General features: G+C 56.2%; 102 protein-coding genes, 1 tRNA gene and 1 riboswitch (1 of these 104 running past the window's edge). Of the genes, 40 read left to right on the top strand and 63 right to left on the bottom strand.

Translation table 11 applies throughout. The features are described from left to right. Both recN and ACR0MQ_RS12825 read left to right on the top strand, forming a co-directional pair. On the top strand, window positions 1-645 hold the 3' end of the coding sequence (recN, locus tag ACR0MQ_RS12830; protein ID WP_480608595.1) for a DNA repair protein RecN. 1005 nt of this gene lie to the left of the window's left edge; the window shows 645 of its 1650 coding nt (coding positions 1006-1650); its start codon lies beyond the left edge, outside the window; the stop codon is at window positions 643-645. Between the two features lie 104 nt (window positions 646-749). Then, on the top strand, window positions 750-2435 hold the full coding sequence (locus ACR0MQ_RS12825) for a chloride channel protein (RefSeq protein WP_480608593.1): 1686 nt from the start codon (window positions 750-752) through the stop codon (window positions 2433-2435). Here ACR0MQ_RS12825 and ACR0MQ_RS12820 read toward each other — a convergent pair whose 3' ends face one another. Further along, window positions 2436-3806, bottom strand: a complete 1371-nt coding sequence (locus ACR0MQ_RS12820) for a DUF3179 domain-containing protein (protein ID WP_010442572.1) — start codon at window positions 3804-3806, stop codon at window positions 2436-2438. Window positions 3807-4121: 315 nt separating this feature from the next. Here ACR0MQ_RS12820 and speB point away from each other — a divergent pair, with 315 nt between their 5' ends. Beyond that, a complete protein-coding gene (gene speB, locus ACR0MQ_RS12815) occupies window positions 4122-5093 on the top strand; it encodes an agmatinase (RefSeq protein WP_480608591.1) in 972 nt (323 codons plus the stop codon). A gap of 350 nt (window positions 5094-5443) precedes the next feature. Here the strand turns inward: speB and ACR0MQ_RS12810 are convergent, their stop codons facing one another. The 10 genes from ACR0MQ_RS12810 to ACR0MQ_RS12765 form a co-directional block, all read right to left on the bottom strand. After that, window positions 5444-6334 carry a DUF2950 family protein gene (locus tag ACR0MQ_RS12810; RefSeq protein WP_170775261.1) on the bottom strand — a complete coding sequence of 297 codons (891 nt, stop codon included), beginning with the start codon at window positions 6332-6334 and terminating at the stop codon, window positions 5444-5446. Between the two features lies 1 nt (window position 6335). Further along, window positions 6336-7637 carry a DUF3300 domain-containing protein gene (locus ACR0MQ_RS12805; RefSeq protein WP_480608589.1) on the bottom strand — a complete coding sequence of 434 codons (1302 nt, stop codon included), beginning with the start codon at window positions 7635-7637 and terminating at the stop codon, window positions 6336-6338. A 213-nt stretch (window positions 7638-7850) separates the two neighbouring features. Next, a complete protein-coding gene (locus ACR0MQ_RS12800) occupies window positions 7851-9071 on the bottom strand; it encodes an aminopeptidase P family protein (RefSeq protein ID WP_170775259.1) in 1221 nt (406 codons plus the stop codon). A 160-nt stretch (window positions 9072-9231) separates the two neighbouring features. Continuing rightward, window positions 9232-10443, bottom strand: coding sequence for an ABC transporter permease (locus ACR0MQ_RS12795; RefSeq protein ID WP_170775257.1), 1212 nt, complete (start codon window positions 10441-10443; stop codon window positions 9232-9234). Window positions 10444-10448: 5 nt separating this feature from the next. Next, a complete protein-coding gene (locus tag ACR0MQ_RS12790; RefSeq protein ID WP_170476917.1) occupies window positions 10449-11723 on the bottom strand; it encodes an ABC transporter permease in 1275 nt (424 codons plus the stop codon). A gap of 70 nt (window positions 11724-11793) precedes the next feature. Next, window positions 11794-12885 carry an extracellular solute-binding protein gene (locus ACR0MQ_RS12785; RefSeq protein ID WP_170476914.1) on the bottom strand — a complete coding sequence of 364 codons (1092 nt, stop codon included), beginning with the start codon at window positions 12883-12885 and terminating at the stop codon, window positions 11794-11796. Between the two features lie 102 nt (window positions 12886-12987). Further along, the gene (locus ACR0MQ_RS12780) at window positions 12988-14088 is read right to left on the bottom strand and encodes an ABC transporter ATP-binding protein (RefSeq protein WP_010442565.1); all 1101 of its coding nucleotides are present in this window, start codon (window positions 14086-14088) and stop codon (window positions 12988-12990) included. 132 nt (window positions 14089-14220) lie between these two features. Further along, window positions 14221-14934: a maleate cis-trans isomerase family protein gene (locus ACR0MQ_RS12775; protein ID WP_480608585.1), complete on the bottom strand. Its 714-nt coding sequence runs from the start codon at window positions 14932-14934 to the stop codon at window positions 14221-14223. Continuing rightward, window positions 14931-16076, bottom strand: coding sequence for a M24 family metallopeptidase (locus ACR0MQ_RS12770; RefSeq protein ID WP_480608583.1), 1146 nt, complete (start codon window positions 16074-16076; stop codon window positions 14931-14933). Before ACR0MQ_RS12770 ends, ACR0MQ_RS12775 begins: the two co-directional genes overlap by 4 nt. Then, entirely contained in the window at window positions 16073-17116 is a 1044-nt protein-coding gene (locus ACR0MQ_RS12765) for a pyridoxal-phosphate dependent enzyme (RefSeq protein ID WP_170775251.1), read from the bottom strand. The genes ACR0MQ_RS12770 and ACR0MQ_RS12765 overlap by 4 nt, the downstream gene beginning before the upstream one ends. Window positions 17117-17331: 215 nt before the next feature. Between ACR0MQ_RS12765 and ACR0MQ_RS12760 the strand changes: the two genes are divergently transcribed. Next, a tRNA-Leu gene (locus ACR0MQ_RS12760) sits at window positions 17332-17417 on the top strand. Between the two features lie 8 nt (window positions 17418-17425). Here ACR0MQ_RS12760 and ACR0MQ_RS12755 read toward each other — a convergent pair. Next, a complete protein-coding gene (locus tag ACR0MQ_RS12755) occupies window positions 17426-17923 on the bottom strand; it encodes a hypothetical protein (RefSeq protein WP_010442561.1) in 498 nt (165 codons plus the stop codon). Beyond that, window positions 17916-18677, bottom strand: a complete 762-nt coding sequence (locus ACR0MQ_RS12750) for a response regulator transcription factor (protein ID WP_480608580.1) — start codon at window positions 18675-18677, stop codon at window positions 17916-17918. The genes ACR0MQ_RS12755 and ACR0MQ_RS12750 overlap by 8 nt, the downstream gene beginning before the upstream one ends. A gap of 609 nt (window positions 18678-19286) precedes the next feature. On the opposite strand from ACR0MQ_RS12750, the gene ACR0MQ_RS12745 reads away from it, so the two are divergent. The 6 genes from ACR0MQ_RS12745 to ACR0MQ_RS12720 all read left to right on the top strand — a co-directional run bounded on the left by ACR0MQ_RS12745 (window position 19287) and on the right by ACR0MQ_RS12720 (window position 28181). Continuing rightward, complete coding sequence (locus tag ACR0MQ_RS12745) at window positions 19287-21698, top strand: hypothetical protein (protein WP_480608578.1); 2412 nt, start codon at window positions 19287-19289, stop codon at window positions 21696-21698. A 131-nt stretch (window positions 21699-21829) separates the two neighbouring features. Next, window positions 21830-23773 carry a type I secretion protein gene (locus ACR0MQ_RS12740; RefSeq protein ID WP_480608576.1) on the top strand — a complete coding sequence of 648 codons (1944 nt, stop codon included), beginning with the start codon at window positions 21830-21832 and terminating at the stop codon, window positions 23771-23773. 36 nt (window positions 23774-23809) lie between these two features. After that, on the top strand, window positions 23810-26101 hold the full coding sequence (locus ACR0MQ_RS12735; protein ID WP_010442557.1) for a type I secretion system permease/ATPase: 2292 nt from the start codon (window positions 23810-23812) through the stop codon (window positions 26099-26101). A 3-nt stretch (window positions 26102-26104) separates the two neighbouring features. Next, window positions 26105-27445, top strand: coding sequence for an HlyD family type I secretion periplasmic adaptor subunit (locus ACR0MQ_RS12730; RefSeq protein ID WP_010442556.1), 1341 nt, complete (start codon window positions 26105-26107; stop codon window positions 27443-27445). A gap of 72 nt (window positions 27446-27517) precedes the next feature. Then, complete coding sequence (locus ACR0MQ_RS12725) at window positions 27518-27910, top strand: rhodanese-like domain-containing protein (protein ID WP_170775237.1); 393 nt, start codon at window positions 27518-27520, stop codon at window positions 27908-27910. An 85-nt stretch (window positions 27911-27995) separates the two neighbouring features. Continuing rightward, window positions 27996-28181 carry a hypothetical protein gene (locus tag ACR0MQ_RS12720; protein WP_170775234.1) on the top strand — a complete coding sequence of 62 codons (186 nt, stop codon included), beginning with the start codon at window positions 27996-27998 and terminating at the stop codon, window positions 28179-28181. On the opposite strand, the gene ACR0MQ_RS12715 is transcribed toward ACR0MQ_RS12720, so the two are convergent. After that, window positions 28182-28940, bottom strand: a complete 759-nt coding sequence (locus tag ACR0MQ_RS12715) for an alpha/beta fold hydrolase (RefSeq protein ID WP_010442553.1) — start codon at window positions 28938-28940, stop codon at window positions 28182-28184. It lies immediately after the preceding gene. A gap of 89 nt (window positions 28941-29029) precedes the next feature. Between ACR0MQ_RS12715 and ACR0MQ_RS12710 the strand changes: the two genes are divergently transcribed. After that, on the top strand, window positions 29030-29404 hold the full coding sequence (locus tag ACR0MQ_RS12710) for a hypothetical protein (protein ID WP_010442552.1): 375 nt from the start codon (window positions 29030-29032) through the stop codon (window positions 29402-29404). A 272-nt stretch (window positions 29405-29676) separates the two neighbouring features. On the opposite strand, the gene glyA is transcribed toward ACR0MQ_RS12710, so the two are convergent. Next, the gene (glyA, locus tag ACR0MQ_RS12705; protein WP_170776837.1) at window positions 29677-30972 is read right to left on the bottom strand and encodes a serine hydroxymethyltransferase; all 1296 of its coding nucleotides are present in this window, start codon (window positions 30970-30972) and stop codon (window positions 29677-29679) included. Window positions 30973-31140: 168 nt separating this feature from the next. Between glyA and ACR0MQ_RS12700 the strand changes: the two genes are divergently transcribed. Further along, entirely contained in the window at window positions 31141-31902 is a 762-nt protein-coding gene (locus tag ACR0MQ_RS12700; protein WP_170468759.1) for an NAD kinase, read from the top strand. Between the two features lie 281 nt (window positions 31903-32183). Here the strand turns inward: ACR0MQ_RS12700 and ACR0MQ_RS12695 are convergent, their stop codons facing one another. The 3 genes from ACR0MQ_RS12695 to ACR0MQ_RS12685 form a co-directional block, all read right to left on the bottom strand. Beyond that, complete coding sequence (locus ACR0MQ_RS12695) at window positions 32184-33617, bottom strand: amidase family protein (protein ID WP_480608573.1); 1434 nt, start codon at window positions 33615-33617, stop codon at window positions 32184-32186. Window positions 33618-33798: 181 nt separating this feature from the next. Next, the gene (gene prpE, locus ACR0MQ_RS12690) at window positions 33799-35688 is read right to left on the bottom strand and encodes a propionate-CoA ligase PrpE (RefSeq protein ID WP_170770094.1); all 1890 of its coding nucleotides are present in this window, start codon (window positions 35686-35688) and stop codon (window positions 33799-33801) included. Window positions 35689-35975: 287 nt separating this feature from the next. Further along, a complete protein-coding gene (locus tag ACR0MQ_RS12685) occupies window positions 35976-38249 on the bottom strand; it encodes an NADP-dependent malic enzyme (RefSeq protein ID WP_170770096.1) in 2274 nt (757 codons plus the stop codon). Between the two features lie 196 nt (window positions 38250-38445). Between ACR0MQ_RS12685 and ACR0MQ_RS12680 the strand changes: the two genes are divergently transcribed. The 7 genes from ACR0MQ_RS12680 (at window position 38446) to upp (ending at window position 44838) form a co-directional block, all read left to right on the top strand. After that, the gene (locus ACR0MQ_RS12680) at window positions 38446-39150 is read left to right on the top strand and encodes a hypothetical protein (protein WP_480608570.1); all 705 of its coding nucleotides are present in this window, start codon (window positions 38446-38448) and stop codon (window positions 39148-39150) included. Further along, window positions 39113-40216, top strand: a complete 1104-nt coding sequence (locus tag ACR0MQ_RS12675) for a cupin domain-containing protein (protein ID WP_170770100.1) — start codon at window positions 39113-39115, stop codon at window positions 40214-40216. Before ACR0MQ_RS12680 ends, ACR0MQ_RS12675 begins: the two co-directional genes overlap by 38 nt. A 97-nt stretch (window positions 40217-40313) precedes the next feature. Further along, window positions 40314-40706 (top strand): cytidine deaminase, encoded by a 393-nt coding sequence (locus ACR0MQ_RS12670; protein WP_170770102.1) that lies wholly within the window; start codon window positions 40314-40316, stop codon window positions 40704-40706. A 4-nt stretch (window positions 40707-40710) separates the two neighbouring features. Continuing rightward, window positions 40711-42018, top strand: coding sequence for a thymidine phosphorylase (locus tag ACR0MQ_RS12665; RefSeq protein WP_480608568.1), 1308 nt, complete (start codon window positions 40711-40713; stop codon window positions 42016-42018). Continuing rightward, window positions 42015-43226, top strand: coding sequence for a phosphopentomutase (locus ACR0MQ_RS12660; RefSeq protein WP_480608566.1), 1212 nt, complete (start codon window positions 42015-42017; stop codon window positions 43224-43226). The genes ACR0MQ_RS12665 and ACR0MQ_RS12660 overlap by 4 nt, the downstream gene beginning before the upstream one ends. Continuing rightward, window positions 43223-44209, top strand: coding sequence for an adenosine deaminase (locus tag ACR0MQ_RS12655; protein ID WP_170770108.1), 987 nt, complete (start codon window positions 43223-43225; stop codon window positions 44207-44209). The genes ACR0MQ_RS12660 and ACR0MQ_RS12655 overlap by 4 nt, the downstream gene beginning before the upstream one ends. Further along, entirely contained in the window at window positions 44206-44838 is a 633-nt protein-coding gene (gene upp / locus ACR0MQ_RS12650) for a uracil phosphoribosyltransferase (RefSeq protein WP_480608564.1), read from the top strand. Before ACR0MQ_RS12655 ends, upp begins: the two co-directional genes overlap by 4 nt. A gap of 3 nt (window positions 44839-44841) precedes the next feature. Here upp and ACR0MQ_RS12645 read toward each other — a convergent pair whose 3' ends face one another. Further along, window positions 44842-45855: a hypothetical protein gene (locus tag ACR0MQ_RS12645; protein ID WP_170770110.1), complete on the bottom strand. Its 1014-nt coding sequence runs from the start codon at window positions 45853-45855 to the stop codon at window positions 44842-44844. A 148-nt stretch (window positions 45856-46003) separates the two neighbouring features. Here ACR0MQ_RS12645 and ACR0MQ_RS12640 point away from each other — a divergent pair, with 148 nt between their 5' ends. Together ACR0MQ_RS12640 and ACR0MQ_RS12635 are read left to right on the top strand one after the other, a co-directional pair. Beyond that, window positions 46004-46948: a DMT family transporter gene (locus ACR0MQ_RS12640; RefSeq protein WP_170770111.1), complete on the top strand. Its 945-nt coding sequence runs from the start codon at window positions 46004-46006 to the stop codon at window positions 46946-46948. A gap of 215 nt (window positions 46949-47163) precedes the next feature. Next, window positions 47164-47922: a Hint domain-containing protein gene (locus tag ACR0MQ_RS12635; RefSeq protein ID WP_480608562.1), complete on the top strand. Its 759-nt coding sequence runs from the start codon at window positions 47164-47166 to the stop codon at window positions 47920-47922. Window positions 47923-47966: 44 nt separating this feature from the next. Here ACR0MQ_RS12635 and ACR0MQ_RS12630 read toward each other — a convergent pair whose 3' ends face one another. The 8 genes from ACR0MQ_RS12630 to ACR0MQ_RS12595 all read right to left on the bottom strand — a co-directional run bounded on the left by ACR0MQ_RS12630 (window position 47967) and on the right by ACR0MQ_RS12595 (window position 55605). After that, a complete protein-coding gene (locus ACR0MQ_RS12630; RefSeq protein ID WP_480608560.1) occupies window positions 47967-50168 on the bottom strand; it encodes a 3-hydroxyacyl-CoA dehydrogenase NAD-binding domain-containing protein in 2202 nt (733 codons plus the stop codon). Beyond that, complete coding sequence (locus tag ACR0MQ_RS12625; RefSeq protein ID WP_010438885.1) at window positions 50161-50649, bottom strand: cupin domain-containing protein; 489 nt, start codon at window positions 50647-50649, stop codon at window positions 50161-50163. The genes ACR0MQ_RS12630 and ACR0MQ_RS12625 overlap by 8 nt, the downstream gene beginning before the upstream one ends. Then, entirely contained in the window at window positions 50649-51860 is a 1212-nt protein-coding gene (locus ACR0MQ_RS12620) for an acetyl-CoA C-acetyltransferase (RefSeq protein ID WP_170770114.1), read from the bottom strand. The genes ACR0MQ_RS12625 and ACR0MQ_RS12620 overlap by 1 nt, the downstream gene beginning before the upstream one ends. Before the next feature lie 12 nt (window positions 51861-51872). After that, entirely contained in the window at window positions 51873-52511 is a 639-nt protein-coding gene (locus ACR0MQ_RS12615; protein ID WP_170770115.1) for a glutathione S-transferase, read from the bottom strand. A gap of 66 nt (window positions 52512-52577) precedes the next feature. Next, window positions 52578-52790, bottom strand: coding sequence for a hypothetical protein (locus tag ACR0MQ_RS12610; RefSeq protein ID WP_010438892.1), 213 nt, complete (start codon window positions 52788-52790; stop codon window positions 52578-52580). A gap of 53 nt (window positions 52791-52843) precedes the next feature. After that, on the bottom strand, window positions 52844-54625 hold the full coding sequence (locus ACR0MQ_RS12605) for an acyl-CoA dehydrogenase C-terminal domain-containing protein (protein ID WP_170468805.1): 1782 nt from the start codon (window positions 54623-54625) through the stop codon (window positions 52844-52846). A gap of 36 nt (window positions 54626-54661) precedes the next feature. Then, window positions 54662-55063 carry a MerR family transcriptional regulator gene (locus ACR0MQ_RS12600; RefSeq protein ID WP_039536426.1) on the bottom strand — a complete coding sequence of 134 codons (402 nt, stop codon included), beginning with the start codon at window positions 55061-55063 and terminating at the stop codon, window positions 54662-54664. Between the two features lie 173 nt (window positions 55064-55236). Beyond that, window positions 55237-55605: a MerR family transcriptional regulator gene (locus tag ACR0MQ_RS12595; protein WP_170770117.1), complete on the bottom strand. Its 369-nt coding sequence runs from the start codon at window positions 55603-55605 to the stop codon at window positions 55237-55239. A 117-nt stretch (window positions 55606-55722) separates the two neighbouring features. On the opposite strand from ACR0MQ_RS12595, the gene ACR0MQ_RS12590 reads away from it, so the two are divergent. Genes ACR0MQ_RS12590 through ACR0MQ_RS12580 form a run of 3 tightly spaced genes read left to right on the top strand, consistent with a single transcriptional unit; the run spans window position 55723 to window position 57978 of the window. Continuing rightward, window positions 55723-56142: a PaaI family thioesterase gene (locus ACR0MQ_RS12590; RefSeq protein ID WP_010438901.1), complete on the top strand. Its 420-nt coding sequence runs from the start codon at window positions 55723-55725 to the stop codon at window positions 56140-56142. 1 nt (window position 56143) lies between these two features. Beyond that, window positions 56144-56659: a PaaI family thioesterase gene (locus ACR0MQ_RS12585; protein WP_010438904.1), complete on the top strand. Its 516-nt coding sequence runs from the start codon at window positions 56144-56146 to the stop codon at window positions 56657-56659. A gap of 2 nt (window positions 56660-56661) precedes the next feature. Then, window positions 56662-57978, top strand: a complete 1317-nt coding sequence (locus ACR0MQ_RS12580) for an MATE family efflux transporter (protein ID WP_170770930.1) — start codon at window positions 56662-56664, stop codon at window positions 57976-57978. Here the strand turns inward: ACR0MQ_RS12580 and arsC are convergent. From arsC to ACR0MQ_RS12560, 4 genes are read right to left on the bottom strand one after another with little or no spacing between them, the layout of a single operon-like run. After that, window positions 57975-58316, bottom strand: coding sequence for an arsenate reductase (glutaredoxin) (gene arsC, locus ACR0MQ_RS12575; protein WP_480608557.1), 342 nt, complete (start codon window positions 58314-58316; stop codon window positions 57975-57977). The genes ACR0MQ_RS12580 and arsC overlap by 4 nt on opposite strands. Continuing rightward, window positions 58313-59371 (bottom strand): quinone-dependent dihydroorotate dehydrogenase, encoded by a 1059-nt coding sequence (locus tag ACR0MQ_RS12570; RefSeq protein WP_480608555.1) that lies wholly within the window; start codon window positions 59369-59371, stop codon window positions 58313-58315. Before ACR0MQ_RS12570 ends, arsC begins: the two co-directional genes overlap by 4 nt. Then, complete coding sequence (locus tag ACR0MQ_RS12565) at window positions 59368-59799, bottom strand: DUF1330 domain-containing protein (protein ID WP_170770122.1); 432 nt, start codon at window positions 59797-59799, stop codon at window positions 59368-59370. Before ACR0MQ_RS12565 ends, ACR0MQ_RS12570 begins: the two co-directional genes overlap by 4 nt. Beyond that, window positions 59796-60134, bottom strand: a complete 339-nt coding sequence (locus ACR0MQ_RS12560) for a DUF952 domain-containing protein (protein WP_170770124.1) — start codon at window positions 60132-60134, stop codon at window positions 59796-59798. Before ACR0MQ_RS12560 ends, ACR0MQ_RS12565 begins: the two co-directional genes overlap by 4 nt. A 109-nt stretch (window positions 60135-60243) precedes the next feature. Here ACR0MQ_RS12560 and ACR0MQ_RS12555 point away from each other — a divergent pair, with 109 nt between their 5' ends. Continuing rightward, a complete protein-coding gene (locus tag ACR0MQ_RS12555; RefSeq protein WP_170538761.1) occupies window positions 60244-61827 on the top strand; it encodes a bifunctional metallophosphatase/5'-nucleotidase in 1584 nt (527 codons plus the stop codon). Between the two features lie 50 nt (window positions 61828-61877). On the opposite strand, the gene ACR0MQ_RS12550 is transcribed toward ACR0MQ_RS12555, so the two are convergent. Continuing rightward, complete coding sequence (locus ACR0MQ_RS12550) at window positions 61878-63530, bottom strand: tetratricopeptide repeat-containing sulfotransferase family protein (RefSeq protein WP_480608552.1); 1653 nt, start codon at window positions 63528-63530, stop codon at window positions 61878-61880. Window positions 63531-63676: 146 nt separating this feature from the next. Between ACR0MQ_RS12550 and mnmH the strand changes: the two genes are divergently transcribed. Continuing rightward, window positions 63677-64729, top strand: coding sequence for a tRNA 2-selenouridine(34) synthase MnmH (gene mnmH, locus ACR0MQ_RS12545; protein ID WP_480608550.1), 1053 nt, complete (start codon window positions 63677-63679; stop codon window positions 64727-64729). On the opposite strand, the gene selD is transcribed toward mnmH, so the two are convergent. Genes selD through ACR0MQ_RS12510 form a run of 7 tightly spaced genes read right to left on the bottom strand, consistent with a single transcriptional unit; the run spans window position 64720 to window position 72815 of the window. Further along, window positions 64720-66879 (bottom strand): selenide, water dikinase SelD, encoded by a 2160-nt coding sequence (gene selD, locus ACR0MQ_RS12540; protein WP_480608548.1) that lies wholly within the window; start codon window positions 66877-66879, stop codon window positions 64720-64722. The two genes, mnmH and selD, sit on opposite strands and share 10 nt — an antisense overlap. Window positions 66880-66884: 5 nt before the next feature. Beyond that, window positions 66885-67271: a Na+/H+ antiporter subunit G gene (locus ACR0MQ_RS12535; protein ID WP_010438925.1), complete on the bottom strand. Its 387-nt coding sequence runs from the start codon at window positions 67269-67271 to the stop codon at window positions 66885-66887. A gap of 7 nt (window positions 67272-67278) precedes the next feature. After that, the gene (locus tag ACR0MQ_RS12530) at window positions 67279-67548 is read right to left on the bottom strand and encodes a K+/H+ antiporter subunit F (protein WP_010438928.1); all 270 of its coding nucleotides are present in this window, start codon (window positions 67546-67548) and stop codon (window positions 67279-67281) included. Then, window positions 67545-68042, bottom strand: coding sequence for a Na+/H+ antiporter subunit E (locus ACR0MQ_RS12525; RefSeq protein ID WP_170770931.1), 498 nt, complete (start codon window positions 68040-68042; stop codon window positions 67545-67547). Before ACR0MQ_RS12525 ends, ACR0MQ_RS12530 begins: the two co-directional genes overlap by 4 nt. Further along, window positions 68042-69589 (bottom strand): monovalent cation/H+ antiporter subunit D, encoded by a 1548-nt coding sequence (locus tag ACR0MQ_RS12520; protein WP_170770133.1) that lies wholly within the window; start codon window positions 69587-69589, stop codon window positions 68042-68044. The genes ACR0MQ_RS12525 and ACR0MQ_RS12520 overlap by 1 nt, the downstream gene beginning before the upstream one ends. Beyond that, a complete protein-coding gene (locus ACR0MQ_RS12515) occupies window positions 69586-69945 on the bottom strand; it encodes a Na+/H+ antiporter subunit C (protein WP_010438934.1) in 360 nt (119 codons plus the stop codon). Before ACR0MQ_RS12515 ends, ACR0MQ_RS12520 begins: the two co-directional genes overlap by 4 nt. Beyond that, a complete protein-coding gene (locus ACR0MQ_RS12510) occupies window positions 69945-72815 on the bottom strand; it encodes a monovalent cation/H+ antiporter subunit A (RefSeq protein ID WP_170770135.1) in 2871 nt (956 codons plus the stop codon). The genes ACR0MQ_RS12515 and ACR0MQ_RS12510 overlap by 1 nt, the downstream gene beginning before the upstream one ends. Window positions 72816-73027: 212 nt before the next feature. Between ACR0MQ_RS12510 and ACR0MQ_RS12505 the strand changes: the two genes are divergently transcribed. Next, on the top strand, window positions 73028-73498 hold the full coding sequence (locus ACR0MQ_RS12505; RefSeq protein ID WP_480608545.1) for a rhodanese-like domain-containing protein: 471 nt from the start codon (window positions 73028-73030) through the stop codon (window positions 73496-73498). Continuing rightward, window positions 73498-74313 (top strand): CocE/NonD family hydrolase, encoded by an 816-nt coding sequence (locus tag ACR0MQ_RS12500; protein WP_170770139.1) that lies wholly within the window; start codon window positions 73498-73500, stop codon window positions 74311-74313. The genes ACR0MQ_RS12505 and ACR0MQ_RS12500 overlap by 1 nt, the downstream gene beginning before the upstream one ends. Here ACR0MQ_RS12500 and mdoH read toward each other — a convergent pair whose 3' ends face one another. The 13 genes from mdoH to cbiE all read right to left on the bottom strand — a co-directional run bounded on the left by mdoH (window position 74314) and on the right by cbiE (window position 89018). Continuing rightward, window positions 74314-76185: a glucans biosynthesis glucosyltransferase MdoH gene (gene mdoH / locus ACR0MQ_RS12495; protein WP_480608543.1), complete on the bottom strand. Its 1872-nt coding sequence runs from the start codon at window positions 76183-76185 to the stop codon at window positions 74314-74316. It lies immediately after the preceding gene. Then, window positions 76182-77681, bottom strand: a complete 1500-nt coding sequence (locus ACR0MQ_RS12490) for a glucan biosynthesis protein G (RefSeq protein ID WP_170770143.1) — start codon at window positions 77679-77681, stop codon at window positions 76182-76184. Before ACR0MQ_RS12490 ends, mdoH begins: the two co-directional genes overlap by 4 nt. After that, window positions 77678-78895: an OpgC domain-containing protein gene (locus tag ACR0MQ_RS12485; protein WP_170770145.1), complete on the bottom strand. Its 1218-nt coding sequence runs from the start codon at window positions 78893-78895 to the stop codon at window positions 77678-77680. Before ACR0MQ_RS12485 ends, ACR0MQ_RS12490 begins: the two co-directional genes overlap by 4 nt. 35 nt (window positions 78896-78930) lie before the next feature. After that, a complete protein-coding gene (locus tag ACR0MQ_RS12480; protein ID WP_480608540.1) occupies window positions 78931-80301 on the bottom strand; it encodes a tetratricopeptide repeat protein in 1371 nt (456 codons plus the stop codon). Between the two features lie 180 nt (window positions 80302-80481). Then, a complete protein-coding gene (locus ACR0MQ_RS12475) occupies window positions 80482-81666 on the bottom strand; it encodes a CoA transferase (RefSeq protein ID WP_170770147.1) in 1185 nt (394 codons plus the stop codon). Then, window positions 81653-83272, bottom strand: coding sequence for a thiamine pyrophosphate-binding protein (locus ACR0MQ_RS12470; RefSeq protein WP_480608538.1), 1620 nt, complete (start codon window positions 83270-83272; stop codon window positions 81653-81655). Before ACR0MQ_RS12470 ends, ACR0MQ_RS12475 begins: the two co-directional genes overlap by 14 nt. A 79-nt stretch (window positions 83273-83351) precedes the next feature. Then, a complete protein-coding gene (locus ACR0MQ_RS12465; RefSeq protein WP_170770151.1) occupies window positions 83352-83816 on the bottom strand; it encodes a DUF302 domain-containing protein in 465 nt (154 codons plus the stop codon). A gap of 76 nt (window positions 83817-83892) precedes the next feature. Continuing rightward, the gene (cobF, locus tag ACR0MQ_RS12460) at window positions 83893-84636 is read right to left on the bottom strand and encodes a precorrin-6A synthase (deacetylating) (RefSeq protein ID WP_170770153.1); all 744 of its coding nucleotides are present in this window, start codon (window positions 84634-84636) and stop codon (window positions 83893-83895) included. Continuing rightward, window positions 84629-85357 (bottom strand): uroporphyrinogen-III C-methyltransferase, encoded by a 729-nt coding sequence (cobA, locus tag ACR0MQ_RS12455; protein WP_170770156.1) that lies wholly within the window; start codon window positions 85355-85357, stop codon window positions 84629-84631. Before cobA ends, cobF begins: the two co-directional genes overlap by 8 nt. Further along, window positions 85354-86670 (bottom strand): cobyrinic acid a,c-diamide synthase CobB, encoded by a 1317-nt coding sequence (locus ACR0MQ_RS12450; protein ID WP_170770158.1) that lies wholly within the window; start codon window positions 86668-86670, stop codon window positions 85354-85356. Before ACR0MQ_RS12450 ends, cobA begins: the two co-directional genes overlap by 4 nt. Beyond that, window positions 86663-87457 carry a precorrin-4 C(11)-methyltransferase gene (cobM, locus tag ACR0MQ_RS12445; RefSeq protein ID WP_170770160.1) on the bottom strand — a complete coding sequence of 265 codons (795 nt, stop codon included), beginning with the start codon at window positions 87455-87457 and terminating at the stop codon, window positions 86663-86665. The genes ACR0MQ_RS12450 and cobM overlap by 8 nt, the downstream gene beginning before the upstream one ends. Further along, window positions 87454-87822, bottom strand: coding sequence for a cobalamin biosynthesis protein (locus ACR0MQ_RS12440; RefSeq protein ID WP_170770162.1), 369 nt, complete (start codon window positions 87820-87822; stop codon window positions 87454-87456). Before ACR0MQ_RS12440 ends, cobM begins: the two co-directional genes overlap by 4 nt. Next, window positions 87819-89018: a precorrin-6y C5,15-methyltransferase (decarboxylating) subunit CbiE gene (gene cbiE / locus ACR0MQ_RS12435; protein ID WP_170770164.1), complete on the bottom strand. Its 1200-nt coding sequence runs from the start codon at window positions 89016-89018 to the stop codon at window positions 87819-87821. Before cbiE ends, ACR0MQ_RS12440 begins: the two co-directional genes overlap by 4 nt. Between cbiE and ACR0MQ_RS12430 the strand changes: the two genes are divergently transcribed. Beyond that, entirely contained in the window at window positions 89017-89748 is a 732-nt protein-coding gene (locus tag ACR0MQ_RS12430) for a cobalt-precorrin-6A reductase (protein WP_480608533.1), read from the top strand. The genes cbiE and ACR0MQ_RS12430 overlap by 2 nt on opposite strands. On the opposite strand, the gene cobJ is transcribed toward ACR0MQ_RS12430, so the two are convergent. The 7 genes from cobJ to ACR0MQ_RS12395 are packed head-to-tail and all read right to left on the bottom strand — an operon-like array spanning window position 89739 to window position 97721. Then, window positions 89739-90503, bottom strand: coding sequence for a precorrin-3B C(17)-methyltransferase (gene cobJ / locus ACR0MQ_RS12425; RefSeq protein ID WP_170770168.1), 765 nt, complete (start codon window positions 90501-90503; stop codon window positions 89739-89741). The two genes, ACR0MQ_RS12430 and cobJ, sit on opposite strands and share 10 nt — an antisense overlap. Then, window positions 90500-91228: a precorrin-2 C(20)-methyltransferase gene (cobI, locus tag ACR0MQ_RS12420; RefSeq protein ID WP_170770169.1), complete on the bottom strand. Its 729-nt coding sequence runs from the start codon at window positions 91226-91228 to the stop codon at window positions 90500-90502. The genes cobJ and cobI overlap by 4 nt, the downstream gene beginning before the upstream one ends. After that, entirely contained in the window at window positions 91225-91854 is a 630-nt protein-coding gene (locus ACR0MQ_RS12415) for a precorrin-8X methylmutase (protein WP_480608531.1), read from the bottom strand. The genes cobI and ACR0MQ_RS12415 overlap by 4 nt, the downstream gene beginning before the upstream one ends. Continuing rightward, window positions 91854-92993, bottom strand: coding sequence for a cobalamin biosynthesis protein CobG (locus ACR0MQ_RS12410; protein WP_480608529.1), 1140 nt, complete (start codon window positions 92991-92993; stop codon window positions 91854-91856). Before ACR0MQ_RS12410 ends, ACR0MQ_RS12415 begins: the two co-directional genes overlap by 1 nt. Next, entirely contained in the window at window positions 92990-96283 is a 3294-nt protein-coding gene (gene cobN, locus ACR0MQ_RS12405; protein ID WP_170770175.1) for a cobaltochelatase subunit CobN, read from the bottom strand. The genes ACR0MQ_RS12410 and cobN overlap by 4 nt, the downstream gene beginning before the upstream one ends. A 5-nt stretch (window positions 96284-96288) precedes the next feature. Beyond that, the gene (gene cobW / locus ACR0MQ_RS12400; protein WP_170770178.1) at window positions 96289-97344 is read right to left on the bottom strand and encodes a cobalamin biosynthesis protein CobW; all 1056 of its coding nucleotides are present in this window, start codon (window positions 97342-97344) and stop codon (window positions 96289-96291) included. Continuing rightward, complete coding sequence (locus ACR0MQ_RS12395; protein WP_480608527.1) at window positions 97341-97721, bottom strand: DUF1636 family protein; 381 nt, start codon at window positions 97719-97721, stop codon at window positions 97341-97343. The genes cobW and ACR0MQ_RS12395 overlap by 4 nt, the downstream gene beginning before the upstream one ends. 85 nt (window positions 97722-97806) lie before the next feature. Beyond that, a riboswitch (cobalamin riboswitch) is annotated at window positions 97807-98009 on the bottom strand. Window positions 98010-98154: 145 nt separating this feature from the next. Between ACR0MQ_RS12395 and ACR0MQ_RS12390 the strand changes: the two genes are divergently transcribed. From ACR0MQ_RS12390 to ACR0MQ_RS12375, 4 genes are all read left to right on the top strand, one after another. Beyond that, window positions 98155-99102 (top strand): NAD(P)-dependent oxidoreductase, encoded by a 948-nt coding sequence (locus ACR0MQ_RS12390; RefSeq protein WP_480608525.1) that lies wholly within the window; start codon window positions 98155-98157, stop codon window positions 99100-99102. A 296-nt stretch (window positions 99103-99398) separates the two neighbouring features. Next, window positions 99399-100406: a glycosyltransferase family 2 protein gene (locus tag ACR0MQ_RS12385; RefSeq protein ID WP_480608523.1), complete on the top strand. Its 1008-nt coding sequence runs from the start codon at window positions 99399-99401 to the stop codon at window positions 100404-100406. Then, the gene (locus ACR0MQ_RS12380; protein ID WP_170468912.1) at window positions 100399-101010 is read left to right on the top strand and encodes a class I SAM-dependent methyltransferase; all 612 of its coding nucleotides are present in this window, start codon (window positions 100399-100401) and stop codon (window positions 101008-101010) included. Before ACR0MQ_RS12385 ends, ACR0MQ_RS12380 begins: the two co-directional genes overlap by 8 nt. Window positions 101011-101105: 95 nt before the next feature. Continuing rightward, complete coding sequence (locus ACR0MQ_RS12375; RefSeq protein WP_170770184.1) at window positions 101106-102104, top strand: glycosyltransferase family 2 protein; 999 nt, start codon at window positions 101106-101108, stop codon at window positions 102102-102104. 293 nt (window positions 102105-102397) lie between these two features. Here the strand turns inward: ACR0MQ_RS12375 and ACR0MQ_RS12370 are convergent, their stop codons facing one another. Further along, a complete protein-coding gene (locus ACR0MQ_RS12370) occupies window positions 102398-103021 on the bottom strand; it encodes a hypothetical protein (RefSeq protein ID WP_170770186.1) in 624 nt (207 codons plus the stop codon). Between the two features lie 587 nt (window positions 103022-103608). Here ACR0MQ_RS12370 and ACR0MQ_RS12365 point away from each other — a divergent pair. The 3 genes from ACR0MQ_RS12365 to ACR0MQ_RS12355 all read left to right on the top strand — a co-directional run bounded on the left by ACR0MQ_RS12365 (window position 103609) and on the right by ACR0MQ_RS12355 (window position 106509). After that, the gene (locus ACR0MQ_RS12365; protein ID WP_170468926.1) at window positions 103609-103986 is read left to right on the top strand and encodes a nuclear transport factor 2 family protein; all 378 of its coding nucleotides are present in this window, start codon (window positions 103609-103611) and stop codon (window positions 103984-103986) included. 294 nt (window positions 103987-104280) lie between these two features. Beyond that, window positions 104281-104784 (top strand): Hsp20/alpha crystallin family protein, encoded by a 504-nt coding sequence (locus ACR0MQ_RS12360; protein ID WP_480608520.1) that lies wholly within the window; start codon window positions 104281-104283, stop codon window positions 104782-104784. Between the two features lie 150 nt (window positions 104785-104934). Next, on the top strand, window positions 104935-106509 hold the full coding sequence (locus ACR0MQ_RS12355) for a trypsin-like peptidase domain-containing protein (RefSeq protein WP_480608518.1): 1575 nt from the start codon (window positions 104935-104937) through the stop codon (window positions 106507-106509). 9 nt (window positions 106510-106518) lie between these two features. Here the strand turns inward: ACR0MQ_RS12355 and ACR0MQ_RS12350 are convergent, their stop codons facing one another. Next, the gene (locus tag ACR0MQ_RS12350; protein ID WP_480608516.1) at window positions 106519-108135 is read right to left on the bottom strand and encodes an MFS transporter; all 1617 of its coding nucleotides are present in this window, start codon (window positions 108133-108135) and stop codon (window positions 106519-106521) included. Window positions 108136-108183: 48 nt separating this feature from the next. After that, on the bottom strand, window positions 108184-109404 hold the full coding sequence (locus tag ACR0MQ_RS12345; protein WP_170770192.1) for an amino acid permease: 1221 nt from the start codon (window positions 109402-109404) through the stop codon (window positions 108184-108186). Window positions 109405-109668: 264 nt separating this feature from the next. On the opposite strand from ACR0MQ_RS12345, the gene ACR0MQ_RS12340 reads away from it, so the two are divergent. The 3 genes from ACR0MQ_RS12340 (at window position 109669) to ACR0MQ_RS12330 (ending at window position 111190) form a co-directional block, all read left to right on the top strand. Further along, window positions 109669-110139 (top strand): cytochrome c family protein, encoded by a 471-nt coding sequence (locus ACR0MQ_RS12340; RefSeq protein ID WP_170770194.1) that lies wholly within the window; start codon window positions 109669-109671, stop codon window positions 110137-110139. Between the two features lie 133 nt (window positions 110140-110272). Continuing rightward, the gene (locus ACR0MQ_RS12335) at window positions 110273-110722 is read left to right on the top strand and encodes a phasin family protein (RefSeq protein ID WP_480608513.1); all 450 of its coding nucleotides are present in this window, start codon (window positions 110273-110275) and stop codon (window positions 110720-110722) included. Window positions 110723-110782: 60 nt separating this feature from the next. Further along, window positions 110783-111190: a universal stress protein gene (locus ACR0MQ_RS12330; RefSeq protein WP_170770196.1), complete on the top strand. Its 408-nt coding sequence runs from the start codon at window positions 110783-110785 to the stop codon at window positions 111188-111190. Between the two features lie 453 nt (window positions 111191-111643). Here the strand turns inward: ACR0MQ_RS12330 and ACR0MQ_RS12325 are convergent, their stop codons facing one another. Further along, the gene (locus ACR0MQ_RS12325) at window positions 111644-113353 is read right to left on the bottom strand and encodes an adenylate/guanylate cyclase domain-containing protein (RefSeq protein ID WP_170770198.1); all 1710 of its coding nucleotides are present in this window, start codon (window positions 113351-113353) and stop codon (window positions 111644-111646) included. Between the two features lie 278 nt (window positions 113354-113631). Between ACR0MQ_RS12325 and ACR0MQ_RS12320 the strand changes: the two genes are divergently transcribed. Next, window positions 113632-114927, top strand: coding sequence for an adenylate/guanylate cyclase domain-containing protein (locus ACR0MQ_RS12320; protein WP_480608511.1), 1296 nt, complete (start codon window positions 113632-113634; stop codon window positions 114925-114927). The last annotated feature ends 416 nt before the right edge of the window (window positions 114928-115343 follow it).

The following is a 115343-nucleotide window of genomic DNA, read 5'->3' as shown; positions in this document are numbered from 1 at the left end:
GCCGGCGATGCAGATATTAGCGATAAGCGCGCTGCCGTTGCCGTCGCAGAAGCGAATTATGACAAGGCAGCTGAAGCTCTTAGTTCTTTAAGGCAATCTGCAGCCAAAGCGCTCGACAAAGCGGTCATGGGGGAACTTGCGCCGTTGAAAATGGAACGCGCGGTTTTCCAGACCGAGATTGCGCCTGGCGATCCCGGTCCCGAGGGCATCGATGCAGTAGCCTTTACCGTCGCCACGAATCCCGGGGCGCCCTCAGGGCCACTTAACAAGATCGCTTCGGGCGGAGAACTCAGCCGCTTTCTGCTGGCACTCAAGGTTTGCCTGACCGGCGAGGATAGCGCCCGCACAATGATCTTTGATGAGATCGACCGGGGCGTTGGCGGAGCCACCGCTGATGCGGTCGGGCGGCGTCTGTCGTCGCTGGGACGGGGTGGGCAGGTGCTGGTGGTGACGCATTCGCCGCAGGTCGCTGCCCGCGCAGCACATCATTGGCGGGTGCAGAAGCAGGTGGCAGGGGATCAGACCCTGTCAACCGTGACCCCATTGTCCGATCCTGATCGCATTGATGAGATTGCGCGCATGGTCGCGGGTGACACAATTACGGATGAGGCGCGCGCTGCAGCCCGTGCCCTGCTTGAAGCTTAACGCGCAACGCCTGTAAACAAACCACCGTGAACCGACTTTTCTCTGCGCTCCACGTCGCTTACTAAAGGTCAGCGACCATTCTTACGCGATCCCCATGAGGGCCAATGACCCAGTCCACCCGCACTGTGCTGCGTAATCAATTCAATCAGGCGCTGTCGGCCCTGAAGGATGCTTGGCGCGTGATGCTCCATCGTGGTCCCAGCCAGATACAATTCTGGTTTATCGCGCTGATCATCGGGATCGCTGCTGGTTTCATGGCGCTGGGGTTCCGCATGTCCATCGCGTCGCTGCAAGCCTATCTCTATAGCACTGACAACATTCTTTTCCTTCATAGCCATGCTGAGAAACTGCACTGGTTCTGGATATTCATCACACCCGTCATAGGCGGATTGGTTGTCGGGGTTCTATTAAACCGATTTACAGATGATGGACGGGTACGTTCAGTCGCGGATGTGATTGAGGGATCGGCCATAACTGATGGGCGCGTCGAGAAAAAGGCCGGTATCGCATCATTCATTGCCTCGTTGATCACGCTAAGCTCGGGTGGCTCGACGGGCCGAGAGGGGCCGGTCGTGCATATGGCAGGGGTTATTTCGACCTGGGTCAGCGACCGTATTCGCGCAGATGGAATCACCGGGCGTGATCTTTTAGGCTGTGCTGTGGCTGCCGCTGTCTCAGCCAGCTTTAATGCCCCAATTGCAGGAGCGCTGTTCGCGCTTGAAGTTGTGCTGCGCCATTTTGCCGTGCATGCCTTTGCCCCAATCGTTATCGCATCGGTCGCAGGTACAGTGATCAACCGTCTGGCATATGGCGACGTGACCGAGTTTACATTGGACACGCCCGGTTCGCTGCAGTTTTATGTCGAATTGCCTGCCTTTCTGATCCTCGGACTGATCTGTGGGTTGGTATCGTTGCTGCTGATGCGCTCGATTTTTTTTGCTGAAGATATCGGCACACACATCCAAAATCGATTATCGCTACCAGGCTGGCTGCGCCCGGCAGTGTCTGGTGCGATGCTGGGTCTATTGGCGATCTGGTTCCCCCATATCATCGGCGTGGGTTATGAAACGACAATACGCGCCCTGACAGGTGACATAGTGCTAACAGCGGCAATCGTGCTGGCCGTTGTGAAAACAGTTGCAGTTGCCATCACCATGGGTGGGCGCATGGGGGGGGGAGTCTTTTCCCCTTCACTGATGATTGGGGCGCTGACCGGGTTGGCTTTTGGTCTGATCGCCACCGGCCTGCTACCCGACGTATCGGGAACTCATACGCTCTATGCCTTTGCCGGGATGGGTGCCGTTGCTGCGGCGGTTTTGGGTGCTCCGATCTCGACAACGCTTATCGTCTTTGAATTGACCGGAGATTGGCAGATCGGCCTCGCCGTGATGGTTTCGGTCTCGATGTCCACAGCGCTGGCCTCGCGTCTGGTGGATCGGTCGTTCTTCCTGACACAGCTGGAACGTCGCAATGTGCATTTGGCCGCCGGGCCTCAGGCCTATTTGCTGGCCATGCTGCGGGCGGGCAGCGTGATGCGACCGCTTGGTGGCACCCGCTCAATAACGAAAGAAGAAGCGCAGGCGCTGATCGAACAAGGGCTTTGCGTCAAGGCCAGCGCCACGCTCGAGGCTGCCATGCCCTATTTTGATCGCGACGACATCCCCTGTATCCCGGTTGTCATATTCGACGAAGAGGGGTGTGAGGATCCTGTCGGAGCGCTCTATCACGTCGACGCACTCAAGGCATATAACCGCGCACTGGCCGCGACAGCGGCCGAAGAACACTCTTGATCAGCCGTCATAAACGCTGGCTGCATCACCCAGATAGTTATCCCAGGCAAACCAGTAGGAAATATGCCCGGCTACCCGCGGCAATTGCGTACCATTCGGGGAGACCAGCGCCTCTTCGGTGACGGTCCATTTGGTCCCTGCTTCGTCGAGCAACCCGCCGTTCGGTGTTGCACGGAACTGATGCGGACCACGTTCGTACGCGCGCACGCTGCGTTTGTCTGGATCGCCCATCAGCATCAGGTTCCGCCCGCCGATTACATCATTGATGACCGGTTTGCCCTTAAACGCATCCAGAGGCCAGGCCCGCGCTGCGCCAAATTGGCGAACGGCAAACACATAGTCTTTTTGTCGATGCTTGGATTGATCGACCAGCGCAGGGAACATCAGATCAGGCGAGGCAAAATAGTCACGATACACGACACCGGATCCATAGTTGCGTCGATAACCAGTGTTCAGCGACAGAACCCGGGTATTGGGATGTGAAGCTTTCCAGCTATCCCAACGTGTAATCACCACCGGGCGCTGCCTAAGCTCGATCCCACTTTCTGCCAGCGGGCCTACAACAGGTTTGCCGGTATACTGGTTCCAGAGCGAATGCGTTTCACGATCGAACATCAACTTATTTGAACGATAAAGGAAACCGGATGAACCAAAGATCAAGGGTTTCCGTCGCCCTGCGACCTGCGTTTCAAACAAGATTCCCGAACCACAAAGTGTGCAGTAAGCCAGCGCAACCGGAACGTCACCGATTACATCATTGAACATCTCATGCCAGCCCATGATCCGCAGAGGATAAGCGCGCTCGTCTCCGTTGATCGAAACGCCAAAGACCAAATCATCGTCTTTCAGATAATCTGCCTGCGCTGCCGAAATCAGTTGGGGATTATCCAGTGACGGGATGCCATCCTTGACCACGCCGCCCCAGGAAATCTCTTCCAGTCGGATCTTCATTTTGTCGCGTTTCAGATACTCAGGTCGCAGAAACAGGTCAAAATTCTGATCAATTCCCAACAGAACTTCGCGTTTGAAGGGCGCGAGTGACGGGTGGGGAACAATCTGTGCGTTCCGTTCCTGCCATAGCATCCATTCGAACCAATCCGTGCCGTGGTTTTCCCCGGTCAAAGCTTCCATGACTTTGGCGATGTCGCGTACGCGACGTCCGCTGAACCGCATCGAAGTCAAAAGCGCAGGGACAACATCGGGGTTATCTCTCTCGGTCAGAAACTCCATACCGGCTTCGAATTCCGCATTATCTCCAAACACGGTTGAACGCACGGCCTCATATACAGGGTCTTCCTGTGCCCATAGCGTTGTGGGCAAGACCATCCCAGCGCTAAGAAGTCCCGCAAATCCTCGGCGAGTGATCGACATCGCATCCTCCGGTTTCGTTCGTGCCCATTCTGCCCGCAAACCTCTTCACATACACGAAACACCCGCGTGAGGCGTTCGTAACATCCCGAGTTAAAGAGGTCGGTTGTTGGTACTATGAAGCCAATTATTTCTTACGTGCCGCGACCTGACATTCGTAGCGACTTATTATTATGAACCCCCAAAACGTAATTTGGATGTTGGCAGGTTTCGTTGGCTCGACATCGTGCGTTTCTCTGCACATGATGCTCGACAAAGCTCTGGGGATCGGATTTTTTCGATAACTGTTGCCGGGAAATACAAAAAGGAAAACACCCCATGCAGGATCATGGCTATGAATCTGGCAGATTGAATCTACCGTTTGTTGGTATTTCTACCTTCGCAAAATCTCCATACGTCGCGGATTGGAATGTTATCGATGCAGATGTTGCGATATTGGGGGCGCCGTTCGACTTCGGGACCCAGTGGCGGCCCGGCGCGCGGTTTGGTCCGCGGGCCGTGCGCGAGGCCTCGACCCTGTTCAGTTTTGGTCATGCCGGCGCTTATGACCACGAGGACGATGCGACCTATTTGGATAGCTCGGTGCGGATGGTTGATCTTGGTGACGCAGATATTATCCACACCAAGACCGAAGAGAGCCATGCAAATATCGCTTATGGCGTAGGTAAAATCCTGCAGGCGAAGGCTATGCCCGTGACCATTGGCGGCGATCATTCGATCAACATCCCATGCATCAACGCCTTTGCCCAGGATTGTGCACAGAATGGGCCGATCCATGTGGTTCAGATCGACGCGCACCTGGATTTCGTGGATGAACGTCATGGGGTCACTGCCGGACACGGCAACCCTATGCGGCGCGCGATTGAGAAAGACTATGTCTCGGGCATGACGCAGCTTGGTATTCGCAATGTATCCTCAACCGCGAAGGAGGGGTACGAGGACGCCCGTGCACGTGGTTCGGACATCTTGTCGGTAAGGCAGGTACGTAACCTGGGAACCGAAGCCGTGTTAGCACGCATTCCAGAAGGGGCGCGGTATTATGTGACGATCGATATCGATGCGTTTTGCCCTTCGATAGCCTCAGGCACCGGCACGCCGAGCCACGGCGGGTTTCTATATTATGACGTGCTGGAGATTCTGCAGGGACTGGCCAAGCGTGGAAACGTTGTCGGCATTGATTTGGTCGAAGTCGCGCCTGCCTATGACCCGACCGAAAGCACCCAGATTCTGGCGGCGCAGTTGTTGCTGAACTTTCTTGGTTTCATCTTTCACGAACGCGCACAGCGATAGAGATTTGGGATCTCGAGCCCAACCTTTTGCATTTCGCGATACACGTTTGGACAAAAAACTGCAACAGAGAGGCCAAATCGAACCGGGGCTTCCGAGATGTTAATGGAAACTCTGAATTGAATGTCGGTAGTGCGGGACTTTTCAGTCATTCAGTCGAAACGTGTGAAGGCAGAAGAATGGATCAAGTCGTAAGATGGGCAATTTGCTCGAAGTCACAATGGGTGTTGCAAGAGCGATCCAGGCTGAACCTATTCGGGTACACGTTACCATCGAACTGAAGCTTGTCACACGAACCGCAAATAGTGGCCTCAGCAAAGCGCAGAGCTTAAGCGACACTTTCAATCCAAATATTACTCGACCGGTGACCAATTCGTGTCTGGATCATAAGCAGAAATTTCAGATGCAATACTGAGTGTCTCCGGGCCAAAATCTGCCTCGTAGACTATGCCGTTTTCGCCTACCAGAAAGGAATGAATACCAGTTTCTCCGTAGTCTGCCGGTATTGCCAGCAAGGCATGTCCTGCAACAAAGTGATCCCCGACGAAATAGGGGTAGGCACCCCCTGGAGCGTTGGGGCCCTGCTCTTGCAGGATTGTGTAGTAATAGCCAAGAAACGGTTCAGCTTCATAGTCAACCTGACCGTCACTCCACCCCGAAGCTGCGGCGCGGGCAAGCGCTGCACCGACAAAGCTGTCTTTTCCAGGCCAGAAGAGACCGTTCTGCTCTTCCGGATCGGAAATGATCGTCTGAGCGAATTCCATAACGCCATTCCCGTTATGGTCCACAAGTCGGAAAGCTGCCTGCAGGTCAACATAGGCCTCAAGCAATTCGATCACTTCCAACTCATTCAAGCCTATTTCACGAGCTGAAAGTTCCTCGATCCCAGCCTCCAGGTCAAAGCGCCAACCGTCATCTTTACGCAGAATTGGGATAGGAAAAGGCCAACCGTCTTCACCCAGAAAAAGTACAACGCCATCGTCCTCAGGCCGGAAACGATACCCCTCGGCATACATGCCAAGCACTTCCTGCCTTCTTTCTTGATCTTCTGCCGGATCACCCGTTCCAACCAGATCCTCGGCTTCAGGCCCGAAAATTTCGATCAGCTTGCTCTGATCATTAGCCTTCAACGCATCAACAAAAGCATCCAGTGCGGTTTGCGGCGTATCAAATCTGGCTCCTTCAGAGAGGGCCGGGCTTGTGGTCGCGGCAAGCAACAAAATTGAAAATACTGATCTACGCATTTTACCGTCTCCGCTTGCCTTTAGCGGCGTGTCCACGCTTGGACGCGCTTTGAGTTCTGCTGCCGGACGCCTTTTTCTTCATCGCTTGCCCTTTGGATGCCGCGGGCTTGCGCTGCGTCGATGCGGCTTTCTTCGCTTGCGGCTTCTTGGCGGTCTGTGGTCTTTGTGCGACTGGCTTTTTCGCTGAATCTGGACGTTTGGTGCGATCAATGGCTTGTTGCTTTGCGGCAGCCTTGTCCCGATCAGCGTTGTTCCGGTTCGCCAAGGCACCGCCTGCTACAGCCCCTGCACCCGCACCGACCGCGGCTGCAGCCACCCCGCGGTCCCGGCTAATATCTGCAGCACCGGATTCTCGGCTCAACTTTGCACGCAGCTCATCCGTGCGACCGTCAGGACGGTTAACCGGCAAGTCGCTACGGCCACCTTCGGGTCTTTTGTGGTCCGCTATTTTGTTCCGGGCCTCCTGTTGCCGGTCAGGATCGGGGTTCCATCCGATATCCGTTCGGTCACCTAAATCTATATCATTGCCGATATTGACGTTGCCATCCACGTCTATGTCGATGTCTGGATTTCTATAAATCGGACCGCCGCCCCAGCCACCGCAATTTCGGCACCCCCAGTAGTCGTTCCAATCATCGTCGTCGTCGAAAATTTTGTCGATCAGGGCAACAGCGCCAAAAGTCAGTAGTGCTGCGCCCACAACATCCCCAGTTGACGGGCCAGTATAAATCGTCTCGGGATTGTATTGTGGGACGTATACCGTCTCGGGTTCTGTCGGTGTAATTACTACGTTGTCATCGTCAGACACTTCGACAGTTTGCTCGGGCCCTGAAACAAGAGCGCCGCTGTCAATTGCCTGATCCCGCATGACCTGCACCGCATCCATCACATCGTCGGACTGGGCCAACATGGCAGTGCCAACTGTCTCGGTCCAGTCGATATGGGTGGCCATCTGACCAACAACTTCGGGGAACGCCGTTGCCAACACACTGACGGAAGGATCCCATCCCATCGCATCGATTTCGGGCTCTAGTTCAACAGGGTCGCGGTCGGCGTTATCGAGCAAATACCGTTCAGCCTTAACAATTTCCAATGGCTGGGTTGCCGCGACAAATATCTGTATGAGTAACGTGTCGGGATAAAGAGCAACCGGGGCGACCAAGGTCTGCAACTCAGCGTCAGTTAGCAGACTGGACGAGGTCGCCGAGGTATCATCTTTTGCCGCTACATCTTCGGACGACTCTTGCGCTAACGCGGAAGTAGATACGCAAATACCGAATGCAATTAATAGAAACCTAAACATATTGCGATCCTTCGATTTCTTGAAGGATCACCTAAGACTGCGATTCTGGCAACCGATCAGTCAATAAAACGGTTGTGGGATAATAATCGACACCCAATCAAGTTTGAGCGAGTGTCCGCTTTGGGCTCGGAGCGGACAAAGCGCTCCAAGCTTTAATGTCGACTAACTGCATCACGAGCGGTGCGGGGTTGCTATTGCATCCCACTTGTTTCCTTACGCGCCGATGATGTTGTGGCCGGGGCCGTAGGGGAAACCGGTGATGTTTTCGGCCCCGTCCTCACCGACCACGAGGATATCGTGTTCACGATATCCGCCTGCGCCGGGCTGGCCTTCGGGAATCCAAAGCATCGGCTCGATCGAGACGACCATGCCGGGCTCCAGCACCGTGTCGATATCCTCGCGCAGTTCCAGACCGGCTTCGCGCCCGTAGTAATGGCTGAGGATGCCGAAGGAATGGCCGTACCCGAACGAGCGGTATTGCAGCAGGCCCTCTTCTGCGAAGAAACGGTTGATCTCAGCGGTGATGCCCGAACATGTCGCGCCGGGTTTGATCAGGCTCAGGCCCAGCTCATGCGCGGCTACGTTGGCTTTCCACAGGCGCAGGCTGTCTGCATCGGGTTCACCCAGAAACAAGGTGCGCTCCAGCGCGGTATAATAACCCGAGATCATCGGGAAGGTGTTCAGCGACAGGATATCGCCCTTTTGCAACGCGCGTTTGGTGACAGGGTTATGGGCGCCATCGGTGTTAAGCGCCGACTGGAACCAGACCCACGTGTCGCGGTATTCGGCGTCCGGGTAGGCGCGGGCGATTTCCTCTTCCATCGCGTCGCGACCGGCCATGGCGATCTCGATCTCGGTCGCGCCTTCGCGGATGGCGGCGTGGATCGCTGCCCCGCCCACGTCGGCGGTACGCGCGCCGCCTTTGATCAACTCGATCTCTTCTGCGGATTTCACCATGCGAGCAAACATTGTGTCAGGCGCGATGTCGATCAGTTCCGGCTGACCCAGCATGTCCAGCGCCGTGTTGCGCGCCGCCAAAGTCATGTGGTCGCCTTCAATCCCGATCCGCTTGGCCCCGCCGATCAGGCTGGCCACGGCGCGCCAGTAATTGTCGCGCTTCCAGTCAGTATAGATGACGTTGTCCTCAACCGAGCGCCGCCATGGCTGGCCAGCATCAATATTGGCCGAGACGGTGGTGCAGGCGTCCTGCGTCACCACGCAACCGTAAGGGCGGCCGAAAGAGCAGTACAGAAAGCCGGAATAATAGGCGATGTTCTGCATCGAGGTCAGCAGGACTGCCGGGATGTCATGCTTGGCCATGATGGCGCGCAATTTACCAAGGCGGCGGTCATACTCGCCCTTGCTGAATGGAAGGGGCGCCTTGTCGCCATTGTGGCAGGTGAAGAATTCGGGGCGTTTTGTTGTGTCTGTCATGACTAGGTCTCTCATCTTTGCCGGGCGGCAAACCCGGCCACTTGTCCCGGCGTTCAGGACAGGCGGTCTCGGGGTCCGAGAGCCGATCATCCCAGTGCGTCCGCGACGCCATCGCGGCTGGGATGAACAGGTGAATCGTTAGATCAGACCTAGGCCTGCGTCAAGCGGGGGAAAGACCCCGCAGACGCTCGGACCGGCGGCGCAGCAATTCGACCGTGGTCAGCAGCGCGATTGAGATCACAACAAGGATCGTCGCCACCGCCAGAATGGTTGGGCTGATCTGTTCACGCAGGCCGGTGAACATCTGCCAGGGCAGGGTCTTCTGGCTGGCAGAGCCGACGAACAGCACCACAACCACCTCGTCAAACGAGGTGATGAAGGCGAACAGTCCACCCGAGATCACGCCCGGCAGGATCAATGGCATCTGGATCTTGAAGAATGTCCGCACCGGACCTGCGCCCATATTCGCCGCCGCCCGTGTCAGCGAGCGGTCGAAACCGACCAGTGTCGCGGTCACGGTGATGATGACGAAGGGGATGCCCAGAACGGCGTGGGCAAGGATCACTTTCACGTAGCCCACGAAGTTCTTGTTCATGCCCAGCGTGCCCTCCATGAAGCGACCGATATCGCTGTAAAAAAAGAACATGCCGGTGGCCGAGATGATCAGTGGCACGATCATGGGTGAGATCAGAATGCCCATGATGGCGCGGCGGCCGGGAACATGGCTCTGGCTGAGGCCAATGGCTGCCAGCGTACCTAGCGAGACCGAGATGATTGTCGCAATCGGGGCGATGATCAGCGAGTTCTTGAAGCTGCGCTGCCATTCATTGTTGGTAAAGAAGTCGCGATAATGCTTCAGCGAGTACCCCTCGGGGTCCAGACGCAACATTTCCGGCGTGAAGGTAAAGAAGTCCTGCGCGTTGAACGACAGCGGCAGCACCACGAGAATCGGGGTGATCAGGAAGACAAAAATCGCACCGCAGATCACCCGGAACAGGTAGTGATAGAACACTTGTTTCGGAGTCAGGTACGGCAACAATTTCTGACGATAACGGCCTTCGTACAGCCAATAGATAAACCAGACGAAGAACCATCCGCCCAGCAGGCCAAGAACGCCACCCATCGCGCCAGAGAACAGAAAACCGATAATGCCAAAGCCCAGAATGTTAATCCAGCGGGCCAATTTCTCATTCTTGAGGACTGTGATGTAGATCCAGGCCACGGCTGCGATCAGAGCAGCCCCACCTATTATGCCGAGCAGTATCGACCCATTGCCCGCGCCGACAAAGATACCGGCGAAGGCTCCAGCCAGCGCGACGCTGGGTAGGACCATTGAAAGTGGTTTGCGGGATATCGGAGTAAGTGCGGCCATGTCGATTATCCCAGTTTCACGTTATCAATGCCGACGATCTTGTCGTAGCACCAGTAGAGCAGCATAACGACCGCCAGAAGGATCGTCCCCAGTGCCGCGGCCAATCCCCAGTTCAGCGAGGACGAGATGTGGTAAGCGATCCGGTTCGAGATGAAGACACCCTTTGTGCCGCCGACGATTTCGGGCGTGATATAGTAGCCAATCGCCAGAATGAACACGAGGATCGAGCCGGCGCCGATGCCCGGAATGGATTGCGGGAAATAGATGCGCCAGAAGGTAGTCCAGTTGGTTGCGCCCATGGATTTTGCGGCACGGGTATAATAGGGCGGAATGGTTTGCATCACCGAATACATCGGCAGGATCATAAATGGCAGCAGGATATGCGTCATCGCAATTATCGTGCCGAATTGGTTGTTGATGATCACTAGTCGCGCGTCATCAGCCACCAGCCCCAGCCAGACTAACGTTTCGTTGATCACGCCTTGTTGCTGCAGCATCACCTTCCAGGCTGATGTCCGTACCAGCAGCGAAGTCCAAAAGGGGAGCAGGACAAGGATCATCAGCAGGTTCGACACCCGCATCGGAAGTGTTGCCAGCAAATAGCTAACTGGGTATGCCAGCAGGATACAGGCTCCGGTAATCACCAGCGACATGAAAAGTGTTCTGCCGAACAGCTTGATCAGGATCTGCTTGTCTTCGGGTTGAGACTGCGCCCCTTCAGGGGTGCGGCGCATATCGACCGCGTTGAGGAAATAACCGTTGGTGACAGCAGGAGAGTGCGTCTTGATCACCGCCCAGGTCTGCGGTTCGCCCCAACCGTCATGAACCTCAATCACCTGGTCCTTGAATGGGCCATCGGTTTCGGGGTCCATCTTGCCTAGCTTCCGGCCTGAGCGGCGGAACATCGAAGACATGCCTGTCTCTTCGTAGTTCAAACGCGAGCCCAGTCGGGTATGTGTCTTGTTGTCTACGGCCACGACCATGTCTCGGACGAACGCATCATATACTGCCTCGTCCGGCAGTTCGCCGCTGGTCTCATCCCAGTTCTTCAGTGCTTCAACCGTAAGAGGCAGCGTTTCCTGCACGATGCTATTTTCAACCGAGCGGAACAGCATCGAAGCAATCGGCACGATGAACGAGAACAAAACAAACAGCAGCAAAGGGGCCACCAGCATCAATGCGCGCAGCTTTTGCCGCCGCAAAGAACGTGCAAGCGATTGCTTGAGCGGTGTTCCGTCCGCTGCCAGCATAGGTCCGGCGTTTTGGCTAGCGTCAGTCATCGGTGCCCCTTGGGTTTTCTTTGGTCCGGGGGCGGCGCACCGCCCCCGACTGTGTCAGGAAATTAGCCGCTTACTGCGCCAACCACGCCTGGAATTTGGCGTCGATGTCGTCGCGGTAGTCCGCCCAGAACTCGTAGTTATACAGGAACGTGTTCTTCGCGTTTTCCGGATCGGTTGGCATGTGCGGTGCCATGTCGATGCCCAGTTCGGCGTGCTGACCCACCAGCGGTGCCGACGAAGCACGGGCCGGACCGTACGAGATGTACTTGGCCTGATCAGCCAGACGCTGAGTGTCGGTCGCGAACATGATGTAGTCCAGCGCGCGCTGCTTACGCTCATCGCTTAGGCCAGCCGGAATGATCCAGCCGTCCAGATCGAACACTTGTGCGTCCCACAGCATCGCGACGGGCTGCTTCTGCTCTTCGATCACGCTGAACAGGCGGCCGTTGTAGGTCGATCCCATGACGACTTCGCCATCAGCCAGCAACTGCGGTGTGTCCGCACCGGCAGACCACCAGACTACGTTGTCCTTGATAGTGCCCAGCTTGGCCAGCGCTTGCTCCTGACCTTCCGGAGTTGCGAGCACGTCATAGACGTCATCCTTGGCGACGCCATCGCAGAGCAGGGCCCATTCCATGTTGTTGATCGGACGCTTTTCTAGCGAACGCTTGCCCGGGTAGTTTTCAAGATCGAAAACAGCGCAGATATCGCTGGGCGGGTTGTCCCCTACCAGATCGGTACGATAGCCGAACGTGGTCGAATAAACGATCTGAGGAATAAAGCAGTCGCTCACAAGCAGGTCGCCGAAGTCGTCCGCAGCCGAGGTGCCATCGGGTGCCGGGGCCAGCATGGTGTCAGGGTCGATTTCCATCGCCAGACCTTCGTCGCATAGACGGATCGCGTCCGCAGCAACAACGTCAACCACGTCCCAGGTGATGTTACCTGCTTCGTTCATCGCGCGCAGTTTGGCAACCGCTTCGGCTGAACTGTCATCGTTCAGGATGGTGACGCCGGTTTTTTCCGAATAGGGCTCGTGATAGGCCTTCAGCTGCGATTTGGAATAGGCTCCGCCCCAAGAAACGATTGTCATCTCTTCAGCAGACACCCCGCCAGCCGCTGTCGCCAGCGCTGCTGCGGTCAGCAGTGTTTTGGTTGGTTTCATGTGTTACTCCCAGTACTTCCCGTTTATCATAGTGTCAGCTGACGCACGGGTTTTCGCCAGCCGGTCCCTCGGTGAAACCGCGCTTGTGCCGCGCGGTTTGGTCTATGCGTCGAGCGCGCGACAATCCTTGGCCAACCAGCCGATATCGATCTCTTGACCGGGCTGAAGGCGAACGGCATCGGGGGCGTTGCGCGTCTTGACGATGAACTCGTCATTCCCGGCTACCGACATGCGGAAGCGGAACACGTCACCCATATAGATGAACTCTTTGACTGTGGCCTTTAGCGTATGTGCGTCTGCATGCAGTCGGTCTTTGTTGAACTCCACACGTTCGGGCCGAATCGAGACCTTGGTCCGTTCACCCGGATTATGCACGTTGATCGGAACAGCATCGATTTCCGATCCGTCATCCAACTGCACAAGACAAGTGTCACCGTCTATCGACTTAACAACGCCTTCTAGTGTGTTGTTTTCACCGATAAATTGTGCAACGAAGCTGTTTTCAGGCTCTTCGTATAGTTGATCCGGTGGCGCCAGCTGTTGAATACGGCCATCGTCGAATACCGCCACGCGGTCGGACATGGTCAGGGCCTCGGTCTGGTCATGGGTCACGTAAACGGTTGTGATACCCAACTCATGCGCCAGACGGGTAATTTCGAACTGCATATGCTCACGCAGTTGCTTGTCGAGCGCACCCAGCGGTTCATCCATCAGAACCAATTCGGGCTCGAACACCAGTGCTCGGGCCAGGGCGATCCGCTGTTGCTGACCACCAGAAAGCTGCGCTGGACGGCGGCCGCCAAAGGCGCCCATCTGGACCATATCCAGAGCCCGTTTAACTTTCTCTTCACGCTCAGACTTGCCAAGCTTGCGAACCTCAAGCGGGAACGAGAGGTTCTCGGCTACGGTCATGTGCGGAAACAAAGCATAGTTCTGGAACACCATCCCGATACCGCGTTTGTGCGGCGGAATGTTGTTGATAGGTTTCCCATCCAGAAGAATTTCGCCATGTGTGGCGGTTTCGAATCCGGCAAGCATCATCAAGCAGGTTGTTTTGCCTGAACCGGACGGCCCGAGCATAGTCAGGAATTCGCCCTTTGGCAGTGCCAGGTTGAGATCTTTAACGACGAGATTCTCGCCGTCATAAGACTTTTGCACGCGTTGAAATTCGACAAACGCAGCGTCGCTATTTGTGTCGGTCACAAGACCCCCTGTTGCGTCAATTGACTATCCGGTTGGTCCGGATTTCATTGATCTTCTCGTGTATTAAACCCGAGGCTAACAAATGGTCGCAAGCCCGTAAAGCAAATGGATTACTGATAACGCCGCTTTTGCCTAGTTTTGCGACATGTTCAGCTTCTTCATATGCCAGGCTAAGCTTTGATTGCTTGAAAGAACCGGTTTGCGGATCACCTTTTCGATCCGGGGAATCGCAGCAAGGGTTCGCAGGTTCGTACAGCTCAAGAACACCGCATCGACGGCTGAATCAAAGCCCAGACGGATTGCGGCTTCAACCACAGATTCGCTTGATATACGCACCACCTTGGCTTCTTCTGCCTCGCCAAAAGTGCCGAATACATCCATCGTGATTCCCTGATCCGCAAATGCGCGACGCAGCGGGGTGTTCACTTCTTCGATGTACGGGGAGAGCAGCGCAAACTTCGATACCCCTCGATCCTCGGCGCAAGCTGTCGCGGCGCGCAAAGGATTCGTTACCGTTTGAACATCACAGGTCTGCCTGACCATTTTCTCAACCTGATCCGACCCGATGACTGAGCTGGCGGACGTACAGCCATATCCCACAACCCGATAACGCCGTGCCTTGGGCAGCAAATCGGCCGCTGCTGGCAGGTCGTTTTCCATCTGCGCTAGAGTATCAGTATTAACCTCATTCCCACTGGGTATGCGGCTGACATAGAGTGGGCTTTTGTCATTGGCGAAAATTGTACGAAACTCAGGCTCGATTGTCTCATCCGTCTGTAGCACGATCAGGCCCATTGGCACCGCTGAGGGATCATCCGCATCTAGGATATAGGGCAAGGTGCTCATAGCTCAGGGATCTCCGGTCCGATGCGCGGGCTTAGGAATTCAGGCGCGCCCTCGGTGATTAGAATGTTTTCTTCATGAACGAGGATCTTGTTGTTCACGGCGATGCCTGGCTCCAGAGTTAACACCATCCCGGCCTCCAATTCTGTATGGTCATCAGGGATAAGCGAGGGCCATTCAGTCAGTGACATCCCCAACCCGTGGCCCAGTCGACCAGCATCGGTACCAACACCACCGTTAGTCAGGATCGCATTCATGGCATGAAACAATTGCGACGCGGTGGCACCGGGACGAGCTTGTTCAAAGGCGGCGTCCGATGCTTCGATCAGCCGCGAATGCGCCGCACGAACGGGCGCGCTTGCCGGACCGACCGACCAGTTGCGATCATAATCACAGAAATATCCATCGCGTACGAGGCCTGTATCCAGCATCAGAACATCACCCGACCTAAGTGGCGTTTGACTGGCAGGGGAGATCACGTCTGTGTACCCGCCTTGCTCGGCACCGCCGGCCAGATAGGGAACCCAGTCCGCGCCTTCCTCAAGGCAAAGCATCTGAAAATGTCGAAAAATCTGATCGAGCGGTGTACCGGCCGAGGCAATTTCCGGCACCCGTGCAAACGCGCGCGCGCTGATTTGACAGGCTGCTCGGATCTTGGCGACTTCGGCATCAGATTTCACCATGCGCAGCCCCCTTAGGATGCCATGGTCCCCGACAATTTTGCGCGTTCCTATAGCTGATTGAAGGCGTCTTAAATCGGCCAGAGGCATGCGCAGATGGGTTTCATGCCCATCGGGGCAGCCGATTTCATCCCCTTCGGCCGTCAATTCGCTCAGCGTATCCGCCAACAAGGATACCCCGTCATCTATTAGGTCGGGTGCGCTCCAAGTGCGAATGTCATCAATCCAGGTCTGCGCCATAAGCGCGGCACCAATGGAGGGAATTACTGCAAGCGGTTTACCGGTGGCAGGTACAATCAGAAACCAGGGTCGGGTCGGGCTTTCCCAGAACCGAGTGAGATAGCCGGTGAAGTATCGTAGTTCGGGCTCCGTTGTCAGCAAAAGGGCTGCAAGACCTGACTGCTGCATCCGCGTTTGAGCGCGCGCAACCCGAGCCTCGAACTCTGCCGGAGCGAACCCAATCATGCCGGTTGCTCAGTCAACATGCACAGAACCTTGGCATCAGGGCCAATTTCCAAACCGGTGCGGCTGGCGTCGTCCAAGACAGCGGCAATTCCAGCGCCTCCCGAGGCACTGGTTTCCAACCCTGCCTCTGCCATGACAGGTAATTGGGCTGCTACGTGAGTGTCGCTGATGGTCAGAAATGCATCAGCATCCCGTGCAAGCCCATTCAACGCAATAAGCGACGGTTCTTTGCAATCCAACCGACCCATGATGCTGTCTGGCCCATCTGCAAAAACGCAGTGCCCGGCCTCGATGCTGGCCTGAAGCGCGGGGGCGGACGTCGGCTCCACAACAATGATCTGTGGTTCGTCACCCCAAACCACGCGTGCATAGGCGGCGACAGCGCCAGCCATGCCTCCGACACCGGCCTGCAGCAGAATATGGGTGGGCGCTTCGGGGCATTGCTCGGCTGCTTCGACAGCCATTTGTAGATACCCTTCCATCAAAAGATGTGGGAGTTCGGTGTACCCGTCCCAAGAACTATCCGAGAGCAGGGTCCATCCATTTTCTTGCGCGGCAAGGTTGGCGGCCTCCATGCTTGCTGCGTAGTCCGCACCGGCCCGAACCACCTGTGCGTTTTGCGCGCGCAGACGTTCGGCAAAGCTCTCGGGAACGGTTTCCGCGATGTATACCACCGCATCGGCCCCGAAGACACGAGCACCGGCGGCCATACTCATCCCGTGATTGCCCGCGCTTGCCGTGACATATGTACGCCCTTTGAGGGTGTCGCTGCCTGGTTTGTCCGAAGCCTCGTTCGCCTGACAGGCAATAACATAAGCAGCGCCCAGAGCCTTGAACGATCCCAGACCCATGCGGGGCCGTTCATCTTTGACCCAGAGGCTTGCGACCGGTGCAATCGCTGATGCATCAACCAAGGGCGTTGGCTCAAAATCCGGGCAGAACGAACGGTGCCGCCCCAGTCGAACGGTTTCGACTGACGGGTAGGGGGCCTGATCTGCAAGCTTGGATCCGTTTCGAAACGGGTTGCTGATTATCTTCATTCTTCGCTCCCTGACCGGTTTATGCGCAGACGTGAACGAATTGCCCGAACCCTGTCAAGTAAAGCGTTTCCTTGACACGTCCGGTCCTGAATTTTGATCGCACCGACATTCGAATTTATGGATCAATCCATTGAGTATCTTTTCAATCGTTTTGGTTGCTTGTAAGAGATTGCCTAGATCATCAGTGTGGTTTGAATTTATCGCTCAGGTGATATGCGGGCGTGATGGAATGGTAGACATATCGGACTTAAAATCCGAAGGCCTTAGCGCCGTGTGGGTTCGAGTCCCACCGCCCGCACCAGTTGAGCTTCAGACCGGGAAACCCAGCCGGGATATCAGTTTCCAGATGTCTTTGTTCGCGTCCGAAAGCTGAGAGACGACATCCTCGATTTCTTTCATCGCTTTGTCATCCACCGTATCTTCCCGCCCTAATTTAATATCAGTTTTGCGATCAGCGATTCTCATCAGGATGGTCTTGGGATTTCCGCTTTCCTGATCAAAGGAGTAAATGCAGTGGTTGTACTTATTCCGGATGGAGGACAAGCGAGACAATCGCTGGGTGTGTTCAAGGATCGGATCACGGATTTCAGGTGCGCGACCTTCCATCTTCGCAAGACGCTCGACCAGATCGATGCGGGCTCGCGTCGTGTTCAAAGTCAGGAAAATGATCACTGCTACATCTTTGTTGGCCTCGGTTAGCCCAGCAATGAGATGGATCAGAAGGCTTTCGGTATTTGTCCACATGTAATTGAGGCGACCCACCAGCAGGATGAGCCGGTCAAATCGGGTTTCGAAAGCCTCATCCAACGGCTGCGCTACGCGCTTCGTTCGACGCGACCTCGAAATAGAAATGAGCGGCCTCGGTCCGGTTGCTCACATCGATTTTGCCCGAAACATTATGCATATGCAGTTTGACTGTATGTTCAGTAATGCCCAGCCTGGTCGCAATCGTTTTGTTGCTTTGGCCTTTGGAAACAAGCCTCAAAACTTGTTTTTCCCGGCGTGTAAGCTTTGCGTATTGCAGTAGTTTGTCGGGTGACCGAGTTCTGGTCGCAGGCTGTTTTTCGATTGGTACGTCCGCTGCGCCTGACGATGCCGCCATACTGTCGGCCAAAAAACAAGGCAGGTGCAGTTCCTCATGCATGAGAAGCCGCAATATCGCGCGCCACACATCCGGAGCGACGTTCATCGGCAGATATCCGATGTTGCCAAAACTCGTGCGGTCCCAGTGTTCGAACAATATCCGAGCGGGGCTTTTCTTGCGATAGGCGAAGGCAAGGCAGCCGTTTTCTGCAACTTTTGCATAATCAGCGGGTCGCGTCAGCAGCTCATCCAGCATCATCTGATCCACCACGATTATTCGTTCGGCGGAACTCGCGACACTACTTTTGGCCAGCATGTCTTCCAGGTGATCAAAACGCTCTGCACGAACACCGAATTCAGTTTGAACACTTCTTAGGGTTTGGTCCGAATAGAACAGTTCTTTGCCGATAAATATGATCGAAAGCTCTTCGGGATATTCGATCTGACTACGGGCACCGGCTTGTAAGGAATAACTCACTGATCTTCCCCTACTAGTAAAAACGTCACCTTCTGATGCTAAAAAATGCGGGCACAGGGTTAAGCGACGTGAGAAATTTTTTATCCAAATTACACGTCATCATACCTGAAAGTACGGGTTTCAGCAACCAGAGGCAGTAATTAGGAGCTGCATATCTAGAACCTTTGATCAGGTTCAATTCCAATCCAGATTGCCTAACCTGATGAAATGGCTTCGTTAATAATAATGTTCGATCTGCCGAGATTGTTTCCCCTTCGATTTGGCGATGGAAGGGGCAATTTTTCAAATAAAGTGCATTAATAATAAGCAGTTAAAGAAACTAGTGCTTTCGACCAGCTATGCATGCCCGCTCATGACTGCAACCATGATGGTGCTTTGATTTGTAAAGCGCACTTGAACCTGACGTGCCCATGGATTCGCGTATTTTGGCGAGACCCCCGTGGTCACGGAATCGGCTAAGCCGAGAAAGGGGGCAAACCAAACAGAAGACGATCACTGCCGCGCGAGTGTCCAGTTTGACGCTCTGTGCGCGACGTTTGTTTTAACCGCGCCAGTAACCGCTTTTTAGATGAATGGCGGTCGGGTGCTTCCGTAAAAGTGGAATTTATTATGAGACGCCAGCCTAATCAAACGACAACCCTAACAACAGTTGATGAAGTCCAAATCGACGATCTGGACGCCGATTTTGATACTGATATCGCGGTAGACGAAGCAAATATCGAGGCGGACATCAACGCTCAACAACAGCAGCAAGAGCAAGATGTTAATAATTCTGCGAACAATTCTGACTCACAGGACCAAGATCAATCACAACGTTCAAGAAATGATAATGACAACGATCAGGATCAGCGCCAAAACCAAAATCAGAACCAGCAAAACACCAACGGTGGAGAAGACAACAACGACAATGACAACTCGAACCACAACGAAGTGAACATCGACTTCGGCGGCGGCGAGTGGATTCCGCGCGATGACGACAAAGTAGATGTCGATATCGAAGATATTGATGGCGATGTAGGCGACGTAATCACCGCAGGTGACGACCTGGATTATGATCCCGGTGATGATATCAACATTGATATCTCACAAGATGGCCCAGGAAACGACTTCGCATCCATCAACAGCCAGTACGCGAGCCTAGAGGATAACGACTCACTAGGTAACGCATCGGTATCAAATTCAGGTGACTTTAGCCAAAGTGGCAACGCTCATGGAGGTGAGGCCTACGCGGAAGACGGTATCGACGTAAATAACGATGGTGGCGACTCGGGTGATGGCGGAGAGAGCTATGGAGGTGATGCCGATGGCGACACCAGCGGCAGCCATTCGTTTGCACTCGGTGGTCATTCTGGAAACGCTGATAGTTCGGCGTCTGGTGGTGATGGCGCATCTTCGGGTGATGCCTATAACGCAAGCCTTGGTCTTGGTCTTTCCGGTGCGCACTCCAGCGGTGACAGCACCGGTGGCGATGGCGGTGACGCCGATAGCGAGTCCAATGCGGATAACTACGGTGAAGCAAGCGCAGACAGCGACTCGACCGGTGGCGACGGTGGTAACGCTGAATCGTTTGGTCTTGGTCTTGGCCTAGCTCTGTCCGGATCGAACGCTGATGGCGATGCAGATGGTGGTGATAACACCTCAGGCGCGCTGGCTGCCGGTCTCGGCCTAGCAGGCAATGACTCGTCAACCGGAGATGCTGATGGTGGAGATGGTGACGCTGAAAATGACGGTTCGGCTGACAACTCCAGCGAAGGAACCAACGAAGCTAACGAATCTTCCTCTGGTGGTAATGTTGGTCTGGGTCTGGCGGGTGCGGGTGCACTTGGCCTGAACGATGCCGATGGCGGTAGCGGTTCTGGCGGCGAAGGATCAGGTGGTGAAGGCTCAGGCGGCGAAGGCTCAGGCGGCGAAGGTTCTGGTGGCGAAGGCACAGGCGGTTCCGGCACTGGTGGCAACGCCAACGGTGGTGATGGTACCGGTGGAGATTCGGGCTCTGTAGAAGAAGCCTTCCCATTCCCGGTACTCCTTGTCGAAGAGGAAGATACAGACGGTGAAGAAGAAGCTGCAGCTGGTAACTCGAACGGTACCGGCGGTGACGGTGGTACTGGTGGTACTGGTACCGGTGGTACGGGTACTGGCGGTACGGGTACCGGTGGTACGGGTACCGGTGGTACGGGTACTGGTGGTACAGGTACTGGTGGTACAGGAACCGGAGGCGCAGGTGGCGGTTACGTAGACACGGATGCGGCAGCGCAAGGCGTTGGTGACCAAGATGCCGCTGGTCCGGTAATCACGCAGTCACCCGGTGACATCGACGGCTCGGCCGATAACGATCAGGACGTTGATGGTTCCGGTGGTAACGGTGGAACCAACACAACCAATGGATCTGCGGACGCCAGCGGTGATGGTATGGCAACCGCCGAAGGTACTGGTGGTGCAGGCGGAACAGCTAACCCCGAGTCAAGCTCGGCGGCAAGCGGCGCAGGTTCTGCTGACGCAACCAACGAAGCCGGAAACGGTGGCGATTCCGAAGCGTGGTCCGATGCAGCCAATGACGGTTATGCAGAAAGCCTTGCCGAAGCGATTGCCGGATACGGTGGTGACGCGTCATCTGACAATGATGCAGACTCGTCGGCTTCGGGTGACGCAACCGGTACCGCAACGTCCGGCGCCGGTGGTGCAGGCGGTGCCGCGGCATCGACCGGAGGAACCAGTGGTGATGTCATGGGCTCGTCGACCGGCGGTGCAACCACGGGTGCGATGAACACCGGTGGCGAAGCTTCCGGCGCATATTCAGGTGCCGGTGGTGCTGGTGGTGACGGCGGAATGTGGGGCTCGGACAACGGTGGCGATGGCATCGTCAACGGCGAGTCTTATGCATCTGCTGCCGCAGTTGTCGACACGTCGGCCTTCAACCAATCGATCGTCATGGGTGCCAACGTGCTTGGTAACTCGGTCGACACGACCATGGTTGGCGGTTCGATGACCTCGACTTATTCGAGCGACGACACCGAGGTCTAAGACCCTATTCGCGGGGGCCGCATTATCGGTCCCCGTTCATTGAAACCGCTGAGGCCGCGTCGAGCGGCCTCGGCCCAACATATCCCGAACCGGAAATTTTTGGGCCGGTAAGGGCGGAAGGGATCATCGAAATGTCATTCGATAGTGTTACCGAAAAGATTGCACACTTTATTGGAACTTTTGATCTCACGATTGAAAAAGCCCGGCTGAGGGATCAGTACGAAAAGTTCACCGCCGTCAGACGCAAGGCGGAACTCGACGAACTGGAAGAGCCCGCAAAAATCCGGGTCAAAGCAGATCTTGAATTAGACCCGGGCAAATTTGGCCCGCTACCCTATGGGTTCAACACCCCCCCGGCCACTCCTGAACTTCCACCACTGGTTGACGGACCGGATATTCAAACGGCCATCACACTAGCGCCACCACTCACTGACGGTCCACCGTTGCCTGAGACGACCACCGGCATCGGCGCAACGTTTATAATCGAACAGAAGCTTGAAATTGTGACCGAACTTATCGGTTCGGCAGTAACCTATACATTCCAGAACATTTTCCTACGCGACAATGATGTCGTGGGCGAAGGGGATTTTCGCGACGTTGACCAACTTATCGCCCAGGCAGAAGCAGCAGCGCAGGTTGCGGCCTCGATGCATGGGTTTGCCGTACCTTCATTCTCGATCTCCGATTATCTGTCGATCGAGTATGTGGAGGCATTGGCCGCAGAGATGCTTGCACCGATCAATGTCGAAGTTGAAGGCGCGGTTGTTTATCAGTTCCACGGCGAAGACGCGATCGGTGTAATCGTCAATGGTGAGTATGTGGACGAAGCCCCGGTTTGGGAGGACCTTTTGCCCGAGCATCACAGGCCCGACGAAGAGGAAGAGGATGAAACGCCTGATGCGATGCCTGCGGAATGGGATCAGGATGAGGATTCTGAATTCGCAGACGGCCACACGGTGATTGCAGGCGGCAATCTTGCGATCAACGAAGTGAACGCAACTGTAGCGTGGGTCGACGCGCCCTACATCGCGGTGGGTGGTAAATCGATCGAGTTGGCCATGATCAGCCAAGTTGCTGTTGTGTCGGATATGGATGTAGGCACGAATGGCGGATCGGGCACCAATGTTGTGCACTCATCGACGATCGAAGTAGAAGGTAATTCAGCCCCTTGGTTGGTGCAGGGGGCAAACGACGACGCTCCGGCATTCATACATGTTGATTGGATCACCACTGACCTGATCGTCGCTAATTTTGTGAAGCAGAACATTGATGCGACAGATATCGATCACATTGATACCGAGATCAACGCGACGACGACGCTCTATGCACTGGGCGACAATGAGTTGGTGGATGTCACCAATATCCTCCAGCTTGGCAGCTACTACGATCTGATCATGATCGAAGGCGACATGATTACGGTCGATGCTTTTATTCAGACCCACGTCTTGATAGATGATGATGTGATCACGGGCGGCTTGCCGGGCCCGATTGATGGATCGGATGAGAACCTCGTCATGAACGAAGTCGCGCTGACGAAAGAAGGCGAAGACACGCATCAAGAGATGCATAGCTCAATGGCCGAAGCGATGGCCTTTGGCGAAGACGACATGGCGTCCTTGGAAGAGGCGCTGATGAACGATCCAATGTTCGCCGGGATGGAGCAGATGCGTGTGCTCAAGGTCGACGGATCGCTGGTGCAGATCAATGTCGCCGAGCAATCGACCATGCTTGCTGATCAGGATGACGTACATCTGCATGGCCCAAACGCCGATGAGACCGAAGTGGTGGCGGGCAGTAATGCGATGCTCAATGCCGCCCATGTCACCAAGGCGGGTGTGGATTCAGTCGTCATGGCTCAGGACGGGGCCTTTTCTGATCTATTGCTACATCAAGCAAGCCTGATTGATATGCCGACGAACGAGGACATCGCCGAGATGACCAATGAGGCGATCGCCGCCATTATGGAAGAGGCAGGTATGCCCGGTTATGAAGGCGGTATTGGCCCTCAGGGCAACGATCTCACGCCCAGCGAATTGGCGAATTCCTCTGATGGCCTGCAAACCATGCTGGCCTGATTTTCCCTGATTTACGAGTGACCGGAAGGTTAGTTTATGTCGATCGTTTTTTCGTCGCGCCGCACCCGATTTGCTAGCCCATTGGACAGGCACGGAGGAGGGGGTCCGCTGACCCTCAAAACCCGTGATCGCGTGGCCAAGTCAAACGGGAATTCTTTGTCGAAAACAGAGGCACGATTACGGTTGACCCCTGAAATGCGGATGCCTGAGCCTTGCGTTGGAACAGCAGCTGCAGAACCTGCGACGCACCCCAATGATCCAGAAGAATTGCCACGTGCGGCGCAACAAACATACAGACCGACGCAGGCAGAAGCAGAGGCAGAGCAGCAGAATGCAAATTCAAAATCGTGCGCTGGCTCTCCCCTTCGGCGCACGCGGTCGCGGCCCAAAAAAGACAAGGATCCTGTGGGTGGCGACGCTGGGGTGGCCGATGCGGAAGCCCCTGATCGTGACGCCGCCGATCAATCGACTGCGCGCATGACCCCCTCTGTGCCGTCGGACGGCAAAAATCGCATGGGCACCACGATCGAGGCTAAGGCAAATGAACCGTTGATGCGCCTGGAAACGGGAGGCGGCGACGGGAAAGGGCCACCCCAAACTTTTCACAAACGCACCCCGCCCGAAGATTTCCAGAAGACGCTGCGCACATCGCTGCGGGCGATTTGGCGTAATCTGGCTTTCGTGCTGGTTCTGACTTGCGCAACTAATGTTCTGATCCTTGCGATCCCAATTTACCTGTTTCAAATCAGTGACCGAGTTCTGACCAGCCGGTCGCTGGATACGCTTATCATGCTGACCGCTATCGTCGCCGGGGCGGTCATTTTTCAATCAGCCTTTGATGCGGTTAGGCGATTCATGTTGATGCGCACGGCGGTTGAAGTGGCCGCGCGTCTTGGTGCTCCGGTTTTGAGTGCCGCTGCACACGCTTCTCTGCATGGTAATGGACGTGAATATCAGACCTTGGGTGATCTGCAGCAGGTGCGGGGCTTTCTGGTTTCTGGCACATTGATTTCGTTTCTCGATGTTCCGTTTGCGCCGCTCTTCATCCTGATGATCTTTCTGGTCCACCCGCAATTGGGGATGATTGTCGTGACGACGGCTCTTATCCTGATGGTGATCGCGCTGATCAACCAGAAGATGACGGCCAAGCCCTTTGCCAAGGCCAATCAGGCGCAATCTTTGGCCAACCAGCATTTGGATTCGATGTCGCGCAACAGTCAGATCATCAACGCGTTAGCGATGATCCCCGAGGCGGTGCGCATCTGGGGTCGTGACACCGCACAATCGCTGACCTGGCAGGTCAAAGCGCAGGACCGCAATGTCATCTTCGCTGCTATTTCCCGTGCCGTTCGCTTGCTGACACAAATCAGCATTTTGGGGTGGGGCGCCTTTTTGGCCCTGCAGGGAGAGATCACCGGAGGAATGGTAATCGCCGCTTCGATCATCGCGGGCCGGGCCTTCGCTCCGATTGAGGGATCGATTGAGGGCTGGAATACATTCCTGCTGACGCGAGGTGCTTTTGGCCGGATCAAGGCTCTGCTGTCGAGTTCGGCTCTGCAATACGAAAAATTACGCCTGCCGCGGCCCGAGGGACGGCTGGATGTAGAGCGTCTGCTCTATGTCCCGGGTGGAACCAAGAGTGTCGTTCTAAACGGGATTACCTTTGCACTGAACCCCGGGGAAACTTTGGCTGTCATCGGGAATTCAGGCGCGGGGAAAACTACGCTGGGCAAAACGCTGGTGGGTTCGATTCTTCCGACCTCGGGAAGCGTCCGGTTGGATCTGATGGATATCCGCAATTGGGATCCACGCCAGTTTGGCGAGAATATTGGCTATCTTCCGCAGGACGTGCAGCTGTTCCCAGGTACCATCAAGGACAACATCGGCCGGATGCGTGCGGACGCCACAGATGAGCAGATCCACGATGCCGCCGTTCTGGCAGACGTACACAACATGATCGCGACGCTGCCACAAGGTTATGAAACCGTGGTGGCCGCAGACGGTTCGCCCCTTTCTGGCGGGCAAAAGCAACGTATCGCTTTGGCACGGGCTTTCTTCGGAAACCCGCGACTGGTTGTTCTGGATGAACCGAACTCGAACCTCGATGTGGCGGGCGACAAGGCGCTGGCACGGGCGATTGAACAGGCCAAGGAAAGCAAGATCACCGTGGTCGTCATCACACAAAAACCAACACTACTGAATGTGGTCGACAAGATCATGCTGCTGACTGACGGACGTGTGGCGCTGTTCGGGCAACGCGAACAGGTGCTGGAAAAGCTCAACGGGCCGCGCCAGCAACCACCCGAAATTCAGGGCAAGGGGGATTAAGCGATGAACGAAGTGGCACGCACCGACGAATCCGGGCTTTGGTATGCCGAGGTTCCGCGCTCGATCACCAAGTTCATAGTGATTGGGTTAGCCATGCTGATCATCTGTTTTGGTGGCTTCGGCGTCTGGTCATTCCGCGCACCTCTGGCGGCTGCGGTCATCGCGCAAGGCAGCTTTGTCGCCACCGGTCGTAATAAAATCGTGCAGCACCTGGAAGGTGGGATCATCGAGAACATTCTGGTCGCGGAAGGAGAATCCGTTCAGGCCGGACAGATCATGATGACATTGGACCAGACCTCGGCCGAGGCAAATGAGCGCGAGTTGTTCATCCGCAAGATCCGCCTTCAAGCGATGACTGAGCGGCTTCTGGCCGAGCACAGCGAACAGGAAAACCTGGTGTTTTCGCCAGCGCTGATTGATGCGTCAGACGACGTTGAGGTCATGACGATCCTCGACAATCAGAAACTCAGCTTTGATGTTTCGCGCAAGACTTTACTGAACGACATCGCCCTGCTTCAGCGGAACATGGAGGCATTGAAAATCCGTGCCTCGGGGTTTGAGGCGCAGTTGACCAGTATGGAGCGCCGCTCGGACATATTGAAGGAAGAATATGACACCAAACTTTCACTGTTTGAGAAAGGGCTTGTGCGCAAGGGCGATCTGAACACGATCCGCCGGGTACAGGCCGAGGCCGAGGGTCAATTGGCACGCCTGCGGGCAGAGACTGCCGAGGTCAATCAGATGTTGTTGAAATACGAAGAACAGATTCTGCGGACACGATCAGCCTATCGTGAGGCCGCTCTGGACGAATTGGGCGTTATCGAAGCCGATCTGGAAAGTGTGCGCGAAAAGGCGCGCCAGGCCCGCAGTGTTCTTGACCGTGCTGTGGTGCGGGCGCCGGTCACAGGAACCGTCGTAAGGTTACACCATCACACGCCCGGTGGCGTTATCGAAACAGGCGAACAGATCGCCGAGATCTTACCCGCTGACGCGCCGTTGATTATCGAAGCGCAAATCCCGAGAACCGAGATCGACAGCGTCATAACTGGCCAGACTGCGACGGTACGGCTCGTGGCCCTCAACCAGCGTACGACGCCTGTTCTGGAAGGTGAGGTGTTCTACGTATCGGCCGACTCGCTTGTCGAAGATTCTGCTGGCATGCCGCAAGAGGTGTATCTGGCGCGCATCTCGTTGACCGCCGATGAGATGAGCCGCGTACGAGGGTTTGTTCCCACGCCCGGAATGCCTGCCGAGATCATGATCCAAACCGAAGAGCGCACATTTGCCGCTTATATCGCCAAACCGGTTGTCGACAGTATGTCACGTGCCTTCAGGGAACATTGATTGCCTGAACCTCTACACCTTCAATTTTCTGCATGTTAGCCTTTAGCGGATCAACGAGCAGGAGAGACGAAGATGGCACTGACGGTCAAGGACATGATGCAAGCAGCGAACGCCGCGGTTGAGCGTATTGGTGCCAGCAAGGCGCAGGAATTGCTGGGACAGGGGGCATTACTTTTGGATATTCGCGACGCACCAGAACTGGAACGTACCGGTCGCGCCGTTGGTTCGCACCATATCCCACGCGGAATGTTGGAATTTCGGGCTGATCCAGATTTGCCGTCTCATGATCCTGAATTGCGCAAGGACAGGGTGATCATCCTGCATTGCGCGTCAGGAGGCCGGGCAGCGCTGGCAGGAAAACTGCTTAAGGATATGGGATTTTCTTATGTCTATAATCTGGGTGGGTACTCAGATTGGGTTGAGGGTGGCGGAGAAACCATCGGTCCGATGGATCGCGGAATGTAGCGACGAATTCTGACCCAAATCAATGCCACGAATTTACTAGGGGTGTAATGTCTTGGCCAGAAACCAAACGACAGGACGACTGGCCATGATACGCCTTGCAGCCATGCTATATTCTCTGATCGCTACCGCAATTGCAGGTAGTGCTGTAATCGCCGTTCTGGCCGCCGGGATGGTCAGTTCGGTGGCGATCATTTCCGCGGCCGCCGCAGGTGCTGTTGTTGCCGCACCCGCGTCATGGCTCGTGGCCAAGTGTCTCTATCAAGGTGCATGATCAGGCGTTCAGAAAGGTTCTGACGGCCGCTTCGAATTCACGAGGTTTCTCGGCGTGCAGCCAATGGCCTGCGCCGGGAATTTTGGCAAAGCGTGCAGCGGGAAACATCTGACGGATTTGGTCGCGATATTCGGGCAAGACATAATCCGATGCGGCACCAGAAAGAAAAAGAGTCGGACCATCCCAATTGCCAGACACCTCTGGAAAACCCATAATTTTGGGCATTTCATGAGCCAGAACATCAAGATTCAAACGCCATTTCTTGTTCTCGACATCCAGAGATTGCGTGAAGAAGCTCTGAAGTGCTTTTTCAACTCCCTGATCCGCCAGCTGCGATTCAGCATCAGATCGTCGTTCAACATGTGACATATCAACAGCGCGCATCGCTTCAATGTATTTGATCTGGCTATGTCCGTAGGAAACCGGAGCAATGTCGGCGACCACCAGTTTGCGAACCTTGTTTCCGTGCTTTAGGGCCAGGACCATTGCGGCCTTTCCGCCCATAGAATGCCCGACGACATCTGCGGCACCGCCTATGCTGTCGATCACTTCGGCCAAATCCTGCGCCAATTCGGAGTATCCATGCTGATCATTCCAAAAGCTGTAGGCATGATTGCGCATATCGGCTGCGATCACCTGCCGCTCGTCTGACAAGCGCCGCGCAATCACACCCCAGTTTCGCGCCGAGCCATATAGGCCATGCGCAATCAACAAAGGAGGTTGGTCGGTCGGGTCGCCATGGATGATCGTGTTCAACATGGCTATGTGATACCTGCCACCACATGGAACAACCAGCCCCATTGTCGTCAGCATTGAGCGCGGTTAGATTGCCCCGTCAGGAGACGTGAATGTCGCAGGAATTCGATATACAGAGCCAAATCGCGCAGACCATCTTACTGCTGCGTAAAAAGCTTGGTGTGCGGGACAAAACCCTGACAGCATCGGTTCGCCGCGCGAGACGTAGATTGCCGCGTAAGGTCTATAAGCAGGCACTGGTGCTTGCGCAGGCCGAGAAGATGGCAGTTCATCCAAAGCTACGGCTGTTGCTGGATACACCCAAACTCGAGCAGGCATCGGAGGATGTGCAAAGCCATCTGAATGCTATCAACCTTGCTGACCGGCGCTGGGGGTGGTTTCTAAGCTTTCTGGGGTCGCTTGCTTTGGGCTTGCTGGTTTTGACCGCCGTGTCGATCTTTATCCTTAGGTCGCGCGGCTTGATCTGATTCGCAATTCAGGCGCGATCGCGCAAATGCGAGGCTCATGCAAAGAGCCTCCGGTCGGCCAAAGCCCAGATCAGACGTCACACCTCCGAGAACAATATTTTTGAGGCGGTTGAGGCTTGTATTGCCCGTATCTGTTTATCTGATGTGCGCTCAGCAGATTTTACCAACGACGCTGGATGCATCAGGCGCGACTGATTTCTCACGTGCACGTCAATGTATATAGCAAAGCGGCGCCCGCAGGACGCCGCTTTTATTGATCAAAGTCCTTCGTATTACAGGTTCGGATAGATCGGAAACTTGGCGCAAAGCTCAGCGACTTCGGCTTTGACCTTTGCTTCGACTGCGGCATTGCCTTCTTCGCCATTGGCGGCCAGACCATCGACAACTTCGATGATCCAATCTGCGATTTGACGGAACTCGACTTCTCCAAAACCTCGTGTCGTGCCAGCAGGAGAACCAAGGCGTATGCCGCTGGTGATAGTTGGCTTTTCGGGGTCAAACGGAACGCCGTTCTTGTTGCAGGTGATATGCGCACGACCCAAGGCTTTCTCGGTCGCATTGCCCTTAACGCCTTTGGGGCGCAGGTCGACCAGAACAACATGAGTGTCGGTGCCGTGGGTCACGGTGTCGAGACCGCCCTTGATCAACTGATCTGAAAGGGCCTGAGCGTTCACAATAACCTGCTTGATGTAGTCTTTGAACGAGGGCCGCAGCGCCTCGCCAAACGCTACTGCTTTGCCAGCAATCACATGCATCAGCGGACCACCCTGAATACCGGGGAAGATTGCCGAGTTTACCTTTTTCGCGATCGCTTCGTCGTTGGTCAGGATCATGCCGCCGCGGGGGCCGCGCAGCGTCTTGTGCGTGGTGGTTGTCGCGACGTGCGCGTGCGGGAAGGGCGAGGGGTGCTCACCCGCTGCAATCAGTCCTGCGATATGGGCCATATCCACGTGCAGGTACGCACCAACCATATCGGCGATCTCGCGCATGCGGGCAAAATCGATAATACGCGGAATGGCCGAACCGCCCGCGATGATCAGCTTGGGCTGGTGTTCTTTGGCCAGCGCTTCGATCTGATCATAGTCGATCAGATTGTCTTGCTTGCGCACGCCATAGTGGACTGCATTGAACCATTTGCCCGATTGGTTTGGGGCTGCACCGTGGGTCAGGTGACCACCTGCATCCAGGCTCATACCCAGAATCGTGTCGCCAGGTTTGATCAGCGCCTGAAAGACACCTTGGTTCGCCTGCGACCCCGAATTCGGTTGGACATTGGCGAACTCGCAACCGAACAGCTGCTTGGCCCGGTCGATAGCCAGATTTTCGGCAATGTCGACGAATTGGCATCCGCCATAGTAACGGCGACCTGGATAACCTTCGGCATATTTATTGGTCATCACCGAGCCCTGCGCTTCCATGACAGCGGCAGAGACGATGTTTTCCGATGCGATCAGCTCGATTTCATCGCGCTGGCGGCCCAATTCGGATGTGATCGAGCCAAATAGCTCGGGGTCACGATCGGCAAGGGATTGGGTGAAGAAACCGGTATCACGAAGATTGGCGTTCATAATGGCTCCACAGGGCTGGGGTTTATCTGGCGGATTTCCTATCGGAAACGGTAGAATTCAGAAAGGCTGTAAAGCGACGAATTGGCCCGCTATGGCGTCAAGTCTGGCCTATTGCGGAAAGGTATGTTTGTTTCGGAACCAAATGTGTAGCACTGGAAACCATAAAACATGACCAAGAGAATCGCCTTTCTGGCCAGCGATGCCAAAGTGGCGCAAACTGCCCGAGACTCTCTTGTGGCGTGTTATGGGAATGCGGCACCCAGGGATGCGGATGTGGTTGTCGCGCTGGGTGGGGATGGCTTCATGCTGCAAACGCTGCAGGGTATCCAGCATCTGAATACACCAGTCTACGGCATGAACCGCGGGACCATCGGGTTTCTGATGAACGAATATGCCGAGACCGATCTGATGGCTCGGCTTGCCGAGGCAGAGGAAGAGGTCGTCAACCCATTGGCAATGACCGCGATGGATCAGTCTGGTCAAAAACACGAAGCGCTGGCGATCAACGAGGTGTCGCTGTTGCGTGCAGGACCGCAAGCAGCGCAACTCAGGATCAGTGTGGATGGGCGTGTTCGCATGGCCGAGCTTGTGTGTGATGGCGCATTACTCGCCACGCCTGCGGGTTCAACGGCTTATAACTACTCCGCGCATGGACCTATTGTTCCGATTGGCGCAGACGTGTTGGCGCTGACACCCATCGCGGCATTTCGCCCGCGAAGGTGGCGCGGTGCTTTGCTGCCGAAAATGGCAAAAGTCAGGTTCGATGTGATCGATGCTGACAAGCGCCCTGTTATCGTTGCGGCTGATTCAATATCTTTTCCAGATATCGACTGGGTCGAAATTAGGTCTGAAACGAGCATCCAACACCGGATACTTTTTGATCCGGGCCACGGATTGGAGGAGCGACTGATTTCCGAGCAGTTCACATAAATGTGAGCGAATTGATAAATTTCCTGTCGTTTGTGTGAACCAGTTCACATGCACACCGATAATGGTTTGTTAACTTCAACTTGCCCGGAGAACACGCCAAGGTGGAAGTGAGTGGCCATCTGACGGTGTTTTCGAATGATTGCGCAGTTTTTGCGCTGGCGAGGGTGGGTGGTGCTACGCTCGTCTTCTGAAATCCGGGCATATTTTATTATGCGGACCCCGGGCACAAAACCCCGGGGTCAATTTTTTGTAGCAAGCTGCCACATAGGCACAAGTTGGACCTAATTGCTCATTTGCTCCCATAAAATCGGGGCCATCTGCCCGACGCGCTCTTCGATGGCGGCTGCGGCATCTACGGCCATATCTTCGCGCCAGCGCCGGGCGGCGATCTGAATGTTGATCGGTTGGGGGCCATTCGGCAATTCCGCAAGGCGTGCGGGAACGCTGGCAGCGGGCAACCCCAGAAAGTTCATCGCATAAGAATGTACTGCACAGCCCAGCACCTCATGAACACCCTCCGCGCCTTCGGTGTCTCGATCAGGCTTGAAAAATGGCTGCGGCAGAAATGGCGACAGGACTAACGGATAATCCTGCAGGAACAATGACCATTCGCGCGCATGGTGGCTGCGCTGCGCAAGGGCCTTAATCAGATCGTCTCCGACAATCGGGGGAAACTCTTGGAAATAAACTTCAAAAATGTCGCGGATGGTTTGCGATCCGGCAGCTTCGATATCACCTTTCATCAGGGTCAGCACTTCACCCATCAGCGCGCGGTAGCCCAACCTGCCGCATTCGAACACATCTGGCGGATCAATCTCTTCAACCAGATATCCGGCATCGATTAAAGCATCCCGTGCCGTATCCAGCGCCTTGTCTACTTCTGGATGCAATGCGTAGCCGAACGTGTTTTTTGTGAAGGCGACCTTGATTGGTCCGTCTTGCATATTGCCGCGCCAGGGCAGGTGTACGTGAAAGGGATCCCGAAGGTCTGGTTCAATCAGGCTTGGCATAGACAGGTGTAAATCTGCGGCCGTTCGGGTAATCACCCCCTGAACCGACATCGACTGCGCCAGCATTCCCCGCTCGGCCTTTTGGCTTGGGTTCCACGCGGGCACGCGGCCAAGCCCCGGCTTCACCGTCACCGCACCATTGGCTGCGGCGGGAAAACGCAGGCTACCACCGATATCGTTGCCATGACCCAAAGCGCCTATTCCCGCCATAACGGCCGCGCCGGCGCCGCCAGACGATCCGCCGGGTGAGATATGGTGGCCCCAGGGATTATGCGTGCGCCCATGAAGCGGGTTGTCCGTATCAGCACGGAATGAAAACTCGGGGGTATTGGTCCGCCCGATGACAACCGCACCTGCTTTTTGCAAGTTTGAGACCACAGGAGCATCATCTGGTGCAATGACATCCTTCAGGGCCACCACGCCATTGGTGGTTGCATGATCTTTCTGGTCCACATTCACCTTGATCGTAACCGGAACACCATGCAGCGGACCCGCCAAAGCACCATCACGACGGGCACGGTCAAGAGCGGATGCACGCTCCATCGCCTCCGCACCAAGATCTTCCACAACTGCATTCAACTCGGGGTTCACTTGATGCATACGCGCCAATGCATCCTTGACGACTTCCTCCGCGCTCAGATCGCCCTTTTTTGTCAGAACAGTCAGTTCGGTCGCACTCAGACGCCAGATCTCGCCGTTTGTCATGCTCGTCCTCCTCACCTCAACCTGAGGGGAGGCGGGACCAATGACAAGCCCCAGTAAGACAAAACGGATCCACCCTTCATCTGGCCGAAAACATCCCGGAGCGCGAGGCAGAGCTTCGCATTCGCGCTTTGGCGCAAATCAAGTGCGCCTTTTTGGTGCACTGTTGGATTACATTGCAAAGTTACTGCGCGTAACCGATGGTTTTCAGGGCCGATTTGATCTCGTCCAGAATAACTGGATCATCGATGGTGGCAGGCATCTTGTATTCATTGCCATCCGCAATCGACACCATCGTGCCTCGCAGGATCTTGCCCGATCGCGTCTTGGGTAGGCGATCTACCACCACCGCATTCTTAAACGCAGCGACAGGCCCGATTTTGTCCCGGACCATCTTGACCACATCCGCCACCACATCCTGGTGGTTCCGTTCAGATCCGGCATTGAGGCACAGGAATCCAACCGGCATTTGCCCTTTTAGTTGGTCCGACACGCCAATCACGGCACATTCTGCCACATCGGGGTGCGCAGCCAGCACCTCTTCCATTCCGCCAGTCGACAAACGGTGGCCAGCAACGTTGATGACATCATCGGTGCGCGCCATGATATAAAGATAACCGTCTTCGTCGATCATGCCTGCGTCACCGGTCTCGTAGTAGCCCGGGAAATGCTCCAGATACGACTTCTTGAACCGCGCCTCGGCGTTCCAGAGAGTCGGCAGCGTACCTGGGGGCAATGGCAGCTTGACCGCGATAGCTCCCAGTTCACCTGGTTTCATGGGATGGCCACCTTCGTCCAGAATTTGAACGTCATAGCCTGGCATGGGCTTGGCAGGTGAACCCAATTTGATCGGAAGTTCCTCGATACCAAGTGGATTACCCGCGATTGTCCATCCGGTTTCGGTTTGCCACCAATGATCGATGACCGGGACATTCAACGCATCCTGCGCCCAGATGATGGTGTCCGGGTCGGCCCGCTCACCTGCAAGATATAGCGCCTTCAGGTGGGAGAGGTCGTATTTCGACATCAACTCCCCATTCGGGTCTTCGCGTTTGACGGCGCGAATGGCTGTCGGGGCCGTGAAAAAACTTTTGACCTTATGTTCGGAGATCACGCGCCAGAAGGTGCCAGCGTCTGGCGTGCCAACGGGTTTGCCTTCGAACACAATCGTCGTATTGCCATGGATCAGCGGAGCGTAGCAGATATAGGAATGCCCCACGACCCAGCCCACATCTGACGCTGCCCAGAACACGTCACCTGGATCAACGTTGTAGATGTTCTTCATCGTCCAATTCAGCGCGACCAGATGGCCAGCGGTCGGGCGCACGACACCCTTTGGAGCTCCGGTGGTGCCCGAGGTATACAGGATATACGCCGGATCGTTGCCGTTTACAGGCACACAATCTGCAGGTTCAGTTCCGTATTGGAACCCATGCCAATTGACATCACGCCCTTCGATAAGTTGTGCAACCTCCTGTTCACGTTGGAAGATTACGCAGAACTCGGGCTTGTGGCTGGCAAGATCGATCGCGCCATCCAACAGCGGTTTGTAGTGCACGACACGACCCGGTTCCATCCCGCATGAAGCGGCGATGATCGCCTTGGGTTTCGCATCATCGATACGCACGGCCAACTCGTTGCTGGCAAAGCCGCCGAACACCACCGAGTGCACCGCTCCAAGGCGGGCGCAGGCCAGCATGGCCTCCAACGCTTCGGGGATCATCGGCATATAGATGATGACCCGATCCCCCTTCTCAACGCCTTTCGCGCGGAGCGCACCGGCCAGATTAGCGACCCTGTTGCGCAGCTCGACGTAGGAGATTTCGCGTTTGGTATGTGTGATGGGACTGTCATAGATGATCGCGGTCTGCTCGCCACGACCGTTTTCCACATGCCGGTCGACTGCGTTCCAGCACGTATTTACCTTGGCATCGCTGAACCATTCATAGAGAGGCGCATTGTCGTCGAACAGAGCTTTGCTGGGTTCTTGAACCCAGTCGATCCCTTTTGCCGCATCCATCCAGAATGCTTCGGGGTCGTTCTTCCAGCTCTCGTAGACGTCCTGATATGCCATGATGGCCTCCTCCCAAATTCCTCGCGTTTTGTGTTAGGCGCCGAAGGTGCCTCGGGCAAGCGACGCGGAATGCGGCGCGTCAGTTTATCGCAAAATCTTTGCAGGACCTTTCAGATTGGACTGCAAAGTTTTGCAAATTCTCTGATATTTATGACCTTCAAGTTGATCCATCTAAGGTTTTGCAAATCTGCAAACTCACCGCTGCAAAAGCAACAGTGCCAATAGAATCAACTTGGGCAACTGGTCAGGAGCCCGGTCGTGTATATCCTTTTACCGCCGCGCCCAGTTTACCCGTAATGTGCCACTGGCGTTCCGGCGATGGCCGCCATGTTCAACAGCCCCCGGGCGGTGATTGATGGCGTTACGATATGGGCTTTGTTTCCCATCCCCATCAAGATCGGCCCCACCTCTAGCCCGTCCGCTTTCATCTTGAGGATGTTACGCACCCCACTTGCTGCATCCGCGTGTGCGAAAATTAGGACATTCGCAGCGCCATCCATACGCGAGTTCGGGAAAATACGTGCACGCAATTCAGGATCAAGGGCCAGGTCCAAGTTCATCTCGCCCTCATAGCTGAAATCGCGCGGCTGAGAATCGAGGATCTCAAGGCCCGCCCGAAGGCGCTTGCCCGATCCCTCTGCCTGATTGCCGAACTGCGATTGCGAACAGAATGCAATCTTCGGCTCCAGTCCGAACCGCCGCACGTGACGGGCTGCGCCGATGGTTGTTTCGGCTAGTTCCTCGGGGGTGGGCAGTTGCCGTACATGCGTGTCGGCGATGAATAGGGGGCCGTCTTCCAGAATCATAAGTGACAGCGCGCCGTGCGGGCGTAAATCGCCATCATCCAGAACTTGCTCAACATAATTGAGATGCCAGCGGTACTCGCCGAATGTACCGCAGATCATGCTGTCAGCCTCGCCGCGATGCACCATGATCGCCGCAATTGCAGTATTGTTGGTGCGCATGATGGCTTTTGCGAGGTCCGGAGTGACCCCCCGCCGCTGCATGATCTGGTGATATGAGTTCCAGTAGTCGTAGTAGCGCGGATCGTCCTGCGGGTTCACGATCTGGAAATCCTGCCCAGGCCGAACCGTCAGCCCCAGTCGTTCGCATCGCGCGTCGATTACGTCCGGGCGACCAATCAGGATCGGGGTTTCCGTGGTTTCTTCCAAAATAGCCTGAGCTGCACGCAATACCCGCTCGTCCTCGCCTTCCGCAAAAACGATCCGCCGGGAAGCAACTGCTGCGGCTTCAAATACTGGCCGCATCAGAAGAGCCGATTTGAACACAGTCTGATTCAGCCGTTCTTTATAGGCTTCGAGGTCATCAATGGGCCGTTTTGCGACCCCACTTTTCATGGCTGCTTGCGCAACAGATGACGAAACGACTCCGACGAGGCGCGGGTCGAAAGGTTTGGGAATCAGATAATCCGGCCCAAAGGTCAACTGCTCTCCCTTGTAGGCTGCCGCAGCTTCAGCGCTGGTTGTCGCACGGGCCATGTCGGCAATTCCGTCGACGCAGGCGATTTGCATCTCGTCATTGATTTCAGTCGCACCAACATCTAGGGCACCCCGGAAGATGAACGGGAAACACAAGACATTGTTCACCTGGTTCGGGAAATCGCTGCGGCCGGTTGCAATGATCGCATCTGGCGCAACTTCGCGTGCCGCTTGTGGCAGGATTTCCGGAGTTGGGTTGGCCAATGCAAAGATGATCGGGGTTTTAGCCATCTTTTCAACCATCTTGGGCTTCAACACGTTCGGTCCACTCAGCCCCAGGAACAGATCGGCATCCGGGATCACATCATCCAGAGTGCGCAGATCGGTTTTTTGGGCAAACTGGTCCTTGTGCGGGTTCATATCCTCGGCGCGGCCCTCATAGACCAGACCGTGAATGTCGCACAGCCAGATATTCTCGCGTTTGACCCCAAGCTTCACCAACATGCTGAGGCAGGCGATCCCCGCGGCGCCACCACCGGTTGAGACAACTTTGATATCCTCAAACTTCTTGCCTGCCACATGCAGGGCGTTCTTGGCAGCGGCCCCAACAACGATCGCGGTGCCGTGCTGGTCGTCGTGAAAGACGGGGATATTCATCCGCTCTCGGCACAGTTTTTCAACAATGAAACAATCCGGTGCCTTGATGTCTTCAAGGTTGATCGCGCCAAAAGTCGGTTCCAATGCGCAGACGATATCCGCCAGCTTTTCGGGGTCAGGCTGATCCACCTCGATGTCAAAACAGTCGATGCCAGCGAATTTTTTGAATAGGACCGCCTTGCCTTCCATCACCGGCTTTGACGCCAGAGCACCGATGTCGCCGAGCCCCAAAACCGCAGTGCCGTTCGAAACAACTGCCACCAGATTGCCGCGCGCAGTATATTTTTCGGCATTGGCTGCGTCGCTTTTGATCTCGAGGCTGGCTTCGGCCACACCTGGCGAATAGGCGCGTGCAAGGTCCCGGCCGTTTGCCATCGGCTTCGTGGCCTTGATCTCAAGCTTTCCGGGCTTTGGATGGGCATGATATTCAAGCGCAGCCTGTCGCAGGTTTGGTGTGTCAGACATCGGCAATTCAACTCCGTTCCAATATTCGTTTGATGGTTAAACCATTTCTCAACGCTTGGCTATGTCGCCTCGGATTGCTGTCGAAATAAGGTCTCACGGATACGTTAAGGGGTCGCTGGTTGAGATTTGATGCTTTGCTTCTATGTACAGTCAATTCCCGACAATCTAACGGGCCTCAGAAGCGACGGATCTGATCATGCGCAATAAAAACAAAGCTTGTGCTGATGCGCAAATGACCACCGCTTTTGATAGGCTTGGCACCAAAGGGGGTGCCTTGGTTGGTTCGCTTTCTTTGGCTGTTGTTCTGCTTTGCGTGATCATGATCTGGCCTTTGCAGGCCGCAGCATTCAACCGAGAGGGCGGCTTGATCGAGACAATTTCAGCCACTGCGTTGCTGGCTGCCGGGCTGGTCGCGCTGGTGCGTTTTCCAGGCCTCTCGCGCTTATATATTGCACTTGTCTGCCTACTGTTGGCCGAGCGCGAGCTGGAAGCAGAGGTCTACACCGAAGGCAGCGTACTTTTCGTCGTGCTAGAATGGCTGGATTTACTGCTTGATGCGACCACAGTCCGGATCGCTTTGGGCGTGATTGTCATTGGTGGTTTGCTTTGGCACGGGATACCAAACGGAGTACGGGCACTTAGGATCCGCGCACCATTTCTGACGGTATTTGTCCTAGCCGGAAGTGTTGCGGTACTGGCGCAAATACTCGAAGAAGTCAGTGGATTTTTCTCGGAAAGCCTTTCGGTCACGATGGCTACACGCCTGTTCGTGCTGGAAGAAACGCTGGAAATGTACTTTTCAATTGGCATTTTGGCCGCTGTTCTGATCGGATGGCCAAAAATCAGATCCGAAGAGATACAGAATGACAAGCGATCCGAAAGACTTCCAGACGCGCGCTGAAATCCGCCTGCCGACGCAGGAACTCCGCAACGATATTCCGTTCTACACCAAGGTGCTGGGGATGCGGATGGACATGATCTATCCAGCCGACGATCCAAATACCGCTGTGTTTTCCGGACATGGTTTACGTTTGCGGATCGAGAAAGACGCACCCGAGTCTCCTGGGACCTTGCGCATTTTGACGTCTGACCCCGACAGGTTTGCTGACGGCCAGCGTAGTCTTGTCGCACCAAATGGCACCCGGATCGAAATAGAGGAACTGGATCCACCGCTGGTTATGCCGGAAACGGTTCATTCATTTGTTGTTCGCCGCCTCAAAGATCAGGCGCCTTGGATCATCGGGCGGGCGGGGATGCATTATCGCGATCTTGTGCCTGACAGGTTGGGCGGTTCGATCATCGCCAGTCATATCCGCATTCCCGATGGCGGCCCGGTGCCGGACATGGTGCATTTTCACAAGGTCGGGTTTCAGCTTATCTTCTGCATCCACGGTTGGGTGGATGTGGTTTACGAGGATCAGGGTGAGAAAATGCGCCTGACAGCGGGTGATTGCTTTATTCAACCGCCCGAAATCCGTCACCGAGTGCTTGAGGCATCGGACAACGTGCAGGTGATCGAGATTGGTGTACCGGCTGAACATGTGACCGAGATCGACCACGAGATGGACCTGCCAACACCACACTTCCGACCGGACCGGGAATGGCAGGGCCAACGGTTTGTTTATAATCAGGCCAAAGACGCGGAGTGGATACCTTTCCGTCTGCCCGGATATGTCTGTCGCGACACAACCATTGCCGAAAACACCAAGGGTGTCGCGGGTGTGCAGGTCGTCCGTCGCGGGCAAGGTCAGCCAAAGTGGGCCAGCCACGATACTGATATCCACTTTACCTTTGTGATGGATGGCGAGGTCACACTTGAGGGTGAGGGGCGCGAACCCTATCGGCTGGAACAGGGCGACGCCTTCGTCATTCCACCTGGCATGAGAACTCGTTTGTCTGATCCAACTGACGATGTCGAATTGTTGGAAGTAACGCTGCCCGGCACATTCAACACGACCTTGGGCTAAATGCTTGTGATTATCCGCGCTCGGGGGCTTCAAATTCCCCGGCGCTTTCATTTAGGGTATGACATTCTGACCAAGTGATCAAAAATTGGGAATCGTCATGTCTTTGAAAGATGCTGCTTTGGCTGTTCGTGAAAATGCGCACGCGCCTTATTCGAATTTCAAGGTCGGGGCGGCGATCCGGGCAGGTTCAGGCACGATTTACATCGGCTGCAATGTCGAAAACGTAGCCTACCCGGAAGGCACCTGCGCCGAGGCCGGGGCGATTGCCGCGATGATCGCCGCAGGTGACAAAGAACTGACCGAAGTTTACGTGGTTGCCAGCAGTCCGCATCCGGTGCCACCCTGCGGCGGATGCCGTCAGAAACTGGCTGAATTCGGAAAAGGCGATGTGGTGGTCACTATGGCGACTGCCGATGGTCTGGAAACCAAAACCACAATAGCTGATCTGTTGCCGGGTGCATTTGGTGCCGCGCATATGAGGGACACCTGATCAGATGGATGCGCGTTCGATTATCGCCAAGCTTCGCCGTAACGAGATACCGACATCAGCCGAATTGCATTGGTTCGCACAGGGGCTGGCTGATGGTGGCGTAAGTGACGCGCAGGCGGGAGCCTTTGCCATGGCGGTCTGCATGGGTGGGCTGGGGGCTCAGGGCAGGGCTGATTTGACGGTTGCCATGCGTGACAGCGGTGAGGTGCTGAATTGGGATGTTGATGGCCCGGTGATCGACAAACACTCGACTGGTGGAGTCGGGGATTGCGTCAGCCTGGTTCTCGCCCCGGCCCTGGCCGAATGCGGGGCCTATGTACCAATGATCTCGGGCCGGGGGTTGGGCCACACCGGCGGCACTTTGGACAAACTCGAAGCAATCCCCGGCGTGACAACGCAGATCGGCCAGACAAGACTGGCGCAGATACTGAATGAGACCGGCGCTGCGATTGTCGGCGCTACGGGGCAGATCGCACCGGCGGATAAACGGCTATATGCGATCCGTGATGTGACGGCGACGGTGGAAAGTCTTGATCTGATCACTGCGTCGATCCTGTCAAAGAAGCTGGCCGCCAGCCCGGATGCGCTGGTGCTGGATGTCAAGGTGGGCAGCGGGGCGTTCATGAAGACGCTGGATGAGGCGCGCAAGCTTGCTCGGGCGCTGACCGAAACGGCAAATACCGCGGGGTGCCGGACCTCAGCGGTGATCACCGACATGAATCAACCGCTTGCTCCAGCACTTGGCAACGCGCTGGAAGTTGCCGAAGTGATGAAGGTCATGACCAGCGGGCAAACCTCACCCTTGGCCGAAATTTCTGCTGAACTGGGTGGCGTGTTGATGGCAGATGCGGGTATGTGCGCATCGGCGGAAGAGGGCCGGGCGCGGATCGCAGAAGTAATACGTGACGGGCGCGCCGCTGAACGGTTTGGCCGCATGATGGCCGCTGTCGGAGGACCTGTGCACTTCGTCGATACCTGGGCGCGATTCCTGCCCGAAGCAAACGTGATCCAAGAGGTGCCTGCGCCCCGCGATGGCTACATCTCTGCGATAGATGGTGAGGCACTAGGACTGGCGGTGGTTGCCCTGGGTGGTGGACGCCAGGTTGAGAGTGATGAGATCGACCCGGCGGTTGGATTGTCGAATATCTTGCGGTTGGGTCAGCACGTTCAGAAGGGCGCGCCATTGGCCGTGGTCCACGCAGCCCGAGAAGATGCAGCGCGACTTGCGTCCGAGGCGGTATTGAATGCCGTAACGCTTGGCGATGCGCCAGTAGAACAACCTCCGCATGTACACGAAAGGATCAGCGCATGAGCCGCGCTTTCCTTGTTGTTATGGATTCGGTTGGTATCGGCGGCGCGCCAGATGCCAATCAGTTCTACAACGGCACCACGCCCGATACGGGTGCAAACACGGTGGCTCATATTGCGCAGGTCTGTGCCAAAGGGCGCGCAGAAGAAGGACGCTCCGGCCCATTGCATTTACCAAATCTCGACGCTCTAGGACTGGGCGCTGCAACGCGACTGGCCTCAAATGATGTGACGCCGGGGTTAGAAGCCAAACCAGCAGGTCTCTGGGGATGCGCGCGAGAGTATTCGCCGGGCAAGGACACGCCCTCTGGCCATTGGGAATTGGCAGGCGTTCCCGTGCCGTGGGACTGGCACTATTTCCCGGATACGACACCTGCCTTTCCCGCCGAGCTGAGCCGGGCTGCGGCGCAGGCTGCAGGTACCGAGGGCATTCTGGGCGATTGCCACGCTTCTGGCACGGCGATCATCGCTGAATTGGGGGCTGAGCATATGCGAACCGGCTGGCCGATCTGCTATACATCTGCCGACAGTGTGTTCCAGATTGCCGCACATGAGGAGAGCTTTGGCCTCGACCGTTTGCTGGATTTGTGCAAGGTGCTTGCGCCGCAGCTTCACGAAATGAAAGTTGGCCGTGTGATAGCTCGGCCATTCATCGGAACACCGGAAACTGGATTTACCCGCACCACCAACCGCAAGGATTTTGCCATCGTACCCCCAAGCCCGGTGCTGACAAACTGGGCGCAGGACGCGGGTCGGCACGTGTATGCAGTTGGCAAGATCGGCGACATCTTCTCGATGCAGGGGATCGATACGTTGCGCAAAGGTTCGGATGCCGAATTGATGGCCCACCTTTCTGATCTGGTGGATGAGGCCGAAGACGGCAGCCTGACATTTGCCAACTTCGTCGAGTTCGACAGCATCTATGGCCACCGTAGGGATATCAGCGGCTATGCCCGAGCGTTGGAGTGGTTTGACCGCGAGGTCGGGGTCATCCTGCAAAAACTGCGCCCGGGTGACCTGATGCTGCTGACCGCCGATCACGGCAATGATCCCAGCTGGATCGGAACCGATCACACGCGCGAACAAGTGCCGGTATTGATTGCCGGACATGGCACAGGTGAAATCGGCCGGATCAACTTTGCCGATGTCGCTGCCAGTATCGCGTATCACCTGAATATCCCGGCGCAAGGACCGGGGCGGAGTTTTCTATGACAGCGGCTGACCAACCCAAGATCGAACTTCACCTGCATCACGAAGGTGCAGCGCCACCCGCCTTTATTCGTCAGTTGGCCCATGAAAAGCGCGTGGATCTGAGCGGGATCTTCAAGCCAGATGGTTCGTATGATTTTCGCGACTTTGCACATTTCCTCAGTGTCTACGAGGCTGCCTGCGAGGTTCTGAAATCGCCAGAGGATTTTCGCCGATTGACGTTGGCCATTCTCGAAGAGAGCGCAGCCAACGGGGTGGTGTATTCTGAAACTTTCCTTAGCCCCGATTTTTGCGGCGGAGGAGATTTGCATGCATGGAAGGACTATTTGACCGCGATCCAGGATGCCGCTGATGAGGCCGAGCGCAAATTCGGGGTTACGCTGCGCGGTGTCGTGACCTGTGTGCGCCATTTCGGACCCGAGCAAGCCAAGCGCAGTGCACATTGTGCGGCCGAAACTGCTGGTAACTGGATCACCGGATTTGGCATGGGCGGCAATGAATCTGTGGGAACTCAGGGTGAATTCAAATGGTCCTTTGAGTGCGCGCGCGAGGCAGGGCTGCAGTTGACCACACATGCCGGCGAATTTGGCGGCCCCGAAAGCGTTCGGGATGCAATTCGCGATCTGGGGGTCGAGCGTGTGGGCCATGGCGTCCGGGCGATCGAAGACCCGGACCTTGTGCATGAATTGATCGACCGGGATATCACATTGGAAGTGTGTCCGGGCTCGAACGTGGTTCTTGGTCTATTCCCCGATTTCGCATCGCATCCCATTGCGAAGCTGCGCGATTCAGGTGTCAATGTCACCGTATCTACTGATGATCCGCCGTTTTTCCATACCACGATGCGGCGCGAATATGAGATGTTGGGTGCAGCATTCGGCTGGAAGGCCGAGGATTTTGCAGCCCTTAATTTAACGGCCCTTAATGCGGCCTTTTGTGATGAAGAGACCCGCACGCGGGTCAAGAAAAGACTGGAGACATCATGAGCGATCACCTGACCGTCGTCGACCACCCGCTGGTGCAGCATAAACTGACGCTCATGCGGGACAAGGGCACCTCGACCGCCGTGTTCCGGCAGTTGTTGCGCGAGATCACGTTGCTGTTGGCCTATGAGGTCACCCGCGAGATGCCGCTGACGACGCGCCACATCGAAACCCCGATGGAAGAGATGGACGCACCCATATTGGCGGGCAAGAAGCTTGCGTTGGTTTCGATCCTGAGGGCCGGAAACGGGATGCTGGACGGGGTGTTGGAGCTGATCCCCTCGGCGCGGGTCGGCTTTGTGGGTCTCTATCGCGATGAAGAGACGCTCAAACCTGTACAGTATTATTTCAAAGCCCCCGAAGGTCTGAAGGACCGTCTTGTCATTGCGGTTGATCCGATGCTGGCAACTGGCAACAGCTCGGCCGCGGCCATCGATCTGCTGAAAAAGCAGGGGGCCGCAGATATCCGTTTCCTTTGTCTTTTGGCTGCGCCCGAAGGCGTGGCACGCATGAAAGAGGCACATCCGGATGTCAAAATCGTGACCGCGGCGCTGGATCGTGAGTTGAACTCCAAGGGCTACATCATGCCGGGCCTGGGCGATGCCGGGGATCGGATGTTCGGCACCAAATAGGCGCTATTGCCCGCAGATATTCTGCAGCCGTACCCAATCGCGGTCCGGCAATACCTGTTCCAAAGTTCGACCTGCCATGGGGTCCGCCTCGATCAACCCGAGAACGGACTCGCCTGTGATGTCAACAGCATAAGCGTATGGTGTTGAGGGAAGTGCGGCCTGAGCGAACATTGCCAGCAGATCATCATCACTAATCTGTGTTTGACGTTCAGCCAGGATTTCTTCGGTGTAGGTATCGACGATTTCAGTGGTCAACTCGCCAGTCGTCAACAGCCGAAAAGCCGTTGTCGGACCAGTGCGGTCCAGCAGATCGTCCAAGGGTGTGTGTTGTGCGGCGCGAGCGCGCGCGGCGATGACATACCCCGCGGCAACGGCGGGGTCTTCATGATCCTCCACCAGCGCGCGATTCAGCAGTACAGTCCCCCCCGGCAGGCTTAGGCTGTTGGACAAACCTGCGGGCAGAATCACGATCTGTCGAACACCAGTTCGTTTTGCAAGCCGGTCCAATGAGTCCTGCGCTTCGGGTGAATTGCATGCCTTGCCTGATACCCTTTCAATGCGCTGCAGGATCGTATCTCCGATCTCTTGCTGTTTGATCTCTGGCACGACTGAAACGACATGACGCTGCAAAGCGCCGGGCAACCACAGCAAAAGAACTGCCACAACGGCCAGCGCCACCCCCGCAACGCTGAGCCAGCGCAGACGACCGGGGTGCGGTCTGGCGCGGTCGATAGCACGTTGCAGACGATCGATGGCCTCGATCATCGTGGTTTCCGTTTCTGCAAGCTCCAGCGTTTCGCCAGGATCGCCGTCGGGACAATAGATGGCGGGATACGCACCCGGGTTTTGACGCTCTAACGCAGCCAAAGACCAATGCGTGAGCGCGCTGTCATTGAAATCCGAGATCGTCAGAGTGGCTTCGCCAATCGAAACCACAACCTCACGCCGCTGTTCATCGGGCGAAGGGCGCCACAAACCGGTGGCTTCGATCCGCTGGTACTGTTTGAGTGCGGTCATCGGTTAATGCTGCTCGAGTATTATTTTGCGCTAAGCTTAGCATGGCAAAAACCAGTGGCGCAAACCTGTTGCGTCAGGTTTGTGAAATGTGCTGATTGTAGCGGGTAGTTTTCTGGCCAGCACTGGCTAATCAAGCGCAGAGGCGGGAATGCAGTTACAACAACAATCCCATTCGATGCTGGCGTCTTTACTGATGGTCGCCTCGATGGCCATTATCGGCGTCATCGATAACTTTGTGATCCGGGTCGCCGAAAGCATTGGGCTATGGCAGTTTCATCTAAGCCGCGCGACGTTGATGTTACCCCTGATTGCGCTTCTTTCGGTTCTTGGCTTGGGCGGTTTGAAACCGCGCCGGTACGGCATCGTCGCGGTGCGTAGCGTATTGATAACCATGGCGATGCTTTTTTATTTTACAGCTCTGGCTCTGATGCCGATTGCGCAGGCGTTGGCAGGGCTGTTTACCTCACCGATTTTTGTGCTGCTGATTTCCGCGCTTTTTCTGAAGCAGCATATCGGCCCCTGGCGGATCGTGGCCGTTCTTTTGGGCTTTGCCGGAATACTCAGTGTTTTGCAGCCTGCCCCCAATTCATTTGATCTCAAGACGCTGATCCCAGTAGCTGGAGGTTTTTTCTATGCTCTCAGCGCCGTTGTAACCCGCACGCATTGCCGTGATGAAAGCACCGTCGCCCTGCTGGCCGCGATGGTGGTGACTCTGGGATTGGCTGGGTTGATTGGTCTGATATGGCTGGCTGTATTTCCGATTGATGTGCCCGAAGGCCCAGAGGGGTTTGCCATGCGCGGTTGGGTCTGGCCGATACATGAAGCCCTGCCTTGGGTGGTGATGCAGGCGATCGGGTCTACGATCGCCGTTTTCATGCTGATAAAAGCTTACCAATTAGGAGAGCCTTCCTACGTCGCCGTATTCGAGTATTCGGTCATGATATTCGGACCCCTCTTTGCATGGATTGCCTTTGGACAATCGGTAGGAGTGATGCAGATCGTCGGTATTGGCATGATCGCAACTGCAGGAATTTTATTGGCATGGAGAGAGAAGCGCGCTGCCGGAAAGCTGCCCAAAGCTCTGCCAAATTGAGAGCGTGTGTAGATAAAATAAAATTACTTGCATATCGCCTATAGTTTCCTTGTGTCGTGCAAAGCGATCTTTGCTGCCAACATTGTTCCGGTTGATCACATGAAATATGGCCAAAAGGTCCTTGTTTCGCCGCAATTGTGGCAAAACTTAGCCAGCTCGTGGCACATTAGCATAGTCAATCTGGACTATGTCGAAGTGCCAAGAGGGGGGCGCAAGTGTTAGAGTTAGTGAGTGTTTCGGGGTATTCGAAACGTGAGGGTCAAGGCCCGCAACCTGTTCAAGAGTCAGCCGTTTCAGTGCGCCGCGGTGGATTGCTGCATGGGACCAGGGTTGCAACAACCAGTGGCTGGAAGCCGGTTGAAAATCTGATTTCTGGCGAACTGGTGCGAACGCTGGATCACGGGTTTAGAGAATTGCGCCGTGTCTGCGCCGATAGCGTTGTGGTTCCAGGTGGGGAACGCAGGCCAGAGTATCTGCCGGTACTTGTCCCGGCTCGCGCCGCGTATAATGGGCGGCCGGTCTGGCTGATGCCAGAGCAGGGAATGGCGCTGGATCAGACTAAACTGGATCTGGGAATTGAGGGGCTCTCAATTGTTCCTGCGCGTATGCTAAGCGGTGTTGGCAATCTCAGATCAAATACTCCGGCGCAAACCTTTGATGTGACGTCGTTGTATTTTGATCAGGATGAAATTGTCTTTATCGAGGGGGGATTCCAAGCCTACTGTCCTGCGGGAGGTATGGGACCGGTCTGCACATACGAAGTTGCCGACCAAGAAGATGCTGATCTGTTGATCGAAGCGGTGGCCATGAAAGGCGACATATCGGTTTTTGCAAACCCATTGGGTGCGCTGCCTGCGCCCATCCCGCAGGAACCAATATTCCCTATTCGCCCCCCCAAGGGCATGCGTCGGCCAGGGCGGCCAGGGCGGCCTAATGCCCCGATCTTGTTTCTGCGATCGGACTGGCGCATCTGAACGTAATCTGCTGGCGCAAAACAGGTTGCGCCAGCAGTTCAATATCAGGCAGCTTTGGCCGCTGGGTTGAAGCGACCATAGAAACTCTGACCTTTCTCGGCCATTTCGCGCAGGAGCGGCGGGCACGCAAAACGCTCGCCATAGGCCTCGGTCAGTTGGTCGCAACGCTCAGCCGCATAGGGCGTGCCGATGATGTCCAGCCAACTGAGTGGACCACCGGACCAAGGGGCAAAACCCCATCCAAGGATCGCACCCACGTCGCCTTCGCGGATGTCTTCCAGAACACCTTCTTCCAACGCGCGAACCGCTTCCAAAACCTGCGCGAACATCAGGCGTTCCTGCACTTCGATCAGGTCGGGTTGTTCGGCAGCCAGCGGGTATTTGTCCTGCAAACCCTTCCAGTATTCGACGCGCTTACCCTTGTCGTCATAGTCGAAGAATCCGGCATTGGCCTTGCGGCCTAGACGCCCCTGTTCCTCCATCCAGAAGATCAGATCGTCCGAGGGGCTATCAGAATAGGCATCGCCCATCGCTGCTTTCGTGGCCCGTGCGATCTTGGCCCCGAGATCGATTGAGGTTTCGTCCGTCAACTGGATCGGTCCTACCGGGAAACCCAACTGCCGCGCGGCATTATCTATCAAGATCGGACTGACGCCCTCGGTGATCATCCGAGCACCCTCGTTGATATAGGGGATGATGCAGCGGTTGGCGTAGAAGAAGCGTGCGTCGTTGACCACGATCGGCGTTTTGCGGATCTGACGCACGTAATCCAGTGCTTTTGCCACTGCCCGATCGCCAGTTTCCTTGCCCTTGATGATCTCAACCAGGAACATCTTCTCAACTGGTGAGAAGAAGTGGATGCCGATGAACTGCTCAGGCCGCACACTCGCCTTGGCCAGATCGGTGATCGGCAGAGTCGAGGTATTCGAGGCAAAGATGCAATCCTCAGGGATGATCGCTTCGACCTTCTTGGTCATCTCGGCCTTGACGCCCGGGTCTTCGAACACGGCTTCGATGATCAGATCGCAGCCTTTGAGATTCTCTAGATCGGGGGTCGCGGTGATCTGGCCCAGCATGGCCTCTTTCTTCTCAGCCGTAACCTTGCCGCGCTTGATGCCCTTGTCCAAATAGGCCTCGGAGTAGGCTTTGCCTTTGTCGGCTGCTTCCTGATCACGGTCGATCAGAACAACTTCCATGCCCGCTTGAGCCGAGACCAGAGCAATGCCTGCGCCCATCATGCCAGCACCCAGAACGCCGACCTTCTTGACCCTCTGATCGGGCACATCCTTGGGCCGTACAGCGCCTTTTTCCAGCGCTTCCTTGTTCAGGAACAGCGACCGGATCATCGCCGACGAGGACGGGTTCATCAGGACGTTTGTAAACCAACGCGCCTCAATCTTCAGGGCGGTGTCAAAGTCAACCAAAGCGCCTTCGTAGATTGAACTCAGCAGAGCCTTGGCGGCGGGGAATGCACCTTGGGTCTTGCCGTTCACCATTGCGCTTGCGCCGACGAAGGTCATGAAGCCTGCAGGGTGATAGGGCGCACCGCCGGGCATTTTGTAGCCTTTCGCATCCCATGGTTTGACCAGATCGGCATCCTTGGCGTTCAGAACCCATTCCTTGGCCACGGCAACCGGATCGTCCGCCACGGCGTCGATCAGTTGCGCGCCTTTGGCCTTCTTTGAGTCCATCATCTTGCCTTCCAGCAGCACCGGAGCCGCCGCCATTGCACCAACCATCCGGCTGTAGCGCATGGTGCCGCCGCCGCCGGGGAAAATGCCCAGAAGGATTTCAGGTAAGCCGATTTTAGCTTTGGGATTGCTGGTCATCACGCGGTGATGGCAGGCCAATGCGATCTCGGTCCCGATCCCGGCACAGGTGCCGTTGATAGCGCAAGCCACTGGTTTGCCGCCTTTTTTGGACTTGGGGTCCATGCCCGCCAGCTCCAATCGACGCAGTATGTTGTGGCCGCTCATGACAAAGTCGAACAAAGCCTGAGCCGGCTCGTCTCCGGCTTCCTGACGGATCGTGGCGAGGGTGCTCAGATCCATGCCGCCCGCAAACGACCCTTCCTTACCGCTGGTGATAACAATCCCTTTGATCTCATCATCTGCCAGCGCCTGATCGATCAGTTCACCGACCAAAGTGAAAGCCTCGCGGCTCAGGACATTCATGGATTTGCCCGGAACGTCCCAGGTGATGAAGGCAACGCCGTCGGCGTCTTTGCTGAGGGTGAAATCAGTCATTGTCATCTCCAATCTGGTCAGCCGTCAGCGGGCTGCCATCCTTGCGGGTAAAGCGAAAGTCGTCGCCCTCGAACTTCACCATCATGTCTATGTCGCTGTAATAGCCGGTCTCGGTCGGGGTCCGTGTGCCCACCACCAGAAAACTCGCGGGCGCGTCGGTTTTGTTCACAAGGTGATGGCCATTGGCGTCACCTGCAGGCCAGGCGGCGCAGTCACCGGGCAGCATCTCATGCTCTCCATCGTCATCGATCAGCACACATTTGCCGCTGAGCATGATTGCAAACTCGTCCTGCTCCATGTGGTAATGGCGCAGCGAGGACAGCCCGTTCGGTTCCAGCCGTACGATGTTGACCCCAAATTGCGTCAGACCGTTCGCATCGCCCAAGGGTTGGACGTAGCGGTCATCGCCCGCTCTTGCCAGTTTGCCGGGATAGCCCGAACCGTTCCGAAACGGTATTTTGGAAAGATCAATTTTAGGCATCAGACACGCTCGATAATGGTTGCCGCACCCATGCCGGACGCGATGCAGAGTGTGGCCAGACCGGTTTCCTTGTCCTGACGCTCCAACTCATCCAGCAGGGTTCCGATGATCATCGCACCAGTCGCGCCCAGCGGGTGACCCATCGCGATCGATCCGCCGTTCACGTTGACCAGAGAGGGATCGACATCAAACGCCTGCTGGAACCGCAGCACGACCGAGGCAAAGGCCTCGTTCACTTCGAACAGGTCCAAATCGCCGATCTTCATGCCGTTGTCGGCCAGAATCTTCTCGGTCACAGGAACCGGGCCGGTCAGCATGATCGTCGGGTCGGTACCGATTTTTGCGGTCGCCTTGATGCGCGCGCGCGGCTTCAGGCCGTACTTCTCGCCGAACTCCTTGTTGCCGATCAGTACAGCCGCCGCTCCATCCACGATGCCCGAACTGTTACCGGCGTGGTGGATGTGATTGATGCGCTCAAGATGCGGGTACTTGATCATCGCAACCTTGTCGAAGCCCGGCATTTGCTCGCCCATCATCTGGAAGGATGGGTTCAGCGCGCCGAGGCTCTGCATATCTGTGCCGGGGCGCATGTATTCGTCGCGGTCCAGAATGGTCAGGCCGTTCTGATCCTTGATCGAGATCACCGACTTATCAAAGCGGTTGTCTTCCCAGGCCGCAGCAGCGCGTTTCTGAGACTCAACGGCCAGCGCATCCGCATCGTCGCGGCTGAACCCATATTCGGTCGCGATGATGTCGGCCGAGATACCTTGCGGCACAAAATAGGTTTCCATCGCCAAAGACGGGTCAACGGCAATCGCCGCACCATCGCTGCCCATGGCCACCCGGCCCATCATCTCGACACCGCCTGCGATATAGGCTTCACCTGCGCCGCCTTTGACCTGGTTTGCGGCCAAGTTCACGGCCTCCATGCCCGAGGCACAGAAACGGTTGATCGCCAGGCCGGGGATCGATTCATCCAGATCCGAAGCCAGAACTGCTGAGCGTGCCAGACAGCCGCCTTGCTCCATCACCTGCGTGACGTTGCCCCAGATCACATCCTCGACGGCGTGACCTTCCAGATTATTGCGCTCTTTCATTGCGTTCAGGGTCAGGGCCGACAGACGCACCGAGGTTACCTCGTGCAGGCTGCCATCCTTGCGGCCCTTGCCGCGCGGAGTACGCAGGGCGTCATAGATATAGGCTTCGGTCATGGGGTCTTCTCCTTAAGCTCGATCCGACGGATTGCCGGGCATCAGGTCGTAGGGGTGTTTCCAACCGGGTTGTTCGCTGAGGCGCGTCAGCCAGGCGTCAATATTGGGCCAGTCGGCGCGATCAAAGCCGAATGGTTCGGGGTAATAGAGGTAGCCGCAGCAGCTGATGTCAGCATTGGTCACGCCGTTGCCAACGATCCAGTCACGACCGTCAAGATGGGCGTTCAGCGTCTGATAAGCTGCCTTAAGGCGGCCCTGGTTGAACGCGATAACATCCGGGTTGCGGTGCTTCTCGGGCAAGAAGTTGATCAGGAAACGGGTCAGCCCGGCCATCGAGCTGAGCTTGTGGTTATCCCACAGAACCCATCTGAAAATCTCGTAATTCTCATCACGATCCTTGCCACCGAATTTTCCCGATTTTTCGGTCACATATGCCTGAATCGCGCCGGACTGACTGGTGCGAAAATCACCGTCCACCATCACGGGGGCTTCACCCATCTCATTCACTTCTGACCGAAATTCAGGGGTGCGAGTCACACCCCCGAAGAAATCAACAAAGACCGGCTCCCAGTCCAGACCGGACATTTCCAACGCAAGTGCGGCTTTGTAGCTGTTTCCGCTTTCACCAAAGCAATGCAGTTGAATGGTCATGAGCGCGCCCCTCCCAAGGCATAAAAATATGTTTTCGGTGCTACCTTCAGTGGCCAGCACGAAGTTTTAACGTTTTCGAGCTTCCAGCTCTGAATTAAATATGCGCAGCCTATGCGTCAGGTTTTCGTGATCGATCACGCTGTTGAAGTTCTCAAAAAGGAACGACAAAGCCTCACCTTCATCCAATCCCGCCTCTCGTGCGAAACCGCGGAGCTTACGGTAGCCGTCCTCGGTCATCGCGACCGGAAATCGGCGGGTCAGGCGAAAGCGTTTTGGCATCTTGTCTCCTCCGTTGGTGGGCTCGGGTTGCTATAACCGAGCCCACACTGAGATCAGAAGTTCGCCGCGTCCAGTGCCATCACCGTGTCCGCCCCTGTCTGGATGCGGGCCAGATGCATGGCTGTCGCGGGCAGGCGGCGGGCCATATAGAAGCGACCGGTATTGATCTTGGTCTCGTAGAACTCTTTATCCGAGGCACCGCCGTCCAGTGCGTCCTGAGCGGCCTTTGCCATCTGCGCCCACATCAGGCCCAGGCAGACATGGCCGAACATGTGCATGAAGTCATATGACCCGGACAGAGCGTTGTTGGGGTTCTTCATGCCTTCCTGCATGAAATACATGCCAGCGGCCTGCAGGTCCTTGGACGCGGCTTTCAGCGGCTCGATGAAGGCCTTGTCATAAGCTTCATCCTTGCCGCCGTTTTCCTTGCAGAAGCTTTTGACCATTTCGAAGAAAGCCATGACATGCTTGCCGCCGTCCTGAGCCAGCTTCCGACCCACAAGATCCAGCGCTTGAACACCGTTTGCGCCTTCGTAGATCATCGCGATGCGGGCATCGCGGGTGTATTGCGACATGCCCCATTCTTCGATGTAGCCGTGGCCGCCATAGACCTGCTGCGCCTGAACAGTCATGTCGTAGCCTTCGTCAGTCAGGAAGCCTTTGATGACTGGCGTCAGCAGTGAGATCAGCCCGTCCGCGTCTTTGTCTCCCGAGCGGTGCGCCTTGTCGATCATGGTCGCGCCCCACAGGATGAACGCACGTGCACCCTCGGTGAAGCTTTTTTGATCCATCAGGTTGCGGCGGATGTCGGGGTGCACGATCAGCGGATCGGCGGGGCCGTCCGGGTTTTTCACGCCTGTAACATCGCGGCCCTGCAGGCGATCTTTTGCGTATTCCAAGGCGTTTTGATAGGCCGCTTCGGCCTGAGACAGGCCTTGCATGCCCACACCTAGACGCGCTTCGTTCATCATGGTGAACATGGCGCGCATACCTTTGTGCTCTTCGCCCAGCAGCCAGCCGGTTGCCTCGTCATAGTTCATTACACAGGTCGAGTTGCCGTGGATGCCCATCTTCTCTTCGATTTTGCCGACCGAAACACCGTTACGCTCGCCCAGCGAACCGTCTTCATTCACGATGAATTTGGGGACAATGAATAGCGATACGCCCTTGATGCCCTCGGGGCCGCCAGGGATTTTGGCCAGCACCAGATGGATGATGTTGTCGGCCATGTCGTGATCGCCAGCCGAGATAAAGATCTTCTGGCCGGAAATCTTATAGCTGCCATCGTCCTGCGGTTCCGCCTTGGTGCGCATCAGGCCCAGATCGGTACCGCAATGCGGCTCGGTCAGGTTCATGGTGCCAGTCCATTCGCAGCTGACCATATTGGGCAGGTACTTATTCTTTTGCTCATCCGTGCCGTGCGCCAGAATGGCTGAGGCCGCGCCGTGTGTCAGGCCCTGATACATCACGAACGCCTGGTTCGCGCCCGAGAACATCTCACCCACCGCTGTACCGATGACATAGGGCATATTCTGGCCGCCATACTCTTCCGGCATGTCGAGGCCCGTCCAGCCGCCTTCTTTCATCTGCTCAAAGGCGTCTTTGAAACCTGTGGGAGTGTACACAATACCGTTTTCCAACCGGCACCCTTCGGTGTCGCCCACCACGTTCAGCGGGTGCAATACGTTGGAGGCAACCTTGCCAGCCTCTTCCAGAACCGCGCCGGTAAACTCGGCTTCCAGTTCGTCATAGCCGGGGATATCCGACTGTGAGATTTTCAAAACGTCGTGCAGGATGAACTGCGTGTCTTTGGTTGGCGCGTTGTAGACGGGCATGTGAAGCTCCCTTAATTCATATGTCCGGAGGCGGGTTTATTCAGCCGCCTTCTTTTCCTGTTTCATCGAGGCGATCACCTTCTCGCCCCAGCGCAACTGCTCTTTCAACTCGTCGATGGCCTGTGTCAGCTCTTCGCGGCGCGATTCCATGTCAGCAAGGCGCTCGCACGCGATTTCATATGTGCGGGACATCTGTGTCAGCTGTTGGTCACCCACGTGATACAGGTCCAGAAGCTGGCGGATTTCTTCGAGGCTGAAGCCAAAGCGCTTGCCGCGCAGGATCAGTTTCAGGCGTGCACGATCCCGTTTGGTGAACAGGCGTTTTTGGCCCTCGCGGATCGGAAACAAAAGCTCTTTGGCCTCGTAGAACCGCAATGTGCGGGGCGTGACATCATATGTCTCGCACATTTCGCGGATGGTCAGCAGATCTTCGGTCATGGTTCAAACTCTCATCACTGGCGTCATGCAACCTGAGTTGCGCAGTCGATGAGCGTTTTACAACACACAAGTGACGTTTACGTAATGCGGACGCTGCGTCACAAATAAGTTGACGTAACATCCGGTCGCGTAAACAGGGGTTTCGGCAATTTTGTTGCCGTAAGGGAAGGGGGCTATTTCAGCAATTCGACAGTCTGATCGCGCAATTGCTGCAACGCATCCATCGCCTCATCCAACTGCGCGCGTTGCTGACGTAGCTCTTCCATTTGTCGATCTGCCATCTCGATGAAGGTCGCCATCTGGGCCTGGTTGCCCTGATCTTCATAAATCAGCAGCCACTGCCGGATCTCTTCCAGAGGAAATCCAAACTTACGACCACGCATGATCAGTTTCATCCGGGCGCATTCTCGGGGGCCGTAATATCGCGACCGACCTTCGCGGTCCGGTTGCAGCAACTCGATATACTCGTAATAGCGCAGGGTGCGCGGGGTCACGTCGAACTCGGCGCACATCTCTTTGAATGACAAACGGGTGTCGGACATTCTGGGTCTCCTCGGCTGCAACCTAGGGCGTCGTTGCGGCAAGCGCAACAGGTGGGCTTGCCCTTGGCGTAAACGCAGGCCCATAAAGGGGCTGCTACAAGGATAGGACCCAACCCCATGGTCGATAAGACAGTTTTAGCGCGGCAGTTCATCGAGGCGATTCCGCATGCAAAAGCCCTGGGGCTTGATTTGACCCATATCGGAGAGGGTGAGGCCGAAATCTCGATGCCCTACAACGAGCAACTAATCGGCGACCCCAGAACCGGAGTAATCCATGGTGGCGCGGTTTCTGCCATGCTTGATACTTGCTGTGGTGCTGCGGTGATGAGCCACCCATCGGCCCCCGGAGGAACCGCTACAATCGATCTTCGTATTGACTACATGCGGGCCGCGACGCCCGGTCAAAGTATCCGGACGCGGGCGACCTGCTATCACATCACGCGCAATGTGGCCTTTGTTCGTGCGACGGCGACGGATGATGACAGCGACCGACCGGTTGCTACTGCCTCGGGCGCATTCACCGTGGAGGGGCGCTGAGATGGCAAGACCTCGCCCCGAACCCATGCAGGTAGTCAAGCAACGCCGTGATGCCGCTCTGACCGCTTTGGTCGAAGGTGTGCCGTATATTCGGTTCCTCAACATTACATTCGACCGGCGTGGGGACGAACTGACAGGTGTACTGAATTTCGATGAGAAGTTGATCGGCAATCCCTTTCTGCCTGCCATCCACGGCGGTGTGACGGCGGCGTTCCTGGAAGTCACTGCCGTTATCACGCTGAGTTGGGAGCATATGTTCCCCAGGATTGAAAGCGGTGAGATCGGTGCCGAAGATATCTTGACCGACGAGAATATCCGCTTTCCCAAAACCATCGACTTCACGGTCGATTACTTGCGGTCTGGTTTGCCGCGAGACGCTTATGCACGCGCATTCATCAACCGATCGGGTCGACGTTATGCTTCTGTCCGGGTCGAGGCTTGGCAGGACAACCACGCCAAACTCTTTGCGCAAGGCACCGGGCATTTCTTAATGCCGCAGCCTCCGACAAAGCCGTGAGCTTGGAGGAGGCCAACGCGCCCATCACCCATCGGCGCGTCCTGAAAATCGCGATGCCGATCGTGCTGTCGAACGCGACCGTGCCGATCCTTGGCGCGGTCGATACCGGCGTTGTCGGTCAGATGGGGCTGGCAGCACCTATCGGGGCAGTGGGCATGGGTGCGGTGATCCTGTCGGCGATCTACTGGATTTTCGGCTTTCTGCGGATGGGGACCACCGGGCTGGCCGCACAGGCGCGCGGTGCGGGCGATACAGCAGAAACCGGAGCGTTGCTCATGCGCGGCTTGCTGCTGGGCGGAACGGCTGGGTTGGTCTTCATTGCGGCGCAAGTCTGGGTGTTCATTGGGGCCTTTGCACTGTCTCCAGCCAGCGCCGAGGTTGAGTCTCTGACGCGCGCTTATCTCGAGATTCGCATCTGGGGGGCTCCGGCCACCATTGCACTCTATGCAGTAACAGGCTGGTTGATCGCAGTTGAACGCACGCGAGGTGTATTCATCCTGCAGATCTGGATGAACGGGCTGAACATCGTGCTGGATCTATGGTTCGTGCTTGGCCTTGGATGGGGTGTCGAAGGCGTTGCCATTGCCACTCTGATCGCCGAATGGACAGGCCTTGCGCTGGGCTTCTGGCTGTGCCGAGAGGCGTTTGGCGGCAAACAGTGGCGGGATTGGCCGCGAATTTTTGACCCAATGCGTTTGCGCCGGATGATGCAGGTAAACGGTGATATTATGGTGCGCTCGGTTTTGTTGACCGGGGCATTCACAACGTTTCTGTTTGTCGGATCCGATTTGGGCGACGTGAATTTGGCGGCCAATCAGGTGCTGTTGCAGTTTCTCGAAATCACTGCCTTTGCTTTGGACGGCTTTGCCTTTTCGGCAGAAGCTCTTGTCGGAGGAGCCGTCGGCGCGCGCGACCGCCGGAAGGTCCGGCGCGCGTCGGTCATGGCTTCGCAATGGGGCGTTGGCGGGGCCATCGGGCTAGGGCTGGTGTTTTATCTGGCAGGGCCAGCGCTGATCGATCTGATGTCAACATCGCCCGAAGTTCGGGCGACAGCGCGCGAATATCTGATTTGGGCCGCACTGGCACCGGTCATCGGCGTGGCAAGCTGGATGTTCGACGGCATCTATATCGGGGCCACCTGGACCCGCGATATGCGCAACGCGATGATCCAGTCGGTCGCATTGTACGTGGTCGCGCTGTTCGTGCTGGTGCCGACGATGGGTAATCATGGCCTCTGGGCCGCGCTGATGGTCTTGAACATCGCGCGTGGGCTTACGCTTGGTTGGCGCTATCCTCGACTTGAGGCACAGATCGCCTAAAGCAAGTCCAGCAGGTTCTCGGGCGGGCGTCCGATAGCGGCTTTGTCGCCCGCGATGGCCAACGGACGCTCGATCAGGGTCGCGTGGTCGGCCATGGCCTGAATATGCACCTCATCGGGCGAGGTTTTGGTCAAACCCAGCTCTTTGAACGTCTTCTCTGCGGTGCGCATCATGCTGATCGCCGGGATATTCAGTTTAGCCAGAACTGTCCGGATTTCACCAGCCGAGGGCGCGTCTTCAAGATATTTGCACACCTCAGGCTGTGCACCGTTTTCCTTCAGCAATGCCAACCCCGCGCGGGACTTGGAGCAGCGCGGGTTGTGCCAATATTCGATCATAGCCAGTCCTCTCGTTTGCTGCCGACAGCTTGCGCGACCGAGGTGTATCCGTCGTGTGCCAGCAGGTCATCCAACCCCTGCGCGATTTCAGCGGCCAGAGATATCCCGCCATAGACCATCGCTGTGTAGAACTGCACTGCGGACGCTCCGGCACAGATCTTTGCATAGGCCTGATCTGCCGTGCTGATGCCGCCAACCCCGATCAGCGGGATATCTGCGCCTGTCAACTGGCTGAGCTGCGCCAGCACTTGCGTCGATTTCTCGAACAGGGGCGCGCCGGATAGGCCACCAGCCTGATCCTTGTGTGCACTGCGCAGGCCATCGCGCGACAGCGTGGTGTTAGTGGCGATCACCGCGTCCACGCCGGTTTCACCGGCGACATCGGCGATATCCTGCAATTCGGCCTCGGTCAGGTCCGGGGCGATTTTCAAGAAGATCGGGATCGGGCGAGGCAGGGCGTTTCGGGTTTCAATCACACCGCTCAGCAACGCGCTCAGCGCCGCTTTGCCCTGCAAATCTCGCAGCTTTTCGGTATTGGGCGAAGACACATTGACGGTGGCAAAGTCCAAGTGCGTAGCGCAATGGGCAAGCACTTTGGCGAAGTCTCCGGGCCGATCATCACTGTCTTTATTGGCCCCGAGGTTCAACCCGATGACAGCGTCCTCGGGACGCTGCGCCAGACGCGCGGCCATGATCTCCATTCCCTCGTTGTTAAAACCAAAGCGGTTGATCGCCGCGTGGTCTTCCGTCAGGCGGAAGAGGCGCGGTTTTGGATTGCCGGGCTGTGGGCGGGGTGTCACCGCGCCCACTTCAATAAACCCGAATCCAGCACGCGAAAGTGGTGCCAGTGCCTCACCATTTTTGTCAAACCCCGCAGCTAGTCCAACGGGGTTTGGCAATTCCAGGCCTGCAACACGGGTTTTAAGCCGATCCGATGTGACCGGCCCGGGCGTTGGTGCCAGCCCCGAGGTCAGGGCCTTGATCGAAAGCCCATGCGCGATTTCAGGGTCAAGGCGGTGCAGGGCGGCCAACCCCAGTTTCTCAGTCATTTTCATCCGAAGGAATCTCCACCTTCTGTCGGCGCACAACGGATCAGGCGCGAGGTTTCAACGGCGGCTTGCCGGTGCATCACGGCAGCGCGATAAGCGGGGTCGGTCACCATCTCAAGAAACGCATGGGCGGTGGGATAACGGGCGATGAACACTTCGTCCCATTCTTCATCCTGCGGCCCGATAAGCGTAGTCTGAAACGTACCGCGCCAAAGGATCGTTGCGCCTATGCGGGCGAAGATTGGGGCAGTCTCTGCCCCGTAGTTGCGGTAGGCTTGCGCTCCGGTCAACCCAGCATTAGCCAGCGGATGATCCGACGGATACTGTGCTGTCTCGCGGAACTTCACCAGGTTGAGCATCTCGATCGGTTGGTCACGGTTGAGGTCTTTGAATGCCTCAAACTGTTCCCGATCCGGGTCGATGAAGCGGGTCATTCCATCCCCTCCGGGAACCGGTGGGCTTGACCATCAAAGGGTAGGTCTTGCGACCAAATCACGTCCGACATTCGAATTTGACGATAAAGGTGAGGAAACAGCGCGCCGCCGCGCGAGACCTCCCATTTCAGATCGTCGCCCATAGCATCGGCATTACATGCCAGAAGTGTTAACCCCGCGATACCAGCGAAATGCTTGGCGGCAGTCTCCTCAGCCTGCTCTGCGGTTGAGAAATGGACGAACCCATCTGTCACATCAATCGGAGCCCCGTTCGAGGCTCCGTGTGCCTGCAAGTCGGCCCACTCGTCGGCCCGGAAAATCTTGTAAATCAGCATATCGGTCTGATGCCTTGCGAGGCTGATGGAATCAAGCTGGATTTCCCCCTTTGACTCTTTGCTGCGCAACGCGCACGATCACGACAAAACAACGATAGGGAGTTTTGAGATGTTCACCCGATTTTTAACTTCGGTCGCTGTATTGGGCCTGACAGCCGGTATGGCAGCGGCCGAATACAAGCTCACGATTCTGCATACGAATGACATTCACAGCCGCATCGAATCCATTAACAAATACGATTCGACCTGTGACGCCGAGGGTGAGGCCGAAGGCAAATGCTTTGGCGGCGTTGCGCGCCTGAAGACAATTGTGGATGCCAAGCGCGGCGAATTGGCGGACGAAAATGTCCTGCTGCTGGACGCGGGCGATCCGTTTCAGGGTTCGTTGTTCTATACGACCTATAAAGGTGCTGCCGAAGCAGAATTTATGGAAGCCATCGGTTACGATGTGATGGCGGTTGGCAATCACGAGTTCGATGACGGCCCTGCGGGCTTGGCCGCTTTCGTAGATACTGTCAGTTTCCCTGTGATTTCGGGCAACCTGGACCTGTCTTCTTCGGCTGAACTAAAGGGCAAAGTAGATAACCACGTTGTACTGGACGTCGGCGGCCAGAAAGTAGGCATCATCTCAGCCCTGGCGACGGATACCGTTGAAACTTCGAGCCCGGGCAAAGACGTCGTTTTTCAAGACGAAATTGAAAGCCTTCAAGCCGATGTTGCCGCCCTGCAAGACGAGGGTGTGAACATCATTATCGCGCTGACCCATGTGGGGCTGCCCAAAGATATCGAGATCGCCGAGAAAGTGCCGGGTCTGGACCTCGTAGTTGGCGGGCATTCGCACACATTGCTGTCGAACACGAATGAAGACGCCGCAGGCGCCTACCCGACAATGGTGGGCGACGTCCCGGTGGTTCAGGCCTATGCGTATTCGAAATATCTGGGTGAGATCGTGCTGACATTTGACGATGACGGCAACCTGATTTCGGCAGAAGGTGAGCCGATCCTGCTGGATGCCTCGGTCACTCCAGATGCAGATATCGCGGCGCGTGTCGCGGAAATGGGCGCCCCGATTGAAGAGATGAAGCAGCGTGTTGTTGCCAATTCTGGCGCGACCATCGAAGGATCTCGTGATGTTTGCCGTGTGCAGGAATGCGAGATGGGCAATCTGGTTGCGGACGCGATGCTTGCGCGTGTGGCAGATCAGGGTACTCAGATCGCTATCGCCAACGCTGGTGGGCTGCGTGCTTCAATCGATGAAGGCGAAGTGACCATGGGCGAAGTTCTGACGGTTCTGCCGTTCCAGAACACGCTCTCGACCTTTGAGATCAGCGGCCAGGGTGTCATCGACGCACTTGAGAATGGCGTGAGCCAGGTTGAAGAGGTCAAAGGTCGCTTCCCGCAGGTGGCGGGCATGACCTTTACCTGGGATCCATCGGTCGCACCGAATGAAGGCCGGATTGTCGAGGTCATGGTCGCCGACGGTGACGGCTTTGCGCCTATCGATCCGGCGGCGACATATCTGGTTGTCACAAACAACTATGTCCGCAACGGTGGTGACGGGTACAGCGTATTCTCGGGCGATGACAAGAACGCTTATGACTTTGGCCCCGATTTGGCGGATGTAACAGCCGAATACCTTGCCGAAAACGCCCCATATCAGCCCTATCTGGACGGTCGTATCAAACAAAAGTAAGGCTAGCACAACAAACGGAGAGGCCGCCCACTACAGGCGGCCTTTTTGATTCAGTCGAACTTGTACTCAGGCCAAAGCGCTTGGTCGAAGCCGTCTAACATAGGTTGAATGTGGTCTGTGACATCACGCCAGCCGCCTATGGAACGGGTCGAGATTCTCTGGCGTACCTGATCGACACTGGCAGTGCGCACTTGCTGTGTGTTTCTTTCAGGGTGCATCATCTGTTCGTCCCATCCGATGCCGCAAAACGCTGTAATGTTCTTGCTATGAGTTTCAGGATCGGCGACCAGCTCTTCGTAAGATACCGACAGGATACGGTCCCCGAAGATGTTGTTCCAGTGCGCCATATAGCACCTGTACAGGTTGGCTGAATGCGCAATTGCCTTAAGATCAGACGCATAGCGCAGCCCCGGTTCAGGAAAACGCCTGATCCATTTGGATAGGCCCACATCCCGCGGATCGCGGATCATGTTGATAACGCGGGCTTCAGGGAAAGCCGCTAATAAAAATCCAACCCGCTGATAATTGTGAGGCATCTTGTCGACAAATGCAGTTGAACCCTTGGGGGGCGGTGGCATTAGTCTGCGGAATTCCTGTGCAAAGTCTGCGGCTGCTTTCGCGTCAAAAGGCGTGTTCGAATCCAGATAGGAATTTGAAAGATCAGCCCCCAGCATAAGCTCTCCGCAGCCAACAACACCGGGTAGGGAACTCAACATCATTTCCATCAATGTCGTGCCCGACCGGGGCTGCCCCACCACAAAAATCGGTCTCGGGTCGCCGTCAGGCATCGAACCAATTGAAGACATATCATCGGTGAACAGGCTGCAAATTTCGCTTTGCTTTTTCTCTTCAATTGCAAAGTCATACGGGTTTGTCGCATGTTGTGCCGCATTGGCGCGCGCGAATAGAGGCAACGCCACATGCAACCCCTTGCGTGCCAAAGTCACGTTTGCCTTTGCAAAGCCAAGCAATGAATCGTCGTGATCGCTTTGTGAAATCGCGGTTTCAATGGTGTCGGCAAGTTCGTCTGCTTGCTTTTCCTCCGCTACCATGGACATTTGGTATAGCGCCACAGCTGAAACAGGATTTGCCGCAAGAACAGAGAGCAAGATCTGCCTTGACCCGTCCTTGTCGCCAGCCTGATGCAGGTTCACTGCTTTTCGGATGGCGATGTCTTCTTTTTCAGGTGCTATCTCAAAGGCGCGTGAAATATCTTCGGTGCTTTGTTGCGCAAAGCCGATCTGCCCATAGGCCCGGGCACGCGATGATAGCAGATCAGCATTATCAGGATCAGTCGCCAATTTTTGCGTGGCATGATCGATGATCAAGCGCCAGTTCTGCCCTTTGAGCTGGATTTCGTCGATGACACGAACCAGTTCTTTGCTGTTGGGGAAACGCGCCAGCTTTTGTTCGGCATACGTAAGCGCGCGTGGGATTTGCCCTGTTTGCATCAGCGCATTTGCCAGATTTTCAACAAATTGCACATCGTCAGGCTTCATGCGCGATGCTTCGGCGAAATGGGGAATGGCTTGCTTGTACCGCTTCATCTCGGTGAGCACAAAACCAGCAATGGCTTGATAATCTGAATCCTTGGGGAATTTCTTGATGCCCAGTTGCGCCTTTTTCAGTGCCTGAGGCAGCTTTCCCGCCTCAAGGTCACTTAGTGCTTTGCTTTTGAGAGAGTTCGGGGTCTGTTGTGCCATTCGAGCGCAGGTCCCATGAATGAAATCTATTTAGAAAGTTCATTACCCAAGCGCACGCGTATTGCAATGGCTCATCAATGCGGCGTTCCGGTGTCACTGATGGCCGCTTGCTTTTCTTCTGCCGATAGGCGCGATAGACCGTTGGCATGACATTGAAATTCTCCAGTCTGGCACAGCTTTACAGCCACGAGTTTGATACGGTCATCGACGTGCGAAGCCCAGCTGAGTTCGCCGAGGATCACATGCCCGGCGCCATCAACCTTCCCGTTCTGAACGATGAAGAGCGTGCGCGGGTTGGCACCATGTATGTCCAGCAAAGCCCGTTTCTGGCCCGCAAGTTGGGTGCGGCACTGGTGTTTCGCAATGCAGCGGGTCACATTGAGAATCGACTTAGCCACCATGAGGGAGACTGGAAACCCTTGGTTTATTGCTGGCGTGGTGGTCAGCGATCCGGGTCCTTCGGCTGGATGCTGCAACAGATTGGCTGGCGTGCCGAGGTGGTTGAAGGCGGATACCGATCCTACCGCCGGATGGTGAAGCAATATCTTTATGATGATGCGCTGCCCTATCGGTTGGTCGCGCTGGACGGATACACCGGGACTGCCAAAACTGACCTGCTGGCGCACCTGCGGACGCTAGGTGTTCAGGTGGTTGATCTGGAAGGGTTGGCCAATCACCGAGGATCATTGTTGGGCGAAATGCCCGGCGGCCAACCCAGTCAGAAAGCGTTTGAATCTGCTTTGACCGCAGCTCTGGTTGAATTGGACGAGGCGCGGCCCATCGTGGTTGAGGCGGAATCGTCGAAAATCGGAAACCTGATCTTGCCACCCAGCCTGTGGTCTGCCCTGTGTTCGGCACCCCGAATTCAGATCAATGCGCCGATCGAAGCGCGCACGGCGTATCTGGTTTCGGCCTATGACGACATCTTGTCAGATAGAGAAAGGCTACGAGACCGATTGTCACCGCTGCGGCTTCATCGTGGCCATGATGTTGTCGATGGTTGGTTGGATTTGATTGACGCGGGGGATAAAAGGGCTCTGACTCAGGCACTGATGGAGCAGCACTATGATCCGGCTTACGCCAAATCCCGCAAAGCACAACACGCTGAGGTAATCGCCCAGATTGTTGCCCCGTCACTTGATGGCAAGGGGTTGTCAGCGACAGCGGAACAGATCGAAAGGATACTTGATCAGTTGTGAACGCGCAGGCCCGGTGTTGTGTTCAGGTGGCCGATCAGAGCAGCAGGATAGCCGACGGCCTGCAGTTGGGCACATAGATGTTCAGCCTCCTCGGATGCAACGGCTGCCAACAGACCTCCGGCTGTTTGGGGGTCGAACAACAGGCAAGCTTTGCCTCCGGTTGGAAGTTCAGGGGTTATGGAGCGGTTATCGGCGTAAATTGTGGATCGGATGCCCTGATCACTTAGTTCAACTGCACCTTTCATAACCGGGATCTGCGCCAGAGACAGGGTCGCGCCACATCCCGAAGCCTCACACATGCCCTGCAGGTGACCTGCCAGACCGAATCCTGTGACATCGGTCATCGCGTGGGCGCTTCTTAAGATGTGGGATGCCTCGCCTTGCGGCTGTATCATGTGCTCTAAAGCGGATACGACCAAATCTCCTTTTGCTTGCCCGGCCATTTCAGCGGCCATCAACACACCGCTGCCCAGTGGCTTTGTCAGGATCAAGGCATCACCGGAATTCGCACCGCCTAGCGTGATGGGTTCGGCTTCGCAAAGACCTGTCAACGTGAAGCCAATGGTCAATTCATCACCCATCGAACTGTGCCCGCCCACAATTTCAGCACCGGCCTGATGCATGACGGTGCTGGCAACCTGCATGATTTCGGCCATCGTGCGTTGCTGGAGTTTAGCGGACATGCGGGGCAGGATGATTGTGGCCGTCGCGGCCTGTGGCTGTGCGCCCATCGCCCATATATCACCAAGTGCATGAACGGCGGCAATTCGGGTCATCAAGGTCGGATCATTGGTGAAGCTGCGCAGATGATCCGAAGTAATAACCTGTCGTACACCACCGGTCTTCAGCAATGCCGCGTCGTCGCCAGGTAGGTGAGTGATGTCAGGCTTTTCAAGCCGCGGCAGTTCGGCCAGCGCGGTTTGCAGCGCTCTTCGACCGATCTTGGCACCGCATCCACCGCACATCGGCTTTTCTCCCAGTAACTCTTGCATCCCAGCAGTGTGATACCGAGGCAGAGTGGGGGCGGGCATTTGGGGCAGTTCACGAAATCTGTTCATGAAACGCTGATCGATGCGGTTCTTCCACTTCCACATGAGCGGTCCGCTGAACGAGGTTCCCAATCGTTCGGCAAGCGCAGATTTTTGGCCGAGCGAGATGAGCTTCAGGTAATCCTTTTGAGGCGCATACCGCCTCATCTTCCCGGCACCCAGTGCAGCGCGCAGATTGTCATACAAGATCGGTGCCTCGCGCACCGCGTATACCCCGGCTTTGGGACGCGGGTTATCTGAAAGGTGCGCACAATCACCGGCGGCAAAGATCGCAGGATCGCTGCATTGCAGGAACGCGTTCACCTGGATGAAGCCGTCTTGAAGCGCGAGGCCGCTGTTGGAAATCCAATCATATGGCCGTGCGCCTGCCGCTCCGGTGATGAATTCGGCAGCGATCTGATGACCGTTTGACAGATCAATTCGCCCCTTTGAAATTTGTTGAATGGAAGCGTGCTCAAGAACCTCGATCCCTAATTGCTTCATGGCCTGACGGATGGTTGCTGAGGCTTTTGGAACTGTTGCGGACAGGGCGGTTGCATTATCGATCAAAGTGAGCTTTGCCGTGCGCCCCTTGGCACGCAGGGCATGGGCCATTGCCATGACCAATTCAGCACCCGCAACACCGCCACCGATCACCGCGACCGAGGCGGGACCTGTCTTTGAAAGATACTCCTCCCATTGTGCGGCGAAGCGGCCAAGGGGTTTGGCGGGGACCGCATGGTCAGAAAACCCAGGCAAGGCAGGCATATCTGACGTGATCCCCACGTTGACCGAGGCAACATCAAACGCCACCGGCGCGCGTCCGGGAACATGGATTTGACGTCTGTCCGGATCGATCCCCTCAACTGTGCCCAATATTACCCGAGCCCCTGCATAGCGGGTGAGACGGACCAGATCGATATCAAGTTCCCAACGCTGATAATGGCCAGCAACAAAGCCCGGCAACATTCCCGAATAGGGCGCGGTAGGGCCGGGATTGATCACCGTAATACGCGCACCCGGCAACGGGTTCATCCCCCATTTGCGTAGCAGTAGCGCATGGGTGTGACCCCCGCCAATCAGAACCAGATCGCGGGTCAGGGGCAGTGGTGGAGTGTGCATTGTAACTAGTTCGCGCTGTGGTCCGGGACGTCTTCAACCTGCTCAACGGCGTGGGTGGCCCAAAGCTCATCCTCGCCCGCATCAGGCAAATCACTGGGCTTTTCATGTCGATGAATGTGCCATTTGGCAATGAACAGGGCCGTGATCGGTGCCGTCAGGAAAAGGAACAGCGTAATCAACAGCTCATGCAGTGAAAGTTTGCCCTCAAGCAGCACTGAATGTGCGATCGAAGCCAGGAGTACACCTCCCACACCCAGCGTTGTCGCTTTGGTTGGTGCGTGCAATCGCGACATCGGGTCTTTCAGCTTAATCATGCCAAACGAGCCGACAAAGCCGAATATGCCCGAGACGATCAGGAAGAAGGCAATGAGCAGTTCGAAGATGAATGTCATGCCGCCCTCACTCGATGATGTTGCCGCGCAGCATGAAGCGCGCATAGGCCACGGTTGAGACAAAGCCCAGCATTGCGATGATCATCGCGGCCTCAAAGAAAATCTCGGTTTCGATGCTCAGCCCATACAGTATCAGCAATGCGATGGTGTTGATCACCATTGTATCCAGTGCCAGTACACGGGTGCCCACGCCATCTGCAGTGATGATCCGCCAAAGGCACATCATGATCGCCGCTCCGAAACAGGCGAATGCAAAATATATCGCATATTCGATCATTCGAAAATCTCCTTAAGGCGGCGCTCGTAGCGGCTTTTGATCTGGTCGCGCACTTCCTCGGGGTTTGGCGCATCCAAGCAGTGTACCAGCAGATTGTGCCCTTGTGCGGACAGATCACAGCTAACGGTACCGGGTGTCATGGTGATAGTTCCAGCAAGTACTGTGATCGCTTCTGGCGTACGCAGTTCGAGCGGGACACAAACGAAACCAGGTTGGCGGTCGGCATCCTTTTTAAACAGGATAATTCGAGCGACTGCGATATTGGCCATCACGATATCCCACAGCACGACCAGCATGTACTCCACGACCATTGGCCAATTGCGCAGCTTGGGACGGTCAGGCCAATAGGGTTGCGTGATGAACGGAATAATGATCCCCAGCAATAGTCCGAATACAAGCGAGTTCAGCGACGGCGAATTCGCCAGTAAAATCCAGACGATCGTCAGAAGTACGGTCAGATGAGGGTGGGGGAATATCCGGTGTAGCAGCTTAATCATTCTTCCCTCCCCAGCACAGCCGAGATGTAGTTCTCGGGGGTAAACAACTGTTCTGCGGTTTTACTGGTGTACTGCAGTGCCGGGCCAGCAAATAGTGTGAGCAGTACCAGACCAAGAACCGCGCCAAAGACTGAGGTAAACGCAAGGGCTGCGTGTGGTTCAGGCGCAATTGCGGTGGCACCTGGTTCTTCTTCGGAATCTGGTTCAGTTGGCGGGATTGCCTGTACGTCGTGGCACTTCCAGAAAATGAGCGTGCCGGCACGGGCCAGTCCGACAATGGTCACGAATGATCCGATCAAGATCACAGCCCAGACCGCATTGGCATCCGGTGCCCCGCGCGAGGCGTCAAGAACAAGCAATTTGCCGATGAAACCGGATAGTGGGGGCATTCCTGCCATCGCAATGGCACCAACAAAGAAGAGGGCCGAGATCAGCCCGGTTTGCGGCATCAGTGCAGTCGGCGTGATGGCACCTCCACGACGTTCCATCACCATATCCGCCACCAGGAACAGCAAAGCGGTCGCCAGTGTCGAATGGAAGACGTAATATAGAGCTGCCGCCGTTGCGACCTCGCTGAACAGCGAGATAGCGATGAGCAATGTTCCCATCGAGGTAATGGCGCAGAAGGCAACCATCCGTGCGATATGCTGTGAGCCCAGAATGCCTACGGCACCAACCGCCAAGGTGACCAATGCTGCAGGTTGCAACCACGCACCAACCAGCCCTTCGGTTGCGGCAACGTCCGGCCCGAAGACCAGAGTATACACCCGCAGGATAGAGTAGGCCCCGACCTTTGTCATGATTGCAAACAGGGCGGCCACAGGTAGAGGCGCATTGGCATAACTTGCAGGAAGCCAGAAATGCAGCGGCAGCACGGCAGCCTTGATACAGAACACCAACAGCAGCAGAACGGCCCCAACCCGTAGCAGGGCGGTATCCTCGGGTGGAATTTCTGCGACCCGAACAGCCAGATCAGCCATGTTGAGCGTGCCGGTGACGGCGTAGATAGTTCCAAGCGCAAACAGGAAAAGGGTTGAACCCAGCAGGTTGTAGGTGACGTATTGCACCCCTGCCTTCAGCCGGACCGCTCCGCCTCCGTGTGTCATGAGGCCGTACGAAGCGATCAGAAGGACCTCGAAAAACACAAATAGGTTAAAGGCGTCCCCTGTCAGAAAGGCCCCGCAAACACCCATGAGCTGGAAATGGAAAAGGGCGTGGAAATGCTTGCCCCTATCATCCCACCCGGATCCGATGGCGTAAAGAACGATGGGCAGGGCCAGCAACGCAGTAAGCAGCACCATCATGGCCGACATCCGGTCCAATACCAGCACGATGCCGAATGGCGCAGGCCAATCGCCCAGCTCATAGACCTGGATTTCCCCGGTTGTGGCTTGCGCTGTGATGGTCAGTGCGATCCCCAGCAGCCCGACTACCCCCGCGACCGAGAATATGCGTTGCAAATCCAGATGATATCGCAGGACCATGATGATGAACGGGGCCAGGATCGCGGGCAGGACGATCGGCGCAACGATCCAGTGGTTCATGCGTCTTCTCCCGGTGCATCCACGCTGTCGCTCGCACTCATGTCAATATGGTCATCCTTCGAGGACAGATAGGCAGACAGGGCGATCATCACGATCACCGCGGTCATCCCGAACGAGATCACGATTGCCGTCAGAACCAGCGCTTGCGGCAGCGGATCGGTATAGGGCACATCTTCGTATTTGTTCAGAACGGCCGGGGCGTCCAGCGCCAAACGTCCTGTGGCGAACAGGAATACGTTCACGGCATAGGTGATCAGAGACAGGCCCAGAATAACCGGGAAGGTTCGGCGGCGCAGGATCAGGAAAATCCCGGCGGCGGTCATCACACCTACGGCAGAGGCTACGAGCGCTTCCATCAGGCCTGCTCCTTCTCATTTTCATCTTCCGGAGGATTGTCTCGCAACGGATTGATATCCATCGGGAATTCCTGCGCCATGCCCGGCTGCCAGGCGAACCGCGACAGGCTGTCGAGCGCCAACATCACCGCCCCCAATACGGCGAGGAACACTCCGGTATCGAACAGAATTGCAGTGGCCCATTCGAACTCTTCCAGAGGTGGCCAGTGGATATAACCGAAATCACTTGTCAGGAACGGGCGCTCATTAAACCACGCGCCTAAACCGGTGGCGGCGGCAATCAGGACACCCCAGCCGATCGTGCCGTGGTAGTAGAACCGTTGCCGTTCGATGGCCCATGTGTATCCGCTGGCCATGTATTGCATCAGATATGCGATGGCGACGATGAGGCCTGCGATAAAGCCACCTCCGGGCTGGTTATGGCCACGGAAGAAGATGTAGGCACCAACCATCAAGGCAATTGGCATCATTACCCGTGTGGCGACAACCATCATCAGAGGATGCGAGTCACCTGACTGCGGCCAGTGCGGTTTGCGGTTCAGCAAATAGCCGCGCACGTTGGTGCTCAGAACCGCTTCGGTCAGGGCAAAGATGATCAGGGCGGCAATACCCAGCACGATGATCTCGCCAAATGTATCAAAACCCCGAAAGTCGACGAGGATTACGTTCACCACATTGGTGCCGCCACCGCCCTTGTAGGAATTCGCAAGATGGAATTCCGAAATCGTCGGAAAGGCGAAATCCCGCATCATCAGCGCGTAGATCAACGCGCCTGAGCCGATCCCGGCAACAACCGAAATCGCTGCATCGCGCCAGCGCCGTGCGGCGCTGCTGTCCCAAGGCGTTTCGGTGGGCAGGAAGTTCAGCGACAGCAACAACAGGATCATGGTTACAACTTCAACTGAAATCTGCGTCAGTGCCAGATCGGGGGCCGAGAGATAGTTGAACGCCATGGATACGATCAGACCGACAACCCCAATCAACACCAGTGAGAGCAGGCGGTTGCGGTGAAACCACATGATGGCAAGTGTCGCCGCGACAAGGCAAATCCAACCGATGATGGGAATGATCTGGGCCGGGAGCGGCACCCTGGTTTCTATGCCTATCGTGCCAGTTGCAAAGGCGTAGTAACCGATGCCGACCGTGAAGGCGATCAGGATGATGGCATAGCGGCTGATCACGCCGTTGTGCAGCTCATCCGTGATCCACTGGCTAAGGCGGGTCAACGCGCTGATGACTGCTTCGAAGATCACCTTGGCCTCGGGGCGGGGCAGGGCATTCCAGATCTGCTCACCCCTGCGATGCAGGGACAGCAGGAATAAACCACCCAGTGTTGCTACCGCTGACATGTAAAGCGCGGGCGTGAAACCATGCCACAGTTTCAGCGAATAATAGGGCAGCTTCTCACCACCAATCACGGCGCTGGAGACAACCGCGACCAGTGGGCCGACGATCGCCGCGGAATAGAGGCCAATAAGGACCACCAGAACCACAAGGAACGCAGGCGCCAGCCACAACCCGATAGGGGGGTCATGCGGGTGAGCTGGATAATCTTTGCGTTCAGCACCCAGAAAAACATGCGCGACAAAGCGGAAGGAATAAGCGGCAGAGAACAGTGCGGCCAACAGCGCCAGACCGGGAACCAGATAATGCGAGTGCAGCCAGGTCGTATGCACCGTTTCTTCCAGCATCATCTCTTTCGACAAGAAACCATTCAGCGGAGGCAGGCCAGCCATCGATAGCGCAGCAATGGTTCCAATGGTGAAGGTGATCGGCATCAGGTGACGCAATCCACCTAGGCGCTTGATGTCACGTGTGCCGGTTTCGTGGTCAATGATACCAGCGGTCATGAACAGAGCGGCCTTGAATGTAGCGTGGTTGATGATGTGGAAGATGGCTGCCACAGCCGCGATCTTGGTGCCAAAACCCAGCAGCATGGTCACCAATCCAAGGTGTGAGACTGTCGAAAATGCAAGCAGTGCCTTGAGATCGTCCTTGAACAGCGCAATCACTGCACCCAACAGCATGGTGATCAGCCCGGTGGTGGCGACGATGTAGAACCACGCATCCGTCCCAGCCAGAACCGGCCACATCCGGGCCATCAAGAACAGACCGGCTTTTACCATCGTGGCAGAGTGCAGATAGGCTGAAACTGGTGTCGGTGCAGCCATGGCGTGCGGTAGCCAGAAATGAAACGGGAATTGTGCCGACTTGGTGAAACAGCCCAGCAGTATCAGGATCAGCGCGGGCAGGTAGTAGGGCGACGCCTGTATCAGTTCTTTGTTCTGCAGGATGACGCTTAGATCGTAGGAGCCAACGATGTTGCCCAGGATCAGCATCCCGGCGATCATCGCCAGCCCGCCTGAGCCGGTGACAGCCAGCGCCATCCGGGCACCTTGCCGCCCTTCGGGCAGATGCCTCCAATAGCCGATCAAAAGGAATGAGCTTAGGGACGTAAGTTCCCAGAAAATAAGAAGAAGTAATATGTTGTCAGACAGAACGATACCGACCATCGCGCCCTGAAACAACAGTAGATAGGTATAGAACTGCCCCATCGGATCTTCGCGTGACAGGTAAAAACGCGCATACAGGATTATCAGCAAGCCGATCCCTAAGATCAGCAGCGCGAACAGAAAACCCAGCCCGTCGAGCATGAAATTCGCGTTCAGCCCCAGCCCCGGTATCCAGTCAAATCGCGCAGTCACCACCTCGCCGCGCATGACGCTGGGAATATGGATCAATAGTCCCATGAGGGCGAGGAATGTGGTCAGCCCTGCCGCGGAAGCTGCTGCGTTTCGTCCTGCCCGGATCAAGAGGGCCGGAAAAACAGCTCCGAGGAAGGGAAGGGCCGCGATAAGGAATAGGGACAAGTGCGATACTCCGGTCTGGGCGGTCAAGTTAGTCCTGATTTTGTAGGGAAAAATTCCGAACTGTCCAGAGATTGGGCTGTTTTTTCGAAGAGATTGACCATTGCAAAGTTGTTCGGGGGGCGATGACAATATCTTGAACAACGCGCGCGAACAGGGGCGCGAAATGGTGGCGTGCTTGTGATATGACCCAAATTTACATCAGGAGGCGCAATTTGGCAGAACACGCGATCAAAACCCGTCGATGGGTCTTGCTTGGAGCAGGAACGGTGATAGCCGGAGGCTTGGCGCTCCGGGAATACCGTTTGATTCCACAGGATTACGCAGGACATCAGATCGCGGTTTCCACTGCCCACCAGCACGTGCGGCAGGGGGATATTGTTCTGATCGACATCCGTACCCCTCGCGAATGGCGCGCAACGGGGATCGGTGAAGGTGCCCATCCGCTCGACATGCGACGCGAAGATTTTGTGCCCGTTTTGGATCAATTGCTCGAGGGCGAACGCACCGCGCCGGTGGCATTGATTTGCGCGCGTGGTGTACGTTCTGCCCGGTTAAGCAACCAACTGACTAAAGCGGGCTTCACCAATGTCATCGATGTGCCTGAGGGTATGTTGGGGTCGGCTGCCGGACCAGGTTGGATTCGTGCGGGTCTGCCAGTCAATGATTACAAAGAGGATAGGTAATGCGAGCGAGATTATGGCTGGCTTTGGGCCTTGCCTTCACGGGGGAAACCGCTCTGGCCGTTTGCGGTGATCAAGATGAGGTTTGCAAGACTGATGCAGGCGCGTATCAGATCGAGTTACCGGCAGCTGACAATCCGCCGCTAGTCGTATTCATGCATGGCTACGGTGGCACGGGTACTGGGACACTTAAGAACAGGGCAATGGTCGAACCGCTGCTGAAACGAGGCTACGCCGTGATGGCCCCCGAAGGTTCCGAGCGGAATGGTCGTCAAAGCTGGAACTTCTTCCCTGGTTGGGACGGACGTGATGAGGCCGAATTTTTGACCGAAGCCGTTCAGGATGCGGCCAAGCGGTTTGACGTAGACCCCGGTCGCGTGGTGCTAAGCGGTTTTTCAGCGGGCGCATTTATGGTTTATTACCTTGCCTGCGCAGCGCCGGAAACGTTCTCGGCCTATGCACCGGTTTCAGGCGGTTTCTGGAGGCCGCATCCGGAGACTTGCGAAGGACCGGTCCGTCTGTTTCACACCCACGGTTGGACAGACAATGTGGTTCCGTTGGAAGGGCGCATACTGGGCGGAGGTCGGTTCCATCAAGGTGATATCTTTGCCGGATTGGAGATCTGGCGCGTTGCCAATGAATGCGTCGATACCAAACCCAGCGGGTTTTCAACCACTGGCCAGTTCATGCGCCGGAACTGGATGGGATGCGCTGAAGGAAGCGCGCTGGAATTCGCGCTGTTTCCAGGTGGACATACAGTGCCCAAAGGTTGGGCCGATATGATGGTGGATTGGTACGAGGGCTTACCCGGCAGTTGATTACTCTGCTGGGGTGACTATGCCCTTGCCTTCGATCAGGTGCTTCAACTCATCACGATAGCGCCGTGCTGACCGGGTGATAGCAGGCTCGCTGACGTCTTCGCGCATCCCGACCATACGGCGCGCAGCACCCGCTGATACGCCGCTCAGCGCCGAAAGCGGGATTGCCAGCGCAAGACTGATCGCGATTGGGGCCAACCAAACTGAGACGAGACCAGCAAGAATACCAACGCTCAATGCCACACCGCTTACGGTTTCAAGCGCGTGACACAAGATCAAGGTCCGCACCCCATAGCTGCCGCCATCGCGGGCCTGCGGTGACCAGCCTTTTTGAATGCCCAGAGCAGTCCGGAAAACCGCGATCATCTGCTGCACCATCAAAATCGGAGCATAGAGAACTGATAAAACGACCTCGGACAGAAATGAAGTAAAGAACTTACGGGTGCCGCCGAAATCGGAATATCGTACACCGCTGAGGGGCAGTGCGGCCACGCCCAGAACCTTGGGGGCCAGCAGCATTGCGTACATCACCAAAATGATCAGTACGTGGCGTGTTTCGGACATCTCAGGCCATTGCGGGAAAAGCGGATTATCGGGGCTGAAGTAATGCAGAACCGAGGCATCCTTGCCCTGGCCGATCAAAGCCCACATCACCAAAAGCGCAAACCATAGCGGCGACATCAGATATCCGACCGCACCGTGAAACATATGGAAGCGTGAGACCGCACGGAACCCCGTCGAACCAAGCAGTTTCAGATGCTGCAGGTTGCCCTGACACCAACGGCGGTCGCGCATGGCGTGGTCGATGAGGGTGGGTGGTGTTTCTTCATACGATCCGCGAATGCGTGGCAAAAAGCGCACGGCCCATCCGGCGCGACGCAGCAGTCCGGCCTCGACGAAATCGTGGCTCATGATCAGCTTGTCCTGCCCATTGAGAGATTTCAGCTTCGGCAAGCCCGCGCTGGAGGCAAAAGCGCTTGTGCGGATGATGGCGTTATGGCCCCAGTAATTGCCTTCTTGCCCGCACCAGCGGGCCAGACCTTCGGCAAATGCGATACCATAGACACCATTGGCAAATTGCTGCATCCGGGCGAAAACCGACTGCGCGCCGATCAGTTGCGGATAGCTCTGGATCAGGCCTGCGCCCGGATCACGCGCCAGCGCGTCGGTCAAACGGCTGATCGCGCGACCTGTCATCAAGCTGTCGGCATCCAGCACCAGCATCGCATCCCAATCCGCGCCCCAGCGGCTGACCCAATCGGCAATGTTCCCGACCTTGCGATCCGTGTTTGCAGGGCGGCGGCGATAGTAAAGTTCCAAACCTGGTGCCAAGGTTGTGCGCAATGCCTCGACACTGGCCTGTTCTTGCGCCGCAATTTCGGGATCGCGGGTATCGGATAGAATGAACATGGCATAATGGTGCTGACCGCCGCGTTGCTGCAGGTCTTCAAGCATTGTGCGAGCATTGCCCAGAACGTTCCAGGGCACCTCGTTGTAGACCGGCGTCAACAGCGCCACGCGCAGCGGCTGCGGACGGCCTTCGCGTTTGGGCTGCTCCTGACGGGACAGCGAAACCATGCCCAGCAACACGGTACAGACCGTGAATGAAATCCAGAAGAAGTTGAAAGAGATCAACGTTAGCAGGATACCTTCGACAAGGTTGATCCCCTCGGCGCTGAACCAGTCAGACATGACCCAGAGCAGGCCCAACGTCGCGGCCATTGCTGGTGAAAAGGCCAGCGCACGCCAGAATCCGGCAGATGGTCTCCGATCACTAGTCGGGGCCTGCGCATCGCGGAACCCCTGCGCAAAGTTCTGCGCGGGCATCGCCAGAGGGGCCTCGGGCGGCATGATATGAAGATCGCGGCTCATGAGGTCCAACGGTATAGCCAGACTTCAGAGGCCGGCTGTTTGTCTTTCAGCAATTGCGCGCGCAATTCGACATGGTTGCGTTCACCAGGTTCAAACGAGAACGCCAGTCGTAATCCACCTGTATCTGGATTACGCTGCAACACCCCGTCCGACGTCTCAGCATGAGGCGAGTCGACAAAAACAGTCATCTCCTCGGGGTCGTCAAACAGATCGCTTGGTTCAAAGTCGATCACGGCCAACCGTCCTTCGCCAAAGGTATTATCGCCCATGGCCGTATTGATGACCCGCGCGACGGGTGTGCGCTGAGGTTCTTCGCCCCAGATCAGGCGATAGGACATATCAACTTGGCTGCCTGCCGCGTACTGTTCCATCGGCCGCCAGTAGGCGACGATATTGTCATAGATTTCCTGATCTGCGGGTATTTCTACCAGCGTGACAGACCCCTTGCCCCAGTCCCCATTGGGCTCGACCCACAAGCTGGGGCGCTTGTGATAGTTGGCCTCAAGATCAGCGTAGTCTGAGAATTCGCGCTTACGCTGCATCAGGCCAAAGCCACGTGGATTCATATCCACAAAGGAGGCGATCTGCAGGCGGGTTGGATTGGCCAATGGCCGCCATAGGACTTCGCCCGCACCATTCCGGATCAGCAACCCGTCGCTGTCGTGAACTGCGGGGCGAAAATCATCGAACCGGCTGTGATTGGTCTGATCGAACAGGAACATGGATGTGCCTGGTGCGATGCCGACATGGGACAGTTCGGTGCGTGGAAACAGCGTTGCGCTGACGTCCATAATGGTGTCGTCACCTGGCGTGATTTCAAACCGGTACGCACCACTGACGCTGGGGCTGTCCATCAGGGCGTGGACCACCATGTTCCGCTGTCCCGATGCAGGCTTTTCGAGCCAGAAGCGAATGAAATCGGGAAATTCCTCCCCATCGGGATCGCCGGTTTTCAGCGCCAAACCGCGTGCCGACAGACCATATGCTTCATGCAAACCGATCGCGCGGAAATAGCTTGCACCCTGAAAGACGCAGAACTCGTCGGTTAACCCGGGCCGATGCATCTCGGCACGCAGGCGGAACCCCGAAAAGCCCAGCGTTTCATCTGCAGGCAAAGATGGAACGTCTTCGCTTTTTGTGAACATGTCCAGATCAAAGGCAACAGGTGTCACATGACCATGGTCGACGGTTGAAATTTGCACTGCGCGAGGGAAGTAAAGTCCGGGCGCGAAGAAGTCGACTTCGAACGGTGACTTGGTGCTGTACCAAAGGCCTTTTTCCAACTGGAAACGGATCGAGCGATATTGCTCATAATTCAGATCCTGCCATTCTTGCGGCACCATCTCGCGTTCTACATAAGGTCGGCTCGCCAGATCGCGCGCCATTTCGATAACTGTGTTGCGGTCAAAGGCGACCTCACCGCCGGTCGCATGAGCTGCCGGAGCGAGGATCAATGCCGTTGATGAGGCGAGGAAAGCGCGGCGTGTAAAATTCATTTCTTAGTCTTCCAAGGGTGTGACTTAAACCACGCGGCCAGATAGGCCACGCCGATGATCATGGCAAAGCCAATCATGTTAGCGACAAAGACACTGGCAACATCCCGCCCACTCAGGTCCAATCCGACGCCGATAAGTCGTGCTGCAGCCATGGAAAATACAAAGACCGCAAGCGACTGCTGCCCGACTTTGGTGATGACACTCAGCAGGAACTGCCAAACCTTCGCTGCGGCTCCCTGACCGGTGACGATCAGGCGATGGCCATGCTCACCGGCAACAACCCAGCCCAGATAGGCCAGTGAGAGGAAATGCAAATATCGGAAAAGGCCAAAGTCTGTCTTGTTGCGGAACTCTTTGGTTACCGGCCAGACTTTGCGGATTTCATCAGCGAGATCGGGTGCTGCAGCATTTATCCAGGTAAAAACCTTCCACGAACCAAACGGCATCGAGAAGATCAGGAATAATGAGGCCGCCCAGATCAACGTTTTTGAAACCGGCGGGGCGGGAATCCAGCCGCGCATGAACGCGAAGCCAGTGAAGAACAGCAATTGCCAGCCAAACGGGTTGAAGAACCATTGCCGGTCCGACCAGGGCTCTGCAGGCAGATCAAGGTAATCGTATTGCGCGATCAGCCAGATCGTGACCGATGCCAGCGCGACTGCCCAGAATCCGATGCGATAGAGCCCCATGAACAGCGGCATCATCGCAAGCACCACCAGATACATCGGTAGGATGTCAAAATAGTTGGGCACATAGGTCAGAGTGAACAGTCCCACGATCTGCGGTGCAGGGTCATTGAAGAAATGCTGCAGGTTCAGCGACGAGATATAGTTTTTCTCGAACAGCCCGCTTTGGTTCAGCGCTGCCATAGTCATAGCGACGAAGAAAAACAGACAAATATGCGCCCAGTAAACCTGCCAGATACGGAACGAGACGCGCGCGGTGCCCATCAACCAGCCCTTGCGCATGAACGCTCCGCCAAAGGCGATGGCCGAGGCCATGCCGGAGCAGAAAACAAAGATTTCGGTTGCATCCGAAAACCCGAACCGAGCAGGAATCCACTTGGCCCAAGGATCGTTCGGGATATGGGCAATAAGGATGATAAACATCGCGATACCGCGATAGAAATCAAGGCGCGGGTCGCGCGTGCGGGCAGGGGTGGCGGTTTGAGACGCCACCGGAGCAAAATCAGAAGCGGGCGATGCAGTCGCCATACGGTTTCTGTCCTTCTTGGTCTTTTTTATTGTTCTTATTCGGCGGGGACGCTTTGTGCGTCGCCATTGTCGCGTGCGGCCTCGATCAATGCGCGGCGGGCGAGGGCATAGTTGTCTTCGCCACCGGAGCGCTTGGCGCGGCGGTCGTCAAGAATGCGCTCGACAGCATCCAGACGGCCGGCGCGCAGGCCTGAATCAATTGTGATGCGCTCGAATACATCACGTTGGGCGTGGCTGCCACCAGCCAGCTGCATTCCACCACGTGCGTCTGACAAAAAGTCAAAGGCTTGGCCATAGAGGCCTTCGCCAAAGGCCTCAAGGCCTTTGGCCGCAGCTACGCCGGGATCAGACATGCGGATCGGCGTATCGCCCTGGTTACGCTGGGCATCGCTCTGGATGCGGTGCAGTATTTTGCTGGTCGCATCCGAACGGTTGTCGCCAGTCAGGGCCAGCAAGTAATGCAGGTCGGCAAAGATCAGGCAGCCGTCTTCGGTTCGGGCAGCGCTGAGATCGGCCAGTTCTTCCCAGCGGTTGCCGACATCCACCCCTTCAAGCTCTAGCCGGGACAGCAGCGAAGTCGCATTCGAGATATCGCGGTAATCGTCGGTCTTGTCCTGACGGATGTGGTGATCATACAAAGCCATCACTTGATCGACCTGACCCAGATCCAGATGCATCAGCGCCTTGTGCCACCACACATGATAGCGGAAATTGTTGCAATGCGCCCAAGCATCCTCGCGCCCCGCAAGCCAGTCAAGGCCCAACTGAGCATTTCCCGTCATCTCATGCACATGCGCGACGGCGTGCAATCCCCAAGCATCGTCGGAAACCATCCAAAGAGCCTGACGCCCGGCGATCTCGGCTTTCTCGTAGGCACCCGTTTCCTCAAGAGCAAATGAATGGCAGCCCAGCAGATATCCACGCCCAGCGTGGTCGGGTTCGTAAGCGGGCATCACGCGCTCAATCGAACGGCGCATACCTTGCGAATCTCCCAAAACGAACCGAGTGGCGTGGCTGAGTTTCATCGCCAGGGTGTCCGTGGGATGTGCCCGAAGGATCTCTTCGAATTTGTGTATCGCTTGAGTGGGGAGGTCAGCCATATACATCGCCAGTGCCTCGACATACAGCTTTTCACGGTCCGAAACCGGCTGACGCTCCATCGCTGCATTGGCTGCGGTCAGCGCTTCGGCCGCGACCGCGATCATCTCGCGGCGACCCAGCAGGACCATGAACAGACCTTTGATCGCGTGACCCAGGGCAAAGTCCGGCTCAAGCTCCAGCACCTTGCCCAGATGCTGCGGCGTTACGGCTGCGTGCGCCATGAACCCAAGGAGAACACCATCCCACGCCTCGACGCTTGCGGGCTGGGTCAGGGTGTTCATCTGTCCAAAGACGTCTTGTTTCATGCTTGGGTCCAATCTGATTGCGGCATTCTATAGTGTTTGATGTAACAGAGTGTGCCGCGGGGTCGTAACAGTATCGACCCTGCTCTCGAATTGGTGAAAACGCGTGTGTGGAAAACGCGAAAAAAACCGCCGATTCAAGGGCATGTTTCAGCAACTTGCCGCCTAATCAGGCAGAGTGTTTCAATCTTCGAAGGGATTTTCTGCGTTTAGAACAGCTTGTGTGTCAGCGCCACAGACTGGAGGTGCACTGCGATATGTTACAGGTGTACGGGACAGGTTCAGAGGGTTTCCGATCAATTGCACCTCACCGGGTGCAGCCTGCATGGTGACCTGCATCCGCCGGGCAGCGACCTGATCTGAGGTGAAGACCTGATCAAGTGTTTGCACAGGACCAACCGGTACTTTCAATTCTTCCAGTCCTGCAATAACGCGGCTGGTATCTAGCGCCTGTACGGCGGGGCGAAGGATTGCATTCAATGCGTCACGATTTTCAAGACGGGCAGGATTGGTGGCAAATCGCGGATCGTCAGCAAGCTCTGGGTGTTGGATGAAATTGCAGAATCTTTTGAACTGGCTGTCGTTTCCGACCGCAAGAATCACGTGCCCGTCGCTGGTTGCATATACGTCGTAAGGGACAATGTTTGGATGCCCGTTGCCGCGCCGTTGAGGCACATTGCCAGAAGTCAGGTAGTTCACGCCTTCGTTGATCAGCCAGGCCACTTGCGAATCCACCAGCGCTAGGTCGACCTGCTGACCCTCACCAGTCAGATCGCGATGCCGCAAAGCCGCCAAAATACCGACGCAGGCATACATGCCGCACATCACATCGGCGATGCCAACGCCCACCTTCATTGGTGCGCCTTCGGGATCTCCAGTCAGCGACATAACCCCGCCATAGCCTTGTGCCATAAGGTCATAACCGGGTTTCGATGCGTTCGGACCGGTCTGCCCGTAACCCGAGATCGAGCAATAGACTAGGCTGGGAAACTCTTTGGACAGGGTGGCGTAGTCGAGCCCGTATTTCGCCAGCCCGCCTGGCTTGAAGTTCTCGATCAGGATATCCGCATGAGACGCCAATCGTCGGATTTCCGCTTGACCTTCCGCCGAGGCGATATCCAAAGCGACCGATTTCTTGTTTCGATTGGATGACATGAAATAGGCGCTCAGATCCGAGCGGTTACCATCCGCATCTTCGACGTAGGGAGGGCCCCATTGCCGCGTGTCGTCACCTCCGGTCGCGGGGTTTTCGATCTTGATGACGGTGGCTCCCAAATCACCCAGCAGTTGCGTGCAGGTCGGGCCAGCCAGAATGCGCGACAGATCCAGTACCTTGACGCCCTTAAGGGGTCCTTCAGATGCGGCCATCATATCCTCCACGGTCGATCTCCGCAGCAATGACAGTGAATTTGTCGGCTTTCAACGCCTGATCCAGCGCTGCCCGCAATTCGTCGCGGTTGCGCACCGTATGACCGTACCCGCCAAAGGCGTGCCCCATGGCGGCAAAGTCATGGCGGTCGAAATCGACACCTCGATTGCCCATCTGGCGTTGGCGTTGCTTCAATTCGATTAGGGCAAGGCTGGCATCGACAAACACAAGAAAGATCGGGTTGCCGCCCATTTCGGCGGCGGTCGAAAGCTCTCCGGCGACCATCAGAAACCCGGCGTCGCCCGAGAAGCTGATCACGGGGCGGTCCGGTTCAGCCAGTTTCAGTCCAATCGCCATAGGGACAGCGCACCCCATTGTGCATAGCGCCGAAGACTGGATCAGCCCGCGCTCCTCTGAACACTCCCACATCTGGCTGATCAGAATGCGATGGGCGCCACTGTCGGCGGTGGCGAGTGTCTCAGTTGGTAGCACTGCACGGGTTTCCGCGATGATCGCCGCCGGTCCCCAGTCTTCATCGGTTGGGAAGGCTTCTGCCAGTGCTGTCTTGACTTGATCCGGTTCACCATTCGACCAAGTCTTGCGAGCGGGGTTGCCCTTGGCGATGGCCTCAAGTGTTGCGCTGGTGTCCGCCACCAAATTTAATCCGGCCTGATGCATATAGTGATCGTTCACTACAGCAGCAATGTCGATCACTCGCTTGTCTTCCGGGTCCCAAATCTCGCGCCAGCCAGGGCGCATTTCTATGGGGTCATAGCCCAAGCATAGCACCAGATCAGCTTGTTCCACCAACGGGATCAGATGCTTGTCGGCCAGCGGCGAAAGACCCGCCCCACCCAGACATAGCGGATGATCCTCGGGCACCACCCCCTTGGCCTTGTAGGTCGTGACGAAGGGAATGTTGAAATGCTCCAAAAACGCCCGCACGACACAGCGCGAGTCGTCATAAAGAACATCGAGGCCAATGATCGCCAAGGGGCGTTCGGCCTCGGCCACCCAACGGCGGGCCTTTTCCAGACACTCAGCGCCAGGTGCGACGGGTGCGACTTTCGCGAGACGACGGCGTTTAACCCCCGATACGCGCGTATCGGCCACCGAGATTGGCACATCGATGTGCACCGGACCGGGGCGCGGCTGGTTCGCAAGCGATACCGCCTTGTCGGCGATGATATCGGCCCCGTCAGCAGTTAGCATGAATGTGCCCTTGGTGATCGAGCGGTAGACTTGCGAGTGATCCATCACCTGATGAGTGTAGGTCAGCGCTTCGTCCGCATCGACGCATCCGGTCAACACGATCATCGGAACGCGATCCTGCAATGCGTTCGCGACCACGTTGATCCCATTCATTGCGCCCGGGCCAAGCGTGGCCACCAGAATCGCAGGCGCACCATCGCGATGATGAACGGCTTCGGCCATGAAACCGGCTGCGTTTTCATGTTTGGTCAGATGAAAGGTGATACCTGCGCTTTCCAGTGCATCCACCAATGTCAGAACCTCGCCACCGGGCATTCCGAACGCGTGGCGGCATCCGGCCTCGAAAAGGCGTTGTGCCAACAGATCCGCAGCGCGGGGGGACAGGTCCTGCATCAATCAAGCTCCGACAAGTTTATCTTTCAGCAGATTGCGGAGGACGCGCCCGGACGCAAGCAGCTTCACGTCAGTGTGACTATTTGACGGCGCGTTCCGCCACGGCCTGAAACTTTGCGTCTAATTCGGCGGCAATCTCGCGCAGCGCCTCACCGCCTTCATCCGTATATGGGGCGAACACAAAACTTGGCGTTTTGTAGGACAGGGTCGCAGTGCCATCCTTTTCCTCGGTCACGTAGAAACGGATGGGCGCTTCGATCATAGCATTGGTCGAGGTTTCAAGGACCCGAACCGCGTAGTCGTTGTTGAATGCGCCGATCACCCGATTGCCCGGAATGGTAATGCCGCGCGATGCCGCTGCTTTGGTCGGCCCAGCTTGTGTCACAACGATCAGACCGTTTTCCTTTACCGCGGCCTTTGTGTCTTCCACGAGGGTCTCATAGCCTTTTCCGCTGGAGTAGACCGCCCATCCGGCAAGAGGTTCGATGCCGTCGGCCCACGCAGGCATGGCCAGCAGGCAGATCGCAGCACAAAGCGCCCTCATGTTCTATCCCTTCCTGTTGATTGGAGAATAGATGACAGAAAAGCGCTGAAACGGGGCTCACAATCCTGTGCGCGCGTCAGGCCGTAAGTTTCTTCAGCAGATAGATATCCATGATCCAGCCGTGATCAGAACGGGCTTGCGCGCGCGCGTCCAGAATGTCTTGCGCCACATCCGCCAACGGGCCTTTGATCAGAATCTCTTCTTTCATGCCCACATATGCCCCCCACCAGATGTCATAATCGGCCATCTTTAGGCTTTGGAACGAGCATTCGCCATCCAGCATAACAGCCACTTTTGATGCCGTTTCAGGCCATCCCTCATCGCGTATGCGGCGGCCGGTAGTCACGATATAGGGTGCGCCCAGATCATTGATCGGGATCGCATGGGCCGCAGTTAACGCCTGCAACGCGGTGATGCCCGGGACAACCTGGACTTGCGGCTGCGGGTCCAGTCGAGCGGCGATCCTGAGCGAACTGTCATACAGCGACGGATCACCCCAGATCAGCAACGCGACCTTCTGCGCGTCGGGGTGGGCTGAAATCGCCTCATGCCAGCGCAGGGCAATTGCGTCGTGCCATTCGTCGACACCTCGCAGATAGCCGTCATCTGCCCGACGTTTGGGAACGTCGAAATAGGCGATCCGCGGAGATTTTTCGGTGACCTGCGCGATGATGTCTTCGCGCAAACCGGCCAGATCAGCTTTGTTCTCTCCCTTACGCGGGATCAGGATCAGGTCTGCAGATCTGATCGCCTGCGCGCCCTGAAAGGTCAGGTGGTCGGGATTGCCGGTGCCGATCCCGATCAGTGTGAGATCATACATCTTCGAACTCCACCAGCGGGCCGTACAGGATCAAGGCGGGAGCAGTGCCTATCTCGGTGCGCAGTCTGTCGGAAAGCTCTCCGATGGTGGAGCGATGTAAGGATTGCTCGGGGGTTGAAACGGATTCGGCCATCAAGGCAGGTGTGTCCAGCGGCAGGCCATGCGCGTTCAGCGCTTCGACAAGCAATGGAAAAGTGCGCTTGCCCATGAATACGACCGTTGTCGCGCCAGAATCAGCTAGGGCGGGAAGATTCAGATCGGCAGGCAGTTTGCCACTCGCGTCATGCCCGGTGACGAATTGAACACGACGCGCAGTCAGGCGCCGGGTCAGAGGAATTCCCGCAGCCGCAGCCGCCGCGACTGCCGAAGGGATGCCGGGAATGATCTCGTATTTGATACCGGCGGCCTGCAACGCGACCAATTCTTCCTCCAGTCGGCCGAACAATCCTCCATCACCGGATTTCAGCCGCACGACATGCTGGCCGGTCTGCGCATACTCCACCAATAATCGGCTGACGTGATCCTGCTTGGGCGAGGGGCGACCGGCGCGTTTACCTACGCCCACCAGATCAGCGTCGTCACGTGCATGGGTCAAGATCGGGCCACTGCTGAGATCATCAAACAGCACCGCATCGGCCTTCTGCATCCGGTCCACGGCCTTGAGCGTTAGCAGCTCCGGATCACCCGGACCGGAGCCGATGAATGAGACAAACCCGGTCATACCGTTGCCTCCGCGATCAGGTGAAAGAACGTACCGGTGACATTGCCGCGTCGCGATCCTGTCTGAGGGCCTTCAGCCCCTTCGGCATCGAAGACCCGCGCAAGAGGAGCGTCAGGTTGCTCGATGATCGAGGAATAATGGAACTCATGTCCGCGCAGCGCGGTACCTGTCGCAAAGCCGGGCATCGGAGCCAAAAGTTCAGCCCTACGATAGCCAAGGTTGAATTTGCGCTTTTGGTATGAGGTTTGCAGACCCAACAATCCCGCCATCTGATGTGGGGTGCCATCTTTGTCGACCAGCACTTTCCCCAATGCCATGTACCCCCCGCATTCACCATGCACGGGCCGCGTTTCCGCGTGTTTCCGCAGCCCGGTCAAGAAGGTATCGGCCGCAGCTATTGTTCCCGCATGCAGCTCAGGATACCCCCCCGGCAACCAGACCAGATCGGCATCAGCGTCTGGCGCTTCATCGGCCAGAGGTGAAAAGGGCAGTATCTCTGCACCCGCGCTGCTCCACCCTTCCAGAAGATGCGGATAGGTAAACGAAAACGCTGCATCTCGGGCCAGAGCGATCCGCTGCGCCGGGGGGGCCGGCAGCGCGGCCGACGATGGCCCAACGGGGCCCGAGGAGGCCGCCTTTTTGATCGCTTCCAGATCAACATGTTCACGCAGGAACGCGGCGTAACCGGCAATTGCGGTTTCCAGATCAGGGTGTTCAACCGCTTGGATTAAGCCTAGATGCCGTTCGGGCAAGGTAAGATCGCCTCGGCGTGGAAGTACCCCCAGAACCGGTAGTCCGGCGCGCTCCATGCCCAAACGGGTCAGTCGTTCGTGGCGAGGGCTAGCACAGCGGTTCAGGATGACACCGGCAAAAGGCAAATCGGGGTTGTACATCCGAAACCCAAGTGCAGTCGCCGCCGCTGATTGCGCCTGTCCTCCGACATCCAGAACCAAGACGACCGGCCATCCCATACGCAGCGCCGTTTCAGCGCTTGATCCATGTCCCAGTTCTCCGGGTTTGGCGACGCCATCAAACAAACCCATCGAACCCTCGGCCACTACGATGTCGGCACCCTCGGCTTGCGCGGATATCGCGCTTAGCAGCGGATCTCCCATCGCCCAGCTATCCAGATTGAACGAAGCGCGGCCTGCCGCAGCGCGGTGAAAGGCCGGGTCTATGTAGTCGGGCCCGCTTTTGAACGGCTGCACGGTCAATCCGTCCTCAGCCAGCGCCCGGAGCAACCCCAGCATGACCGTGGTTTTGCCCGTGCCCGATGACGGTGCGGAAATCAGTAATCCCGGGGGGTTAGTCATCGCCGTGGCTCCAGCTCGACCACGGGCTATCGGCGCTTTGAGGGCGATAGCGACGGTCGTAAGTTTTTGAATACAAGCAGCTTTCGTCAAACCCTTCACCTGCGAGCGCCGGACCAACCATTATCAGTGCGGTGCGCGAGATGCTTTCGTCCAGCGCCTCTTTCAGCGTGGCCAGAGTCGCGCGGATGATCCGTTCATCCGGCCAGCTGGCGCGGTAGACAACGGCGACCGGGCAGTCCGCACCATAGGCAGGGGTCAGGTCGGCGATGACATTGTCCAGATTTCCGATCGACAGGTGAATGGCCAGAGTAGCACCTGTTTTAGCAAAGTTTTTCAGCGTCTCACCTTCAGGCATCGAGGACGCGCGCCCAGGCGTCCGGGTCAACACCACCGATTGCGCCAGTCTCGGAAGGGTGAGTTCAGTTCCCAGAGCAGCAGCTGCGGCGGCAAAAGACGGGACACCGGGCGTGACGCTGACCGGGATTCCCATCTCTTTCAGACGTCTGATTTGCTCTCCCATCGCGGACCAGACAGAGAGGTCCCCGGAATGCAGCCGCGCCACGTCTTGCCCGGCTTTGTGCGCTGTTTCGATCTCGGCCATGATCTGATCCAGATCCATCGGAGCCGTGTTCACGATCTTCGCGCCGTCGGGGCAGTGGCTCAAAATCTCCTCGGGAACCAATGAGCCTGCATAGAGGCACACCGGGCAGGAGGCGATGATATCGCGCCCGCGCAGAGTCAGCAGGTCCGCGGCACCCGGTCCGGCGCCGATAAAATGAACGGTCATGGTTGTCCTCCAATGGCGACGGCGCAGGTTGCAAGCCGGTCGTCCGAGATTTGTCTGGGTGAAATCAGCCGCGCGCCATACCCGGCGGCAGCAAGAGCGGATGCTTCGGCCACGCTGCCGGTGCCGTATGTGGCACGACTGCGGGGCGAGCAGGTGAGGGTACGTTGCCCGGCAAGATCATGTGCCGGGACGAAATGAATCGGCAGCTCAGTTGCCTCTGCAAGTGCGACAAGTGCGGCATGTCCGTCCTTGTCTGCAACGGTTGCCAGAGCATCGACTGTTTTTCCTGTCGAGGCCAGATCAAAGGCAGCGCGCAGACTGGCCAGCGTAGCAGAAGACGAGAATCCGAGCCCGGCGACGATCATAACGTAAGACTCCACTGCACAACTGGGTAAGCAGATTTCCAACCCCGCCGTGGACCAAGCGCAGCAGCTTGCGCCAATTCGATACGCAACAGGTCTCCGCCCAGCTTGTCGTGCCACGCAGCCAGCAAGGCTTCGCTTTCCAATGTCACTGCGTTGGCGACAAGCCGCGTACCGGCGCGGAGATTTGCGTGTAGCCAGTTCAACAGCTCCGCGCTCAGGCCGCCTCCGATGAAAACGACATCTGGTTGGTCAAGGTCAACCAACGCCTCAAGTGCGAAACCATGAACGACCCGCAACCGATCCTGCCCCAGCGCATCGGCGTTTCGGCGAATGCGCTCGGCCCGATCTTCACGCGGCTCGATTGTCGTTGCAGTCAGCGTCGGATCGCACATCAGCCATTCGATGCTGATCGAACCGGTGCCGCCGCCAATATCCCACAGATGTTCTCCTCTACGCGGGGCAAGGGTCGACAGGGTCAGTGCGCGGATAGGGCGCTTGGTGATTTGCCCGTCGGTTTCGAAGATATCATCAGGCTTGCCCGAGGCTTTGGGAAAGGCGCGCCCTGTGCCCACGACGTCCAGCCCGACACAGACCGGATGTTCGAATGTTCCCAGCAGCGCTTCGGTCAGCGACACGCTCCGCGCGCGTTCGCGGGGGCCGCCAAGCGCCTCCATGACATGCAGGGTACAATCGGCAAAACCAGTCTCGCCCAAATACGTTGCAAGTTCAGCCACCGCTTTTCCATCGCGCAGCAAGAGAATGGCACGGAGGCCCGGTGCCAGGTGTGGGCGCAAACGGGTCAGGGGGGCGGCGTGCAGTCCAAAGGTTAACGTGTTTTCAAGCGGCCAGCCGAGCCTTGCAGCGGCTAGCGAAAAGGTCGATTGACCGGGCAGGGCAGTCCATTCGGCGGCATCGAAATTTCGCGCGATGACGGAACCGGCCCCGAACCAGAACGGATCACCCGAGGCCAGAACAACAGTTTGCCGACCGCGTAATCCGGTCAGTATCGGAAGACCATCGGCAAATGGAGCTGGCCATACAATCTGTTCGGCGTTGCTTTTGGGAATCAATGATAGGTGGCGAGACGGACCCATGACGATCTCGGCACGATCCAGCACTTGACGGCTTGCGGCGGAAAGGCCATCCAGTCCATCTTCACCCAAACCCAATACGGTTAGCCACGGAGTTTCAGACATGCCCAACCTCCTGATTCTTGGCGGGACGACCGAGGCAAATGCTCTGGCAAAATCCGTTTCCGAACAAGGTATTCCGGCCACGTATTCCTACGCGGGCCGTGTCGACACGCCACGCCCGCAGCCCGTTCCAACACGCGTGGGCGGTTTCGGAGGAACGGAGGGGCTGGCGCGCTACATCCGCGATCATGAGATCAGCCACATCGTAGATGCTACCCACCCCTTTGCCGCGCTGATGAGCCGAAACGCTGTGGAAGCCTGCGCCTCGACCGCCACTCCGCTGGTGGCGCTGACGCGGCCTGCCTGGGTCGCTCAAGATGGCGACAGTTGGCAGCATGTTCCGGACATCGACGGTGCCGTCGACGCGCTTTCCGGTCCCGCTCAGCGCGTGTTCCTTGCTGTTGGTCGCATGCATCTTCAGGACTTCGCTGCCCAGCCTCAGCATCACTATCTTTTGCGGCTGGTGGATGTGCCTGAAACCGTGCCGTTGCCCATCGGCGAAGTGGTTGTCTCGCGCGGTCCGTTCACCGTCGAAGACGACCAGGCGCTGATGCAGCGTCACGGAACGCAATTGGTTGTGTCCAAGAACGCGGGCGGCATCGGCGCGCGCGCAAAGCTGGATGCCGCAAGGGCGCTGGGTCTTCCGGTTCTGATGATCGACCGTCCGCTGTTGCCGCAGCGGACTGAGTTCGAAAAGGTTTCGCAGGTCTTGGACTGGCTGGTTCATACCTGATCCTTGTCAGGTGTGAATCTCGGCGTGTAAACGATCGGCGCGCCGTCGCGCTCGATAACGCGGGTCAATGACGAGCCGATGATCACGACGGTCTGCATGTCCGCCATGTCTGGCGTGGCCTCGGCCAATGTTGAAATCCGCAACTCTTCATCCGAACGCGACACTGCGCGGGCGAACAGGATCAGGCGTTCTGGCTCACATTCCTCGCGAAGGATTTCCAGTGTTTTTACAAAGCCTTCCGGGCGTGACTTCGAGCGTGGATTGTAGAATGCCATCGCGAAATCCCCCTGTGCGGCGAGACGCAGGCGCTTTTCGATCAAGGACCACGGTTTCAGATTGTCGCTGAGGTTGATGGCGCAGAAATCGTGCCCCATCGGCGCGCCCGCACGGGCGGAAGCGGCCAGCATCGCAGTGATCCCCGGCAGTACGTCGATCTGAATGCTTCGCCATTCAGCGGGACCATTCTCCAAGGCCTCGAACACGGCAGCGGCCATCGCGAACACGCCTGGGTCTCCGGAGGAAACTACCACGACACGCTTGCCCTCGGCCGCCATCCGTAATGCGTGCTGCGAGCGGTCGATCTCGACCCGGTTGTCACTGGCATGTAGGGTCAACCCTTCACGCTCAGCAACGCGTGCGACGTAGGGGATGTATCCAACAACATCCGTCGCCTCGGCCAGAGCAGCGGTAACCTCGGGCGTGACCAGAGCTTCGTCTCCCGGTCCGAGGCCGGCTATTTTGACCCAGCCACTCATGGGCGACGGCCCTGACCGTGAACCAGGATGATCGAGAAATAGGGTGTGATACCCTCGCAATTGTCCGAGAGTTTGCAAACCCGCTGGTTGGGCATCTGGGCGTATTCGACGATCCATGCGCGGTCATATAGATCGGCCCGTTGCAAGGCGCGTTTTACCTTGTCAAAGTTGCGTCCGATCTTCATGACCACCAACGCATCGGTTTGGGTCATGCGTTCGGTCAGCGTGTCCTCGGACAATGTACCGACCAGAACCGTCAGGACGTCATCACCCCAGGTTATTGGATCGCCAGTAGCGGTCCAGGCACCGGACATTCCGGTAATGGCTGGTACGACCTCGACCTTAGATATATCCCGTAATCGATTGTAAAGATGCATGAATGACCCGTAGAAGAAAGGGTCTCCTTCGCACAGGACCACGACATCCTCACCATTCTCTGTCAACGACTTCAGGTGCGCGGCGCAATCCTCGTAAAACACGGAAAGCAGCTCGTTGTACCTCGGGTCCGTCACCGGGATTTCGGTTGTTACGGGATACTCCATCGCAAACTCGATAGCGTCGCCGGGGATCATTCCATTGACGATCTTGCGGGCCTGTCCCGTGCGGCCCGGCTTGCGGAAGAACGCTACGTGGCGCGCATTGCGCAACAGGCGGTCTGCGCGGACGCTCATGAGATCCGGGTCGCCAGGGCCAAGGCCCACGCCGTAGATCTTGCCCCCGCTCATTCCGCGCGACTCGCGATGGCGTTGATGGCAGCAACGGTGATTGCACTGCCACCCAAGCGACCTTTGACGATGCAGGAGGGCACAGGCTGCGCTTCCCACAAGGCGTCCTTTGATTCGACTGCGCCGACAAAGCCCACAGGGCAGCCGATGATGGCGGCCGGGCGTGGACAATCTGGGTCTTCCAGCATGTTTAGCAGATGGAATAGCGCAGTCGGAGCGTTACCGATCGCGACCAGCGCGCCGCCAAGATGCGGACGCCACAACTCTAGCGCAGCGGCAGAGCGCGTGTTACGCATCTCAGCGGCCAATGGGCGCACGCGTTCGTCATGCAGAGTGCAGATTACTTCATTATCCGCAGGCAGGCGGAAGCGGGTCACACCTTCGCTGACCATGCGCGCGTCGCACAGGATCGGTGCGCCATTTTCCAGCGTGGTGCGGGCAGCTGTGACGAAGCCGGGCGAGAAATGCACGAACTCCTCCAGCCCAACCATTCCAGCGGCATGGATCATGCGCACGGCCACTTGCTCTTCATCGGCATCGAACCGAGCGAGATCGGCCTCAGAGCGTATGGTGGCAAAGCTCTGTTTGTAAATCGCCGCGCCGTCGGTTTCGTATTCATAGGGCATCAGGTGAAGTCCATGGTCATAAGTGTTTCTTCGGTCAGGCCGCGTTGGCAGGGCTCATCCCCTGCACGACCTTGTTTGACAAGATCAAATCGTCCATTGCATCCCACTAAGGTGACATCCGCAGTGCCCATCCGGGCGCAGCCCTTTGCACACCCCGAGACATGCAGAGATCCGGGCACTCGAGCCGCCAAAACGCGCGCGATCTCTCGCGTTTCCACTTGCGCCTGCGGACAGAACGGCGTGCCAGGGCAGGCGTCGGTGGTCATCAGCGGGTCAGTACCGTCTGTGACGAAGGCTGGTGCGGGAGTATCTGCTCCGCCTTCCAGCAGGATCAACCGCCACGGTGTAACTCGCAGGGCAGATGCACCGCTGCTCTCGATCAGTTTCGAGAGCGGGCCTGCGGGCAATTGCCCAAACGTCGCGCCCAAAAGTGTTCCCAACTCGCAAGCGCCAGGCTGTAGCAGGGTACCTATTGGGCCGGGCGGGCTGCCTTGCCATTCGAGCGGAAGGTCTTGCGCAGAGATCACGCGGGCCATTCGGCGTGTCTCGGGCGTATAGGTTTCAGAGAACCACTTTGCCAGTTCGATCAGTCGATCGATGGCATCGGCTTCAGAAACAGACCGCCCGGTCTCAGCACCGTCAGCACGCAGAATCAGGTCGTTTTCGCCGGTTTCCACGCGAATGTCAGCCGAGTCACCGGCTAACAGGCGCTCGGGTCCAGTATCAATTGCAAATCCGAACTTGGCGGGCAGCGAGGGCAACTCTGCTAGGCGGTCAATCAGATGCTGCGTTAGTCGCGCTGTCAGATCACCTGCACGGTAGAGCGGTGTGACCAAAATATTCCGTCTGATCTCGATGCCGGGCTCGGCATCGAGAAGGTTCAGATCAGACAGCTCGGCCAATAGCGGCTGGTGGTCGGCTTCCTTGACGCCGCGCAGTTGCAGGTTCGCACGGTTGGTCAGGTCAATAGTGCCATTGCCGAAACAGTCGGCCAATTCGCACAGACCCAAAGCCTGCTGAGCGCTAAGCCGCGCCAACCGCGGGCGTACGCGCAAGACCAGCCCATCGCCGGACATCATCGGGCGATGGGCGCCGGGGCACCAGCCTTGGACGACAGGTTTGTCGGTGAGAGCGCTCATCCCAGACCTTCCAAACCGGCACGGATCGAGTTTCGGCGCGTATTCCATAATCCAGCATCCAACAAGGCGCGGAAACGGTCTTGCATCGATTGATGCGCACGCGGGTTCGCCTCTTGTAGAAAGGCATCGACGCCTTCGTCGCCAAGCGTGGCTTCATGATAAAGATCGAACAGATGCGGCGCGACGGTGCCAGACAAATGTGCAAACGAGGCCATGTGATCAAGGGTCGCTGCAATCTCGGCCGCGCCTCGAAAACCATGCCGCTGCATCCCCGCTATCCATCCTGGATTGGCGGCGCGCGCATGAACCACGCGGCTAATCTCTTCGGGCAAGGTACGGGCGCGTGGATTTTCCGGGTTGGTATTGTCCAGGTGATAGAGCTGAGCGTTACCACCGGTGATTTTCTTGGCGGCAGCAAACCCGGCCTCATGCGTGGCATAGTCATTCGCCAATAGCAGGTCGGTCTCGGTCAGGTCCTGGAGGTGTACAAAGCTGTCAGCATTGGCGACACGCCGCGTAATGCCATCGACGTCCTTCGTGATATGCTCACCTTCCAGTGCAAAGGAACTGGCATCTAACCACGCCTCACCCGCCTTTGAGCGGGCCTCATCGGTGTAGATTTCGGATAGTTGGGTCATGTTGACGCCATAGCTGCCGGGGGCCGGTCCAAAGACCCGTGCTGCCGGTTCCTGACCGGCATAAGGGTTCCAATCGGGCGCCTCATCCCGTTCAGATAGCGCCCGTACGGCCTGACCAAAAAGCGCCGAAAGCGTTGGGAACACATCACGGAACAGGCCCGAGACCCGTAAGGTCACGTCCAGACGCGGACGGCTGAGGTCGGTGATCGGCAGCACTTCGATGCCCGAAACACGCTCCGAGCCTTTGTCCCAAATCGGTTTCACACCCAGCAAGTGCAGCGCCATGGCAAATTCCTCGCCTGCGGTGCGCATCGTGGCCGAGCCCCACAGGTCGACGATCAGCCCCTTAGGATAGTCGCCTTCTTCCTGCAGGTGTCGACGCACCAACTCCTCTGCCAGCTTGACGCCTTGAGTATAGGCCGCACGCGTGGGCACAGAACGCGGGTCGGTGGTATAAAGATTCCGCCCAGTAGGCAGCACGTCTGAGCGCCCGCGATAGGGAGAGCCTGAAGGTCCGGCTTCGATTCGTTTGCCAGCTAGCGCATCGACCAGAGCATTGCGCTCAGCTTGGGCAGAAGGCGCGGGGTTGAAATCACCCGTCACATCTGGAACCCGTCCAAAGATGTGCAGGCCGTCGCCGAACTGACTTTCCTTGATATCGCAGACAAATCGATCAATGCGCGTGATCGCCTCGGCGATGCAGGTGGCCTGATCGAGGCCAAGGTCGCTTGCCAGCCCAATGGCCTGGGCCTCGTCGCGGATATCTTCCTGTAACCGGTCACGGCGCTTGGGGTCCAGACCGTCCGCGTTCGAGAACTCATCCAGCAGTGCTTCCAGCCGAACCATGCGATCCGGCGTACCACTTTCTTTCATCGGGGGCGGGATATGGCCCAGCGTAACAGCGCCGATCCGGCGCTTGGCCTGCGCAGCTTCGCCGGGGTCATTGACGATGAACGGGTAGATCACCGGCAGATCGCCGATCAACACCTCGGGCCAGCATTCATTGCATAAAGCGACCGATTTACCTGGCAGCCATTCCAGCGTGCCATGGGCACCAATATGGATCAAAGCATCCGCGCCTATCCCTTTGCGCAGCCAAAGGTAAAAGGCGACGTAGCTGTGACGAGGCGTGCGCGAAAGGTCATGATAGTCATCCTCTCGCAGCTCTGGCGTGCCGCGTTCTGGCTGCAGCGCAACCACAGCGTTGCCACGCCGAAGGGCCGTGAAATGGAATGCTCCATCTGCGAACGCTGGATCGTCCTCGGGGTCTCCCCAGACCGTCTGCAGATCGGCGCGCAATTGATCGGGTAGCTCTGCATGCGCCATCAGGTATTCCTGCAATGACCACGAAATCCGGGCGCCCAGCAGGGTTTCGGCAATCGGCTCGGCCGGTGCGGTTGCGTATCCTTCGTTCTGAAGATCGGTCAGCATCGCTTCGGCAGAAGCGAGCGCATCAAGGCCAACTGCATGCGCCATCTGCCAGTCCTTACCCGGGTAAGTCGACAGAACCAGCGCCGGTATTTGATCCGAATTGGGCTTTTCGTGCAGGACCAGCCAACCAGAGACCCGATCGATGACAGCTTCGATCCGGTCAGCTTCAGGCTGGTGGGCAAAACGCGAATATTCCAGATAAGGATCGCGCTTGCCCGGTTCTTTGAACGATACGATGCCCGCGTTAATCCGCCCGTCGACCTCGGGCAGCACCACATGCATAGCGAGGTCGGCAGGCGAAAGCCCGCGTTCCGCCTCGGCCCAGGCTTTGCGGCGCGAGGTCGCGAGGGCGACCTGAAAGACGGGCACATTGGCAGCATCCAAGGGTGAAGTGCCTGATGCGCCCTTGCCCGAAAAGGAGGTGGCATTGATGATCGCCGAAGGTTTCAGCGCCACGATCGTCTCACGTAACCAGTCTGCGGCGGTTGGCGCTTTGAGCGACGGGGCGAACAGGCCAATGGCCTCGAATCCACGCGATCGCACACTGCGGATCAAAGCCGCGATTGGGGCAGTGTCGGCAGAGGTCAGGTAGGCCCGGTAAAACGTGACAATTATGCGTTTTGCATCGCCCGAAAAAGCTGTGTCCGCCGGTATCACGCCACGATCAGGGCACCAGGCGCCGTAATCCGGTATGGTTTTTGCCCCCATCACCGGACCGGCATATAGTCCCGCCGCCAGTGCCATCTGCGCGAGTGCGGCCTGCGCCGCAACCTCTCCGCCGGTATCACACAGATGCGCCAAGCGCCGCAGGGTTGAGACGGGCAGGGTGGAGTACTCATCCAGCCGCGTATCTTCGCGCCCGTCCGCAGGCAGGACAGCCAGTGCGATCCCCTTGGCCTGTGCCAGTGCCAGAACCTGCTGCAAGCCGTAAGACCAATATGGCACGCCGCCAATCAGGCGGATCAGGACGCCTTTGGCCCCCTCAAGCGTCTGTTCCACATATGTGTCGACTGACAGGGGATGTTTTAGAGCTGTTAGGTTGGCCAACCGCAGGGTTGGCATGCGCCCGTCTGGCCCGCCACCGCGATGCCAGCCCGCCGCGAAAGCGCCAAGGTCACTGTCAGAAAAGGACAGCACCACCAAGTCCGCCGGGCTCTGGCCCAGATCGGTTGGGGTCTCGGTTTCCTCTAACCCGTGGCTTTCGCGGAAGACGACGTGCATGAATCTTACTCGGCGGCCTCGGTCACACCCACAAGGATATCACGGATTTTGGCCTCTTTGATATCATCATGCTCGGCGATGACCACAAGGCGCGAGCGGCGCTCTTCACCAGGTTCCCACGGGCGGTCATACTGATGACGTACCCGCGAGCCGACGGCCTGTACCAGCAGGCGCATGGGCTTGCCCTGAACCGCGGCATAGCCTTTGACGCGCAGGATGTTCAGTTCCTTTGCCAGGCGTTCGATCTTGGCGACCAGATCCAGCGGATCAGTCTGTTCCGGCAGTTCGACGATGATGCTTTCAAAATCGTCATGCTCGTGATCGTGATGACCATCATGATGGCTGGGACGCGCTTCCATGTCGTCCTCGGCGGCAGCTTCAAGGCCCAAGACAACGCGCACGTCCACGACACCTTCGGCGACTTCGACGACGGGTAGGGGGCGAGGGGCTTCGGCCGCGATGACCTCTTTGGCTTTGGCGACACCTTCGGGACCGGCCAGATCCGGCTTGGTCAGCAGGATGATGTCGGCGCAAGAGATCTGATCTTCAAACACCTCCGATAGTGGAGTCTCGTGGTCGATCGACTCATCGGCAAGGCGCTGGGCGTCTACCGCTTCGACATTGGGTGCGAACCGACCAGCAGCAACAGCTTCGGCATCGGCCAAAGCGATCACGCCGTCGACTGTGATTTTCGAGCGAATGTCTGGCCAGTCGAACGCTTTGAGCAGCGGCTTAGGCAGGGCCAGGCCCGAAGTTTCGATCAGAATGTGATCGGGGCGCGGCTCCAAGGCCATAAGCGCTTCGATCGTGGGAATGAAATCGTCGGCCACAGTGCAGCAGATGCAGCCATTGGCCAGTTCCATGATATTTTCTGCTGGGCAATCCGGGATTGCGCAGGATTTCAGGATATCGCCATCGACACCCACATCGCCGAACTCATTGACTACAACAGCCAAGCGCTTGCCTTGCGGGTTCTGCATCAAATGCTTGACCAGCGTCGTTTTGCCCGAGCCCAGAAAGCCGGTGATCACGGTGACGGGCAGTTTTTCGAGATTGCTCATTTCAGCGCTCCAATCGGGGGAATACGGGCCGCGCAATTCTTGCGGAAGTGTTCGGGGCGTTCACGCCATTTGACCAGCCCGTCCTCGGTCTGAAGGTACTTGGTGGCACCTTCAATGATGGTTTCGACGTGATCGGTTTCGCTCAGATGTTTATAGACGAATGTCCATCGATCAGGTCCACCACGCAGCACGATAGAACAGCCCTCATCGCAGTTTGAAAGGCATTCTACTGCTTTCAAGGTGATGCCTTCGGGCAGGTCAGCCTGTTCTAGCGCTTTGTGCAGCAATGTGCCGGGGCGTTGGGCGTCGTCTTCGACGGGTAGGCCGCGACGACAGGTGGTGCAGACCAGCAGTTCGACCGGTGTGGTGTCGGCCATGTCTCTCATCCCCCCAAATCCTCTTCGTGGGGGACGGGGTTTCATGTGGGCTGATTAAAGCCCCACACCGGAACACCCCGTCCGGTTTCATCTTCGGGCGTTGGCAGGTCTCCCGGCTTGCGGATGTCAGAGCGGTGCTCTGTCGGATGTCCCGCCTTCCCGGCATTCGCCAGTGGCTTGGGCACCCTCTCCGGTCACGGTCGCGGGGGCGGCTGCGTTTGACGGAAATTCCGCTGACGCATTCCCTTTTCATCTGCTGCTGCAGACACCAACACTTGGCTCTTGGGACAGCATTACCCCCCTTGTCAAGCGAGTCTCGCTCAACAGTGCGTACAGGGGCAAAAAAGCGACCTCTGAGGGTCGCTGGACGGCATGACTTAGGTCAACGGGCGTGTTGGCATGTGCATCGAAAGACGAACAGGGAGAGCGTCATATGAAAGTAGGCTTTATCGGGCTGGGAAACGTGGGCGGAAAATTGTCGGGCTCGCTGCTGCGCAATGGGATTGACCTGACCGTTCATGACCTCAACCCTGATCTTGTGTCCGGTTTTGTCGCGCAGGGTGCGAAGGCAGCTGAAAGCCCCGCCCAATTGATGCGTGATTGTGACGCTGTGATTACCTGTCTGCCATCTCCTGCCGCCTCGGACGCGGTAATGCAGGAGATGCTGTCCGAAGTGACATCCGGTAAGATCTGGATGGAAATGTCCACCACCGACGAAGCGGAAGTAAAACGATTGGGTGCTTCGGTGATCGAACGTGGGGGGGCTGCAGTTGATTGCCCGGTATCGGGCGGATGTCATCGGGCGGCTACGGGCAATATTTCGATTTTTGCAGGCTGCGATCGGGAAACATTTGAGTGCATTCTGCCGTTCCTGACGACGATGGGGCGCCGCGTTTTGCACACAGGCGATCTGGGATCGGCCTCAGTGTTGAAGGTGCTGACAAACTATCTGGCAACTGCAAATCTGATCACTTGCGCCGAGGCCTTGGTGACCGCAAAGGCTGCAGGGATGGATCTTGGTACGACCTATGAGGCGATCAAAATTTCGTCGGGCACATCATTTGTGCACGAAACGGAAAGCCAGGTGATTCTGAATGGGTCCCGCGATATTTCATTCACCATGGATCTGGTCAAAAAGGATATCGGTCTGTTTCAGGAGGTCGCCGACCGCGCCGGGGTGCCGCTGGAGATAAACCCGGTGATGATGGAAATCTTCGACGACGGAATCGCTCGCTACGGTGACCGGGAACTTTCCCCTAACATTATCAAACGCCTTGAGGAAGCTACAGGACTGGATATCCGTGCTCCGGGGTTCCCCGCGGAAATGCAGGATGATGAGCCGGAAGAGCCGGGTTACGAAGTGGTTCCTCAGAATCGGTAAAACATAATGTGCTGATGTTCATGAAGAGTTTCGTTTGATGATGCCACAGCTATCTGCGGTTCGGAGGTGGCTATTCGGATTGTCGCGGGAAAGTTCTGATGAAGTCAGCGGTTAACTCAATATTAGTTGGCGCTGAATGCAAATTGAGTTCCATCATTTTCATCAGACCCCCTCCCTGGAGGGGCCGAGGTGCGGTAGCCAGTTATTCCTGGGACTTGCTTCGTTGGACAAATTTCGGAGGCTATTCTAAACAGATCAACAATAGTCCGATAATGGCACAGGCAAGAGTTTAACTTATGGGAAACGAGACCTTTCTCATCGTGACGACGATGAAGAACGAAGGGCCATTTATGATCGATTGGGTGGCTTACAACCGCGCAATCGGGTTCAATGATATCCTGATCTATACCAACGACTGTTCTGATGGCACAGATGTCATCGGTGATCGGATGCAGGCCTTAGGCTGGGCGCATCATGAGCGCAACAAGGTTGGACCACGCGCTGCGCCCCAGAACCGGGCTTTTACCCGATCTCGCAGTCATCCAAGCTATCAGTCCGCAAATTGGATCATGAGCCTGGATGTGGATGAATACATCAATATCCGTTTGCCTGAAGGCAATGTTCAGTCACTGGTAGAGGCAAGCGGTGAAGCTGATGCAATATCGATCTGTTGGCGTATGTTCGGAAATGCCGGCTTAAACGACTTTGTCGATCAACCTGTCCCTGAGACATTCTTTCAGGCGGCCACCGAAGACGGCTACCCGCATCACCGGACAAAAGGTTTCAAAACGCTATTCCGAAACAACGGCAAGTTCAGCCGGTTTCGCGCCCACCGTCCTCGGATCAATCCAGAGGACGCCCCAAATCCCGACGCACCGTACGAAGGGGTATTGTGGAGAGATGCAGGCGGAAACCTCTACCCGGCAGATCAGGTGAAATGGAAGGCGTGGCGCGGATTCAGCCATGAATTCGCGCGTATTCACCACTATGCAGTGCGAAGTACCGATAGCTTTCTTGTCAAACGTGAACGGGGCCGTACCAACCATGTTGGCCAGGACCAAGGTCTGAAATACTGGCTTGTTATGAATCACAACGACGTCGAAGATCGCTCGATCTTGGGCCACATGCCCGCCATGCATGACATCAAAGCCGAGATGATGGCTGATCCACAGTTGGCCGAACTTCACCACAAAGCCTGCGAATGGCATAGTACAAAAGCCGCAGAGTTGAAGGCCAGACCTGATTGGCTCGATTTGGTTGAGGCCTTGCAGAATTCTCATATCGGAGAAGACGCCCATGGCTGAAACCGTATCCGCCGAGGACCGCCGCAAGAAACAAGCCCTGCAGCGCGAGCGGAAAGATGCGCTGAGGCGCGAAATGCTCAGGACAATGCCGCACGGAAAGCTCAGCATCGAAATTGGCGTCTGGCGGGGCGAGTTTTCGCGGATATTACTCGATGAATTGAAGCCTTCTAAGCTGTGCCTCATCGACCCATGGGGCGTGCAGCCCGACGCAGATGGTGGCGCATCTTTGGCCGGAGCGCGTAGCCAAAACGATATGGACCGCATCTATGAAGCGGTGAAAAACACATACGCCTCTGAGATAGCGAAGGGTCAAGTTTCGGTAATTCGCGATTTTTCGGTTCCTGCACTGCGCCTATTCGAAGATCAGAGTATCGGTTTCGCCTATCTTGATGGCGACCATTCATATGAAGGGGTCAAAGCGGATCTGGATGCGGTATTGCCGAAGATGATCGAAGGCGGTGTCATCATGTTGGATGACTACCATCGGAGGGGATGGTGGAAAGATGGTGTGATGCGTGCATTCCACGAGTTTTTGGGCGCAAACTCGGCGGGCTTGCGTCTTAAGGCGATCAAAGGCGCTCAGGTCGCGGTTCAAAAGCTATAATTAATGAAACCAATTTCATATCGAATTGAGGATGTTGGCACCCGAGAAGGACCTACAGAAGATGGCGCCACTTTGGTTCAACCGCAGGGCTTGCAATGACTGACAGGATCGTTGTCTACACGACAATGAAGAACGAAGGCCCGTTCATGATTGATTGGGTGTCCTACTACCTGTCACTCGGCATTGACCATTTCCTCATTTACACCAACGATTGTGATGACGGCACCGATCTGATTGCAGAACGGCTCGGGGATCTGGGCATTGCAACCCATGTTGATAATTCGGTCAAGCCAAAGCAAAGCCCGCAGAACACGATGCTCAGGCGAGTTCGTTCACATCCGAGGTTTCTTGATGCGGACTGGACCTTTTCGCTGGACGTTGATGAATATCTGAACATCCGCCTTCCTGAACCCTCCATGCACAAGTTGCTGGAAAAGTTACAGGAAACCGCAGGAGAGCCTTTTGATGTTGCCTCTTTTGCCTGGAAACTATTCGGATGCGGAGGCATTGAAGATTTCAGCGATATTCCAGTGGCTGAGCAGTTCTTTCTTTGCGATACCGAGCAGGGCTATTATTCGGGCGTTGCGGGCGGGCTGAAGAGTATAACGCGCAACAACGGGTTATTCACCCGATATGGTCCGCATCGCCCCAAAGGGGTTGCGCCTGAGCGCATGTCCGAGATCAGATGGGTTGATGGTGGCGGGCAACTACTTGACCCCGAAGCTGTGACCTGGCGTGCCACATCCAACTACCGCCATGATTTTGCGCGTATCCATCACTATGTGACGCGTTCAATCGGGTCGTTCATGGTTAAACGGGATCGGGGTAAAACCAATCATATTCACGATGATCAGGCCGAATCCTATTGGAACAATATGAACGCGAATTTGGTTGAGGACCGGTCGATCTTGCCGCTTTGGGAAAAGGCTGCGGTAGAGCGGGAACGTTTGATGTCTGATGACCAACTGGCGTCCTTGCATGCCGCCGCGTGCTCTTGGCACGCGCAGAAAATTGTCGAGCTAAATCAAAGACCGGATTGGGTGGAATTCCGAGAGTTTTTGCACCGGTACAAGACCATGGGCCCCGGTCGCTGACGCATCTCAGGGCCGTAAGAAGTCTTGACTGGGCACCATTGAAAGACGCTGAGGCACAGCTTATTGGCCGCACTGTCGCCAGCGTTAGCGCTCTTGGGGTCTATCGATCAGGGATGCAATACGGCACCGAACAGCGGGAGCGTTCCAACACATGGGAGACAAGCGCAATCCTGACAGAAAAATGTTTCAAGTGGTCCGATATCAGTCCGTTTCCGAAGGAGCCGCCGTTGGTAGTTGCACAGGGTTGAGTGGCCGGCTGAGTAATATCGCGAGTAGTTGCTTCTTCTAACAATTCACTGCACGACAAACGACACAGTAACCCTCGTCCGCCTTTTATCCTCGTCCTGTATGGAGAGTCGCATCGTGTGCCGCCCAATCGGCAGTTCAGCCGAACGTGCGAGCAGGCGCGAACCTTCGACTGAGGCGTGCTTCATTATTCGTTTGGTCACATTGATCCATGCTGGACCCATACGATAGTCGATCCGAATTGACGACAAATCAACTGCCGTATCTCCTCTCGGGCTAATGTCTACATCAATATTGACAGGCGACTGGACAATATCCTTTTTGGGCGAATTGAAATTTACGAAGGGGCCATCGGATTGAGTAACGGTCAATCCTCGGTCTAGAGACTCAGTAATTTTAGGTTGATTGTCGAGTTCTGCCATTTCATCTGGAGTAAGCAGGTAGAACGCTTCTTGCTCGCTATTTCGCGGAAGAAGACTCCAAACGGAAAAGGCCAACACAAACAGTATTGCACCAATCAACAACCATCTCGCACGCACTACCCACACATACATCACCTTAAGCAAACCAGAATGAAACGAGACTATCACACAACGAGACAATATCTCAATTTGCGGGACTTGGTCTGAAATCGAGTCGCCCAATTGTAGAGGAAAATGGGCATTGCGCATGGAATCACACGGCAAGTCTTGCGGCGCGATAAAAGCCCAAATCGGGCTACATTTCCCCTATGTGACCCCGAAGAACAAGCATTTGTATCGCTCGGTCTGGGAAGGTCGTGTAAGCTATTGAATTCTTTTGGAGGCGAGTACCAATTTCGAACCCGCGTAAAGGAACTCTATTTCTTAATAAATAACAATTTTTTAGTGAAATGTTGGCGGTACGTGGGTTTGTGAATGTTGCGGGATTGTTGGTTGAAATTGTTCATTGGCTTGTCTTCGCGGTCGATATCGATTGTCGCATGATGGTGCAACACGAGGGGAAGCGGCACAGGCTTGCCTAAGTCCGCTGATTGGGATGCGGGTCGGTTGATCAGTCGGATATGAGAGTTGGATGCGGAGGTAGCTCACCGACCACGAGGCAAGGAGATGGCGCACTGGCTGATGCCGGCACCGGGAATTGGGCCGCTCGTTGCCACTGCACTAGTTGCCCTCTCGTTCCCGAACAGGATTCTTCGCCAACATCTAAATTCATTGATCCTCGTCAAGATTGGAAAAGGTATGATGTGATACAGTTGATGCCAAAAATGGGGGCTATCATGAAAGAATTAGTCGAGATTGGAAGAACATTTGTTCAGGCAATGCGTGATCGCAGGGGCCTTGCAAATGTTGATGAAATGTATGCCGAGAACGCTCAATCCATAGAAGCGGTTGTGCCTCCGGTTCGACAGTTTCGCATTACCAAAGGCCGTGATGCTATCAAAGGGAAAAGAGAGGATTGGCTGGCAGCTCATGAAATCATCGAACTCGAAGTCGATGGCCCCTATGTTCATCCCCCAAACCGCTTCAGTGTGCGATACAAGGCTAAGGTAACGCAGAAGGAGACTGGGCAACGTATCGCCCTGAGCGAGATTGCTGTTTATTCTGTGGCAGACGGAAAGATTGTATTGGAAGAGTTCTTCATGTTGCCGAAGTAGGAGCGGCAACCCGCAATACTGACGTAGTGTTGGTTTCATCCGCACGCTGGAAGTGTGGCTTGTAAGTGCTTTGACGCGATGGATGGACAATTGGGCATTTGTTTCTACCGCGTGATGCTTGGCCTGGACGTCTGACCGGTAATGCGCCTTGTTTCATTCGCAATGCCGATACGACCGGGATGTCTTTTGACGCGATACCGAGGACGCTTGGTTGCGCAAGATCAAGGTAATTAGATGCATTTTTTGCGATAATGCTGCCTCACCCCAATCGCACCAAAGGAGGAGGATCAGAAAATGCTTGAAGACAAAAAAAACCCGCGACTGTTTGCTGGAACACATCCGCTATCTGATAATTTTCGACGCGAAATGGAATCCATGATGTCACGCTTTTTCGGGGGCGCAGCGCCATTCCTGCCACTGGAAACAGCCGCGCAACGCACGGGCTTCCCGTCGTTGGACATGACGGGTGCGATTTCGCCGGCGATTGACATCCACGAGACGGATGCGGCGATAATTCTCACCGCTGAATTGCCGGGCCTCGAAGAAGACGATGTCGAAGTCGAAATCAAGGACCGCAGATTGACCCTACGAGGCCAGAAGAAGGTCACGCATGATGACACGGGCGATCTGCGCGTTAGTGAGAGAAGCTATGGCAGTTTTACCCGGACAATGACGCTGCCTGATGCAGTCGATATCGAGGAGATTTCCGCTGCGTTCGACAAAGGTGTCCTGCACGTCACGATGCCAAAAACCGAACCTCAGGATCCCAGCCGGAAGATTAAGGTCTCATCGAAATAGGCGCAATGGAGGCGCACGCGCAACCATCATGGTCCGGGCAGCATGCGCGGACCCTTGGTGTTCTTAAAACGAGCACATTATTGCCCACCATAGCGGTTTCACTGCTGGGCATGATAATGTGCCAATAGCGCTGGAGAACTGAGATGGACGATGCGGACGCCTGACAAAAGCGATGTGGAAAGTGAAACGGGCGATGTCCGTGCATTTCTGGAGAGCTTGACGGGGCCGTCCCGCGGAACCGTTACCTGGCTTGTCGGCAACGCTTTGGCTGCTTCGGTGGGTCCTGATCGTATCCTGAAGTTCAGGCGGAAAGAGGATTTGCCCCCGCATGACGAAGACGTGGCGACCATTCAGTGGTCGCAAGGCGGTTACACGCTAAACGCGTTGCCCGGCCGGGATATCTGGGTCAACGGTCAAAAAACCGCTTCTACAATTCTAGGGCATGGCGACATGATTGAATTCGGTGAAGAGGGCCCCATGTCGCGCTACAGGGTGTGTGACCACTCATTCCCTGCACATCATACGGTCGAAGACATAATTAGTGACGCTTATGTGTATACGCGCTCCAGCCGACGACCCTTCGCCAGAAAAATGTCCGGTGCGCTGCGCGAAGGCGGGCGTCGGCTAACATCACAAACCACGGTTTTGTTCAGGGTTGCCGTTATCGGTGTGCTTCTTCTGATCTTTGCCTTTGGCTATTTGCTTTTTCTGAACGACCGGAAGTTGGCGGACAGCCTTAAACAGGAATCTCTCAAGATCGAGGCGGTTGCCGTGATGCTCGCGCAGACACGAGAAGATGCATTGACGGCGGATGATCTGGTCGCGCTCAGAGAGGCGTTTGACAACCAGGTAATTTCCACCGAGCAGCGCCTTGGGACATTGGAAGACCGTGCAGGTGCGTCCAGGCGGGTAGTCACGGCCTCGACGCGATCCATTGCCTTTATCCAAGGGGCCTACGGATTGCGACAAACCGAAAGCGGTAAATTGCTGCGGCATGTGCTTGGCCCGGACGGGGAGAAACTAAAAACTCCATTCGGGAAACCATGGATTGAACCGGATGCAACAGGCGCGCCGGCAGAGTTTCAGTTCACCGGAACCGGGTTTCTGCTGCATGGCACCTCTCTGTTGGTGACCAACCGTCATGTCGCCTTGCCCTGGACTACCGGGGATCGGGCGCAGGCCCTTAAGGCCGCAGGGCTTGAGGCCGAGATACTTAGTCTGCTGGCTTATCTGCCAGAGCAATCCAAGCCAATGGAAGCGGTATTGCTTAGGGCAAGCAAAACGGCCGATCTGGCGCTTCTGTCCGTTGATGCGAACCGTGTTCAAGGACTTGGGCTTTCGCTGGCACCTGACCCGCCGCGCGCAGGTGAAGAAGTTTTCCTGCTTGGATTTCCAACTGGCCTCAAGGCTTTGATTGTGCAGGCCGGGCCGGACTTTCTGAAAACGCTTGAGAGCGATGGCACCGTCGATTTCTGGACGATTGCAAAACACCTTTCAGAGCAGAACAAGATCCGGCCTCTGGCCAGCCGTGGGATCGTCGCCCAGACCAGCCCTGGTGCGGTCGTTTATGATGCGGAAACCACAACCGGCGGAAGCGGCGGACCTGCACTGAACCGAAACGGCGAGGTGGTTGCCATCAATGCCGCGATCTTACCGGAATTTGGCGGCTCGAATATTGGCGTTCCGGTGTCACACCTCAAGACACTTCTCGATGAAAGCGATTGATCCGCATATTTAATCGCGTGTCTGATAAGACGAGTTTTGCACAAGAAAAACCACAGCCAGAGGAACGATAACAGAGATCAAGGCCACGGTAATCAGCAAGTTCCCCAAGTGGCTATAGTCAGCGACGGAGGCAACGGTACCCGTTCTGGGATCGGTAACCGAGCGGGTAACGGTAAAGATCTGATTCAGGTATTTTGTACCGAGGCTGCTTGCTGACAATGCCATGTTGGTGAACGACGCCATGACTGCGAAAAAGGTAGCTTTCAGATGTGGTGGGGCGTTGCGCGCGATCCAGGCCAACATTGGGACCATCGCGATCTGACCCAGCGGTGACTCGACTGCTGTGTCGAGTATGGCGATAAACCTTGCATCCACGACACCACCAGTGCGCGCGGCCGTCCATTCATGCACCCCGTAGTACAAGGCAAGGTTTGGCAGGGCCAGCACTCCTGCGGCAATCGTGAGTAACACTACAACCTGCGCAATCGAATGACTTGCCATAATCGGCCTGAGGATAATCAGGCCAAGCAGAGCAAGTAGTGAGGTCAGAAGCGCTAGAATGGCCAGGAACTGTTCGTCAAACCCAAGCTCATCGATCTCGAACCAAGTCAAGCCCGGTCCTGGCAAGGGAACTGCTCGAAAAACGAATATGATAGTTGCTGTTCCGATCAGAACTTTAGCCTGTTTCGAGTCCAGCTCTCTCAGCAACCGCGACATGAGGTAGAGAATGACCGTGAGCGACACCGCAAAAACGGTCTCTTGCGCGAAGGCAAAATTTGCGGTTCCCAACACTATGCTGAGAACAACAAACGCAAGTCCGCCCAGCAGTATCGGCCACCTGACTTCGGTGGTTTGATCCGGTCTGTGCGGAAGGTGTCCTTGACGAACGAGGCGACGCTGTATCAGAGCGTGAAGAACCACTCCGCTGATCGAAAGCAAGGGGATAACCAGAGCGACAAGATAGACCTGACCGTAGAGAACCAAACGATCGCCTTTCTCCAGATCTTCTGCCCCCGAAAAAATCCAGATGTTAACCGCTGCGACTCCTGCAAACCCGGATATGATCGCGATCCTGCCGAGGGTCTGCATTGTGGTGTGCCGTGCACGAACTTCTTCCGGCGCAAAAGCGCGTCCGTCGCGGTCCGATTGCGGCACCGCTTCTACCGTCATGGCGTCAGCAACGACATCCTGAATGGCATAACCTGAAGGAGCCAACATCAAAGCAACGACGTACCAATCCTCTAGTGGCATAATGCCGGCCATATGGTCAGGCGCAGCCACAAGCCTGTACATGATGAGCAATGACGCCGTGATAAGGGTTGCGCCAACGACAATCAGGAGGGATTTCCAACGCCAGAACAGATCAACCAGATGACCCAGCGGCATTTTTAGAATCCACGGTAACCCGGCCCAGAATGCCAATCCCGCAACAAAAGCGGCGGATAGATTCAGATATTCCTTAAGAAAAAACGCACCGACGACGGATGTTAGTCCCGAAACCCCGGCCGCAAAGTAAACCATCAATGGTGGTAGGTAAGACCATTGCAATTGCTCGATCAGATCAACAAAGGTCCGGTGCCACCAGCCTGAAATCCGCCTTCCAAGTGTTGATCGGTCAGTGTTCATGCGTCAGTCGGACCCCGTTCTGGTGACCCTATGCTGTCGGTTTTCCTCTCAGAGAAATCCGGCACCAAAAAGCAGGGCGCTGGTCAGCACCCCAAGGATTGGTACAACAAGAGGTACGCGGAAATGTTCCCGAGTTGACCCAGGCCGGGACTTCAGCAATATCAGCGAGATGTTGACCAAAACAAACACTCCCAAAACGATCTGGGATGTGCGTTCCGCCAGTATTCCGATTGGCAGAGTTTGCGTCAGCAGAAGGATTATCGCAACAACCAACAGTGTTGCGACGACCGGTGTTTGGGTTACCTGCGGGACAGTCGCCAGTATTTTCGGCAGATGGTCCCGGTCGGCAAGGCCATAGATCACTCGCGACGCCATGATCATCTGGATCAGGACGCCGTTGACTGTCGCAACAACCGCGACTGCGGCGAACCCCTGTTTAATCACTTCGGGTGCGTTCGAAAAAACCAGGGTAAGCGGGGCTGCCGAAGCTGACAAGGCATCGATAGGAACAACAAGCAGAACCGTCATTGATGTCGCCAGATAAAGACCCGTCGCCAGAACGAGTGTCAAAAGGATGGCCTTTGGAATTGTGTGGGTTGGGTCTTTTACCTCTTCGGCGACGTTTGCCATGTCCTCAAACCCGACAAAGGCAAAAAAGGCCAGCAGAGATGCCGCCATAATACCGCGCCAGGTATTGAGCTCGAGTCCCGGCACCATCTCACTAATTTCATAGCCTTGCGCTTCCTGCACGGATATGCCCCAGCCAATCACAAAAAGAAGCCCCGCAATCTCGATGACCGTGATCACGGCTGCCACAAATACCGATTGTGTAATGCCCCAGAGTGCAATCAGACCCATGACCGACACAACGCCGATCGTAAGCAACGCGGTGCCAAGCCCCGTCAGGGTGTGAAGGTATGAGGCCGCCCCGATCGCAACAGCGGAGGCTGAAATGATCCCAGACGCAGCAACGGCAAGACCGACTAGAACCGCCATCCAGCCCCTTTGAAATCCCGCTTCAACGTATGCCGCTTCTCCCGCGCTTACGGGAAAGCGTGTCGCGAGTTCGGCGTATGACAAAGCCGTCAGCGAAACGACGAGAGCAGCAACAAGAAACGAAATTGCTGCATAAGGGCCCGCGGCCTCGGCGGTAGCGCCGACCAGCACATAAATTCCCGCACCGACGGTAACACCGAGCCCATATAGTGTAAGCAACGGGGTGGTAAGAGAACGCCGGAGTTTAGGGGCCGGTGGATCAACTGTATGCATTCACCTCACTCCTTGATGGACAATTGCTTGGGTGCCGAAGTAGTGCCGCAAACAAGCACCCCAATCATAAATCAAGGGCTCGTCACCACTCATGCCGAGCTTCCGCTGAAATATTCATACTTTGATATGTAATGCTTCATTTGGCATTGATCTATATCATTAGGCGCTAAGATCCGATCAGCGAGGCGGATTCGACTGCTACGATCGTCCTTTCGTGAAGGTTTTTCTCAGTTGGTACTCAAAGGCTGAATATGAGCGAGATCAATGAAACATTCATTCGATATCGCGTATTTTCAACTCGAAATGCTGAACTTGTCGGAGGAACAGATGCTAGTTCGTCGTACACTTCTTTTGTCAATTTTTACTGCAAGCGCTGCACTGGCGCAGGACATAGACCTTCAAAATGGGCACGATCTCTACAGAACTTATTGTTGGCAATGCCATGGTTTCGAGGCCACAGGAGATGGTCCAATGGCGGAGATGCTGGCAATAAGGACACCTGATCTGACGAGGCTCGCGGCCCAAAACGACGGCGTTTTTCCGATTGAGGCAGTGGCGCGTCAAATTGATGGTCGCGCACCATTGCTCGCGCATGGCGGAGAAATGCCCATTTTCGGACCAGCTTTGGATTCGGATCAAAAAGTTGCGCTGACCATGCCTGACGGCCAGCCGATGTTCGCAGGTGTTCCGTTGGCAAATGTAATTTATTATCTGGAGTCTATTCAAATCGAGTAGGATGGTACAAGTGCCGCCATTAGATTGTAGAGCACCACTGCCTAAGTTTGGTGACACTGGTTGATCTACATTAAGGTTATTTTTTGCGAGATCTGGTAACATTCAGCATTTGGAAGATGAGGAGGAATCTCCAATGCCTGAAGAGAAGCCAAAATCATGTTACTCCAACCCACTTGTCGATGTTTTTAAGCAGATGCAGCCGACTACCACGGCCAATCCGTTTTTAGGCGCTCAGCTTGAGCAATTCTGGGACACGCAGGAAAAATCACTTAAAGAAGCAGAGGCCTTTGCTCAACATTGGTTTGAGAGGCGTCACGAGGCTGTTCGAACCGGACTGGAAGCTGCGCGTTCGGCGTCTGCCGCAGACCCGACTGATCCGGCGAAAGCACTGCAAACCATAGCAGAGTGGCAGAAGCATTCAGCCGAACGCCTTGTAGCTGACGCACAGGAATGGTTCGAAACAGTTGCCCGATGTGCAGGATATGCAGCGGAAACCGAAGCCGAAGCAGTAGAAAAGACGATAGATGATGTTGCAAGCACAGCAAAGAAAGCGGGTAAGTCTTCGAAATCAGAACCGGTTTAGAGTGCCGCATCACTGCGGAGGCCAAATAGATCGTAGCTGGAGCAATGGAAGGTAGCTAATATGTATAAAAACATTCTGGTACCGGTCGCGCTGGACAAAGATCATGATACACAGGCTTCATTTGAAGCTGCTCGTTTGCTGGCGAATGCAAATGCGGAATTCACAGTGCTCCATGTGCAGGAACCGATCCCTGCATATGTGGCATCCCAGATACCCGAGGAAGTTCTGGCAAACACGCGAAAAGAGCTTCAGGAAGGCCTACATCGGAACGCTGCAGAGCTACCGGGCGCGAAACCGCGGCTTATCTCGGGGAGCGCTGGCCGAGCGATCGTTGATTTCGCAAATGAAAACGACATCGATTGCATAGTATTGGCCTCACACAAGCCGGGAATCGAGAACATACTTATTGGGTCGACTGCGAACCGGGTCGTTCACCACGCTAATTGTTCTGTCCACGTGATCCGCTGAACTGGTTTCTGGTAAGTGCCGCACGTCGATTTGAGAACAGGACATTCGCCGCAGTGCGATATCTGGGTAGTTTGGGCTGAGGCTGTGTGAAAACTCCGGCTCACCAACTCTCTCGTCGAGCTCGTTTTCAGCGCCTGTGTAAATTGCTCTCTCAGAAGCGCGGGAGAACGCACATAAAGTGTATTTTAGACATATTTTGCCAACCGGTCAGAGTTGTCACACAGCCTCGGCTCATCGCAGACCTCGGAGCAAGCGCGGCAAGCACCCTGCCTCACATAATACTGCCACTGAGGACGGCCCAAAGCCGCCATTTGCGCCAGCCGCATCGAAGGTCTGGTTCGAGCCCAATCCGGAAGTGCTTCATCTCGGAACCGAGCAGATGCAGCAAGTGAATGGGCCGGAGTTGAGAGCTAAAGCACATCCGGATTGGATCGACTGCTTAATTTTACTTTCTCAGATTGGAAGGCCTGCTTTTAACCATCCATCCCGCCATTGCTCCGAGCAATCGGGAACGCTGAATATGGGGAGTTTCGTTTGTTCTTTAATGTCGAGATCTGGACGAAGTTCCTTCAGTTCAGATACTGCAGCCGTTGCTGACTCAAGGTCTCCGTTTTGAGCCAGGGATGCGATGAGCATGAGATGCGTAATCACGAATTTCGCCCTAATGGCCAAGGCGTTTCGATTGGCATCTACAGCTTCGGCATAGCGCCCAAGTTGGAAAAATGAGGAGGCTTGCCCGACATAGGCTGCGTGCCGCATCGGATCTTTTGGACTGAGATTGATCGAGTGTGTAGCGTGTTCTAGGGCTTCTTCGGGTCTGTCGAGAAAATTCAGATTGATGCCAGCGAGCATATGAACGATCGCAGCGTTTGGATTTTCAGAGAGTGCTTGTTTGAAAACTGCGCGCGCGCGCGGCAGGTCTTGTGCAAGCATCGAGATCGAGTGTGCGGCGTAAGCCAACGCAATTCCATCCGCGCGATCACTTAACAATACACGTTCCGCTGCGGCGACGGCAGCCTTTGGCCCTTCGTCAATCGGTTTCAGCCCCTGCACCATCCTTTGGATATGCAACCACGCAAGCAATCCAGCTGCCGACGAATAATCAGGATCGCGCTCCAACGCCAGACGCGTAAGGCGAATGGCCTCACGGTTGTCTTCTTCCGTCAGCAGATGAAAGTGTGATTGAGCCTGAAGATAAAGTTCATAGGCATCCAGGTTTTCCGTCGGTTTCGCCCGAGCGCGGACCGTCTCGGCATGGCGAACGGACGGTTCGATCGCCGTGACAACTTCCTGTGTGACTTGATCTTGCAAGTCAAAAACATCGTCCAGCGTTCCATCGAAACGGTCAGCCCAAAGATGACTGCCATTCTCTGCATCAATTAACTGTCCTGTAATGCGAAGACGCTGGCCTGCGCGCCTTACAGATCCTTCAAGCACATATCTCACGCCGAGCGCCTGCCCGACTTCGCGAATGTCAGTGCTCTTTCCTTTGAATGTAAAAGACGAGTTTCGCGCCACGACCATCAGCCAACGAAACCGAGATAACTCAGTTATGATGTCTTCGGTAATCCCATCGGCAAAGAACTCTTGTTCAGTGTCGCCCGACATATTGTCAAACGGCAGCACGGCAATACCGGGTTTGTCCGATTTGACGGTTGGACTTGTAGCCGCCGAACCGACAGGCCACTGCCACACGCCAACGGGGCGGGCAATGTTCTTCAATTCGGCCCGCTGGCCGCCAGAGAACGAGGCGGCAGCATTCCTGTCTAGGCTGTTATGTGCGGTGTCTGAAATCAATATTTGCCCCGGTTCCGCTAATGACTCGAGACGGGCGGCTATGTTGATACCGTCACCGAAAATGTCATCGCCTTCCGTAACGACTTCGCCGGTATGTATGCCGATGCGGATTTGGATTTTCTGTGGTCGGTCAGCAATCTGAACAGCAATCGCGCATTCTGTTGCGGCCGATGCGGAGCGAAACTCAACAATCCATCCGTCGCCCATGCTTTTGATCAGTCGCCCATCATGGGCTGCCAAAGCGGGTATTAGATGATCCTCACGGAAAGCCTTTAGCGCGTTGAGTGTCCCGTCACTATCCTGATCCATCAACGCCGAGTATCCGGCGACATCAGCCACCAGCACTGCAGCAAGCCTCTTTTCCATGTTTCTCCCCCCGCTTGTTGGAAGCTAGCTTGTAGAGAGAGCAATGTCAGCCCGGTAGTTAGAGCAAAGAGGTCCCATCAAGAAAGCGCGACCACTTTGGGCTCGAAGCGGGCTTGCGGCGACGCAGCAGGTCGCACTCCTACCCGGTCCCGAAAGCGGTTATTGCTAGATTTGAGATGATCTTGCTATTGCAGTAGCTTAACCTCCTGAGCCGACATTCGGCTTACGGATGCGGCTCTCACAATCAAAAAACCGGCAGTCTGAAGAAAGGTATACCAATGTCAGAAGGCTCAGGTTACCAACAAGCACAGCCCGCACATAGCGAGGATCATTATCCTCGAAAATATGCTCCAGGAGTTCGTTTAGTTCAAAGGCAACGGTTCGAGCTGGATCTTGAGAAGTCGATAACTCCGGTGGATGTCGAAACCTGGCTTTTGGGTGAGGCAAGCAAGACCGCGAGCGCCCACGCTCTTGTGGCTGAGTTTGCAGGTCAGTTGGCCCAAAGTGGCTTTGGTGTTGATAGGTTTACTGTAGTTGCCGGTACTCTGCATCCACAGATCCGCCGCTATGGTTGGACCTGGAACACGCAAGACGGCATTTGCGACGAGATTCAAGTCGGTGAAGAGACGCTGACTTCAGCCGCGTACCGAGACAATCCGATATACCGGGTTGTGGAGTATGGCGAGATAGTACGCGTAATGCTTTCCGGCGAGATGGAAGATGCGCGCAGCCCACTCATGACCGAGCTCGCGGAAGATGGTTTCTCGGAATATGTCGCTCTGCCGCTGTCTGCTCGGGGTCAGAAGTACAATGCCGCAACATTTTCGACCCGGGAACCGGGAGGTTTTAATGAAGGACAGTGGAGCACGCTCATGCGGCTGTTCGATATCTTCGCGCTACACGTTGAGCGCCACATCGCCAGCCGAATTGCAGAGAACATCTCGCTCACCTATTTGGGCCGCGAAGCAGGCCAGAGAGTGGTTAACGGTACGATCAATAGGGGCGCAGGTTTGCCCATTCAAGCAATCGTATGGAGTTCGGAATTACGGGATTTCTCTAGCCTTTTGGAGACTGCCGAAAACGAGACAGTCGCAGACGTGCTTAATCGCTACTTCTCGGTACTTGCAGAGGCCGTGATTATCAACGGCGGCGACGTATTAAAGTTCATTGGCGATGGGATGTTGGCCATTTTCCCGCTGTCGGATTTTCAAAACGTGAACATGGCAGCGTGGGCTGCAGTGTCTGCAGCAGGCCAGGCGCAAAGTGACCTCGCCACATTAAACGCGACGATGGCCAAAAACGAAGACTGGCGGCCACTAAGAACCGGCATTGGATTGCATGTCGGCGAGGTGTTCTTCGGCAACATCGGTTCTGCGAGACGGTTGGATTTTACCGTGATCGGGGAGGCCGTGAACATTGCCAGCCGGGTTGAGGGACTGTGTAAACCCCTTGGTCAGGATGTCCTGATGTCTGAGTCTGTCGCGGAACTGCTAGGTAAAGATACGGTCGGGTTTGGTTCACATATCTTGAAGGGGATGCAGAAGCCCGAAAAGATATTCGGACTTACTCATTGAAGACCGCGTATCATCCAACGCCATGGTTCTATTAATGATGATTGGGTCTCGGTGCCGTGCATCCACAAAACCCATCACCAGAGATTAGGTTTCATAACGGCGGCTTCGTCCGCAGAGCAGGTTTTGGGGTCGTTGGAATCGGGTCAATGTCCTACTGAATATGTCAGATGACCGCTCTGAGCCCAAGACCAGCCACGTGAAGTTTAAGGCATGCTGCAGTTGCATTCGGAAGATCGCAGCCCAATGCAGACATTTAAAAACGAACTTTGCATTTCCGACTTTTCAAAGCAATGCACCCTGACAGACGGCTACATTGACGGTTGCTTCTAGGTTCTGGACCCATTAATTTGGTTGCCGTCATCTCGGCTGCATGATTCAAGCCCCTGAGTTTCAGGGGTATAACATGAGTAATCTAT

This window comes from Ruegeria sp. AN6 (assembly GCF_056540425.1).
Note: the sequence above shows the minus strand (reverse complement) of the source record. Positions and strands in the feature narration are given on the sequence as shown.

Bases quoted from the DNA above. Each gene is read 5' to 3' on its own strand.
- ACR0MQ_RS12825 (WP_480608593.1), top strand. From the start codon at position 750: ATGACCCAGTCCACCCGCACTGTGCTGCGTAATCAATTCAATCAGGCG.
- ACR0MQ_RS12820 (WP_010442572.1), bottom strand. From the start codon at position 3,806: ATGTCGATCACTCGCCGAGGATTTGCGGGACTTCTTAGCGCTGGGATG.
- speB (WP_480608591.1), top strand. From the start codon at position 4,122: ATGCAGGATCATGGCTATGAATCTGGCAGATTGAATCTACCGTTTGTT.
- ACR0MQ_RS12810 (WP_170775261.1), bottom strand. From the start codon at position 6,334: ATGCGTAGATCAGTATTTTCAATTTTGTTGCTTGCCGCGACCACAAGC.
- ACR0MQ_RS12805 (WP_480608589.1), bottom strand. From the start codon at position 7,637: ATGTTTAGGTTTCTATTAATTGCATTCGGTATTTGCGTATCTACTTCC.
- ACR0MQ_RS12800 (WP_170775259.1), bottom strand. From the start codon at position 9,071: ATGACAGACACAACAAAACGCCCCGAATTCTTCACCTGCCACAATGGC.
- ACR0MQ_RS12795 (WP_170775257.1), bottom strand. From the start codon at position 10,443: ATGGCCGCACTTACTCCGATATCCCGCAAACCACTTTCAATGGTCCTA.
- ACR0MQ_RS12790 (WP_170476917.1), bottom strand. From the start codon at position 11,723: ATGACTGACGCTAGCCAAAACGCCGGACCTATGCTGGCAGCGGACGGA.
- ACR0MQ_RS12785 (WP_170476914.1), bottom strand. From the start codon at position 12,885: ATGAAACCAACCAAAACACTGCTGACCGCAGCAGCGCTGGCGACAGCG.
- ACR0MQ_RS12775 (WP_480608585.1), bottom strand. From the start codon at position 14,934: ATGAGCACCTTGCCCTATATCCTAGATGCGGATGATCCCTCAGCGGTG.
- ACR0MQ_RS12770 (WP_480608583.1), bottom strand. From the start codon at position 16,076: ATGATTGGGTTCGCTCCGGCAGAGTTCGAGGCTCGGGTTGCGCGCGCT.
- ACR0MQ_RS12765 (WP_170775251.1), bottom strand. From the start codon at position 17,116: ATGAAGATAATCAGCAACCCGTTTCGAAACGGATCCAAGCTTGCAGAT.
- ACR0MQ_RS12745 (WP_480608578.1), top strand. From the start codon at position 19,287: ATGAGACGCCAGCCTAATCAAACGACAACCCTAACAACAGTTGATGAA.
- ACR0MQ_RS12740 (WP_480608576.1), top strand. From the start codon at position 21,830: ATGTCATTCGATAGTGTTACCGAAAAGATTGCACACTTTATTGGAACT.
- ACR0MQ_RS12735 (WP_010442557.1), top strand. From the start codon at position 23,810: ATGTCGATCGTTTTTTCGTCGCGCCGCACCCGATTTGCTAGCCCATTG.
- ACR0MQ_RS12730 (WP_010442556.1), top strand. From the start codon at position 26,105: ATGAACGAAGTGGCACGCACCGACGAATCCGGGCTTTGGTATGCCGAG.
- ACR0MQ_RS12725 (WP_170775237.1), top strand. From the start codon at position 27,518: ATGGCACTGACGGTCAAGGACATGATGCAAGCAGCGAACGCCGCGGTT.
- ACR0MQ_RS12720 (WP_170775234.1), top strand. From the start codon at position 27,996: ATGATACGCCTTGCAGCCATGCTATATTCTCTGATCGCTACCGCAATT.
- ACR0MQ_RS12715 (WP_010442553.1), bottom strand. From the start codon at position 28,940: ATGTTGAACACGATCATCCATGGCGACCCGACCGACCAACCTCCTTTG.
- ACR0MQ_RS12710 (WP_010442552.1), top strand. From the start codon at position 29,030: ATGTCGCAGGAATTCGATATACAGAGCCAAATCGCGCAGACCATCTTA.
- glyA (WP_170776837.1), bottom strand. From the start codon at position 30,972: ATGAACGCCAATCTTCGTGATACCGGTTTCTTCACCCAATCCCTTGCC.
- ACR0MQ_RS12700 (WP_170468759.1), top strand. From the start codon at position 31,141: ATGACCAAGAGAATCGCCTTTCTGGCCAGCGATGCCAAAGTGGCGCAA.
- ACR0MQ_RS12695 (WP_480608573.1), bottom strand. From the start codon at position 33,617: ATGACAAACGGCGAGATCTGGCGTCTGAGTGCGACCGAACTGACTGTT.
- prpE (WP_170770094.1), bottom strand. From the start codon at position 35,688: ATGGCATATCAGGACGTCTACGAGAGCTGGAAGAACGACCCCGAAGCA.
- ACR0MQ_RS12685 (WP_170770096.1), bottom strand. From the start codon at position 38,249: ATGTCTGACACACCAAACCTGCGACAGGCTGCGCTTGAATATCATGCC.
- ACR0MQ_RS12680 (WP_480608570.1), top strand. From the start codon at position 38,446: ATGCGCAATAAAAACAAAGCTTGTGCTGATGCGCAAATGACCACCGCT.
- ACR0MQ_RS12675 (WP_170770100.1), top strand. From the start codon at position 39,113: ATGACAAGCGATCCGAAAGACTTCCAGACGCGCGCTGAAATCCGCCTG.
- ACR0MQ_RS12670 (WP_170770102.1), top strand. From the start codon at position 40,314: ATGTCTTTGAAAGATGCTGCTTTGGCTGTTCGTGAAAATGCGCACGCG.
- ACR0MQ_RS12665 (WP_480608568.1), top strand. From the start codon at position 40,711: ATGGATGCGCGTTCGATTATCGCCAAGCTTCGCCGTAACGAGATACCG.
- ACR0MQ_RS12660 (WP_480608566.1), top strand. From the start codon at position 42,015: ATGAGCCGCGCTTTCCTTGTTGTTATGGATTCGGTTGGTATCGGCGGC.
- ACR0MQ_RS12655 (WP_170770108.1), top strand. From the start codon at position 43,223: ATGACAGCGGCTGACCAACCCAAGATCGAACTTCACCTGCATCACGAA.
- upp (WP_480608564.1), top strand. From the start codon at position 44,206: ATGAGCGATCACCTGACCGTCGTCGACCACCCGCTGGTGCAGCATAAA.
- ACR0MQ_RS12645 (WP_170770110.1), bottom strand. From the start codon at position 45,855: ATGACCGCACTCAAACAGTACCAGCGGATCGAAGCCACCGGTTTGTGG.
- ACR0MQ_RS12640 (WP_170770111.1), top strand. From the start codon at position 46,004: ATGCAGTTACAACAACAATCCCATTCGATGCTGGCGTCTTTACTGATG.
- ACR0MQ_RS12630 (WP_480608560.1), bottom strand. From the start codon at position 50,168: ATGACTGATTTCACCCTCAGCAAAGACGCCGACGGCGTTGCCTTCATC.
- ACR0MQ_RS12625 (WP_010438885.1), bottom strand. From the start codon at position 50,649: ATGCCTAAAATTGATCTTTCCAAAATACCGTTTCGGAACGGTTCGGGC.
- ACR0MQ_RS12620 (WP_170770114.1), bottom strand. From the start codon at position 51,860: ATGACCGAAGCCTATATCTATGACGCCCTGCGTACTCCGCGCGGCAAG.
- ACR0MQ_RS12615 (WP_170770115.1), bottom strand. From the start codon at position 52,511: ATGACCATTCAACTGCATTGCTTTGGTGAAAGCGGAAACAGCTACAAA.
- ACR0MQ_RS12610 (WP_010438892.1), bottom strand. From the start codon at position 52,790: ATGCCAAAACGCTTTCGCCTGACCCGCCGATTTCCGGTCGCGATGACC.
- ACR0MQ_RS12605 (WP_170468805.1), bottom strand. From the start codon at position 54,625: ATGCCCGTCTACAACGCGCCAACCAAAGACACGCAGTTCATCCTGCAC.
- ACR0MQ_RS12600 (WP_039536426.1), bottom strand. From the start codon at position 55,063: ATGACCGAAGATCTGCTGACCATCCGCGAAATGTGCGAGACATATGAT.
- ACR0MQ_RS12595 (WP_170770117.1), bottom strand. From the start codon at position 55,605: ATGTCCGACACCCGTTTGTCATTCAAAGAGATGTGCGCCGAGTTCGAC.
- ACR0MQ_RS12590 (WP_010438901.1), top strand. From the start codon at position 55,723: ATGGTCGATAAGACAGTTTTAGCGCGGCAGTTCATCGAGGCGATTCCG.
- ACR0MQ_RS12585 (WP_010438904.1), top strand. From the start codon at position 56,144: ATGGCAAGACCTCGCCCCGAACCCATGCAGGTAGTCAAGCAACGCCGT.
- arsC (WP_480608557.1), bottom strand. From the start codon at position 58,316: ATGATCGAATATTGGCACAACCCGCGCTGCTCCAAGTCCCGCGCGGGG.
- ACR0MQ_RS12570 (WP_480608555.1), bottom strand. From the start codon at position 59,371: ATGAAAATGACTGAGAAACTGGGGTTGGCCGCCCTGCACCGCCTTGAC.
- ACR0MQ_RS12565 (WP_170770122.1), bottom strand. From the start codon at position 59,799: ATGACCCGCTTCATCGACCCGGATCGGGAACAGTTTGAGGCATTCAAA.
- ACR0MQ_RS12560 (WP_170770124.1), bottom strand. From the start codon at position 60,134: ATGCTGATTTACAAGATTTTCCGGGCCGACGAGTGGGCCGACTTGCAG.
- ACR0MQ_RS12555 (WP_170538761.1), top strand. From the start codon at position 60,244: ATGTTCACCCGATTTTTAACTTCGGTCGCTGTATTGGGCCTGACAGCC.
- ACR0MQ_RS12550 (WP_480608552.1), bottom strand. From the start codon at position 63,530: ATGGCACAACAGACCCCGAACTCTCTCAAAAGCAAAGCACTAAGTGAC.
- mnmH (WP_480608550.1), top strand. From the start codon at position 63,677: ATGACATTGAAATTCTCCAGTCTGGCACAGCTTTACAGCCACGAGTTT.
- selD (WP_480608548.1), bottom strand. From the start codon at position 66,879: ATGCACACTCCACCACTGCCCCTGACCCGCGATCTGGTTCTGATTGGC.
- ACR0MQ_RS12535 (WP_010438925.1), bottom strand. From the start codon at position 67,271: ATGACATTCATCTTCGAACTGCTCATTGCCTTCTTCCTGATCGTCTCG.
- ACR0MQ_RS12530 (WP_010438928.1), bottom strand. From the start codon at position 67,548: ATGATCGAATATGCGATATATTTTGCATTCGCCTGTTTCGGAGCGGCG.
- ACR0MQ_RS12520 (WP_170770133.1), bottom strand. From the start codon at position 69,589: ATGAACCACTGGATCGTTGCGCCGATCGTCCTGCCCGCGATCCTGGCC.
- ACR0MQ_RS12515 (WP_010438934.1), bottom strand. From the start codon at position 69,945: ATGGAAGCGCTCGTAGCCTCTGCCGTAGGTGTGATGACCGCCGCCGGG.
- ACR0MQ_RS12500 (WP_170770139.1), top strand. From the start codon at position 73,498: ATGCGAGCGAGATTATGGCTGGCTTTGGGCCTTGCCTTCACGGGGGAA.
- mdoH (WP_480608543.1), bottom strand. From the start codon at position 76,185: ATGAGCCGCGATCTTCATATCATGCCGCCCGAGGCCCCTCTGGCGATG.
- ACR0MQ_RS12490 (WP_170770143.1), bottom strand. From the start codon at position 77,681: ATGAATTTTACACGCCGCGCTTTCCTCGCCTCATCAACGGCATTGATC.
- ACR0MQ_RS12485 (WP_170770145.1), bottom strand. From the start codon at position 78,895: ATGGCGACTGCATCGCCCGCTTCTGATTTTGCTCCGGTGGCGTCTCAA.
- ACR0MQ_RS12480 (WP_480608540.1), bottom strand. From the start codon at position 80,301: ATGAAACAAGACGTCTTTGGACAGATGAACACCCTGACCCAGCCCGCA.
- ACR0MQ_RS12475 (WP_170770147.1), bottom strand. From the start codon at position 81,666: ATGGCCGCATCTGAAGGACCCCTTAAGGGCGTCAAGGTACTGGATCTG.
- ACR0MQ_RS12470 (WP_480608538.1), bottom strand. From the start codon at position 83,272: ATGCAGGACCTGTCCCCCCGCGCTGCGGATCTGTTGGCACAACGCCTT.
- ACR0MQ_RS12465 (WP_170770151.1), bottom strand. From the start codon at position 83,816: ATGAGGGCGCTTTGTGCTGCGATCTGCCTGCTGGCCATGCCTGCGTGG.
- cobF (WP_170770153.1), bottom strand. From the start codon at position 84,636: ATGTATGATCTCACACTGATCGGGATCGGCACCGGCAATCCCGACCAC.
- cobA (WP_170770156.1), bottom strand. From the start codon at position 85,357: ATGACCGGGTTTGTCTCATTCATCGGCTCCGGTCCGGGTGATCCGGAG.
- ACR0MQ_RS12450 (WP_170770158.1), bottom strand. From the start codon at position 86,670: ATGACTAACCCCCCGGGATTACTGATTTCCGCACCGTCATCGGGCACG.
- cobM (WP_170770160.1), bottom strand. From the start codon at position 87,457: ATGACCGTTCATTTTATCGGCGCCGGACCGGGTGCCGCGGACCTGCTG.
- ACR0MQ_RS12440 (WP_170770162.1), bottom strand. From the start codon at position 87,822: ATGATCGTCGCCGGGCTCGGATTCTCGTCTTCTGCTACGCTGGCCAGT.
- ACR0MQ_RS12430 (WP_480608533.1), top strand. From the start codon at position 89,017: ATGCCCAACCTCCTGATTCTTGGCGGGACGACCGAGGCAAATGCTCTG.
- cbiE (WP_170770164.1), bottom strand. From the start codon at position 89,018: ATGTCTGAAACTCCGTGGCTAACCGTATTGGGTTTGGGTGAAGATGGA.
- cobJ (WP_170770168.1), bottom strand. From the start codon at position 90,503: ATGAGTGGCTGGGTCAAAATAGCCGGCCTCGGACCGGGAGACGAAGCT.
- cobI (WP_170770169.1), bottom strand. From the start codon at position 91,228: ATGAGCGGGGGCAAGATCTACGGCGTGGGCCTTGGCCCTGGCGACCCG.
- ACR0MQ_RS12415 (WP_480608531.1), bottom strand. From the start codon at position 91,854: ATGCCCTATGAATACGAAACCGACGGCGCGGCGATTTACAAACAGAGC.
- ACR0MQ_RS12410 (WP_480608529.1), bottom strand. From the start codon at position 92,993: ATGAGCGCTCTCACCGACAAACCTGTCGTCCAAGGCTGGTGCCCCGGC.
- cobN (WP_170770175.1), bottom strand. From the start codon at position 96,283: ATGCACGTCGTCTTCCGCGAAAGCCACGGGTTAGAGGAAACCGAGACC.
- cobW (WP_170770178.1), bottom strand. From the start codon at position 97,344: ATGAGCAATCTCGAAAAACTGCCCGTCACCGTGATCACCGGCTTTCTG.
- ACR0MQ_RS12395 (WP_480608527.1), bottom strand. From the start codon at position 97,721: ATGGCCGACACCACACCGGTCGAACTGCTGGTCTGCACCACCTGTCGT.
- ACR0MQ_RS12390 (WP_480608525.1), top strand. From the start codon at position 98,155: ATGAAAGTAGGCTTTATCGGGCTGGGAAACGTGGGCGGAAAATTGTCG.
- ACR0MQ_RS12385 (WP_480608523.1), top strand. From the start codon at position 99,399: ATGGGAAACGAGACCTTTCTCATCGTGACGACGATGAAGAACGAAGGG.
- ACR0MQ_RS12380 (WP_170468912.1), top strand. From the start codon at position 100,399: ATGGCTGAAACCGTATCCGCCGAGGACCGCCGCAAGAAACAAGCCCTG.
- ACR0MQ_RS12375 (WP_170770184.1), top strand. From the start codon at position 101,106: ATGACTGACAGGATCGTTGTCTACACGACAATGAAGAACGAAGGCCCG.
- ACR0MQ_RS12370 (WP_170770186.1), bottom strand. From the start codon at position 103,021: ATGCGCAATGCCCATTTTCCTCTACAATTGGGCGACTCGATTTCAGAC.
- ACR0MQ_RS12365 (WP_170468926.1), top strand. From the start codon at position 103,609: ATGAAAGAATTAGTCGAGATTGGAAGAACATTTGTTCAGGCAATGCGT.
- ACR0MQ_RS12360 (WP_480608520.1), top strand. From the start codon at position 104,281: ATGCTTGAAGACAAAAAAAACCCGCGACTGTTTGCTGGAACACATCCG.
- ACR0MQ_RS12355 (WP_480608518.1), top strand. From the start codon at position 104,935: ATGCGGACGCCTGACAAAAGCGATGTGGAAAGTGAAACGGGCGATGTC.
- ACR0MQ_RS12350 (WP_480608516.1), bottom strand. From the start codon at position 108,135: ATGAACACTGACCGATCAACACTTGGAAGGCGGATTTCAGGCTGGTGG.
- ACR0MQ_RS12345 (WP_170770192.1), bottom strand. From the start codon at position 109,404: ATGCATACAGTTGATCCACCGGCCCCTAAACTCCGGCGTTCTCTTACC.
- ACR0MQ_RS12340 (WP_170770194.1), top strand. From the start codon at position 109,669: ATGAAACATTCATTCGATATCGCGTATTTTCAACTCGAAATGCTGAAC.
- ACR0MQ_RS12335 (WP_480608513.1), top strand. From the start codon at position 110,273: ATGCCTGAAGAGAAGCCAAAATCATGTTACTCCAACCCACTTGTCGAT.
- ACR0MQ_RS12330 (WP_170770196.1), top strand. From the start codon at position 110,783: ATGTATAAAAACATTCTGGTACCGGTCGCGCTGGACAAAGATCATGAT.
- ACR0MQ_RS12325 (WP_170770198.1), bottom strand. From the start codon at position 113,353: ATGGAAAAGAGGCTTGCTGCAGTGCTGGTGGCTGATGTCGCCGGATAC.
- ACR0MQ_RS12320 (WP_480608511.1), top strand. From the start codon at position 113,632: ATGTCAGAAGGCTCAGGTTACCAACAAGCACAGCCCGCACATAGCGAG.